The organism is Gemmata sp. SH-PL17, from assembly GCF_001610855.1.
Classification (GTDB): Bacteria; Planctomycetota; Planctomycetia; order Gemmatales; family Gemmataceae; genus Gemmata; species Gemmata massiliana.
The window spans coordinates 518,348-633,690 of sequence record NZ_CP011271.1 but is presented as its reverse complement, the minus strand read 5'-3'; the positions used below and the strand labels follow the sequence as shown (position 1 = coordinate 633,690).

Sequence of the window (115,343 nt, the reverse complement as noted above, 5' to 3'; positions counted from 1 at the left end):
GTGCGGGGACACGCTCCGGCGCGCGGAAGACAAGTGGCTCGTGAATCACATCCGCACGCTGAAGGCCGACGCCGCGAAGGAACTCTGCAACATTCCGCAACCGAAGTGCGGCGTCGACCCGCTCGCGACCGTCGCCGCGCTCCGCAAGGTGCTCCCGGCGGACGCGATGCTCTTTACCGACGTGAGCGTGACGGAGCACCTCGCGGCCGAGCACTTCCGCGTGTGCCAACCGCGCACGTACTTCAACCCAGTCGACAATCAAGCGATGGGGTGGAGCGTCCCGGCCGCACTCGGCGCGCAGCGCGTGCATCACGGGAAGACGGTCGCGACGTTGACCGGCGACGGGTGCCTGCTCATGAGCGCGATGGAGATCACCACCGCGGCGCGCGAGCACCTACCGGTGAAGTTCGTGATCCTCGACGACCAGGCGTACCACTACATGCAGATGTTGCAGAAGCCCGCGTACCTGCGGACCACGGCCACGATCCTCACCCGGCTCGACTACAAGGCCCTGGCACAGGCGTTCGGGGTGGCCTTCGTGGAAGTGACCTCGCACGCAGACCTGGAGCCGAAGCTCCGCGGCGCGGTGTGCCACGACGGACCGGTTCTGGTTCGCGTGCTCACCGACTACAGCACGCGCAAGGTGCGATGGGTGGACGCCGTCCGGGCGCGGTACACTAAAGAACTGACCGCGGCGCAAAAGGCGCGGTTCCTGGCTCGCATCGGCTCGCGCGCGATCCAGTTAGAGAAGAAGAACGACTAAACCGCGAACAGGTGTGCGATGTCCGAAGACGATTTCGTTCCACCTTCGACCAGTTCCGCGCTCGCGCTGTCGCCGGGCACGGGCGGCGGGCTCGCGGGGCTGGCGATCGGCTGCACGCTACTGATTTCTGCGTGCGTGCTGATGGTGTTCAACGTGATCCTGTTCGGCCGGGGACTGGTCGACGTCCCGCGCGACCTCGCCCAGTACGGCGGACTGATCGGAACCACGGGCGTCGCAATTCTTGGTCTAATCGCGGTGATTATTAGCGTTCGGAGTTGGTCCGCGGCCCGGCAAAGCGGCGAATCGGTCGCGCTGAATGTCGCCGCGACCGCGGCCAGCCTCGTCGGACTGGTCGCATGGCTGATCGCAGGAATCGACCTGATGATGATTCTGCTCAAGTAGAGAACGAGCCGCGACAGCTCCCTTGCGGTCACGGCTTGTTACAATGGCACCGAAGCCGAACCAGCTCAGGTGCCCCAACCGCAGTCTCCCAGCACCTCCGCCTTCCCAACTACCGACCACACATCAGATTAATGAGTTCCCCGCACTCATGATTTTTCTGTATCCGTATTTTCATTTGAATTAATTTCGTTCGGCGTCTGCAGTTCGCTGTCGTCGCGCACTCGCATTTCTTCCAGTTATTTCGTGAGATCGTGCTGCTTAGCGGTCCGTCTTGCAAACAAATCCGGCGCGGGCGTACAACATGGGTCCGCGCCGGGTGGATCGGACCGTGCCCCGAAAGCCACCCCAACATCAGGGAGGACGAACCGTGCGTGCGCTGCTACGGCCGCTGGCCCGACTTGCCCGTCGATTGACCGGGGTCAAAGCACACCACCTCAAGATCCCCTACGCCTGGATCCCCTACCACCTGTACGCCGACGGCACCGCGTGGGCGCCGCTCACCGTAACCCTCGAACTGACCTACCTGTGCAACTTGCGGTGCAAGATGTGCTCGCTGGTCGAGGGCAACATGGTGACCCCGCAGGGCCAGCGCCGGAACCCGGAACTGCGCGAAGCGGACGGAACGCTCCGGCGCGAGATTTCGACCGAAGAGTACCTCGACATCATCCGTCAGATCGGGCGCGCCGGCGTCAAAGCGGTGTCCCTCACCGGGGGAGAGCCGACGCTCCGGCGCGACATCGCCACGCTGGTCGCAGCGATCAAAAAGTACCCCATTCACCTGAGCTTGATTAGCAACGGTTCGGGCAAGCCCGAAGTGTACCGCGAACTGATCGACCTGGGATTGGACTCCATCACCATCTCGGTGGACGGTACACGCGAGGTTCACGACCACGTGCGCGGGCGCGAGGGGAGCTTCGATAAGGCCGTGCGCGCGGTCCGAACCATCATTGATGCGAAGAAAGCGAACCCCGCCCGGCGCCCCTGGCTGGAAGTCTCCTGCGCCGTGTCCGCGGTCAACCAGCACGACCTCGAAAACTTAGTGGCGTGGTTCGAGGGCTACGAAGTCGACATGCTGAACATCGGCCACTTGCACTACAGCACCGCGGAGCGCCAGGCCGCGACCGAGCGCCTGGTCGACGGCCCGATCATGCACCTGAAGCAACCCGAGCTACCCGACCGGGTGGTCGCGGTAGACACGGCCGATCTCGTGGAGCGCATCGCCCGCATCAAGGCATCGCGGGGAGCGGGTAAGGTGCTGGTCAAGTTCATGCCGGAACTGGAAGCCGATCAGATCCACCGACAGTACACGGACCCGCAATTCGTCCACGTCAACAAGTGCTTCCACCCGTGGTTGGCGACGCGGATCGACCCGTGGGGGCAGATGTACCCGTGCTGGATCGACATCCGGCTGGGAGACGTGCGCAAACGTGGGTTCCTGGCGCTGTGGAACAGCGAACTGTACCGGAAGTTCCGCCGAAACATTCGGGAGCAGAAGCTACTCCCCAAATGCGCCACCTGCCCCGCCCTGACCGACAAAACCTGGTCGAGTGTCCCGACGCTGGATCGCGGACTTCTGCAACTCGGTCGGCGCACGCTCCCCATACGGAAAGCCATATCAACTCAACGGGAACCTGTGGGAGTGGCTTGAACGTACCGAGACGTGGACCCAAAACGACGACCGACCGGCACCTGCCGGTCGGTCACAAGGATCATCCGAACAGCAAGAGAACGTTCCACGGCGGTGTCTTCTCGAACTCGCACCCGAGTTCGTAATAATCCGTATTCTTGCGGCAACTGCGCACGATCACGGTGACGAACCCAATCGTATCGGGCGCGTCGATCGCGCGGACTTGCACTGTCGTGCCCGGCGGTACCGCGGACTGCGTCGCGAGCTTCAACCCGCCAGTCGAGCGGTCGACGACGTACCCGTCGCCGGCCCCGTTGCGAAACGTGTTGGACGCGAGCAGCACGCGAACGGGCTGCCCCTCCCGACGCACCGCTCCGCGGCGGTCCGCGTAGGACTGCTCCGGTGGTGCCCAGTTTAGCGCGCGTTCACCCGTAAGGGCATTTGCATTTGCGGTAGCCAGTTTGGACGGATCGAGCGCCCCGCGACGCCGCGCTGCAACCACGGCCAAGAAGGTCAGCACCACGAGCGCGACGCCCCCACCGACTACGATCGGCAGGTTACCCGTGACCCAAACTCTGGTCCCTTCAAGCATTTCGGCGAACGACATTTTCCGACCCTGCGAGCGACCGGGCCTCAATTGGTCCGGTCATCGACTCTAGCACGCAGGTAGTGTGTTGCAAAAAACAGGCCCGGTCTGCCCGATCGGGAGCAACTCACGCGGTCTCGCGCCCGCCCGCCACTCGACCTATTTTCTGAAATTTCTCAGGAACTCACAATTTCGCGCGAGGTGCTCGCGATCTGACAGAAAGTGCGCGCGGACTGGGCGTCGGTACCATGCGATTCCGTTTGAAGCCAGCAAATTCCGAGACGAGAATCGCTCATTTCCCTTGCAATAATTGAAATTAAAGTGTGATTTCGCCGAGCGGCATTCAGGTTGCATTCGTATTTGTTGACGGCCAGTCCTCAGTCCCAACAACTGACCGATACTGAACTCGTGTGTTCACCGAACGGGCCGGGACCGTGCGGGTGTTCAGTGGTCGCGCCTTGCCGTCGCGTGACCCAACGGTTACGATGCCCCTGCGCGGGGCCGATGGACTTTTTGTTATGGCCCGTGACCTCGGTGGTGTGGAGCTGCCGTACACGCTTTCCAGGGCAGGTGACGCCGTGCAACCGCTATTCGATGCCGTATCACCCAACGCCGTCCGTTCCGACCAAGAGGTCGTCGAACTGGCCCTTCTGCTACCGCTGTGGCAGGCGATGGAACTGGAAGCCGCGGCCAGCCGGCGCGGGATGACCACCGGGCAAATGCTCCGGCGCGTCATCGGCGAATTGCTCGCCGCGCAACCGGCCGTGACCGCTTCCTGACCACACCGACGGTCTGCGATCCTCTCTCCCAACCCGGCGACTCGCACGCCAACCGGGTATGCACCTCGATTGTCACAATTCTCAGCAGCAGAAGCCCGTTACGTTCGTGGGGTGCCGTCGCCTGCGCGAAAGTTCGCCAGCACGCGCTCGATGAAGGGCCGGCTCACCGACCGGAACTTGTCAAAGGTTGCACGGTTTACCGTGTACACCTCCACGCGGGTTAGCGCGCGGATGGTCGCGTTCCGTGGTTGATCCATGAGGAGCGCGACCTCGCCGAAGTACCTACCAGCACTCAGTTCGGCGAGCTTTTGGGTCACCCCGTCTACCTCACGCGACACCTCTACCGTTCCGCGTCGGATCAGGTAGAACTTGCTGTCCGTGTTCACCGCGTCGCCCTGGCGCACAATCACCTGTCCCGGCTCGTAGACCTCGACACAACCAGGCTTTGCGGCGATCTGGTCCGGGCGAACCGGGTCATTCGGGTGAACGCCGATCAGGACCGAATCCGCGATCTTCTCCTGTTCTTCGGGCAGGACCGCGGCGAACGCCGGACTCTGGCGCAAGCCCTCCCGCACGAATAAGCGTTCCGCGACCACCACATTCGACTCGATCCGACCGCGTTCCATGTGAACGATGCGGTCGGCCAAGTTCATAATGCGCGCGTCGTGCGTGACAATCAGGCTGGTAGTGCCGTGTTCGGTGGCGATTTTCTTGAGGAGCGGGATCTGCCACGCCCCCAGCCGCCCGTTCTCACCGGCCTCCGCGGGTGGGCGCACGAGCTTGCCGAGGTCTTCCTCGGACCGTTGGCGCGCGAGTTCCTGCACGAGCGTAACCACCGCGAGTCCGCTGTTTGCATCAAGGGCAGCCGTTGGCTCGTCCGCGAGCACGAGTTTCGGCCGATTGATGAGGGCACGGGCGATGGCGACACGCTGCCGCTGACCGCCGGAGAGTTTCGCGGGCTTGTAGTCGAACCGCGATTTCTGCGCGCGTCCCTCCAGGTCTTTTTCACCCAGGAGCAAGTACGTGAGCACGTCGCGTGCGTCCGCGTCGAGATCGGTGGCGCCAGTGTCCTTCAGGCGCTGCGCCATGCGAATGTTCTGCACCGCCGTGAGCGAATCAAATAAGTTATGGCGCTGAAAGATGAACCCGATGAGCCGACGCACGTGGACCAGTTCCGGTTCGGGCACGCCCTTCAAGTTGCGGTAGTCGCCCAGATCCGCGTCCCAAACCTCGATCTCGCCTTCCTGCAGTGTGCGTAACCCGCCGATGAGTGTGAGAATGGTCGTTTTGCCAGACCCGGACGGCCCGCTCATGATGACCAGTTCGCCCGGCATCACTTCGAGCGTGTTATCGAAGAGCACCTGTGTCCGCGTGTCGCCGGTCCCGAAGTAGTGGTTCACCCCACGAATGCGGAGCACCGGTTGACCGGGCGGGGGGAGACGGGAGTCTCTGTCTGAAGACAACCCCTCCCCAACCCCTCCCCCAAGGGGAGAGGGGCTTAAAACCGGTGCCTGCGGTGCGCCGGCTTCTGTTTTTGGTTCTGTTCCCCCTTGCTTCTTAGGGAAGGGGGTTAGGGGGTTAGGTTCTTCGGCGCTAGAAGACATCGGCGGGGTCCACCTTCTTCACCTTGCTCACCGCGAGCAACCCGGACGCGACACACATCACCACCGTCAGCAGCACCACCAGCGCGAACCGGGCCGGCGTGAGGAGCATCGGCAGTCCGGTGATATCCGTGAGAACGAGGTACGTGCCGTAGGTTACCAGTATGCCCGGGACGAAACCGGCCGCCGCAAGAATCAGCGACTCCTGCACCACGACCCAGCTCAAATATCGGTTCGTGTAGCCGATAGCCTTCAGCGTCGCGTACTCGGGCAGGTGATCCGCCACGTCGCTCGCCAAAATCTGGTAGCAAATCACCATCCCGACGACGAATCCCAACAGCACACCCGCCCCGAACGCGAAGCCGATCGGCGTGTTCGTCCACCAGAAGCTTTTCTCGCGCGACACCATTTCGTCGCGCGTGAGAACCAGCACATCGCCCCCGGCCGCGAACTTCGCTTGCAGTGCCTTCTTCACCGCACTCACATCCGCTCCCGGGAGCAGTTTCACCACACCGATATCCGCTTCCGCCATCGGGTTCGTGGGGTAATACGGCTCGCGCACCCACTTCTCGAACGTGCGATCACTCACCACCACGCTGCCGTCGGTGCCGAAGTCGAAGCCCATCTCGAAGCCCGCAACGAGCCGAATGTCGCGCCCTGCGAGTTCGGTTCCGGCCCCGGGTTCGAGTTTCCCAAATACCGACTCGCCCGGGTGATTGACCTGATCCGGGTGCGATCGGCTCTTGCGGTCGTAGAGCGCGGTCCCGGGCGTGTTGAGTTTCTGCCAGCTCTTAGCGCTCACGCCGGGCAGATCGAGGACGTCGGCGTTCGGGTCGACGCCGATCACGCGCACCCGCCGCGTACTGGTGCGCGCCGACGGATCGGCTGCGGTGTGACGCAGAGCGGCAACGGAATACTCCACGAACACCGGCGACACGCTCTTCACACCGGCGACGCCCTCGGCCTCCGCGATCCGCCGGCGCGACACGCCCTCGCGGAACAGCAGTGAAGCCTTGTTCGGGTTGATGAGGACGAGGTCGCCCTTCAATTTCTCGATCAGCACCGTATTGCTGTCGAGCATCGCGTTCATGATGCCGTACTGCACTCCCATCAGCACCACCGCGAACCCGATCCCGGACGCGAACAGCGCGAACCGCACCTTGTCGTGGGCAAGGTTCTTCCAGGCCAGGGGAACGGGAGCGGATCGAGGCATGTGGTCTTCGGTGTGGTCCGCTCGCTCCGCGAGCGGTAGTCGGTGGCTGGAAACAAATCGTAACGGTACTCGCAACCTGAACCGCTCGCTCCGCGAGCGGACCACACTCAGAACAGGTCCGCCGGGTCCACCGTGTGGACCTTCCGCACGGCCAGCAACCCGGACGCGAGACACATGGAACACGTCAGCGCGAGCACGCCCACAGCGGTTTCGAGCGTCATTGCGGTCGGGATGCCGCCGTAGTTACTCGCCACGAAGTACAGCCCCAGCGCCGCTACGAACCCCGGAACGTAACCGAAGACTGCGAGCAGCACGGCCTGCCACAGCACCACTCCCGTGAGGTACGGCGGACGGTAACCCAGCGCCTTCACCGTCGCGTACTCCGGCAGCATGTTGCGGATGTCCGCGGCCATCATCTGGTACACGAAAATGACGCCGACCACAATTGCCAGAACCACCGCGACCAGAAGGAACTGCCCGATGGAAGTAAGCCGCAACCAGTAGTTGCGCTCGGCCGCGTTGATCTCGGTGCGCGTGTAGATCTTCACATCGGGCGGTAGTGTGGCGCGCAACTGTTTCTGCACCGCGACCGGATCGGCCCCCGGCTTCAACTGTACCAGCCCGAAGTGAACCACGTCCCGCGGGCGCGCGGCGAACTGAGCGTAAGTTTCTTCGCTGGTTAGCAGCATCCCGTTCCAACTGAACCCGGTGCCGAGGTCGAAACCGCCAACGACACTGGCGCGCTGACCGTTCACGCGAACCGCCTCCCCCTCGCGTCCGTCGGGCGGCAAATTCTGAAGACGGGTCACGTCGCCGAAATCCGGTTTGGACCGACGATCGAGCAGGAACGTATCGAGTCGCTTCAGCTTGACCCCGGCCCGGCCCGCCTCTTCTTCCGATGCGAACACTCCGCTACCCCCCGTAACAAACACCTTCGCGAGTTGGTCCGGCGGAGCGGCGACGATGTTGATACTCAACTGCCCGCCCGGTTCGGACCCGCCGAACAGCGATTCCTGCCGCGGCGCCCGCCACCCGGCGACACCGAACGACACCGGCAGCACGTCCGCGACACCCTCAACGCGGGCCTGGGCGAGCCGCGTGCGGGGGAACTCGGGGGCACGGCTCAAATCGAGGTACTCGGACGACGTGATGAGCAAATCGAATTGCAGCTTGTCGTAGAGCATGGTCGCGGTGCGCCCGACGCCGCCGAGCATGCCGAGTTCCATGAACACGAGCACGACCGCGAACGCGACCCCGGCCGCGGCGATGAGCGTCCGCGTGCGCTTGTGAACCAGGTTCGCCCACGCGAGCCGAATGGGGGTCATGGTGCCTTCAGTGTGGCCCGCTCACAGCGAGCGGCGCATTGATGCTGGACCTCGTACCGAATCGCGCGAATGAGCAGTCTTCTGTAGCCGGCCACAGTCAACTAATTCCAATCCGGGAGACCGAATACGTACAGTGGTTTGCGCAGAAAAGTTCGCATCCCGTGACACCTTGCGCCTGGAGCGATCGACTGCGAGGTGCGTCAGGGAACGCGAACTCCGGAAGGTAATTTACACGGTACTGCAGAAGGTGGCGTGCCGATTCGAGCCGACAATGTAGCACGTGACGATTGAAACCTGCTGACAGAAGCCAACTACAGAAAACCATCAAGCCAAGGCCATATCATTTCCCATCGATCCACTGCGCAAACTGTTCTGCCTTCGCGCGCCATCCCTCGCTCTTAAGGCGTGCGCGGGCGACCAATTGATCTTCGGGTGTTCCGGTTGTCAGGCGAGCTAACACCGCACGGGCGAACGTTTCCGGCGACTCCACCACGTCAACGCAATCGGCCCATTCCGCGGTCGCGGGGAGGTGCCGAACCACGACCGGCTTGCCCGTCGCGATGTACTCTTTGAGTTTCAGCGGCTGCATGGCCCGTGTAACGGGGAGATCAGCGTAAGGCGCGATGAGCACAGACGCCCGGGCCGCAAGCGCAGGTAAATCCGCGAACGGGATCGGCGGGAGGCTCCGCACGCGGGGTAACCGCAGCAGTTCCGGATCGGGCGCGTCGTGCGGACCGGCAAAGAGGATCGTCCCGACGGCCATCGCTTCGCCGAGGTGCTTGACGAAGGCAAGGTCCGTGCGGCGATCAATCACGCCCCAGTACACAACAAGCGGTTCAGGCATCGTGGCCAGTTCGCGGAGAGACGCGGGAGCGTCACTTGGTCGAGGCGCACACCAGAAATCGAGATCGACCCCGTGGGTAAGCAAGTGTGCGGTTTTGCCCCATCGCGCGAGGTGCGTCTGGAGCGTTTCACTTACCGCAATCATGATGTCCATTTTCGGGACGAGTTCGGCTTCCATGTCGCGCATCGTGCGCCCGTCCAAGCCGGGCCACACGGAGAAGTCGTCCACGCAGTAATAGACCCAACGCGCGGCCCGAAAGTGCCCGACGAGATCGGCGACGAGCGGTATCGTGGTGACGACCACCGGCGGCTCGGGCATCGCATCTGCGACTGACTTCAAGGCGCGCGTCAGGAGCCGCCGGTTCAGTCCGCGTGCGAACCGCGACCGGAACGACGGCCACATCTTGGGATTGAGAACGAGGGGGGATTGTGGCTGCAACCCCTCCCCAACCCCTCCCCTAAACGGAGAGGGGTTTAAAACCGGCGCAGATTGCGTGACGTCTGTCGTATTTGGCTCGGTTCCCCCTTCCTTCTTAGGGAAGGGGGTTAGGGGGTTAGGTTGCCTTCGTTCCGCCCCCCTCACCCACTGGCGCAGTTTGCCCATTCCGCGCGTGACGGTGCTCCAGTTCAGCCCCGGCGGGCGCGTGCCGATCGTGTTCACCCAGATTACGTGCCGGTGCGGGAGCAATTTCGAGATGAGGTGCTGACAACTCGACGGGTGCCGGCCCCAGTCGTCGGAGAACACGATCAGCGGGGCGGGGTCAGGCATCGCTCGCGCTCGTTTCGACCGACTCGAACCGGTTGCGGATCACCTTCGCCGGTACGCCGGCTGCGATCACGTTGTCCGGCAGCGGTTTCGTCACCACGGACCCGGCCGCGACGATCGTTCCCCGACCCACACCGGCCAGGATGATGGCCCCGGTGCCGATCCACGCGCCCGCGCCGATGGTCACCATCTTGCGCTCGCCTCCCTGTTCGCGGATCGGCTTCGAGGGGTCGTCGAAGTAGTGCGTTTTCCCGCCGGACGGGATCTGCACGTTGGACGCGAGCAGCACGTCGCGCTCGAGGTGAACGAGCCCGAGGCTGCAGCGCGGCCCGACGTAGACGTTCTCGTCGAGGATCGCGCCGGGCTGCGAGAAGAACGTGCCGAACTCGACGGTCGCGGAGGGGTGGCACCGCGCGAGTATCTGCTGAAGAAACGCGCGCCGGAGGTACTGCCCCGTGAGCCCGGGCCAGAGCGAGAGCAACTGGGAGCGCGATTCCAGCGCGCGCCCGCGCCCGACGAGTGCCGCGCTCAGCCAGAACGATGCGAGCACCGGCGCCACACCGACGAGCGCCGCGCACCGGGCCGCGCGCTTGATCGCGCTCTTGAGTACGGACGCATCTTCCGTGGGCGGCACGTGAATAACGAGCTGGGAACTCATGACGGGTACCTCCCGGCCAAGCGGGAGTACATGGCATAATACTCCTCAACGGTCCGATCTAATTGATAGCGATCGACCGCGCGTTCGCGACCCGCAGCGCCGAGGTTTGCAGCAAATTCCGGATCACGGAACAGTCGGCGGATCGCACCCGCACACCCGCTCACATCCCCCCGCGGGAACAACAGCCCCTCGCGCTCGTGCCGCACGATCTCCGGGTTGCCGCCCACTGCGGTCACGAGCGCGGGTAAGCCGCTCGCCATCGCTTCGAGCAGCGTGAGCGACGCGGCCTCGCTCAGCGACGTGAGTGCGAACACGTCCGCGGCGCGCATTAATTCGGGAATGTCGGTGCGAATTCCCAGGAACTTCACCCGATCGGGAACCCGCAGGTCCACCGCAAGGTTTTCCAACTCCGCACGGAGAGGGCCGTCGCCGACCATCAGCAGGTCCACGCCCGGTAAATCGGGTACGGCCGCCGCGAACCCGCGCACGAGCGTGGCCTGGTCCTTCACCGGGTGGTGCCGGGCCACGTGAATCAGGTAGCGCCGGTCGGGTTCCAGCCCCACGTCTTCTTTAGCGAGTGCTTTGTCCGCGGGCGGACCGTAGCGCTCGATTTCGATCCCGTTCTCGACGATCTCGATGCGCGCACCGGCGAACCCGTCCGTGCGCGACAGCCCCTGAGCACTAAAACGGCAACACGCGGTCACGGAGTCCGCGAGCCGATCGAGAACGAGGCGGTTCACCGCCCGGCGCAGCGGCGACACGCGGTCCGGGTAGTGGCGCCCGTGTTCGGTGAGAATCACTTTAGGCCGGAAACCGCACAGCGGTTTCGCGAGTGCCGAGTAGAAGAACGGCGTGTACTGGTGCGCGTGAACGACTTCGATGGCGCGCTCTCGGATCGCCCGCGCGACGCGCTGGCTCACCTTCCAATCACGTCCCGGTTTGCGGTGGAAACAGACCAGATCGACGCCTTCGGCCACCAGCTCCTCACCGATGCGCCCCACCGCGTCGAGGCAAAAAATGGTCGGCCGGATGCGGTCCCCGAGCCGGCGAATCGTCTCGCGCACGAGAACTTCAGCCCCGGCCACTTGCATTAAGTGGACGACGAACGCGACGCGGATCGGCCCCTTCACGACGGCACCGCCGCGGGCCGCGGGTACGAGGACGGTCGCGTGTGCGGTACACCGGACAGTTTGGGGCTGAGTTTCGCCTCCATCGCGCGCGTGATCGCGTGCAGTTGCACCGCGAGCAGGACACAGATGTATGGCATCTCGAAGTGCTCGAGCGAAAGGAAGATCGCGCCGAAGCAGAAGAGGATCAGTGCGCACTCCACCCCCGCGGCAAGCGATCGCACCTTCAGAGATTCCGGGTCCGTGAACCGTCGCATGAACCGCCGGGCCTGCCACAACCCGATGAACGCCGAGAGGAGCAGCGCGCCGTACAGCGCGAGCGCGACCCAGCCGCTATCGGCCGCGGTCTGGAGGTACTGACTGTGGATCGTGCGCCCCTCGATGTCGGCTCCGTACTGGAAGGTGAACAGGTTCGAGTTGCGGATGCCCATGCCGAAGATCGGGCGCTCGTTGGCCATCTGTACCGCGATGCCCCACGTCACCCACCGGGCCTGGGCGCTCGCGTCGGTGTCGTGCTGCCCGATGGAGAAGAACCGCTCCTGGATCTCCTTCCCGGCCATCGCGACGACGAGCGCGGCACCGACCAGGTACACCGCGGCGACGAACCGCTTGTTGCGCGCACGCAAGAACATCGGGACCGATGTCACGAGCAGCGAGAGCATCGCCCCGCGCGAGAACGAGAGCAGCACCGCGTGCAGGAGCACCGGGATCACCAGGAGGAACGCCCAGCGCCACCGGCCGGTGTGCGCCTCCCACGCGAAGAAGCACAGCGGCACGGCCATCGCGAAGATGAGTGCGGCCCCGTTGTTGTCCAGTCCGCCGTACCCGCGCGTGGCCAGCATCAGCCAGCCCCACGCGAAGTAGAAGAAGTTGACCTCGTAGGCGATGTACACCGCGCAGCCGATCATCACGTAGTAGATGACCCACAAGTCGCGGACCGTGCGGAGCACGAGCGTGGCGCAAAAGAACATCACGAAGATCTTGGCGTACTCCAAAAAGTACGGCCACGCGACGGTCTGGTTGATCGCGGTGAAGTAGGTGGCGCTGATCCACGCGGTGAACGCGAGGAACAGGTAGTGACTGCGACCGAACCGGGGGTTGCCGTACCACGGGGGCTGTGAGATCGCGAGCGGGGTCCACACCTTCATGCGCCACGCGACCGTTGCGACGAGTGTGACGAGCGCGACCGGCAGCGACCAACTGATTTCTGACATGCGCAGCCCGAACACCTCGACCCAGTCCCAGATCGCTTGCGGGCGGAGCACGGCGAACGTGTAATACACGGCGATGCCGTACACGGGCGAGAGCACGACCGAGCCGGCCGTCCCCGTCAACATCATCAGCGCCATGAGCGCGAACTGCTTCATCGATCCGTCCCGGTCGCGGTGGGCGCATCGGGTTGCTCCCGAAGCACGGGCACCTGCTCGTGCCGCGACGCCAAGCCCTGCGAGTATCATATCGGCGCACGCGCACCCCACCCGGGCGCGCCCGGGTGTTCTACCATTTTTCATAGCACACGGGGAAGCCCACCCCGCGCCCCGCACCAGGAAGCACGAGCTTGGAACACGTCGCCGAACTCAACGTCGTCGCACCGGCCATCGGGCGCGGACCGGTCACCACGGGCCTCCCGTTCCCGCGGGGGGCACTGGTCGATCTGCGAAAGCTCGTGCTCCGCGACGCTTCCGGGAAGGCCGTGCACCTCCAATCGCGTGCGACCGATCGCTGGCCGGACGGTTCGGTGCGGTGGGTGCTGCTCGACTGGATCGCGGAAGCGAACGCCGGGCCGTACCGTGTGGGCGTCGGCGAACCGGTCGCGGTCGAGGGGCAGGTGGTGAAGGTGGAGGAGCGCGACGGCTTAATCACTGTGGATACCGGCGCGGCAAAGTTCGAGCTCTACCACACAGCCGACCTCACCTTTCCGTTCCGAGTGGTCGAGACCGCGGGCGCTCGGTACTGGGAAGAACCGTCTTGTTTCGCGGTCAAGGGCGAACGGGTTTCTGAACCGGACCTCTGGTTCGTCAGCACGGAGGAGGCCGGCGCGGTGCGTGCGTGCGCGCTCCTTCGGGGGACGATGGAGGGACGTCACGCACCAGCAAGAGTTGAATTCGGCGCGCGGCTGCACTTCTTCGCCGGTTCATCGACGGTGCGGTTCGAGTTCACCATTCGCAACCCGCGGCGCTCGGCTCACCCCGGTGGCCTCTGGGATTTGGGCGATTCCGGGTCCATTTTCTTGAAGGACGCCTCGTTCACATTCGCGCTTCCGGCGGGTGAAACGAGCATCCGGTGTTCGCCCGAAGTTGGAACTCTAGTGGAAGATTTCGCGGCCCCGTTCGAGCTGTATCAGGATTCGAGCGGCGGCGAGAACTGGCGCAGCACGAATCACCTCAATCGCAAGCACGAGCTGCCGGTCGCGTTTCGCGGCTACAAGTTGAAGTCCGGCGAATCGGAGCGAACCGGGTTTCGCGCGACACCGATTGTCACATTGTCGCGTGGAACGGACGCGGTCGGTGTTGCGGTGCCGCACTTCTGGCAGAACTTCCCGCAAGCGGTCGAAGCGACGTCGGATTCACTCACGCTGCGCCTGCTCCCGAAACAATCTGCTGACGCTCACGAACTGCAAGGCGGAGAGCAAAAGACGTGGACGTTCGCGGTCGCGTTCGGGCCGGACGCGACGCCGGAAACGCTGGAATGGTTCCGGCAGCCGGCGCGGGCGTTCGCGTCGCCGAAGTGGTACTGCGAGAGCGGAGCGATTCCCTACCTTTCGCCGAAGGCCGATGACCCGAACGCGGACTACCTGAAGCTCGTGGACGCAGCCACCGAAGGGGCCGACACGTTCGACGCCAAGCGCGAGAAGATCGACGAGTACGGCTGGCGGCACTTCGGCGACATTTATGGCGATCACGAAGCGGTTTACCACGCGGGACCGCAACCGATGGTGTCGCATTACAACAACCAGTACGACCCGGTCGCGGGGTTCGCGTACCAACTGATGCGCAGCGGCGACCCGCGCTGGCTGCGGCACATGGAAGAACTCGCGGCCCACGTGATCGACATCGACATCTACCACACCACGCAGGACAAGTCCGCGTACAACGGCGGGCTGTTCTGGCACACCTACCACTACGTCGACGCGGACACAGGAACGCACCGATCGTACCCGCGTTCACTGCTCCAACTGAAGGGGATGCCGGGGCTCGATCCAAACGACCCGAAGGCCCAGCGTTCCAAGAGCGTGTACGCGCTCGGTGGTGGGCCCGCGAACGAGCACAACTACACCACCGGGCTGATGCTCCATTACTTCCTGACGGGAAGTGCCGCTTCGCGCGATGCCGCGCTCGGTCTGGCGCGGTGGGTGATCGACATGGACGACGGAAGCAAGACCGTGTTCCGCTGGCTCGCGAGCGGCGACACCGGGTACGCGAGCCAGAGCCGCGACGCGAGCTACCACGGCCCCGGGCGCGGGTCGGGGAACTCGCTGTCAGCACTGGTCGACGGCCACCGACTCAGTGGCGACGTCGCGTTCCTCAACAAAGCGGAGCAGCTCGTTCGCCGCTGCATCCACCCGAACGATAACGTGCCGAAGCACAACCTGCTCGACGTGGAGAATCGCTGGTTCTACACGATGTTCCTTCAGGCGCTCGGGAAATACCTCGATCACAAAATCGAGCGCGGCGAACTCGACGCGATGTACGCTTACGCCCGCGCGAGCCTGTTGCACTACGCGCGCTGGATGGCGGACCACGAAGTGCCGACGCTCTCGCGCCCGGAAATCCTCGAATACCCCAACGAAACCTGGGCCGCACAGGACATGCGCAAGAGCGAGGTCTTCAAGTTCGCCGCGAAGCACGCGACCGGCGCCGAGAAGAGGCGATTCCTCGAACGCGCGGAGTTCTTTTTCCGCGATGCCGTGTCGCGCCTCACAGCGTTCGAGACGCGCACGCTCGCGCGGCCCGTCGTGTTGATGCTGTCGTTCGGCTACATGCACGCACACTTCCAGCGCCATCCCGAAGAAGCCGCGCCGCTACCGAAGATCGAAGTACACGATTTCGGGCGCCCGGAAGTGTTCGTGCCGCAGAAAGTACGCGCCAAGAAGCGCGCGAAACTGCTCGTGGTTGGTGGTGCGGCGATGGGGCTGCTCAGCGTGGTGGCCCTGGTGGGGTGGCTACTGCTGAAGTGAGGGGACGGGAAATCCGCCACGGATGAACACAGAAAACACGGATCAAAACAGAAGACGGATTGACCACAAAAGAAAACAGAGGACAGAGTTCAGAAAGCAGAGAACAGCGAACGAAAAACAGAGAGCACGGATTTAGCCCCGGTAGGGGCGTAGGCGCGTAGCCAGGGGTGAAGCGAGCCGAAGGCGACGCGCAACCCCTGGCGGGCTTCCGCGACCCCAGTGGGGCGATTCCTCGGTACACAAGTCGGGTGGAAGCTTGCGCCGGTCCGCCAGGGGTTGCGCTACGCTTCACCCCTGGCTACTCGCCTTCGCCCCTACCGGGGCTCGAAATCATGTCCTTGTCTGATCCGCGCAATCTGTGTTATCCGCGGCTCTTCCTTCTGCCTTCTGCCTTCTGCCTTCTGCTCTTTCTACTCTGCCTTCTGTTTTCTGATCTCTGCCTTCTGTCCTCCTGCCTTCTGTCCTCTGCCTTCTGATCTCTGCTCTCTTTTTTGTGCTCTTTGTGCCTTTTTGTGGCCAATCTGCCTTCCGTCTTTATCGTGCCATTCATCGACATTCTTTGTGGTTCGGTCGGGAGATCGGCGCATGGCAGGTCCGGCGCGGGCGTGGGCGGTGACCGCGGCGGGCACGGCCGTGAACTTGTGTCTCGGCATTCTGTACGGCTGGAGCGTGTGGAAAGCGGCGCTCGTGCCGCAGGACAAGTCGCTCTACGGTCAGCCGATGACCGGGCTGAACGAGGGCTGGACGTACCTCACCAACGCGCAAGGCAATTGGGCGTACTCCGTTTGTGGCGCCGTGTTCGCGCTGTTCATGATCCCCGGCGGGCGGCTCCAGGACCGTTACGGCGCGAAGATCGGTGCGACACTCGGCGGACTGTTCCTCGCGGTCGGGTGCGTCGTCGCGGGGCTGCTGAAGAGCTACGAGGGACTGGTCCTTGGTTTCGGTGTGCTGGGCGGGATCGGTATGGGCCTCGGTTACGCCGCGGCCACGCCCGCGGCGGTGAAATGGTTCCACAGCAGCCGGCGCGGGCTGATCGTCGGACTGGTCGTGGCGGGCTACGGGGCCGCGGCGGTCTACATTTCGCCGCTCGCGGACTACCTCATCACGAACTACGGTTTAACAGGTAGTTTCGTGGGATTGGGGATCTTCTTTGCGGTCGTGGTGGTGGTTGCGGGGCTGCTCCTCAGCCCCCCGCCGCCCGGGTACGTAGCGCCGGCACCGGCCCACGTTGTTGACGGACCGAAGCTGGTCACCACCAACTTCGGCGCGGGGCAGATGCTCCGCACCTGGCAGTTCTACGCGCTCGTGTTTCTGTTCATCGGGTCGGCGCAGTCGGGGCTGCTCGTCATCGCCAACGCAAAGTCGCTCCTCACGGACGCGGCCGGTAAAACGGGGTTCTTCGCCCGGAACGCCTGGCTCCTCGTTACCTTTATCGGCGTCGTGAACGCGACCGGGCGCATCGGCACCGGGCAGTATTCCGACCGTATCGGACGACTCAACGCTTACGCCCTGAACGGGCTGGTGTCCGCCGCGTGCCTCCTCGCCGCGCCGTGGGTGATCGCAGAAAAGAACGTCCTCTTCCTGTTTGTGGTGATCGGGGTTATGGCGTGGCAGTACGGCGGTACGCTCGCGGTGCTCCCCGCGCTGACGGCCGACTACTACGGCCCGAAGAACCTGGGCCTGAACTACGGGCTGGTGTTCGCGGGCTGGGGCGGCGCGTTCTTCGTCCCGCAGATCGCGAGTGTCATCAAGGACGCGACCGAGCGGTGGGACGGGGCGTTCTACCTGTCGGCGGGACTGCTCGTAACGGCTGTAGTGGCGAGCCGCATAATCCGCAAGCCGGTTTCAGTCGCGCCCGGGGAGTGAGATACTGGGCAACGTGGTAGAATTGGGCACCCCTACGGGTCGAACGTCATGCTGTTAGCGCTGCTGTTCTTTTTGATCGCCGGGCACGCGCTGATGGACTATTCGTTGCAGAACGACTCGATGGCGGTGTGCAAGTGCCGGAAGTCCACCAGCCCGCTCGCGGTGAGTGTGCCGTGGTACTACTGGCTCACGTCGCACGCGCTCCTGCACGGGGCCGCGGTCGGGGTCATCTTCCGGTGGATGAACTTCGACTGGAACGTGGTCGTGGCCGTCGCCCTGGCGGAAACCGTGATTCACTGGATCACCGACTACGGCAAATGCGAGAAGTGGTACTCGCTGCACGTCGATCAGGCCGTTCACGTCACCTGTAAAATCGTTTGGTGGGGACTCGTCGCGGGCGAGGTCGTCAAGCCGATCGGGGGCTAAGCATGCCGCACGCCAATCGCCGCCCCGGGGGCGCATCGACCACCGCGCTGGCCGTGGCCGCGGCCCTCGTGGTCGGCGGAATCACGGGCTACTTCCTCGCGGGACGCGCTAACAAGTCGGGCGGCGCCTCCGATGGGGGCACGAACAGCGAGTCCGCTTCACGCGACCGCGTTACCGCGCTCGGGCGCCTCCAACCGGAGGGCGGGGTCGTTCCGGTTTACGGCCCGCCCGGGGACCGTATCGCGAAAATGTACCCGGTTCCCACCGGTGCGCCACTCGCGGCCGGCGCCCCCATCGCCGAACTCGCGAGCCGCAAGGACCGGCTGCTCGAAGTTCAGGTCGCCAAAACACAACTCACCGAAGCAACGGCCGCCCGGGACGCAAGCAAGCGCGCGGGCGAGAAGAAGATTCAGGCCGCGGAAGCCGAACTGAACCAGGCCAAAGCGAACAAGGTCAGCGACCTCGCCGCGCTCGACGCCAAACTGAAGGCCGTCGGCCTGCAAGCGAAGACCGCGGCGAAACAGGCCGAGCGCCTGAAGGGGTTGAGGGGCAAAGTCACGACGGTGGCCGACGAGGATATCGAGAAGGTCGAACTGCTCCAGGCGCAGGCCGACGCCGAACTCGCCGCGACACAAGCCACACGCGACAAAACCCGAATCACCTACGAGGAAACGGAGAAGGCCGCGCAGTCGAAGATCGACGCGGCGAAGGCCGAGTTGGAAGAAGCACTGGCTCGCGCGCCGATCAAGTCTTCCGAGGAAAAGGTCGCGCTCGCCGAGCAAATGGCCGAAATGACCATCATCAAGGCTCCGATATCGGGTACCGTGCTGAAGGTAATCGGGCGCACCGGGCAACCGACGGGCGTGGAACCGATCCTTCAGATCGCGGACCTCAGCAAGATGACGGCGGTGGCGGAGGTGTACGAGAGCGACGTGGAGCGGCTCACGGGTTGGGTGCGGTCGGGGCCGGTCACGGCGGAAGTCACGAACCCGGCCCTGTCGAAGCCGCTGAAGGGCGTCGTTCGTTCGGAGTCCGATATCGCGCGCATGATCGCGCGCAACCAGGTGTTCGCGATGGGGCCGCGTGAGGACGCCGACCGGCGCGTGGTGGAGGTCGTCGTTCACCTCGACGACGCGGGCGCCGGCGACGCGGGCCGGCTCGTCGGGCTACAAGTGACGATCGCTCTCACGCCGGGCAAATGAGCGAGTGGTAGACCTCGTTCTAGATGCCGGCTATAGAAGCCCCGAACGCAATGGCCACGCAATCAAGACACAAGCACGCTCTCAAGCGCGTGCCAACTCAACTCAGCCTCCGCCCAACAGCCAGCCCACCGATGACCGCGCACGCCGCACCGACCGCGGCCACGACGAGTGAGAGCGGGACGAAGAACGCGAGCCGGTCCATGTCCGCGTGGACCAAGTCCCGGTAAAGCTGCAACAGAACCGATCCGGTGTACCCGACTCCGTCCGCCAGTTGCACCGCGAACACCGACGTGCCGGGGAACCGCGCCGCGGCCACCACGCGCTCGAACAAAACCGTGCCGAACGGTACGTAAGCGAGGTACAGCCCGATCCCGACGGCCGACAGCCACTCGATCCCGTCCAGGTGCCCAGCGCGGTACGCGAGCGTCGAGCCGGCAATCACCGCGAACCCCGTCAGAATCAGCGCGAAGACCGCGGCGATCGCCCGGTGGTGATTGCCGATCAGGTTCAACAGCCCGAGCGCGCACAGGGTCGTCACCAGTGCCCAGCGGTCGGTGCGCACGAACACGCCCGGCGAGCGCTCGTAGCCCATCGCCTGAAGGATCTCGCGGCCGTAGTGATCGCGGAAGTCGCGGTACGCGGTAAGCAGAAAGTACGCGACGACCAGGAACACGAACCCGGCCCCAATTCGGGCCAGGAACGCCCGCCGACCGGCCGCGTTCAGGCTCGGGCGGGGGCTGCGTGCGAGTTCGTCGTGCGCGTTTGGAACGGGAAGCGCGTGGAGCAACCGCACGGCGATCAAGTACGGCACGAGGAACACCGCGCCGGCCAATGCGGGCACCCAAAGTTCCGCAACTCCCCGCACGGTAAACAGGTACATCCCGAAATCTTTGGTGGCCGCGCCCGCGATGACGAACGACCCGCTCAGCATCACCAGGAGCAGGTCACTCGTGCGCCGGCCTTCGAGGTACCGGACGAGGAAGCCCCACACGACGCCCAGCGGCAACCCGTTGGCGAACATCGCGAACGGTCGCAGTGGAGCGGGGGCAAACGCAAACGCCACGAGCGCGAGTTCCGACCACACGCCCGCGCCCAACAGTAACCACGTGCGCTGCGAGCGGCCCGCCTCCGCGCACACCCGGACGCCGACGTACTTCGATACGACGTACCCGAGGATCTGGCCGAGCACGCACGCGGTCTTCAGATCGATCGGGGTGCCGAGGAACTTCTCGCCTGTAAACGTGACGGTATCGAACGGTTTACGGAGCCCGTACATGCAGAAATATGCGGTGAATGCGGCCCCGCCCGCGTAGAGCGCGAACAGCCAGCGCGGGGCGACGGTGAGCCGGGCGGTCAACCCGCGGGGCGATTCCGGCGGGGTCACCCGGCCACCGCTTTCATCTTCGCGAGGCCGGTCTTTGCGATCTCGTGCGGGTCTTGCTTCCAGTAGTCGCGGTTGAACAGTTCGAGCGAGACGAAGCCGGTGTAATTCATCTTGCGCAGCGCCGCGAATACCTCTTTCAGTGGGGCGATGCCGTCGCCGGGGTACACGCGGTCCGCGTCGTTGATCTTGTCGCGCTCGATCTTGGGGTAGTCGTTGACGTGGAAGATGCCGATCGCGGACGCGGAGAGGAGCGGCAGTCCCGAGAAATCGGACCCGCCCTTGTAGAGGTGGTACACGTCCGGCAGCACACACCCGCGTGCGTCCCCGCACTCGACCGCGACGAGGAGCGCTTCGCCCAGGCGCCGGAGCGTCTTCGAGAAGCCCCACACCTCCACAACGGGCGTGACGCCCATTTTCTGCCCGAGGTCGAGCAGCGCCCGGTAGCGATCGGCCGCGGCGATGAGATCGATGATGGGCTGCGTGAACTTCGGGTCGTCGCGCTTGCTCGTACCGCCGGTCGCACCGACGGGCGGGGCCGCGACCCGCGGGCACCCGATTTCCGCCGCCCACCCCATGTCGCGTTTCGCCTGCTCCAGCCCGCGTTTGCGGCGCTCGCCGTCCTCGACGATCCACTCCGAGAAGCCGATCAGGTCGGCCACCTTGAGCCCCGCGTCGGCGATTCGCTTCCGCAACTCCTTGAGCGTCCCGCCGCCCTTCATGTACGCTTCTACCTCTGATGTCCAGGGCTCGAAGGCATCGTAACCCGCCTTCGCCGCGATCTCGATCAAGTCGGTGATCGGGCGCGATTTCCCGTCCTTGTCGCGCACGGTGCTGGTGTTCAAGCAGTACCCGAACGTGTGTTTCGACGCGGCTGGAGCGTCTGCAACGGCTTCATTCACGCTCATCGCAAGCCCCCCAGCAGCACCAGCGAGCAGCGCGCGGCGGGAAATATCGGTGGACATGGTTCACCAAGTTCTTGTAGGGTGGGCACGGCCACGGCTATTCGTAGAGGATTTTGCGCATGATGACGACACTGCTGCTCGCTGTCCACCTCGTGGGGGCCGAACCACCCGCGAATTACCCGACGCCGAACATGCTGATCGAAGTAAACGACCCGAAGCTGAAGGACTTCCGCGTACTCGATACGCGGGCCAAAGCGAAGTACGAAGCCGGGCACGTTCCGGGCGCGGTGCGCGCGGATGCCGGACCGTGGGCGAAGGCGGTTCTCGCGAACAAGGCGGACACAGAGTTCTGGAAGGCCGAACTCGCCAAAATCGGCGTGGTCCCCACGAAACCCGTGATCGTATACTCGGACGACGTGCGCGATTCGGCACGCACGTGGTGGATGCTGAAACTGGCCGGGGTGCCCGACGCGCGCATCCTGAACGGTGGCTGGAAAGCGTGGACGGTTGCGAAGCTGCCCGAGGAGAAGGCCGAGACGGTGGCGACGGCCGAACCGCACAACTGGAAGCCGGACCCGAACCGGCTCGCGGACAAGAAGCACGTTCTCGACCAACTGAAGGGCGGGAGCACGTGCGTGGACGCCCGCACAAAGGAAGAATTTACCGGCGAGAAGGCGCTCGCGAAAAAAGGCGGGCACGTCCCCGGCGCCACTCACCTCGAATGGGTCGAACTCCTCGACCCAAAGACGGACAAGTTCCTCCCGCCCAAGGATCTCATCAAGCTGGTGAAGGACCGCAAAATCGACCTCGACAAGCCGGCCGTCACGTACTGTCAGGGCGGCGGGCGGGCAGCGGTACTGGCGTTCGGGCTGGAGTTGGCCGGCGCCAAGAGCGTGCGCAACTACTACCCGAGTTGGGGCGAGTGGGGCAACTCGGACGACACGCCCGTCGAGGGCAAGAAGAAGTAAGTGCGGGCCGACCGGTCACACGAAGAGCGCGGCCTCGGCCACCAGCCCCGGCCCGAAGCCGAGCGCGACACACGGTCGCGGCGCGCCCTCCGCGCGCAACTTGCGCAGGATGAACAGCACGGTCGGGCTGGACATGTTGCCGTACTCGGCGAAAACGCCCCGCGACGGGGCGAGCGCTTCGGCCGAAAGCCCGAGCGCCTCTCCCACCGCGCTGACGATCTTCGGCCCACCGGGGTGAACGGCCCAGCTCCGCACGTCCGCAAGTGACATCCTGTTGTCACTGATCCACGATTCGATCCACGGCTTGAGGTGCGCCGCGATCAGCCCCGGCACCCGGCGCGACAGCGACATCTCGAACCCGTGGTCGCCGACCACCCAGCCCATATCGGCAGCAGAGTTCGGGATGAGACACGACCCGGATGCGACGAGGGACCAGGGGGAATTTACCCTCCCCGCCCCCCCTGAAAACGGGAGGCCGGGGACACAACCTCCCCCCCGGTCCCCCCTCCCTAAAGGGAAGGGGGAGAAAGAGCGGTCACTGGGCGCGGTCCCAATCTCTGAGACTTCGTGTGTCTGCTCCCCCTTCCCTTTAGGAAGGGGGGACGGGGGGGGAGGTTGTGGCTGAAACCCCTCCCCAACCCCTCCCCTAAACGGAGAGGGGCTTAATACCGCCGTTGGTTCTGTTCCCCCTTCCTTCTTAGGGAAGGGGGTTAGGGGGTTAGGTTCGGCCGCGCCCTGCCCGCACCCCACCACGGCCGCGGCGCCGTCGGCGAAGATCGAGTTCGCAATCAGTTTGTCCGCGGCGCTGCCGTAGTAGTAGTGCAGGCTGCTCAGCTCCACCGCGCATACCAGCACGCGCGCGGACGGATCGGCACTCGTGAAGGCGTTCGCCACGCGCAGCCCGTTTAGCGCGCCGTGGCACCCCATGAACCCGACGTGCGTGCGCGCGACCGTCGGTTTGAGCCCCAACCCAGTAATCAGCGCGAAGTCCACGCCCGGCGCCACGAACCCGGTACACGATACGGTCACGAGGTGCGTGATCGTATCGGGGGCGAACCCGCTCTCGGCTAGAGCACTCGCCGAAGCGCGAAGTGCGAGCGGCCCGACCTCTTGTGCGTAGATCGCCATCCGCTCGCCGGTCGTCGGACCTGTACCCTCGTTGTCCGGCGTGGGCAGAAACGGCGATCCGCTGTCGTTCGTCCCGGCCAGCGCGTCGCGTTTGGCGCTGCCACCGATGATCTGGAAGCGCTGTCGAAGCCCGCTGTTCGAGTAGATCGGCCCGAGCCACGTCGAAGTGCGAACGTCTGGCCCCGCGAGCACGCGAGCGAGCGCGAGCCCCTCCTCTGCGGTCACGGCGTCCGGCGGGTGCGCGGTGCCGATGCCGTGAATCGCGAAGCTCATAGGTGGGCACCGTGAGAGAGCGGGGCAGAAGACCGGTTGAGGGACCAGACGACCGGACGGGCAAGCGCGGGGCACGCGGTCAGCGCGCGCACGACGGTTCCGGTGAGTGCGGGCGAACGCAGCACGCGCGAAACGATTCGGCACACGCGCTGGCGCCCACCGATCACGCGGCGGTAGGCGCGTTCCCACTCTCGGCCGAGCGAGTCGCTCCAGTGCTGCACGGCGCGTGCCGCGATCGGTGCAACCGCCGCTGCAGACGCGACCGCCCAGGCCATCCCCTCACCGGTGAACGGCTCGACGTAGCCCGCCGCGTCACCGATCGCGAACCAGCGCTGACCGAATAGCTTGTTGGCGCGCCGAGTGAGCGCCGGAGTTCCCTTCCAGGGGAGATCCGCAATTCCTGGTACGCACGGCCAACCGACTTCGTTCAAAATGCTCGCTGCGGCACAGCCGAGTCCTCCGCGCGACTTCACGAACGCCACATCGAACGCCGCCGCGACATCGAGCCGCCCGTCCTCGACGCGCACCAGTCCGACGTACCCCCCGCGCCCCGTCGCCATGAAGATTGTGCCGGGTCTGAATTGCACTGGAACGAGGTCGGCAGGGACAATCACCCCGGCCCCGATACGCGAACCGGCCTCCGGTGTCGTCTCGCGGCCCGCAAGCCCGGTGGCAACGATCACGACCTTCGCGCGAACCGGTTGCTCGTCCTGTACCGTGACCGTTGCGTATTCCGGACACGTGCTCTCGATTCTTGCGACCGCGCCCTCACGAAGCTGCGCGCCGGCCTTCACCGCTTCCCGTACAAGGGCGAGATCGAACGCTTCGCGCGACAGCGACACCCCGTCGGGTAAATTCACCGACGCCGAACGCGCCCCCGATCCGATGGTCACGTTGCGAAGCGGAACGCCGCTCGCCACAACGTGCCCGAGTCCGAGTCGCTTGAGGGTCGTGATGGCCGCGCTATTAATGCAGCACCCGCACACCTTCGGGCGCGGGAAACGCGCCTTGTCCACCAACAGAACCGAGTGCCCCCGGCGCGCCAGTTCGCGTGCAGCCACCGCGCCCGCGGGTCCGGCGCCGATGACCACCACATCAAACGATGGAAATTCGGAATCCGAAACTCGAAATCCGAACAAAGAAACCGTCATCGTCACAACTCGTGGAGTTCACCGATCGTCACCACGTGCCTTCATTTCGGATTTCGAGCTTCGGATTCCGAATTTCCATCCGAGCGGCTCCACGACAGCAGAAAGCGCGAGGGGAACTTGCTGCGTGCGGTCGCGCCGTGAAGTCCCGCGCGCTCGGCGAGCGCGAGTGCTTCGGCGGGGGTGAACGCCGAGCGCACCGACGCGGGGCCGTCGAACCACACCACCCGCGAACCGGTGAGCACGCGACACGCGGCCCATACCGCACAGTAGTTGAACCGCGAGCGCAGCAAATCGTTCACTAACACGAGCGCGCCCGCAGCGCCCTTCATGTTCGCGAGCAGGGTAATGGCGTCGTCTTCACTCAGGTGGTGCAGAAAGAGCGAACACGTGACGACATCGAAGCCGTTCGGCAACGGGTCGCGTAGCGCGTCGTGAACGAAGAACCGCGCCGCGCCCGGGTGCCGCGAAGCTTCTTCGATCGCGGTCGGGCTCACGTCGCACCCGGCCACTTCGATCGAAACGCCCGCGCGTTCGGCCCGCGCGAGCAACTTGCGCGGAACGTCCCCGCTCCCCGTCGCCACGTCCAGCACGCGGACCGTGCGTTTGAGTCTTCCCGATAGGGCCGCGAGCGCGGGCCACAGCACGCCCACGCTGTTACTGAAGCGATTGAGCCGGACCAAGCCCGCGAGCGCGCGCCGGTGCTCGGCCGGGTCGATGGCGGGGTCGTCCATCAATTCCGGGATGCGATCGCGTGTGTGCAAGCGGGACAAGAACACCGTCACGGCTCCGGACATGGGCCGGGGTATTGTAAGGCGGGATGCGATTCTGGCGGAGAAAGAAGCTATCCGCTCGTTACCTCGCGGTTCCAGGAGACAAGCGAACCGCGAGTGCTAACGAGCGGGTGAGGAATCCCTTGCTGATGTCGCCCTTGCACTCAGCCGCGTTGGAGTGCGCGGGCGAAGTCCACGAACACGCCGTTGGTCCAGCCGAAGCCCTCGATCAGCCCGTACAGTCCGTGTTCCGGCTCGCGGTGCGGTTCGGCCACGTTGTACTTCTCCACCAGCGTGCCGGACGTGGCGAAGGCGTGCGCACAGGTGTCGCACCACCGGCGCCGGACCTCGTTCGCCTCGGCCGTGAACCCGTAGCGGTCCAGGCCCGATACCACGATCCACTGCAACGGCGCCCAGCCGTTCGGGTACGCCCACTGCCGGCCCGGGAACGAGTCCAGCGACGTGACCAGCCCGCCCGGGAGCAGGAACCGCGGGAACCACCGCGACACCATCTCGTTGGCCTGGTCCTGGGTCGCGAGCCCGGCCCACATCGGGTAGAACCCCGCGAGCGTCGGGAGCGGCGAGCGCACCTCGGCCTTCCAGTCGAAATCGCAGAAGAACCCACGGTCCGCGTCCCACATCAGCTCGCGCATCGTCGCGGCCCGTGCGTCCGCGGCCTCGCGCCAGTAGTTCGCTTCCGTGGTCGCTCCGAGGCGAGTCATGGCCTCGGCGAAGTCCCGCTCGCGCGTGTAGAGGATGCTGTTGAGGCACACCGGCAGGAAGTCCATCCAGCGCCCGGCCTCCGAGCCGGGACGGTCGCCGTCGCACCGCGTCGAGTGGTCCCAGCCGCTCTCGCACGACGCGAGGAAGTGACTGTAGTTGATGTCGTGGTACCGCGAGAGCCCGCGGTACTTCCGGCGCTCGTGCGGGTGCTTTTCGCCCAGCCAGCACGTCTCGTGCTCGCGCACGCCCAGGCGCGTCATGTGGCGCAGGTACTCGTCCGCGTCCGCGTCACCGCGTGCCACCTTGATGTCATACGCGAGTTTGGCGAGTTTGGTGAAGAACGGCGGCTGGCTGCGCGAGGTAAAGTAGTACCGGGTACCGTTCGGGACGAACCCGAAGCGTTCGACCAGCGCGGCCATGTTCTCGGCGAGGTCGAACACGAGCCACTCGTGCATCGTGCCGACCAGCCCCAGCGCGCTGAAATAGCTGTCCCAGTAGTACATCTCCTGGAACAGCGGGCGCACCGGGTCCACGGACGGGACGAGGTACGCACGCGGCAACCCGATGAGTGTCCCTTCGTCGTGCGGGTGGAACCGGAATAGGCGGTCCCAGAAGCCCGTGATGTAGTCGAGGACCGGCCGGTAATCGGGGACTTCGGGCGTCGCCATCGGACCCTCGGCTGCGACTTCGATCAGTTCGAGGGCCGGAGACGTTTCGTCGCCGCGGTTCCCTCGCCGCTCCGTGTCGCGCGCCCGGAGCGTCATTACACCGCCGTCTTCCATCACGTCTCCTTATACGCGCCGGGCGGCCCTGTGGAGAGCCGCGACTTCCGTGCTCGGGGCCTTTTCTGGCCTGGTACGGAATACCGCCAGCGTGTGGTCCTTTAACTCGTACTTCGTTCCCCCGGCGTGGGTTGCGGCCGAAATGTTATCGTCGGCCGTGTCGAACATCAGCTCCCACACGTGCTCCGGGTTGGTTGCGGGGAGCACGAACCGGACCGCTTTTTGCCCCGCGTTCATGAGAACCAGGAGCGTGTCCCCGACGATCGGCTCGCCGCACTCGTCGGTTTCACGGATCAGGTCGCCTGCCAATCGCATGCCAAGAGACTTGTGCGGCTCCTCCCATTCGGCGTCGGTCAGCTCGTGCCCGCTCGGGCGGAACCACGACACGTCCGCCACGCCCTCACCGCGGATCGGGCGCCCCTGGAAAAACGTTCGCCGCTGGAGAACGGGCTGGTTGCGCCAGATTTGCGCGACGGCCCGCGCGAATGTCAGGAATTCGTCGTCCGCAACGTCCCAGTCGAGCCAGGTTAGCTCGTTGTCCTGACAGTACGTGTTGTTGTTCCCTTGTTGCGTGTGGCCGAATTCGTCCCCGGCCAGAATCATCGGCACGCCCTGGCTCAGCATCAGCGTCGCGAACATGTTTCGGCGCTGGCGTGCGCGCCGGGCGACCACCTTGGGATCGTCCGTTGGCCCCTCGTACCCGCAGTTCCAGTTGCGGTTGTCGTTGTGCCCGTCGCGGTTGTCCTCGCCGTTCGCCAGATTGTGCTTTTGCTCGTAACTCACCAGATCGCGCAGTGTGAACCCGTCGTGGCAAGTCACGAAGTTGATGCTCGCGTAGGGCCGGCGCCCGGTGCGCTCGTAGAGGTCACCGGACCCGGTGAGCCGGTGCGCGAGTTGCCGCGTGGGAACGTCTCGACCGCCCCAGAACCCGCGGACCGCGTCGCGGTACTCGCCGTTCCACTCGGTCCAGCCCACCGGGAAGTTGCCGACCATGTACCCGCCCGGGCCGATGTCCCACGGCTCGGCGATCAGCTTCACGCGCGACAGGACGGGGTCTTGGTGGATGATGTCGAAGAACGAGCCGAGCTTGTCGACCTCCGCCAGCTCGCGCGCGAGCGTGGGTGCGAGGTCGAAGCGGAACCCGTCCACGTGCATCTCCTCGACCCAGTACCGCAGGCTGTCCATCACGAGTTGTAGAACACGCGGGTGGCGCATGTTGGGGCTGTTCCCGCACGCGGTGAAGTCCATGTAGTAGCGCGGGTGCTCGGGCGAGAGGAAGTAGTAGCTCGGGTTGTCCAGCCCGCGGAACGAGAGCGTCGGCCCCATCTGGTTGCCCTCGGCGGTGTGGTTGTACACCACATCGAGGATCACCTCGATCCCGGCCGAGTGCAGCGAGCGCACCATCGACTTGAACTCGCGCACCGCCGCGCTCGGGTCGCGCGGGTTCGTGCTGAAGCGCGGGTCCGGCGCGAAGAACCCGAGCGTGTTGTACCCCCAATAGTTCGACAGTCCCCGGTCCATCAGGTGCCGGTCGTCCGCGCGGTAGTGGACCGGCAGCAACTCCACCGCGGTCACGTTGAGCTTCTTCAGGTGGTCGAGCGCCGCCTCGGCGCTGATACCAGCGTATGTCCCGCGCATGTGATCGGGCACGCCGGGCATCCGCTTGGTGAAACCCTTCACGTGCAGCTCGTAAATGAATGTCTCGTGCCACGGGCGAGCCGGGCGGCGATCGGTTCCCCACGTGAAGGCCGTATCGACAACGGCCGCGAGCGGGGCGAACGCCGAACTGTCGCGGTCATCGAACGTGGTGTCATCCTGGCCGATGGTGTAGCCGAATAGCGCGTCGTGCCACGTGAGTTCGCGCCCGACGGTTTTCGCGTAGGGATCAAAGAGGAGCTTGTTTGCGTTGAACCGCGCGCCTCGTTCCGGTTCATACGGACCGTGGGCGCGAATCCCGTAGAGCTGTCCCGGGAGCGCATCGGGCAGGTAACAGTGCCACACCTGGTCCGTGCGCTCGCGCAGGGGAATGCGCTGCTCCACCAGCCCCGGGCCGTTGAACAAGCACAGGTCGATCCCGGTCGCGTTCTCACTGAAGATGGCGAAGTTCACTCCCACCCCGTCCCACGTCGCTCCCAGTGGGTACGGGCGCCCCGGCCATACTCGCATGAGAACCTCCCGAGTCGAGTGCTGCTCCCGGCGCGTGCAGTAAGCGAATTCGGTACCAGTGATCCGATGATTCCGCGCCGATCGGTGGCACGGCTCGTGCAGAGCTTTCGGACGACCACGTGGTCACAGACTGCCCCTTCACTCCTACCTTACACACCCAAGAAGGTCACATGGCCACCACTGAGCCAATCAAGATGGAAGACGTCGCCGGCGTGCGCAGCCGGATCTCCTGGCCCGCTGTTCTTGCCGGGGCCGTCGTCGCGGTCGCGACCAACCTCGTGCTCACCTTGTTCTTCGCGGCCATCGGGCTGACCGTGGCCGAAGCCGGCGTGCGCGCCAACGCGGTGGGCACCGGCGCTCTCATCGCGTGCCTCCTGAGTATCATCGTGTCCCTGTTCGTCGGCGGGTGGGTGAGCACGCAGATGACCGCCGGCGAAACGGAACGCGAATCCGTGCTGTACGGCATCCTGACGTGGGCCGTCGTCGTCGGGTTCTCGCTCGCACTCGTCGGCATGGGCGCACGGGCCGGGTATTTCGCGTTCGTGGGCGGGGCGATGGTCGCGCAGCATTCGCCGGGCGTGCAGAACTGGGAGGAATCGGCCCGCAACGCCGGGGTGTCGCAAGAACGCATCGACGCAGCAAAAGCGGCGATCGACCCGAACCGGGCGCGCGAAATCGCGAACGACCCGGTTGCGCAGAAGCGTGCAGAAGAGGCCGCGGTCGGCGCGTCGTGGGCGGCACTCGTGGGCGTACTGCTCTCGATGGCGTCCGCGATCGGCGGTGCAATGTGCGGGCGCGGCACCGCGTTCCGGCTGATCCCGAGCGGGCACACCGTGGTTCAGCGCCGGGAAGTCATCGTCTCGTGATTGGGAAGGGCGCTCGTCATCGTAATCGGCGCCGGGCACGTGCTCGCACTCGTTCCGCGGGATTCGGTTCCGTGGTTGGAGGAGCGAACCGGTGCCCGGCTCTCACGTTATTCGGCACAGTGGTTGCGGACCGTTACACTTCTGCCCTTCTCCTTCCTGTTCTCACATTGATCGCGAGCCATGCCTACCTCCACGAGTTCCGTTTGGTCACTCGATAATCCCGTTCGGACCGGTGTCCCTCTCACCGGCAACACGCGCTGCGACGTCGGCGTGATCGGCGCCGGTATCGCCGGTTTGACGGCCGCGTACCTGCTCGCCTGCGAGGGTAAATCGGTCGTTGTTCTCGACGCGAAGCCTGCTGTCGCTGGGGGCGAGACCGAGTTCACCACCGCCCATCTCTCGTGGGTCATTGATGACCGGTTCGCCCGCGTCGCCTCCATTCGTGGCGACGAAACGGCGGAACTCGCGGCGAAAAGTCATCTCGCGGCGATCGGTCTCATCGAAGAAATTATCAAACGCGAAAACATCTCCTGTGATTTCCGGCGAACGGACGGCTACTTGTTCCCCGGAACTGACGGCAACGAAATCGTTCGCGATGAAGTCCTCGCACTCACGCGGCTCGGGCTCACTTTTGAGCGCGTGGGCCACGTTCCGTTCCCGGCTGTTGCGACCGGCCCCGCGCTCCGTTTCCCCGATAACGGCCAGTTCCACCCGCTGAAGTACCTGAGCGACATCGCCGGGCTGATTCGCAAAAAAGGCGGCGTAATTCACACCGATACGCAAGTGGTGAAGGTGGAGAGCGGCTCGCCCTGTGTTGCGCACACGCGATCGGGCCACACGATCACCGCGGACGCGATCGTCATCGCGACCAACACGCCGTTCGATGCGGGGCTGTCGCTCCACTTCAAGCTCGCGGCTTATGTGACTTACGCGATCGCACTGGAAGTTCCCGCGGGGTGCGTGTCTCCGGCACTCTTCTGGGACACCGAAAACCCGTACCACTACGTCCGCACGGCACACGGAACTAATACCGAACTCCTCATCGTTGGCGGCGAAGATCACAAGACGGGCCAGGCACAGGATCAACAAGAACGCTGGGAACGGCTCGAAACATGGGCACGAAAGCGGTTCCCCGAAGTCGGTTCCGTTCGGCACCACTGGTCCGGGCAGGTGTTCGAGACGCCCGACGGGTTGGGGCTGATCGGCCGGGCACCGGGTTTCCGCGACAATCTCTATGTGATTACTGGCGATTCCGGAATGGGAATGACGCACGGCACGCTGGGAGCGCGGCTCGTGTCCGATCTGATTCTCGGTCGGACGAACGAGTTCGCCGGGGTATATTCCCCCTCGCGCTGGATGCCCGGTGCGCTCAAAACGCTGCTCGAAGAGAACGCGAACCTCGCGGCCCAATACGGCGACTGGCTCACCGGCGGTGAGGTGAAATCGGCAACCGAGATCCCGAACGGGCACGGCGCGATCATCCGACACGGTTTGAGTAAGAGCGCGGTCTACAAGGACGACAAGGGGCAGGTCCACGAGATGTCCGCGGTGTGCCCGCACCTGGGCGGCGTCGTGCAGTGGAACCCGGGCGAAAAATCCTGGGACTGCCCGTGTCACGGCTCGCGGTTCAGTTGCAAAGGCGACGTGCAACACGGCCCCGCCGTCGAAGGGCTAAAAGCAATCGAGAAGACCTAACTTCTGGCGCCCAGCAATATCGAAAATAGTGTAAAAATATCCACATATGCCATTGAAGGCACAAACGCAACTGTGGTATAGTCACCTTATTCTCACACAATCTGGGAATTACGAACGGCTGATTTGATGCGCACGCGACTCTTTTTGGAGAAATTGGGAGAGAATGGCTGACACTGTCGGCCCGTTAATAGCGGCAAACCTCGATTTTCTCGGCAAAAACACGAATTAGGCACCGTCCGGTCCAAAGTGTTAGCAATTGTTAGCCTCGCCTCGCGAGGGGCCAAGGCGAACGGCGAGCGCCAATGAACGGGTGGAGTACACGTCCGGCGAAGGGACGTAAACCCCCTCCAAACCCAAGCGACCGACGCGGCACGATGCCTCAAGTCCGGAAGACTCGTTACGACGCATTGGTCCGTCACGAGACCGCCCAAATGTCGCGTGCATTTGTTGTTCGGTCGACTGGCGCGGGGGCGCAGCGCGAGCTATTCTTCCCCGATGGGGGAAGCGTATGCGGGTGTTAAAAACGGCTCTGGGCGAAGTGCTCGACGTGGCGTTCACCCCGGACAGCCGCGCCGTTGCCGCGGTGGTCGAAGCGAAGAACGTCTTTTTGTGGAACCTGGACTCACCGAACATCGCCCCCGTGCGATTGGAACTCGGGGGCAAGTACCGGTCCGGCGGTCTGAGTTTCTCCGCCGACGGGCGGCAATTATCGTGGCAACTGTTTGATGGTCGGCGCACCTACGACCGCGACACGCGCGACGCCACGAGCGAGTACCCGGCGCTGCTCGCGACGGCTACTGCGTGGAAGCTCGGGGCCGAGGGTACGCACCTCGTTTCCGTTCACGGCTTGCCGGACCACGTGCTCGCGGGCTGGAAGCACAAGGACGAGGAGTGGGTGCGCCAGTGGCTGATTTCCACGCGCGACCTGTCCGTCGGCAGCGTGACGCTCGCGCCGGCCGGCGACCGGTTCGCAATGTTCACCCGCGCCACGGAAGCGGACCGGTGGTGGGAACAGGAGCACCGGCTGGAAATTCGCGACGCGGCCACGTCCGCCGCGCAGAGTTTCGGCACGTACCCGTACAGCTACGCGGGGAAACTCGCGTTCCATCCGGCCGGCAAGCAGATCGTCGGCATCAACGACGCGACGCTACTGGCGTGGTCGCTACCAGAAGGCGGCGATCCGCGCTTGGCACGCAGTGACAACAAGAAGCACTTCACTGCGTTCGCGTACCACCCGACCGGGCACCGGCTGTTCGTCACGAGCAACGACGAAACCGTCCATGTGTTCGACACGCACGCCCTTGAGCGCGTGAACCGCTATTCGTGGCGCCTCGACCGGCTCAGTGCGGTCGCGATCAGCCCGGACGGAACGCTCGCCGCGGTCGGCTCCGCGCACGGCGACGTGGTGGTGTGGGATCTGGATTAGCCGGCTATTTCTTCCGCCACACTTGGTCGGTGATAAGACCGAGTTTTGCCATCGCGGGCTGAATCTGAGCAAAGAACCGCTTCGCATCGACCGGGTAACCGGCAGTGGGCGCGATACCAGGAACGTGGGTGGCCCAAAAACGGTTGAACTGCTTCATACAGACTTCGCGCAGGTACTTGCACAGCATCGACGCGAGTGCCACGGCCGCGCTGTCACCATCGGCACGCGGCCGGAACGTGATCGAAATATCACGCGACAGGTGCTCGATGCGGTACCGGCTCTCTTCGGCCGATTCGCGCTCGGCAACCACCCACCCGTCTGGGAACGCCTCTTGCAACAGGCCGGCATAGAAGTTCCGTCCGCCCTGTTTGTCGCACGCGAACACGAGCGGCTGGCCGTCGGCCGGCACCGTGGCCGTCAGCGCGGCGAGCAACTCGATCAGCCCGCGGCCGAGGATCGTGCCCTTCGACCCGTACTCGTCCACCATGCGGTTGAACCGCGGCGCGGGCACGAGGCGATAATCGCCGCACCACTGGTTATTGATCGCGGCCCGGACCGGTTCGGAGGCGTCCCACTCGGCGCCCGAATCGATGTGCAGCGGAACCGTTGCGGCACCGTCGAACCACGATTCCGCCAAAAGTTCCGCGCCCCACGCGGGTACGTCGCCGCTGCTCCAGAGGAACTCGTGGAGCGTGTGCGAATCGGGCGTCGCGATCGCCCACACGCCGCGCTCGAGCGCTTCGATTCCGCCGCGAGTGTAGACTTTCTTCGAGTCATCGATGAGGAGCCGGCCGTCGGCCTTCTCGTGTGCGCGCCGAACCACGGGTTTCAGCGTGTTCCACCCCGCAGAGTCGCCCTCGGGCAGATTCAGTGCGATCGCGGCCTGCACCAGCGGACCGAGGTTCGGCCCGTAGCCCGCTTCATCGATCCCGACCACCCAGGGCATAAGCAACCTCTCCCCAACCCCTCCCCTAAGAAGGGAGGGGCTAAAACCGCCGCGGGCGGTGTGATGTCTGTTGTGTTTGGTTCTTGCTCCCCCTTCCTTCTTAGGGAAGGGGGCTGGGGGGTTAGGTTCTTCGCGCGTATGGTAACGGCATTCCCCGATTGGAGGAACCGACGTGTTCGCCGACAACCTCTTCCTGAAGATCATCGATAAGACGATCCCCGCGAAGATCGCCTACGAAGACGACCAGTGCCTCGCGTTCCACGACATTAAACCGCAGGCGCCGGTCCACGTGCTCATCATCCCCAAAAAGGTGATCCGCACGCACGACGACGCGACGGAAGCGGACCAGGCGCTGCTCGGGCACCTGCACCTCGTCGCGATCAAACTGGCGAAGGAACTCGGGCTGTCGAACGGGTACCGGCTCGTCATTAACTGCAACGAGGCCGGCGGACAAACGGTGCCGCACCTCCACGTCCACCTGCTCGGTGGCCGCGACCTGACTTGGCCCCCCGGTTGAACATGGACGATTCCGAACTGCGTTCCGTACTGGCCGAGCGCGTCGCGAGCGTGCGGGCGCGCATTGCGGCAGCCTGCGCGCGTGCGAACCGCGCTCCCGCGAGCGTCACGCTCGTCGCGGTGACGAAAACGGTTTCCCCGAAAGTCGCTGCGGTCGTTGCGGAATTGGGGGTACGCGACCTCGGCGAAAGTCGGCCACAAGAGCTATGGAAGAAGACCGAAGCCGTGCCGAACGTGAACTGGCACCTGATCGGCCACCTCCAGCGGAACAAGATCGACCGCACGATACCGCTCGTCGCGCTCGTCCACTCCGTCGATAGCGACCGTGTGCTCGAAGCACTCGACGCCTTCGGCCGCAAACGGGGATCAGCGATCCCGGTGCTGATCGAAGTGAATTGCAGCGGCGAAGAGAGTAAGGGCGGGTTCGCGCTGGACGCCCTTATTCCGCTGGGCGACAAGTTGCCAGCGCTCGCCGGCGTCACCGTTCGCGGACTGATGACAATGGCCGCGTATTCGGACGATCCGCAACTGGCGCGGCCCGCATTCGCCACGCTGCGCGAAATGCGTAACGCACTGCAAATGCGAACGGGACTGGCGCTGACCGAACTCTCAATGGGCATGAGCAACGATTTCGAGGTCGCGATTGAAGAGGGCGCGACGCTCGTGCGGATCGGAACAACACTATTTGAGGGGCTGAGTTAAGAAAGCGGGATGCGCCACGGGTGAACGCAAATCAGCGCGGATCGGACATTCTTCATTCGGGAAGTGAGGGTTGTCCTCACCCGGCGTTGAAGCCCTTTCGCCGCTCTCTATCATCAACTACCGGTACTTTCTCTTCCACGAAGGGGGCGTTTCCCCAATGCGGCACGTGCTTTCCGCTCTGGTGCAGAATCAACCGGGGGTTCTGGCGACGGTCGCCGGGATGCTCCACTCGCGCGGGTTCAACATCGACAGTCTCGCGGTCGGCGAGACCGAGACGCACAACCTCTCGCGCATGACGTTCGTCGTACACGGCGACGACAACGTACTCGACCAGGTGCGGAAGCAGCTCGACAAGATCGTTACCGTCGTCCGCGTGGACGACATCAGCTCGGAGAACTTCGTCGAGCGCGACCTGATGCTCATCAAGGTCAAGTGCGCCTCCGCGCAGCGCCCGGAAGTGTTCCAACTGTCCGAGAGCTTCCGCGGCCGGGTGGTCGACATCCAGCACAACAACGTGCTAATCGAGATCAGCGGGACCGAGGGGAAGGTCGAGGCGTTCATCGAACTGATGCGGCCCTACGGCATCCTGGAACTGGCCCGCACCGGGCGCATCGCGCTCGTGCGCGGGGAAGCGAAGCCCGCGGTCGCGGCGGAGGGAACCTGAGTTGGAAACCGCACCACCCAAAATCATCCTCCCGACACGCAGGCTCGACCCGGCCGTCGCGGACCTGCTCCGGGCGCTGAAGCCCGGCGACAAGATCAAGATCACGCAGGCAGTCCGCGTGGGCGCCAAGAAGTGGAACGCCGAGGCCACGGGCGAGTTCCGGGGCCTCGCGTACCTGCAAACCGGCGTCACCACGGAGCGCGTCAAAGAGGACGATCTGGTGGTGCCCGTGGTCCGCTTCACCAAGCCCAACGGCGAGCTGACCTCGATCAGCATCGACGAGAACACGAAGGTCGAGCGCGGCGCGTAGTTCGCTCCTGGGACCGTGGACGTCCCGTCCGCTGCTTGCACCAATTGGCGAAAGCAGCGGACGGGACGTCCACGGTCCCAAGACTACTGCGGTTTCAGTGGTTCCGTGCGGTACGGCTTTCGGTCTTGATAAAGTTTCAGCCGCTTTTGTGCGTCTTCGCCGTACCTCTTCGCGTACCCATTGTCTTCGAGCGCGAGTTTCTGGGCCTTCACCGCGGCCGTGAAGTCGTCGGATTCTGCGTGCGCTGCGGCCAGTGTGTCGAGGTACTCGCCCTCGCGGTTGCCGGTCAGTTCGCACGCGCGTTTCGCGAGTTCAACGGCCCTCTTGCCGTCGCGGAACGTCGCGTCCGGACACGTTGCTTTAAGCCAGGCGAAATTGTTTAGCACTTGTGGCAGATCGGGGCCGAGCCGGAGCAGCACTTCGTAATCTGCGATCGCTTTTTTGTACTCGCCCTTGAGTTCATAAGCCCAACCGCGGTTGAGCTGCGCCGGGGCGTGACCGAGCTTCACCGCTTCATTGAGGTCTTTGATCGCTGCATCAAACCGCCCGAGTTCCGCGAGCACCAGCCCGCGATTGCTGAATCCGACCGCGTGGTAAGGATTGGGACCAGGGCCGGGACCGACCGGGGCCAACTTCAGGAACTCGTCAAAGTCCTTCACCGCGTCGTCCGGCTTGCCGAGCAGGTACTTGGCCCAACCGCGGAAATTGTAAGGGTAAACGTCCTTTTCGTTGTCCTGGATCGCCTTCGTGAAGAAGTCGACCGCGTCCGCGAGCGGAACGACCCGGCTCTTTTCGATCCAGCACTGAGTTCCGTCCGTGTCGAGCACCTGGATGCGCTCGTCCTTCTCTGCTTTTACTTCCCACGACGCGGCATAAAGAGCACGTGGCAGTGCTTGAAAGTCGTCTTTACCGGGTTGAACCGGTTCGTAATAGGTGGCGATCGGGTCCGCTTTTTTGGGTAGAACTGTTTTGCCGACCCACGACTTGCTGTCGCCCTTTGGCACCGGGGCTGCTGATCCACCGAGCACTCCGACCGTCGCTGCCAAACCGGTGGCGAGTGCCGCGCGGCGCGAAACGAGTGCCATCATAGGACGTGCTCCGGGTTTGGTTCACACGCGGCGCTATTTCTTAGCGTCTTTCAAATACGCATTGTAAAACGCGCCGATCGCGTCCGCGAGGTCTTTGGCGGTGGTCGCGTACTGGTCTCTGGCGCGCAGATTGGTACCGAGTTCTACTTGAATCGCATCGATCGCGAACGCCGTGTGGCTGCCGTAATTGGCAACGATATGCCCGCCGGTGAACTGCGGTTCTTCTTTGGCCGTTTCTTCCGAGTCACCGGGCGGCATGATCTTGTACCCGGCCTTCTCCATGCGTCCGAGGACGCTGTTCTTTCCGCGGATCGCGGCCAGCCCCTCGCGGTCCTTGAGTAGTTTCACGGTTTTGAGATTCTGCGTCCCACGGCAAATCGATCCCTGGTACACGCTCTGACCGTGGATATCGAGCAGAATCCCGTGCCCGTGCTTCTCCTTCACCGCTTTGCAAGCGGCGGCAACCGGGTCGTGGAACGCATCGTAGTACGGCTTGGCTTTGTCGCTCTCGTAAGCCTGTTCGCGCGAGCGGTTCACGTCGAGGTACTTGCGCTCGAATCGCGCGATGACCACCCACGGTTTCGCTTCGAGCGATTTCTCGATCTCAGCAACGAGCTTCTCGACCAACTCGGCCGTGTTCTCGTCGCGCACGGTTTGGAAATTGGCGAGCCCCGTCCCGACGCGCTCGGGGGCATCGGGGACTTTCTTGCGCCCGCCGTGTGGCGCCGAGATGATGATGGGCAGAGTGCCCTTTTGAACGGTGACAAAGTCTGTGGGTTTGGGTGCGTCCGGGGCCGCGGGTGCGAGAGCCGCGAGTGCGGGGAAAAGCAGAGTAAATATGGCGGAAAACGGACGGCCCATGAACGGTTCTCCGTTAGTCGGGAGACGAAGTCGGCGCCGGAAATCTGAGATCCGGCGCCGACTTCGTCTCTCGTTCAAACTCGTCCCATCATACCAGATCGCGGCAGTCCGCGATGGTCCCTGCGAGGGCACTGGCGGCCACGGTCAGGGGACTGGCGAGGAACACCTGCGCTTCCTTGTGCCCCATCCGGCCGGGGAAGTTGCGGTTCGTCGTACTGATGCAACTGATGGGCGCGTTCAGTCGACCGAAGGTGTCGCTCGGCCCGCCGAGACACGCGGCGCAGCTCGCCTCGCCGATCTTCGCGCCGGACGCCAGGAAGATGTCGCGGAGCGATTTGCCGCCGATCTTCTCGCTGTCCAGCCCGCGCGCGACTTCGGTCGTCGCGGGGACGACGAACGTGTCGATCTTCACGCTCTTGCCGTTCAGCAGTTCCGCCGCGGCGCGGAAGTCGGTGAGCTTACCGCCGGTGCAACTGCCGATGTACGCGCGGTCGAGCTTCGTGCCCTTCACTTGCGTCACGGTCGCCTTATTGTCGGGCGAGTGCGGCTTCGCGATCACCGGTTCCATCTTCGTCACGTCGTACACCTTCTCGAACACGAACTTCGCGCCCGGGTCGGTCTTCACCACGTTGTACGGCTTGCTCCCGGCGTTCCGCTTGTTCACGTAGTCGAGCGTGACCTGGTCCGCCGCGATAATGCCGTTCTTACCACCGGCCTCGATCGCCATGTTGCACAGCGTCATCCGCTCTTCGATGTTGAGCGCGTACACGCCGTCGCCGTCGAACTCCATCGCGCGGTAAGTCGCGCCGTCCACGCCGATGTCGCCGATGACCGCGAGGATGAGGTCTTTCGCCATCAGGTACGGCGGGAGGTTGCCGTGGAAGACGAACCGCATGGTGGGCGGCACCTTGAGCCACAGTTTGCCGGTGCCCAGCACGAAGCCCGCGTCGGTGTTGCCGATGCCGGTGGCGAACTCGCCGAACGCGCCCGCGGTGCAGGTGTGGCTGTCGGTTCCGAGCAGCACCTCGCCGGGGCGGGTGTGGCCCTCTTCGGGCAGCGCGATGTGGCACACGCCCTTATATTTCTCGGTGCCGACGTCGTAAAAATACTTGATGTCTTGTTCTTTCGCGAACTGCCGCAACACGTCCACGTTGCGGTTCGCCATCGCGTCCTGAGTGAAGATGTAGTGGTCCGGAATGAGGACCAGTTTCTCCTTGTCCCACACCTTCGCGTCCGGCCCGAACTCTTTCTTGAAGACGCCGAACGTGCCCGGCCCGCAGACGTCGTGGGTCATGAGTACGTCGACGTTGGCCCAGACGTTCTCGCCGGGGGCAACGCTGCCCTTGCCACTCGCGCGGGCCAGGATTTTCTCGGTCATCGTCATCGCGGACATCGCGGTAAACTCCCAAATGGAAGAGGCCTTACCAGTATTGTAAGGTATTTACCACCAGGAAGCCGGCCCGCTTTGCTCTCCGCCTCGCGTAGTTCCGCGTCCGACCGACGTGCGGCGCGGGGTCGGGTCGATTTTACGTCTCGCGAGTGATACACAGACGGTCTCAGGACCGATCGCGTGCAAAGCACGGGAGAAATCGAATGTGGCGCATTGTGGTAGGCCCACTGCTCGCACTCTGGGGCGGGGCCGCAACGATATACGGTCTGATGCAACCGCTGGCGGCCGGAGCTTATGGGGGTGGTCAGATTGCCGCGACCGTGTTTGCCGGGTGCGTGTGTCTGATCGGGCTGTGCCTCGCCGGGGCGGGTGTTTTAAAGCTCAGCGCTTCACCGACCCGCGGATCGCGCCGACCGGCGCGGGAACAGTTCTGGGATCACGAATCGCAAAATCAGTCTTACCTGCTGATTGGAGGAATCGTCGCGGCCGTAGCAGGGCTCCTTCTCGTTGGTGTAACCGGGGGCATGCTCTTGCTGGGAGGGCGAGATAGGGCCACGGAACAAGCGAGCAGCCCCCCGCCCGCGAGCGAGACCGACGCTCCCAACCCACCGCGCACGACGCCGCTTCCCGCACCACCTCCCGATCCGCGCCCGAACGTGCCGGCACCGACCGGTCCCGCGCCGACACCACTTCCTCCCCCTCCTCCGTCCGGGCCGGCTCCCGGACGGAGGGAGACGACCCCAGTTGGGGGCGCGTTCGCTAACAATAATTACCGCGAATCCCGGGCGAACGGTGTAATGCTGATCGGTTTCGAGATCGGGTTCGGGAAGGTGTTCGATACGGACATCATTGCGTACCTGCGCCCGATCTGGTTGACGCCGACCGGTGAGCAGTTCGGCGAGGCTTACGGACGGACCCAGGCTCCCGTGGTGACAGTGAAAGCCAAAAACGGTTACGCGATCGGCGGGATCGTGGTCGCGGGCGGCGGCGCGCTCGAGGGGATCGGCTTTACGTTCATGCGTCGGGGGGAGAATCGCCTCGACACGACCGACGCCTACACGAGCGACTGGTACGGCGAACAGCGGCGCAAGCCGGAATCGGGAGCGATGCGGAGCGGCGACGGCTCGTTCGTGGGCGGCATCTTCGGCAAGCGGTTCAACGACAAGGGCGGGAACAACTACGACGACGGCGGGGCAATCGCCACCATCGGGCTGGAACTCTGGGGCAAGGACTGAACGAACACAATCACTCGGCAAACGCGCCCGGCGAAACGTGGAAATAACGGGCGAGTTTGCCGATCTGTGTGCGGTTCAGTTTTCGTTTACCGGCCAGTACTTCCGAAATGGTGGATTCCGCGATACCAACCCGTTTCGCGGCTTCGACTTGAGTGATGCCATTTTGCTCGATCAGGAACCGGAGCATCTCCGCATCGCCCACGGGCTTGATCGGCACGGACTCGGTTTCGTAGGCTTCGACCAAGTCGCTCAACACGTCGAGATAATCCTGTTCCGGTGCAGACAACTCGTCCCGGTCGATAAGTGAATCAATGACGGCAACGGCCGCATCAAGGTCGGCGTTGGTACGCAGCGGTCGGAGGGGGAATTGGCGGACCAGTTCCAGATACCGGTCTTCGCGTTTCCCGTACACCGCTCGGCTCGAAGTCGTGTCTCGCGCGTGTGCCATAGTTATTCGTTCTTCCACTTTCCTTCGTCGTACTCAGTGTGGGTCAGCACGTGGCGAACGTATAACTTCCCGCGGTTGAAGTGAATTACCGCGATAAGTCGGTACTTGTTCCCACCAATGTCGAACACCGTATACTTTCCAACCTGATCCGTTGTGTTAAACGTTCGGCGGATATCGGCGAAGTTCTCCCATTCTGCATTTTTGACGGTCTGATACCACGCTTCAAGCGGTGCCTGTGCTCGCGGGTGTTCTTCCCAGAACTCCCGGAGCTTCTTCTTGGAGATGATGTGCATTGCGCACGGACCCTTTGGAGCCAGTCTGCCCGACTCCCACTATGGCGCTGGCGAGAGGACAACCAGCGCTGACTAAATACTACTTCGCAAAATGCGAAGTGGTCAATCCCGCATTGCCTGCTTCGGTAGAATGACGCTTCCTTTGAGGCCTTCCGCTATGCAACACCCCGCGATGAATCCGCCGCTGTTTACCGCCGAGCTGCCGGGCACGGGCGGGCGGATTCGCACGCACGACGAGGACTTTGAGGTCGAAGAGGTACCGTCGTATGAGCCGTGCGGTACCGGGGAGCACCTCTACCTGTGGATCGAAAAGAAGGGCGTTGCGCCGGAGTTCTTCGCCCAGACGATCGCGCGAAGACTCGGTACGCACCCCGGGAACGTGGGCACCGCGGGCCTCAAAGACCGGCACGCGGTCACGCGACAGTGGGTGTCCGTGCCGAAGGAGTGCGAACCGCGCGTTTCCAAGATCGACGACGAGGGCGTGCGCGTTCTGAAAACGGGGCTGCACTCGAACAAGCTCAAGCCGGGGCACCTGCGGGGCAACCGGTTCCACATTCTTATTCGCGAAGCCGACCGCACCGCGCCCGTCGACGCGATCCTCGATCGCATTCGCGCACAGGGGATGCCGAACTACTACGGTCCGCAGCGGTTCGGGCGCGACGGCGGAACCGTGGACCTCGGGCTCCAGTGCCTCGCGGGGAAAGCCCCTCGGCGCATCCGGCCGTTCCTGTTCCGGTTCGCACTTTCGAGCGTGCAGTCGCTCCTCTTCAACGATTACCTCGCGCGCCGGATGAAGGACGGGCTGTTCCGCACGGTGCTCGACGGCGACGTGATGACGAAGTGGCCGTTCGGCGGCATGTTCGTCGCGAAGGACGTGCCCGCGGAACAGACCCGCTTCGCCGCACGCGAAACGGTGACCGCGGGTCCAATGTTCGGCAAGAAGACGTTCCCGGCCGAGAGCATTGCGGCCGAGCGCGAGGCGGTCGTGCTGCGCGACAACGGGCTGTCGATCGCATCGTTCGGCGGGTTCGGCAAACTGGTACTCGGAACCCGGCGCCAGAACCTGGTGTACCTCGACGATCTCGTGTCCGCGTGGGAGCCGGACGGCTTGCGACTCAGTTTCACGCTCCCCGCCGGCAGCTACGCAACCGTGCTTCTCGCCGAAGTGATGAAGACCAGCATTACGGAAGAGGACGCCGCTCCCGATGAAGACGGCGAAGGCGAACAGTAACCATCGGGAAACATTTTGAGATGGGGAAAAGCCCGGGGCACATTTGCAAGCCGTTTTCAAGTCTCCTTCACCGGGGCTGAATTTTCAACTAACCGAAATGACGGTTTTTTTGACACACGTCATTCGATTATGGCCTACGGTTGCTTAACGCCCACGAATCCACATGCGCTGGCACCCCCATGCCGCCTGCTCCGACCGCCGACAGCGGTACTTACCGTTCCTACACGAAACTAGCCGGCACCGAGCCGCTGCCCGGTTACACGCTCCTTTCGCCCCTCGGTCGGGGCGGGTTCGGCGAGGTCTGGAAGTGTGAAGCCCCCGGCGGGTTGCAAAAGGCTATCAAGTTCGTCTCGTCAGTTTCCGAAGACGGGCGCGGGGACGAACGATTTAGTCAGGAACTCGCGGCGTTCGAGCAAATCAAAACAATCCGGCACCCGTTCCTGCTCACCCTCGAACGTGTCGAGCAAATTGACCGCGAACTCGTTATGGTCATGGAACTCGCCGACCGGCAGCTCCAGGACCGGTTCCGCGAGTGCCGCACGTGCGGGTTGCCCGGTATCCCGCGCGACGAGTTACTGGCCTACTTCGCCGACGCCGCCGAAGCCCTGGACGTGATTTCGGCCAAGTTCCACCTCCAGCACCTCGACGTTAAACCGGCCAACTTGTTCCTCGTGTCCGGCCACGTGAAAGTCGGCGACTACGGGTTGGTCGCGCAACTTGAGGGTGCGGACGCGGGCAATCGCGGGCTGACGCCCCGGTACGTTGCGCCGGAGGTGCTCCACGGCACACCGAGTAGCTGCTCCGACCAGTACAGCCTCGCGCTCGTGTACCAGGAACTGCTCACCGGCGAGTTCCCGTATGCGGGGCGCACGCCGCAGCAGCTGATGCTCCAGCACGTTTCCGGGCAACCGGACCTGTCTGGGCTGCCGCCCTCCGACCAGCCGGCCGTGAAGCGCGCGCTGGCCAAAAGACCAATCGACCGGTTCCCGTCGTGCCTCGCGTTCGTTCAGGCCCTCATGATGGCCGAGAACTCGACCGCGATTCCCAACGCCGGGATGAGCATTCGGCGCTCGCGCGTGGACCGCGCCGTTGCCGAAATGCACGTCGCGATCGACAACGGTGAAGAGTACCCCGGTAACAACTCGTCGATCAGTGCACAGAACGACCTGACCCACCCCGGAACACCCAAGAGCCGCTGCGCCCCACCGACCCAGAGCTTCACGCTCCCGAAAGCGCCTCTGACCGTACCGGGCGTGAAGTACAGCGGGCTCCCGCCGCTCGTGTCCGGCACGCGCCAAGCGCCGGCCCCCGCGCCGGCACCAATCCCGGCGAGCACCCGCCGGTCCAGCTCCGTCCCCACTCCGCCGCCGCGAATTGTCGAAACGCCTCCACCCGTTGAAGAAGCGGAACGCGGGCTGGTGGTATTGGACTCGATTCACTCGGTCGTTCCGGTCGGGCAGCTCTTGGGTATGGAGTCCGACGAGCTACCCCTGAACCCCCAAACCTTTGCCGAAGCCATTGTGAACGTGGCCGGCGGGGGCGGGTACGTCCCGCACATTCCGGGGGACATCGGGCGCCTGCTCGACGGCTCGTGGGTGTGCCTGTTCCCCTCCACCGTTCCTTCAGCGGTGGTACCGCTCAAGTTGGCCGTTGTTCGCGAGCGCTGGGGCGTGTCGCTGGAACAACCGGAAGCGGGCTTGGTCGTGATGCGCCGCACCGCGGGCGGCGGTGGATTCTTTAGCGGAAAGAAATTCGGGTTCGAGGCCAGGATCGTGTTACCGCCAGTCGGCCGCGCGGTCGGAGAAATGACCGCCACGGCGCAATTGTTCGGAACGCCCGACCTGAAGTTCGCACGCGACTCGATGGACCTGATGCCGAAACTGCTCGTCGACATCCGCACTCAGCTCGCGAACGTGCAGGACCGGCGACGGAGCCCGCGAGTCGAGTACGGCTCGCCGATCACGATTTACCCCGTCCACAGCGACGGCGGCATTGATACAGCGGTTCAGGGCCGGTGCCGGGACGTGTCGCTCGGTGGCCTGGGGTTCACCACCGCGGCGAAACTGCCTACGAAGTACGCCTACATCACCTTTCCCGGGGTCACCGCGACCGTTGGGCAGGCACTGTTGGCACGCCTGATCCGCACGCAGTCCTCAATGCGCGAGTCCGCTTACGGCGCCGAGTACCGCACCGATCTGTAGTCGGAACAAATCCGCGTTGTGGGGCGCGTTCCTTTACGGGCGCGCTCATCGTTTCGCCCGGCGGTGGACTGGGGAAGTCCGCGTGGCGCGCGGGCGCGCTAAGTCACACGACCGCGCGTGCGAGTAGCAGGAGCCGGTTCATACGCGGGATCTCGGCGTGAAAGGTTGGGGAACCCGCGATTGTCCGCGGAAGTAAGCAGCTACTTCAGCCACTTCGTACAGAACTCGATGGCAGCCTTGCGGTCGTCATCGGTGACCTTGTGGCCGACGCCCGCGTTCACGCGCACCACGAGCCGGTCTTTTGCGTTAGCCTTCGCGTAAGCGTTCTCCGCAGCACGCATTGCGATTTTCGCTCCCTCGACGGGGCAGTTCGGGTCCATGTCGCCGTTCGCGATGAAGAGCGCCCGGGAGTTGGCTGCAAACAGGGGAAGCAGATTCGGGCAGTCGTAGTCGTCCAGAATGCCCGGGATCACTTTCGACCACAGTTCGCGACACACCCGTTTGTTGATGGCCGGTTCGCCCAGATCCTTTGCGGCGACCTCGTGCGTCTGCTTGATGGTGTTCGCACGCCCCTGCCATTTGTCGTTATCCAGGCTCCACTTAAAGCTTTGAACGCCGATGAGCGGGGCCGCAACGGTCACGCGATCGTCCACTGATGCCGCGAGCCACGTTTGAATGCCGCCCATGCTAATACCCAGCATCCCGATGTGCTTCGGGTCAACGTCGTTACGCGCGTCCAGCACGTCGACGAGCCGCCACAAGTCCCAAACGGTGTCGTAATAAAACGGGTGCTCCATCGGTTTACCAGTGGGCGTTTGCCACGCTTTCGTGATGGCCGCGACGTAAGCCTCGGAACCCTTCTTCCCGCCGCTCCGCTCGCCGTGGTAACGGGCGTCGATCGCGATCCCGATGATTCCGCGCTTCGCGAAATCTTCGAGCCACGGCTGGGCGCTTTCCTTGTTCCCGCCGGTACCGTGCAGCACGATCATCACGGGCAACTTTTTTTTTGCACCGGCCGGCGCAACCATGAGCACCGGGACACGTTCTACGGTGTCGTCCGCTTTCTTTTCGCTGGCGAACGACCACCGCGAGTACACGAGGTTGCCTTTTTCGACCGGGTTGCCCGCTTCGCGCACGTCGGCCGGCACTTTGGGCCGGTCGAGTGCTTTAAGGAACGCGCCCTTCGCTTTTTCGGGCGACAGCGGGGTTGCCGCATCGGCGCGTGCCGGTTGCGAACTGAACGGGGCAAAAATGAGCGCGAGAACGAGTAGCCGGGGGGAAAACATGTGGCAGCTCCAAAGAGAATCACTCCCACGATGAATGAACGGCGCGGAAAAGACAACCCTTATCCGCACCACGAGTTCTGCCCCCCGGCACTCGGAATTGACCAGAGCGTGAGCTCTGCGTATTGTCCCACCGCTCCGCGCCCTCCCGGCTAGTCGCCGGCGGCGCAGCGACACACCAGGACGGGCACGGATGCGCGTTCGCAGTTGGCTTATCCGCGGGTTGATCCTCGCCGGGATCGCGGCTCTGGTCGCGCTCGGGTGGCTCGCCAATTCGTGGGTCAGCCCGGAACGGGTGCGCGAGAAAGTCGTCGCCACCCTTGCCGAACAGTTCGAGGACGTGGACGTTCACGTCGGCTCCGCCCGCATGCGCATTCTCGGTGGCATTGCGGTCAGCGACCTGCGCCTCACGCGCCGCGGCGACCCGCCCGGTCAGCCGTTCCTCGTGGTGCCCAACGCGATCCTGTTCCACGACAAGGAGCAGTTGAACCGCGGGCGCCTCGTGATCCGCAAAGTCCAACTCGATAACCCGACGATCCGCGTCGAGCGGTCCGCGGACGGGAAGTGGAACGTCGCGGAGATCCTGAAACCCGGCCCCGCGGACAGACCCGTTCCAACCTTCACAGTCCAAGGCGCGACGGCCGTGGTCATCGACCACTCAACCGTCGGGTTCCCGCCGACCACGTTTACCGACGTCCAGGGGACGTTCCTCAACGACACGCTCCCCGCCCTGAGCGTGCAGGCCACCGGTACGGCAAAGCAATACGGCCCGGTCAGCATCCGCGGGCGTCTGAATCGAATCAATAATCACCTGGCTCTTTCGGTGGAACTGGCCGAATTCCCAGTTGGTGCCGCGGCGGTTTCGACCGCCCAGCGGTTCGCCCCGGAAGTTGCCCCGCACCTGGCGAAGCTCAGCGCGGTCGCCAACGTGAAAGCTGACCTCAATTTCGCCCCGGAATCGATCCCGCAGTGGCGCCACGACGTCCGGTTCGACGTGAAAGGGGCGCGGTTCGAGCACCCCGATTTGCCCTGGCCGATTGAGAAGATCATCGCCACCGTGCGCAGCGTGGACGGGCGCGTGAAGGTCGAGAACGCGACCGCGGAGGTCGGATCGGCGAAGCTCAGCGTATCGCTCGAAACACGCGCCGACGCACCGCCGCCACCCACCCCCGGCGCACCTCCAGCCGACGACCCGATGCGCCGGTTCGAGGAGCAACTCCTGCGGCTCGACGTGACGGTGGCCGGCGTGCCGCTCAACGACGCGCTGTTTAATCGGCTCCCGGAAAGCCTGAAGAAGGGGCGCCGGATGTTCTCCCCAACCGGACAGGTGGACGCCGGATACAAGTTCGTGCGCGAAGGCGCGGGCTGGAAGCGCGAACTGGAAGTGCGCCCGAAACAGGCCGGGATGACCTACGAAAAGTTCCGCTACCCGGTGACCGAGGTGGGCGGGCAGATCAAGCGCACGACCACCCACACGGGCACCGAGACCACCCTCATCGATCTCAACGGTACCGCCGCGGGCCAGTCGATCTCGGTGAAGGGGCAGATCAACGGCCCCGGACCGGACCCCGAGATCAACCTGCGCGTGGCCGGGACGAACGTTCCGATCGATGACAATTTATTCACCGCGCTCCCGCCCAAGTACGCCGCGATCGTGCGCGACTTCCGCGCCACCGGGCGCGGCGACTTCGTCGCCAAGATCGCCCAGCGCGCGGGCGTGAACATGACCGAGAACGAGTTCAGCATCGACGTCAAGGACGGGAAGCTGAACTACACCGCGTTCCCGTACCCGCTGGAGAAGCTCAAGGGCCGGCTCGTAATCCACTCGAACGCGACCGAAACGGACCGCCCGATACGCCCGGGAGAACAGATCCGCCCGCTGCCCGACAACGACGAGGTCATCTTCGACGAGTTCACCGCGGTCCACGCCGGCGCGCTGGTGCGGATGCACGGCTCGCGGCGCCCGATCCCGAACACCCGCGACCACAAACTCGTGATCCACGTCGGCGGGACCAAAGTACCGCTCGATAAAGACCTCCGCACCGCGCTCGGGACGGTGAAGGCGGACACCGTTTGGACCACGTTCTCCCCCACCGGGCACATGACGTTCGCGGCCGTCGTGGACGTGTTGGACCGCGGGCCGACTGCCGCCCGCCCCGATTTCGATCCCCCGTTGGACCCAGTTACCGATGTGAAGGTGACGTTCGAGTTCTCCGGGCCGACCGTGACGCCGAAGTTCTTCCCCTACGAACTGACCGAACTCGCGGGGTGGTTGGAATACAAGAACAACCGCGTCGATTTGGCGCGTATGTCCGCGAACCACGGACCGAGCCGGATGAAACTGGATGCCGGCGAGATCCGGCTGTACCCCAACGGCGCGGCCTGGGCGAACCTCGGCGGGATCGAACTGAAACCGTGCATCGTCGACGAGACACTCAAGAAAGCGCTGCCCGGCAGACTCGGCCCGGCGCTCGATGAAATACAACTCAAAGGCAACACGGAGTTGCTGGTCAAGCACCTCGTCGTGAGCGCGCCTCCAGACAGTCAGCCGCCGGGCGCCCTCCCCCCCGGACTGCTACCGAGCGTAAATGGCGCCACGAATTCGTCGCTGAAAATCGGGCCGAGCCTGAGCCCCGGCCCCCCGCCCGACCCGATCGTGTACTGGAACGCGGAACTGAAACTGCTGGGCGCGTCGCTCGACACCGGGGTGACGTGGCAGGACGCCTTCGGCTCGATCACGTGCCGCGGGCGCTACGAGGGCACGCACCTCGGGGCGCTCGACGGGACCGTGTGGCTGGACCGTGCCCTGGTCGCCCGCGTGCCCGTCGCGGAAGCGCGGTGCAAGGTGACGGCCGAGCCACAGAAACCGGACCCGGCCCGACCGGGGCAGTACCTGCCCACCACGCTCCAGTTCCTCAACGTGTCCAGCGATCTGTTCAGTGGAAAGCTCATCGGCGAGGCCGCGGTCGTGCTCACGGAGTCCACCAGTTACAAAGTGTGGCTCGTGGCGACCGACGTGAACCTGGAAAAAGCGGCCCGCCACTACAACCTCGGCTCCGACGCCGACCTCAAGGGGATCGCACAAGCCCGACTCTTGTTGGGTAACAAGTTGGACCCCAAAACGGGCCGACAGGTCGTCGACGGAGAGGGGACTATCGATGTGCCCACCGGTCGCATGTACAACCTGCCGGTGCTCCTCGACCTGATGAAGTTGTTCCGCGGATCGGTGCCGGACAAGACCGCGTTCGAGCAGGCCCACGTCGCGTTCCGCGTGCGCGGCGACCGGATCAAGGTCGATCAGCTCGACCTGATCGGTAAGGCCATCTGCCTCGGCGGGTCGGGCGAACTCGACAGCAGCGGGGACTACGTAAAGTTCGAGTTCTACATGGTCTGGTCGCAACTGCTGAAACAGATGATTAACACGCCGGTGGGCGACCTGAACAAGTTCCTCAGCAAGAACCTGTTCACGATCAAGATGTCGCGCGAGAACGGCGAACTGAAGTACCGCCCGGAGCCGGTTCCGCTCGTGACGGAACCGACGAAGGCCGTGCTCGACCGACTGAAGCGCGGGGCCGGGTGGTTAACGGGGAAATAGTTCGGGAAGGCCGTGTTTAGTTCATGGGTTGGTGGCACGGGCCCCTGGCCTGTGAGCGCGCTTCCACGGGCCTGAGGCCCGTGCCACCAACACGAAAACGCAAGCCTCCCGCACAAAACGTGAGCAGAAAACTCGCGTTATCGACGCTGTAACTCTGTCACAGGCGAGGAGGCGGTGTGTTAGGCAGTACCCTGAACCGGATGATCTTCTGGGAACTGGTGCGGGTGTTCCTGCTCTCGCTCGGCGCCCTCACCGGTTTGGTTCTGGTCGTCATGTCGGTCCAGCAGGCGGCGCAGCTCGGGCTGTCGCTGGCCCAGTTGATCCGCTCGATCCCGCTCCTCGTGCCGAGCATCCTGCCGATCGCGATCCCCGCGACGACGCTGTTCTCGGCGTGCGTGGTGTACGGGCGCCTGGCGCACGACAACGAGGTCATCGCGCTCAAGGCGGCCGGGGTTCACCTGTTCGGTATCGTGAAGCCGACCATCCTGCTCGGGGTGCTCGCCACCGGCACCACCGCGGCGCTGTACCACACCACGATCCCGCGGACCCAGCAGATGTTCTACGGGCAGATCCTCGCGGACCCCGAGGAGGTGCTCTACAACATGATCCGCCGCGACCGGCGCCTGGTACACCAGAGCCTTCCGTATGTGTTGTTCGCGCGCGACGTGCAGGGGAAGCGCCTCATCGACGTGGTCGTCAAACGGAAGCGGAAGGACGCGAAGCCCGGAGAAAGCCCCTACGATTTCGTGGCGCGCATGCACGAGGCTCAGCTCCGCGTGGACGCGGACAGTGGTACGATGTCGATCGTGCCGGACCGGTTCGTTCTCGACGGGGCGAACGCGAACGGGAGCAGCGCGAGCACCGAGTTCAAGATGGACCTGCCCGATTCGGTGAGCGGGAAGGACGCCCGGTTGCGCATCAGCGCGCTGACGTGGGACGAGTTCCCCGACCGGATCGCGGCGGTTCGCGCGGAACGGGACGAACTCATAAAGCAGCGAGACGCGTACCAGGCCGAAGTCGAAAAATCTTACGACATCAAAGTCCGCACGCAGGGGATGGACGAACTGAAGGGGCTCAAGTTCGGCATCGACGCGAAGACGCGGCAAGTCCGGAACCTGGAAGCGGAAGTACACGCCCGACCCGCACTGGCGGTGAGTTGCCTCGTGTTCGCACTCATCGGCTGCCCGGTCGGTATCTGGGCGAACCGGGCCGACTACCTCAGCACGTTCGTTGTCTGTTTCATCCCCACACTACTCGTGTACTACCCACTGCTCCTGGCCGGGTCCGATGTGGGCAAAACGGGGAAAGTACCGCTCTGGCTCGGGTGCTGGTCCGCCGACATCGTGATGGGTGCCGTCGGCGTGTTGCTGATGTGGCGGCTACTGAGGCGGTAGATCAAGTTCCAGAGTCCCAAGTTCCAGCAGTTCCAAGTTGAGAATGAAGAGCGTTGGCGCCGTCTTGTCTTCAACTTAGAACTGTTGGAACTCTGAAACTTAGAACTATCAAGCTTATTTCGACGAGATCAGTTCGACCTCGAAGATGAGCACGGCGTTCGGCGGGATGTCGCGCCCGGCGCCGGTGGCCCCGTAGCCGAGGGCGGCGGGGATCTTGAGCCGGCGGGTGCCGCCCGGCTTCATACCGGGGATACCTTCCTGCCAACCCTTAATGACCTGGTTGAGCGAGAACGAGATCGTCTGCCCGCGGGCCACGCTGCTGTCGAACATTTTGCCGTTCGTGAGCCAACCGGTGTAGTGAACGGTAACGGTGGCGCCGGGCTTCACCGCGTCGCCTTCACCCACCGTCGAGTCCCAAATTTCCAGTCCGGACGCTTGCTTCGTCCACTCGGCGGCGTCCACGGCGGGCATCGGGGGTACTTGCGGCATCGCTGTGTCTCCTGGGAGGGCGCGGAGGTTCCGCGCAACGGGCGGGAGATAACTTACACGATCCGATTACTCCGACGAGGGTTGGGCCGCGCTTAGTCCGTTTCTGTGAAGCACTTCCGCGGTACCCGATCAGCGGTGCGACCGACGATATCGGAGTTATTTCCCCGTACTTTGGGCCGGCTTCAGCACACCAAGTAGCAGTTTGTACAACCCCTCCGGATTGTCCTCCTCGTTCTTCAAACGCAGGTAGATACTCTTCTCGTCCACGATCTTGAGCCGCCCCTTGCTGGCGGCGACGAGTTGCTTGGCGCGGTCCGGGTTGCGGTAGGTGAACACCAGATTGTGATCGTGGCGGTGAACGCTGGCGACCTGCCACTTCACGCACAGGAGCCGAACTTCCGTCGTGCGCAGCAGCCACTCGACCGGGTCCGAGTGCGGGCCGTAGCGGTCCCGGAGTTCCTGCCGGAAGTCGGCGAGCTTCGCCGGGTCGCGGAGTCGCGCGAGCCGCCGGTACACTTCGATGCGCAACTTCTGGCCCGGCACGTAGTCGCGCGGCAAGTACGCGGGCCACGGCAGATCGACCGTGACTTCCACCGACACCTTCGGCGCCTGCTGTTTCAGCGCCCGCACCGCGTTTTCGAGGAGCTGGCAGTACAGTTCGTAGCCGATGGCCGCGATGTGCCCGCTCTGCTCCGCACCCAGAATGTTCCCGGCCCCGCGGATCTCCAGGTCGCGCATCGCGATCTTGAACCCGGCCCCCAGTTCGGTGAACTCCTCGATCGCCTTCAACCGCCGCTGTGCTGTGGGATTGAGTAGCTTCAGCGGGTTCACGATGAAGTACGCATACGAACGGTGCTTCGACCGCCCGACGCGCCCGCGCAACTGGTGCAGATCTGCCAGCCCGTAGGTGTCCGCGTCGTTGATGAAGATGGTGTTCGCGTTCGGAATATCGAGGCCGCTTTCGATGATCGTGGTCGCAACCAGGATGTCGGCGTCCTTGCGCACGAATCCCACCATCGCCTTTTCGAGATCGTGCGCGTCCATCTGCCCGTGCCCGACCGTCACCTTCGCTTCCGGAACGAGAATCCGGACCTTTGTCGCGATGTCGAAGATGTCCTGCACGCGGTTGTGAACGAAGTACACCTGTCCGCCGCGGTTCATTTCGCGCAAGATCGCGTTACGAATGAGTTTATCGTCCCAGCGCGTGATGTGAGTCTCCACCGGCTGGCGGTCCGCGGGGGGTGTTTCCAAGTTGCTGATTTCGCGGATACCGAGTAGTGAGGCGTGCAGCGTGCGCGGAATGGGCGTCGCGGTCATTGTGAGCACGTCCACCATCGCGCGCAAGTGCTTGAGTCGCTCCTTGTGCTCGACGCCGAACCGCTGTTCCTCGTCGATCACCACGAGGCCCAAGTCTTTGAACTTTACGTCTTTCGAGAGCAAGCGGTGCGTGCCGACGATCACGTCCACTTCACCCGTTGCGAGCTTCTTCAGTGTCTCTTTCTGTTTGGCCCCGCCCCGAAAGCGGTTCACCACATCGACTACGAACGGGTACTCGGCGAACCGCTGCGTGAACGTGCGGTAGTGCTGCTCCGCGAGCACCGTCGTGGGCACGAGGATCGCGACCTGTTTGCCGCTATCGACCGCCTTGAACGCGGACCGAATCGCGACCTCGGTTTTGCCGTAGCCGACGTCGCCGCAAATGAGGCGGTCCATTGGCTTTGATTTTTCCAGGTCGCCTTTCACCTCGACGATCGCGGAAAGTTGGTCCGGAGTTTCCTGGTACGGGAACGCGGCCTCGAACTCTTTCTGCCAGTCGGAGTCGGGCGGGAACTGGTGCCCCGGGACAGCTTGCCGCACGGCCTGGATGTTAATCATCTCGGCCGCCATGTCGCGCACGGCCTCGGCCACTTTTTCCTTCTTGCGCCCCCACGAGGTACCGCCGGGCTTGCTCAGCGCCGGTTCCGACTGCGACCCACCCACATACTTCTGCACGAGGTCGATGCGCGTGGCCGGGACGTAGAGGAACATCCCGTCGCGGAACTCGAGCACGAGGTGCTCTTCCGTCGCGGGACCGGCGGTTCGGGACTCAGCCCTTCGGGAAGAACTCGGCTCGGCGCCCTCTTCACCGAACTCGGTGTCCTGCCCCCGGGACTTTTCGAGCATGTGCATCCCACGGAACCGGGCGATCCCGTGGGCGACGTGGACGACGTAGTCGCCGTCGTTGAGGTCGAGGAACGAGTCAATCGCGCGCGACTCGATTTGGCGGCTGGAGCGCGTTTGTGCCTTCACGCCGGGCGGCAGCAGATCCTTGTGGAAGATCTCGTGGCTACCGAGAACGATGGTCCCGCTCTCGACCAACCGGAACCCGCCGCGAACGTGCCCCGTCACAAGTTGGAGCCGATGCGACTCCGCGAGTTTGCCCGCCTTCAGCACCTCCGTGAGCCGGTGAACCTCCGCCTCGCTCTGGCACGCAATCAGCACGCGCGCGGACGAGTTGTGGGCGATCGAATCGAGTTCGTCGCGCACGCGGTGTACGCTCCCGCTGAAGCGGTTCACCGACTCGACGCGCAGGTGAACCGACGCCTCCACACTGGGCCGCGGGAGCGCGGAGAGCACCACGCTGGGGCGCTTCATCAGGTGCGCGAACGCCTGTTCCGGCGAGTGCAGCCCTTCCGTGGTCGCGACGCGCTCGTAGAAGTGCTTGGCCTGCTCCTTCAGCTCGCGCGGCTCGACGAGCACGACCCACGAATCGGGCGGCAGGTAATCCGCGATGTGCCCCCGCGGGCGACTTCGGGCAGAACCTAACCCCCCAACCCCCTTCCCTAAAAAGGAAGGGGGAGCAGAACCCTTTTCTGTGTTAAGCCCCTCTCCGTTTAGGGGAGGGGTTGGGGAGGGGTTGTCTTCTATTCCCAACAGCACGACACTGTTCTTCTTCTCCAAACTCCGCTGTGAGCCGGCCGCGAACGAGCGGATCGATTCCACTTCGTCGCCGAAGAACTCGAACCGGTACGGGTCGGGCGCATCCGGTGGGAAGACGTCGCAGATCCCCCCGCGGCGGCTGAACTCGCCCGGGTACTCGACCGCGTCCACGCGCTTGTAGCCGTTCGTGACCAGCCACTCGGCCAGTTCGCTCGGGTCCACGATCTCGTTCACACTGATCGTGCGTCCCCGAGCGGCCAGGTCCGCGCGTTCTGGCACCGGCTGGCACACCGACGCGACGCCGCACACTACGATTTTGGGCGCGCTCGACATGAGTTGTTGGAGTAACCGCAGTCGAGACGTCGTGATCGGGTCGAGCTTCCCCTTATTGGAAGTCACCGGCCACGATTCCCACGCCTCAAACAGCGCGGGGCGTGCGCCCGTAAACGACGCGATATCTTCCTGCCACGGCTCGACATCGGTGGGATTGGGAACGACCACGAGCAACGTGCCGGGCGTTTCGGCCGCGAGGGTCGCTGCAGCTAGCGCCGCAGACGATCCCCACGCGCCGTCTACGGTTCCGCTCCGCCCGGAGAGGAGCGCAGCGCGCAGTTCGGCCCAGCCCTCTGTCTTTTCCAAGAGGCTGGGAAGGGCGCGTAAACCGGCATCCGCCGGCGCTGCGACAGCGGCCGTCGTCATGACATTCTCCTTCAATCACCCATCTTACCGGGAAGTTGAGGGGCGTGAACAGCCCGACACGTTGGCCCGGCTCTAACTCTCGGGCGAATAATGGGCGGCAATCTTGTGAAGGGAAACAGAGGCTTCAGCGGACGAAACGTGCCAATTCTGCCAGAGTTACATCAAACAGACCGGTTAGAAATGTCGGTTAATACAGGGTTAAAGGGTTGCCAGGGGCCGATTCGGATCGCATAAAGTTCCTAATCGCTGCCAATATCCGAATAAGCCGAAAATTCGGCCTTCGGTAAATTCGTCCCCATTCGCGTGACTTAACGCGAGCTGCGCGGCAGGAATGCCGATCTCTCAAAGCACCGAAAGGAGTTTGAGCACCTCTCCTTCTTGAACCGGCGCGTATCGCCGGCTTCAACCCACCCGCCACCACTTTGCCCCAACCACGACACAAGGACGATGCCGCGATGATTCCACTTTCCCGATACTTGGGGCGCCTATTTCGGGGAGAAGCAAGTGGGGAGAGACTCTCGCTCGTTCAAGACGCGCCCGCGGTAATCTGCCGGCGCGAACCGGCGCTCGCCGGGGCAGATCTGTTCCGCTCCTTCGGCGTCGGTGACACGCGATCCTACGCCCTCAAGGGTGTTTCCGCCGATTTCCAGCCCGGTGAACTCAATCTCCTGATGGGACCGTCCGGTAGCGGAAAGTCCACGCTGCTCGCGGTGCTGTCGGGGTTGCTGCGCCCGGATTCGGGAACGGTCGGCGCGCTCGGGCGGGACGTGTGGCGGATGGGCGAAGACGAGATGGAGCGATTCCGCCTCCGACACTGCTCGTACATTTTCCAGGGCTACAACCTGTTCCCCGCGCTGACCGCGCGCGAACAGTTGGAGATCGTGCTGAAGTGGGGCGAGGGGTGCTCGGCGCGCGAGGCCCGGTGCCGCGCGGACCGCGTGCTCGGGCAACTCGGTTTATCGAAGAAGGCCCACCTGCGTCCCGCTGAAATGAGCGGCGGGGAGAAGCAGCGGGTCGCCATCGGTCGCGCGCTCGTGAAGAACCCGTCGTTCGTGTTCGCCGACGAACCGACCAGCGCCCTCGACTGGGAGAACGGCGAACAGGTTATTCACTTGCTCACCGAAACGGCACGCGAGAACGGCGCGATGGTGCTTGTGGTCACGCACGACCCGCGCCTCACGCCCTTCGCGGACCGCGTGTTCGAGTTGGCCGACGGGCAACTGCAATCCGAAACGGAACCCGAATCGTTCGAGGCGGAGGCGTGCGTGTCCGGGTTACCGAGCGCCTACGAGCACACGCCGTTAAGGAACAACTCGCTCCGTGTTCGCCTGTACGACCCACACCGTTAAGTTTGCTGCCAACTCCGGAACCGAGAGGTGACCGTCAGTCGCTTTTCGGCCGGGGCGCGAGTGGTTGAAGTTTCGGTAGCGGGGTGAGTGGCGCAATCGGTTGCAGGTTCTGGAACTTCTGCTCCAATTTCGGCAGCGGAAGTGGTTGAAGTTTTGGCGCATCCGGGAGCAAGCCCGGAACCGGGAGTGGCGGACGCGGAACCGCCATCTGGCGCCCGACGTCTGGCAGCGCAACTCCCTTCATTTCCATCTTTTTGCCGCGCCGCATCACGACGAGATCGATCTTCTCACCGACCTTCACTGCGCTCACCAGGCGCACGAAATCATCCGTGTTGTCGCTCACGACTTTGCCCGCGAACTCAAGAATGATGTCGTGAACCTTCAGCCCGGCCTTCTCCGCGGCCGAGTCGGGCATGACCGCGGCGACCGCGATCCCGACGTTCGGTTCGAGTCCGAGTTGTTCGGCAGTGATCGCGTTGAGTTTTTCCATGCGGATGCCGAACCGGGCGCGATCAGGAACGCGCCCGGCGTCCAGTAACCCCGGGAACGCGGGAAGTACCTCCCCGTCGCCGCCTTGCACCCCCTTCATCATCAGTTCGTGTGCTTCCTTGAGCAGCTTCATTGCTTCGGGGGCTTCTGGGTTCGCTTTCAGCATTTCGAGTGCCTTCATGCGCAGGTCCATCGCCTTTTGGATCGCGTCCCGGTCAATTCGGCCCGGATTGGGGAACGGGACGACCTGGAACGGAACGTCGAGCGCCGGCGGATTGAACTGATTCGGCGGCAGTTCGGGGCGCGGGTCCGGCCGCGGCTTCGCGAGCGAGCGCCCCGTGACCGCGATCTCGACCGCGGCGAGTTCCTTCAGCACGGCCTCGACGTTCTCGCCCTTCTTCGCGGCGGCATCGACCGCGTCGCGGAGGGCTTGTAACTCCGGAGGCACGCGACCCGACTTGATGGCTGGTGAGGCTTTCTCAAGGGCTTCGAGCGCCTTGAGGACGTCGTCCACGTTTTCACCGCGCTTGGTTGCAGCGGTAACGGCTTCGCGCAGAGCGGTCAAATCGACTTGTTTTGCGTCTCCGACCGGGAACGGTTTCGGTTCCTGTGCGACAAGTGAGAACCCGAGCCACACCGCGGCCCCCACGAACCCGATAGTAGCGGCCCATTTCCCGGCACGGAACATGGTGGGACTCCTGAACGCACGCGATGACGTCCCCTTTAGTTCAACACGGCGCGGCTCGATAAGCAAGGGTGAGACACGTTCGTTACAAATCGATTTGAACGTCGATCCGCGCGCGTTCGTGTTCGCTCTCCCGTAATCAGGGTGGTACACTGAGACCACCCGCCGACCGCTCCCCGGAGTGCGCTAATGCCCGTCCGGTTTCTCGCCACGCTGCTGGTACTCGCCTTCCCACTCACTGCGTCCGCCGCTGAGGTGTCGTTCGAGCGCGACGTACTCCCCGTACTCACGCGGGCCGGGTGCAACGCGGGTGCGTGTCACGGCAACCTGAACGGCAAAGGCGGACTGAAGCTCTCACTCAAAGGCGAGGACGCAGTCGGGGATTTCGGCGTCCTCACACGCGACATGCTCGCGCGCCGAATTGATCCGATCCGGCCCGACGAGAGCCTCATTCTTCAGAAGGCCACCGCGCAGGTACCGCACGAGGGCGGCGCCCGGTTCGCGCGGGCGAGCGCCGAGTACGCGGTCCTCCGCGACTGGGTCGCGCGCGGGGCCAAGTTCGATGCGCCTCACGGAGCCGCTCTTACCAAACTCGTCGTCACTCCTACGAATCAAATCTTGGTAGACCCGGCCGACCGATTCCGGGTCAAAGCGATCGCGCACTTCTCCGACGGTACCACGCGCGACGTCACTCCGCTCGCCGCGTTCGAGTTCACCGCGGTGGGGGTCGCAAAGATCACGCCCGCGGGCGAAGTGATCCGCGAACAGACCGGCGAAGTCGTATTACTCGTGCGTTACCTCTCGCACGTCGAACCGGTCCGCATCGTCTTCCTGCCGGACCGCCCGGTTCCCGACACGGTTCACTTCCCCGCCAACAACGCAATCGATCGGCTCGTGTTTGCGCAGTTGAAAGAGCTGCGCCTGAAACCCGCGGAACTGGCTCCGGATCACGTCTTCTTGCGGCGGGCGTTCCTCGACGCGCTCGGCATTCTGCCCACACCCACCGAAACGCGCGCGTTTCTTGATGACACTGATCCGAAGAAGCGCGAGAAGCTAATCGATTCCCTCCTCGCGCGCCCCGAGTTCGCCGAGTATTGGGCACAGAAGTGGGCCGACCTCTTGCGCAACGAGGAGAAGTCGCTCGACAAGAAGGGCGTCGCAGTGTTCTACCGGTGGATCGCGGCCCAACTCGCCGCGGACCGGCCCCTCAACGAGTTCGCACGCGACATCATCGCGGCCCGTGGGAGCACCTACGCGAACCCGCCCGCGAACTTCTGGCGCGCGGTCCGCGACCCACTCATGCGTTCGGAGTCGGTCGCACAGGTGTTCCTCGGCATCCGCGTCGGTTGCGCGCGGTGCCACAATCACCCGTTCGACCGGTGGACGATCGACGACTACTACGGGTTCGCGGCGCTGTTCGCCCGCGTCGATTACCGGGTTCTGGAGAACAACAAGAAGGACAACCTCGACAAGCACGAGTTCGTGGGCGAACAGGTCGTGTGGCAGAACCGCACGTCGGAGATGCCGAACCCGCGCACGAAGCAGTCCGCGAAACCGCGCTTCCTGGGCGCCTCCACACCGGAGATGGGCGAAAGCGCCGACCGGCTCACCGCGGTCGCGGACTGGATCGCGGACCCGAGTAACCCGTTCTTCGCGAAGGCACAGGTGAACCGGATCTGGCTGCACCTAATGGGCCGCGGGCTCGTCGACCCGAACGACGATTTCCGCGCCACCAACCCGCCGACGAACCCGGAACTACTCGCCTGGCTCGCGGAAGACTTCGCCAAAGGCGGGTTCCGCCTCAAGCGCACCGTGAAGGCGATCATGCAGAGTCGCACGTACCAACTGAGCGCGACCGTGCGCGACAGTGCCACAATGGGCGATGATCTTCACCACTCGCACGCGACCGTAACGCCACTGGAAGCCGAACAGTTACTCGACGCCCTCGCACAAGTGACCGGTGTGGCGGTGCCGTTTAAGGGGTACCCGCTCGGAATGCGCGCGAACCAGATCCCGGCCCCGCCCCAATCCGGCCGGCGCGGGTTCGAGGGGATGAGCGAGCGCTTCCTGAAAACGTTCGGGAAGCCCGACCGCCTGCTCACCTGCGAGTGCGAACGCAACGACGACCCGGGGTTGCTCCAGGCGTTCCAGCTCATTACGGGCGAGTTGATGAACGCACTGGTGCGGGATTCCGATAACCGGCTCGGCAAGATGATCTCCGCGGGCAAAACGGACGCGGAAATGCTCGACGAGTTCTACCTCGCCGCGCTGTGCCGGTCACCAGCTTCGACCGAAGCAAAGAAGCTACTCGCGCACATCGCGACCGCAAAGGACCGGCGCGCGGCGTGGGAAGACGTGCTCTGGGCGCTGCTGAACAGCAAGGAGTTCTTGCTGAGACGATGACGGATCTTAGCCCCGGAGGGGCGGCAGATGGTAGCCAGGGGTGGAACCCCTGGTGCGCTGCCCGCCGGGGGTTGTGCGTCACTCCGCCAGGGGTTGCGCGTTGCTCCACCCCTGGCTACCATCTGCCGCCCCTTACGGGGCTTGAAGACAAGGGCGCTGCCATGCCTAACACTTCGTTTCCCTCTCGTCGGGCCGTTCTCCGCGTCGGCGGAGCGGGATTACTGGGTTTGTCGTTCCCGGAAATGCTCCGCGCGGCGGACGCGCCGAAGGCCCGGCACCGGGCCACGGCCAAGAGCGTCATCTTCCTGCACCAGTGGGGCGGACCGGGGCAGCACGAAACGTTCGACCCGAAGCCCGATGCGCCGGACAACGTGCGCGGGTGGTACGGCGCCACCAAGACGAAACTCCCGGGCGTGATCTTCGGCGAGCGCATCCCGAAGATCGCGGCGATGGCCGACAAGCTCACCGTCGTGCGCTGCATGCAGCACACGATGAAGAACCACAACTCCGCGGGGTACTACAGCCTCACCGGGGTCGCGCCGCCGACCGACGACCAGCGCCTCCGCGACTCGCTCGAACTGTTCCCGGCTTACGGCTCCCTCGTGGACAAACTCGCGCCGGCGCCGAAAGGCATCGCCACATTTGTCGCGTACCCGCACGTCATCGCGGACGGGTCCATTACCCCGGGGCAGCACGCAAGCTTCCTGGGCAAAGCCCATAGCCCGTTGTTCGTGAACCAAGACCCGAACCGGTCCGACTTCAAGCTCCCGGAACTCACGCTGCCGGACAATTTGAGCGTCGAGCGCCTGGAGAACCGCAAGGACATCCTGAAGCTGATCGACGAACAGAGCGACTTGCTCGAAACGTCGCTGGTCGCGCAGGGGTTGGACGAGAGCTACCAAAAGGCGGTCGCGATGCTGACCAGCCCGCGCTTCAAGCAGGCCTTCGATCTCACAAAAGAGAGCAAGAAAACGCGCGACGCCTACGGACGCACCACTTACGGTCAGGGGTGTTTGCTCGCGCGGCGCGTGGTCGAGGCCGGGGCGAAGTTCGTGAACGTCTACTTCTCGCGCGCGATCGGCGGAAAAGGTCAGGGGTGGGACTACCACGGGTTCAACAAGGAGAGCGTCACGGACCGGCTCGACGAGCTGCTGCCGATGACCGACCAGACGCTGCCCGCGCTCCTCACCGACCTCGAAGACCGCGGGATGCTGGACGACACGCTCGTGGTGTGGGTGGGGGAGTTCGGGCGCACGCCGAAGATCAGTTCCAATGGGGGCCGCGACCACTGGCCGCAGTGCTATTGCGCGGTTCTCGCCGGAGGTGGGGCGAAACGCGGGTTCGTTTACGGCGCCAGCGACAAGTTCGGCGCGTACTCTACTGTGGGCCAGGCGCGCCCGGAAGACCTCGCGGCGACGATGTTCGAGGCGCTCGGGATCGACCCGGAAACCGAGATCCGCGATAAACTCAATCGCCCGCTGCCGATTGCCCGCGGGAAGCCGATTCGCGAACTGTTCGCGTGAACGCGAATTCCCACCCGCGCGCCGGCACTCGCGGTTCGCCTAAGTTTTTTGGCGAACCGCGAGTGCCGGCGCGCGGGTAGGCCTTTACCCCAGAACGCGAACACCTCAGCTTTGACTTCACCGCAATTTGCGGCTAATTTCCCTGGTACCGGCCTCACGCACTCCCACCCGCGCGGAGCACGTCAGCGTGTCAACACAACCCCGCTCCTGCCGAGGCCTCAATCGCCGCGACGTTCTGCGGTTCGGTTCGGTCGGTCTCGCGTCCGCGGCCCTCGGTCCCCTCTGCGCACACAAGGCGCCAGCGGCCGACGCGACCACAAACGACCCGGCCGTCATCTTCGTCTGGCTCCCCGGCGGCCCGCCGCACCAGGACACGTTCGACATGAAGCCGGACGCGCCCGACGAGTACCGCGGCGCGTTCAAACCGATCAAAACCAACGTCACCGGCACCCAGATTTGCGAGCACCTGCCGCACCTCGCAAAGGTGACCGACCGATATTCGATCATCCGCTCGGTGGCGCACACGTTCGCGGACCACGGCGGCGGACACAAGCGGTTCCTCACCGGGCGCGACCCGCTCCAACAGGTCGGCTTCGTGAACGACACGCCGATGGTCGGGTCGATGGTCGCGGAGGTGCTGAAGTCGAAACGGGCCGCGGTGCCGAACTACATCGCGGGCGTCGACGGCGGGCGCCAGCACATCGACACGTTCAGCTTCGGCTCCGCGTACCTGGGGCCGCAATCGCACCCGCTGTTCGTTCCCGGCGACCCGGCCGACAACAAGTTCGAGGTGAAAGATCTCTCGGTGCTCCCGGAGACCGAAGGGAAGTTAAAAGACCGCCTCGCGCTGCTCGACACGTTTGATGCACCGCTAATCGGCCCGGATCTCGCGGGCCGCGCGGAAGGAATGACCGCGGCCCGTGCCCGCGCACTCGATCTCATCACAACGGACACCGCGAAACACGCCTTCGATCTCGCGAAAGAGTCCCCGAAAACGCGCGGCCGGTACGGGATGCACCGGTACGGGCAGCGGGCGCTGCTCGCCCGGCGGCTCGTGGAAGCGGGCGCGTCGTGGGTCACGATGGTGATGGAGAACGCGACCCCGCCGGGCGAGGATCTCAAGAAGGACCACACGTACAACTGGGACTCGCACGCGGTCAACTGCCACATTTTCGAGGACACGCGGTACAAACTGGGGTTCCTCGACCAAGCGATCTCGGCACTGATCGAGGATTTATATACGCGCGGGCTGAACAAGCGCGTGCTGCTCGTGGTGACGGGCGAATTCGGGCGCACGCCGCGCCTCGAGTACGACAAAGCGACCGGACGACCGGGCCGGGACCACTGGCCGCAGGCGCAGAGCATCCTGGTCAGCGGTGCGTGCAAGGCGGGTATTACCGTTGGCAGCACCACCGCGAGGGCCGAAGTGCCGAAGGACCGCCCGCTCACGCCGAACGACTTGTGGGCGACGGTGTTCACCCACCTGAACATCGACTTCAAAGCGATTAACTTCACCGACGGTACCGGGCGCCCCATCCCGATGCTGCCCCACGGTGACGTCATCAGCGAGTTGGTGTGACGCCCCGGTCGAGGCCATTGAACGAAAACGGTAACCGTTCAAAACGATCCGGGGCGGTCGCAATCCCGAGGGCGAGGGATTGCGACCATGTATCGTCCTTTGCTTCTGGACACTTCCCGAAATAAAATAAACATCCGAACAGTAAGTTTGTTCCGAACACCAACTACCCGTTCTGGAAACGAGTTCCGACAGTGGGGGCCTCGAATATCGATCGATATGTTAGCCGCGCGCCCGTGAAAATTCGCATTTCGTCGGCGAAAACGAGCTTTTCTACCGCGCCGGGTCAAGAATGTTAGCAATTGTTACCCGTGCGGAGTACGTCCGCGTGTCAACGCGATCTCGCTCCTGCCGAAGCCTCAACCGCCGCGACGTTTTGCGGTTCGGCGCGACCCAAGAGGTTCTGGCCCTGCCGGGTGTCGAGTCGCGCGCGGTTCGCTCCGGGCGAAGCGGCGACCGATCGGCACACCGACCGCATTCACTTCACTGGCCCGGGCCAAGACCTGCTCACGTGTCGGTCGTTCTGACGGTGCTCGTCTCCGCTTGAAAACCAGGCGAAGGCGGTTGTACCAACTACGTGGACGCTGAATTCGTAAGGCGCGTGTGTGGAGGGGATGTGGCAACTCGTTGGCGGATCGGTTTGGCCATCGCAGTATGGGGATTGCGACTCGCTGCGCTCAGTGTGCTTGTCTTGTGGTTCATTCCCACGCGACAGTACAAATCGACCGAAAACACCGAGCGCACGTACTTCGGTTTGGGGTGGCCGGATCACTGGCTGGCGTCCGAAGTCACGCTGACGTTCCGGCCGACCGTGCGGCGCGACGGCACGTGGTCGCATGAGTTCCACCGGCGCGGGCCGCTCACGGCGTGGGACCGGGTACCGGACTCGATGGGGCTGGAAGACGCATTCACCTACTACCGCTGGAAACGCGAGAACCCGCTGTACGGTCCTTTGTGGCAGACTGTGGTCGGCGGGGTGTTTTGGTTGGTAGCAGCTTATCTCAATCAGTTCCGACGCGACCGACCGGTGACAGCAACAAAGGCTATTCCCAGCGCAACACCGGCCCCAGAGTAGCTTCACCCGCTCGTTGGCACTTACGGTTCACCAAAGATGTCGGATGAACCGCGAGTATCAACGAGCGGAGAGCTTCTATCACACCCGAGCCGGGACGCGCATGCGAGCCTGGCGCCACGGCGGCTGCCAGTCGTTCGCGTCGAGCAGGTCGGTCAGTTCCGCCAGCGACGGGACCACTGTTTCTGGGCTGTAAGTGTAGCGCGGCAGGTCTTCGTGCTTGGTTCCGCCGCTCAATACGAGCACTGTGTGAAACCCGAGTTGCACACCACCCAAAATGTCCGTTTCCATCGTGTCGCCGACCATCGTCGTCTGATCGGTGGTCAGCCCGAGTTCCTTGCGCGCGGCCCGCATCATGACCGGGCTGGGCTTACCCACGCTGAACGCCTTCACGCCGGTGGCGGTTTCGAGCAGCGCGACGAGTGCGCCGCACCCGGGCCGCAGACCGTTCTGCGTCGGGCAGTTCGGGTCCATGTTCGTCGCGATCAGCTTCGCGCCGCCCAGGATCATCCGCACGGCGACTTCCACGAGTTCAAGGTTGAACGTCCGCCCCTCGCCGACGACGACGTAATCCGGGTCGTGATCGACGATCGCGTAGCCGTGCTGGTGGAGCGCGGTGAGCAACCCGCCCTCACCAATCACGAACGCGGTGCCGCCGGGCTTCTGCTGCGCGAGGAACCGGGCCGTCGCCATCGCGCTGGTGAAGACGTGCTCCTCCTCCACATCGAGCCCCAGGCGCACGAGCCGGGCCACCACGTCGCGCCGCGTGCGCTGGCTGTTGTTCGTGAGGAACCGGAACGGAATGTCGCGGTCCCGGAGTTCCCGCACGAACCGATCGGCACCATTAATCAGATCCGTACCGCGATAAAGAACCCCGTCCATATCGATCAGGAAGCCAAACTTCGGTGTGCTGTGCTGCACCATACGCTCCTCAAAATCAAAGCAGTACCCACCGCGGGCGCCGCGCCCGTGGATCGATGTTGAGAGTAGTTGGGGTGGAGGACCGCCGGAGATGCGGCAGGGAGGGTATCTGAGGGTAAAGCATCGCGCGTGCCACACTTCAGAAATGGCACGAAGAAGTTTTATAAGTCTAATGAAATGAAACAGTTCGGCGAAATATGCAGTCGGCGTGAAGGTAGGCGATGTGCCCACAGAACGGGCAGATCAACGAAAAACGCCCCGAGTTACTGTCGGGGCGTCCAGTCAGCAGTATTGCTCACGCGCGGACTTTTCGGTCACGGCGTGACAATCTTGGTCACGTCCTTCACCACGGATTCGATGTCCTTGTCAGTGAGCTTGCCCTTCGCGAAACTGTAGTTCGCTTTCACGACGCGGTCGACATACAGGATCACCGTCACGTCGGCGTCCTTGTTCAGGGCGTACTTTTCGGGGATCGGGTCTTCTTTGTCGTCGATGGCGAGAACGGTCGTCTTCAGTTCGACCTTCTTCGCGGCGTCCTTGAGTTGCGGTTCGAGCTTGGCCTTGTCCCCGCTGAACACGGCGAAGCTGAACATTTCGGCCTTCACGTTCTTGGCGGTTTCGGTGTCCACGGCCTTGATGAGTTTCTGGGTCATCGCGTCGTCACCGGTGCGGGCGAAGATCGCGACCACGGGGCTGTTACCGCCCCGGCAGTACAGGCACGCGGTCTTCCCCGCGTCCTCGCCGGTCACGTTGTACGGCGCGAACGCGCCGGGCACCTTCGCCCCGACCTGCGGACCGGACTTCAGGTCCGCGCCCACCACCGCGCCGCCCAGAACCGCGACCACCGCTGCGGTCAACACGTTACGGATCATCTAGTTTCTCCGGGAATGAGAGACACGCGACACTGCAATAATACCGCGCGCCGAACCGGGGTGTTACGCCGAACCCGGCGCGTGGTCGAACGGAACGAATCCATTCGACCACGCGCCGGGTTCACCAGAACGCCTGTCTTAAACTTACTTCTTGCTCTTTTCCTTCACGGTCCACACGTGCAGGACGTACTCTTCGCCGTCGGCCCCGGTCACCTTGATGGTCTTGTCCGGCGCCCAGTCGCCGAGAACGAACCGGTGGGAGATGATGCGGGAACCCGGCTTGAGTTGCTTTTCCAGAACCGGGCGGAGCAGGTTGTTGAACTCGTTGCCCATGTACAGCAGAACTACGGTCGCTTCGCTGTAGTCGCGGTCCTTCAGCGCGTCGCCCTCGATGATCGTGATTTCCTTGTCGAGCTTGGCCTTTTTGACGGCGTCCTTGGCTTCTTCCGCCTTCTTCGGGTCGAGTTCGATGCCGACCCCCTTCTTCGCGCCCTTCTTTACGGCGGCGATGAGCATCCGGCCGTCGCCCGGACCCGGCTCGTACACGACGTCGTCCTTCCCGACCTTACCGAGCTTCAGCATCTCCTCGACGATGTCGTCCGGGGTCGGCACCCAGCGGATCACGGCCTTGTCCGGGGCCTTCGGGTCGACCTTCGTCAGGTCCGCGACGATGTCGTCGCCGCCCTTGAACTCGATCGACTTGGTGCGGGTGAGCGTGGTGTAGTTGTTCGGCTGCCACGTTACGGAGAACGTGTACTCGTACAACTTGCCCGCTTCCAGGTCGGGCGTCTCGAACTCGCGGGTGACGCCGGTCGGCTTGGTGTCCTTGTCCTCGATCTTCAGCTTGGCGTCGTCCTGCGGGACCGTGATCTTGATCTTCGACTTGACCTTCTTCGAGTCCTTCTTTTCTTCCTTCTTGTCCGGTTGGGCGCTGACGGACAGCGCCGTCAGCCCGGCGGTAGCGGTGAACAGGGCGAGCGTGAACCCGAACATGCGCGCGGTGCGGGTGAACATGGAACTCCTCGAAGCAGCGGGAACCTGAGTGGGCCACCTGGGTCAGTTGCGGAATAGTGTCACCGAAACCAAGTACGCATGCAAGCCCTAGACGGCAATAGTGATGGGGCGGAGCGCGGCCCCACGAGCGCTGACCGGTTGCATCCGCCGGCCGGTTTGCGATAATCCCTGTCAACCTCCCGCCCGGCCCCACCCCTCGCCGAGACGCCGCCACATGAGCCGCATCTGTTTCTTGTCGTTAGTCGCGAGCCTATTCGCTCTCGCGCTCGGCCGCGCCGGGGACTGGCCGCGGTTCCGCGGGCCGAACGGTTCCGGCACGGTTTCGGGGACGCTGCCCGACATCGACCCGGCGCACCCGCTGTGGGCCGTGAAAGTGCCCGGCGGAAAGGGCGTCAGTTCGCCGATCATCGTGGACGGCAAAGTGTACCTGCAATCGGCCTCCGCCGACGGCAAGACACGGTCCCTGATGTGTTTGAGTGCCACAGATGGCACGACACTCTGGACGAAAGACCTGCCCGGCGATAAGGCATCGACGCACGCGAAGAACTCGCTCGCATCCGGTACGCCGGCCTGTGACGGCACGCAGATTTACTGCGCCTGGTGGGACGGGAGCGCGGTGAGTCTGGCCGCCTACGACCTGACCGGCAAGGAACTGTGGCAGCAGTCGCTCGGCAGTTACGTGAGCCAGCACGGTCCCGGGTTCTCGCCGATGGTTCACAACGGACTCGTGTTCGTGAACGTGGACGACGACAAGCATGCGGAACTGGTCGCGTTCGACGTGAAGACGGGTCAGAAGAAGTGGTTCGCGGAGCGGAAACACGTCCGGGCGAGTTACCCCACCCCGTTCCTGCTCGAGCGCCCGGGGAAGCCCGCGGAACTGATCCTCGGTACCACAACGGCCCTCACGTCGTACCACCCCGCGACCGGCAAGGTCAACTGGGAGTACACGATGGTGTGGGCGAAGGGCGACGCGCCGCTCCGCGTGATCGGGCACCCGGTGTACGTGAACGGACTGCTCGTGGTATACTGCGGCGACGGCGGCGGTTCGCGCTACACGTGCGCGATCGACATCGAAGCGAAGAAGCCCACGAAGGTCTGGGAACTGAAGAAAGAGACGCCCTACGTGCCGTGCATGTTGGTGAAGGACAACCGGCTATTCTGGATCGGCGACAAGGGTATCGCCACCTGTGTGGAGGCGAAGACTGGTAAGGCGGCGTGGGCGGAGCGCGTGTTTGTTGGAGACGTGACCGCGTCGCCGGTCCTCGTCGGTGACAAGATCCTGACGGTGTCCGAGAAGGGCGAAGTTGCCGTGGTGAAAGCGGACAAGGAGTTCGAGGAGCCGACTAAGGTCTCGCTCGGCGAGGGTGTGTTCGCCAGCCCCGCCATCGCGGACGGGCGCGTTTACATTCGCGGGGTCAATACGCTGTTTTGTTTCGGCAAGAAGTGACATCGGTGCGCGGCCCGTCACAAAATACGGGCCGCGCTTCGGTCACGGGTCACCACTTCAATTCCAGACCGAACTGAACCCCGTTGATCGCCAAATCGGACTGCTTGAAGAGCGGGCGCGGGCGGAACTGGCCCGAGAAACCCACGGCCGGCGCGTTCGGTACGAGCGTGAGGTCGACCACGTGGTCGATCTGGTCGCCGGGGCGGATCACGTTCGACCAATAGAGGAAGTTGTACCCCGCGAACACGCGGATGTTCGGGGTGACCGCGTATCCGAGGTTCAGCGTCAGTTCCGGCGCTACACTGAAACGGTCGCGCGAGAACTTACCAATGTTCGACCCGCCCGCGAGCAACCCGCCGTTGTTGAACGCCACTTGGGGGCCGCCCGGTTGCTGGCGCGTCTGAAAGCCGCTGATCTCCAGAATCTGGTGCGTGGCACCGAGCGCGACTGATCCGCGTGCTTCCAAGTCCCAACGGCCCCAGCGCCGATCGTACGCACCGCCGACTTGCGCACCGTGGAACTGGTTCCGCGTGACGAAGCGGTCCTGCACGACGATCTGCGTGCCGATCGGGTCCGGAATGACGAGCCGGTCGCCGCCGGACCCGATCACGGTGATGTTCTCGGTGATCGCGAGGCTCTCACGCAGGTTGAGGTGCCGGTAGCCCGCGAAGATTTCGGACCGCGAATCGCAGGTGTTCTTCCAGCACCAGCGGGCGTTCATGTCCGCGCCCCACAGCCGACTGTCCGCCTGCACGCCGAGCGACCCGCGCAAGATCCCGGGCACCGCGACCGCTTCACCGTTCTCACCGAACGGCTGGTCCGTGCCGGGGATCAGGTTGGGCGCGAAAATCGGGCGCGTGATGAGCGGGAACTGGTCCGGACTGAACGTGACTGAGGCGGACTTGTTCCCCAGGAAGAAGAACCCGCCGTCGATGCCACACGACTGGCTCTCGTCTAACCACGCACCGGCGCGAATGCGGAACCCGCTGCGCGTGCTGCCGAGGAACGCCCCGGGGCCGAGGAGCGAGGTCGTGCCCGGTTCACCGAGGTAACCGTTCAGGTTAGTGTTCGCGTTGGTCGTGCCGAGCACCGGCGTCGCGAAGCCCGGCATCCACCACAGCAAGTACTCGCCGCGCACGAAGTACCGGTTCATCGGCCCGTTCGCCCCGTTCGCCCCGTCATCGACGACACTCAAGTCGCGCGAATTGCGGCCGGTCAGTTCGCTGAGCGACGGGTAGTCGCGCGAGATCCGGATCGGCGGGGAGCCGAACGTGTTGTGCTTGGAAACCTCGAACGCTCCGGCCGGGTACATCAGTTCCGCGGGCGCGGGCTGGAGTACCGGGAACGGGGCCGGTTGTTCTTCTTGCCAGATCGGGCGCTGGTCCACCGGGCGCGGGGTGGGGAGCGGATTCGCTTGCGGGTTGACCCCGTTCCACGACGGCTGATTGAACGGCGATTGCGGCTGGCGCATCGGCGGCGGGTCGCTTGCCCGCGGCGCGGGAAGCGGGTTCGCCTGCGGTTCATCGGGCTGCGGTACGGGCGGTTGTGTCACCGGGCGCATCGGGGGCTGTTCCGGGACGTCCGGTATCGGCGGCAGCGCGGGTGCCGGGCCGCCGTCACTCACACTACTCACGCGCGGACCGATCGCCCCCGATTGGGGCAGCGGCAATGGCTGTGTCTGAGGTACGGACGGTGGAGCGACCGGCGCTGGTTCAGTTCGCGCCCCCACCTGCTGAACGGGCGCCGCCGGCTGCCGAGCTGGGAGCCAGATCGGGCCTTCGTCCTTCGTGGGCGCTTTGCGCATCGGGGTTGGTAACAGACCGGGTGTACCGGCCGGCACCACGCCCAAAGGCGGATCGGCCGCACCGACCGAGCGCCAGTCGCCATCGGCGGCCAGGGCCGACCCCGCAGTTAGCGCCAGCCCCAGACCGATCGCTCTTACCCCAAAGCGCTTCATGTCCGCCGCCCCTGTCAACACGGTTCACTCAGTTGATTCGGCCGGCAGACGGCACAATCCACAAACTTTCTCGAATCGTTTTTGAACGAATTTGATGTAAATGCTTCCCAGCTTTCCCACGCGCAACAAGCTAACATCTTCCAAATGCTCGCACGAGATGTGCAGTAAGTACGTAAAAAATCCCCCCTGAGTCCTTCGACCCAGGGGGGATTAGTGTATCTCGGCAAGTCGGTAGTGATAGCTGGTCGGTGCGGGTGATATGGGATTCGCCACGCTGCTCAAGGCGTGCGATCCGGTACTTGTTAACATCCTTAGAAAGGAGGTGATCCAACCGCAGGTTCCCCTACGGTTACCTTGTTACGACTTAGTCCCAATCAGAAAGTCCGGCGTCGGCCGCGGCAAAGCGGACTTCGGCCGTCCCTCCCTTTCGTGGCTTGACGGGCGGTGTGTACAAGGCTCAGGAACACATTCACCGCGGTGTTGCTGACCCGCGATTACTAGCGATTCCGGCTTCACGTAGGCGAGTTGCAGCCTACGATCTGAACTGGGGTGCAATTTTTGTGATTGGCTCCTGCTCGCGCAGTCGCTTCACTTTGTGTGCACCATTGTAGCACGTGTGCAGCCCTGGACATAAAGGCCATGAGGACTTGACGTCATCCCCGCCTTCCTCCGGTTTAACACCGGCAGTCCCTCTAGAGTGCTCCTTGCGGGTGGCAACTAAAGGTAAGGGTTTCGCTCGTTATGGGACTTAACCCGACATCTCACGACACGAGCTGACGACAGCCATGCAGCACCTGTACTCGGCTCCCTCTTGCGAGGTTCGTTACCGTTTCCGGCTCCTACTACCGAGCGCTTTCGCACATGTCAAGTCCAGGATAAGGTTCTTCGCGTAGCCTCGAATTAAGCCACATGCTCCACCGCTTGTGTGAGCCCCCGTCAATTTCTTTGAGTTTCAGCCTTGCGACCATACTCCCCAGGCGGGGTACTTAGCATTTTAACTTCGACAGTAAGCTCATATCTAGCCTACTATCTAGTACCCATCGTTTAGGGCTAGGACTACCGGGGTATCTAATCCCGTTTGCTCCCCTAGCTTTCGCGCCTCAGCGTCAGAAGAGGTCCAGCACGCCGCCTTCGCCACCGGAGTTCCTGTAGATATCAACGCATTTCACCGCTCCACCTACAGTTCCGCATGCCCCTACCTCCCTCGAGGCCGTCAGTATCTGAGGCAGTTCCACGGTTGAGCCGCGGGATTTCACCCCAGACTTGACAGCCCGCCTACGCGCCCTTTAAGCCCAGTGATTCCGAACAACGTTCGCACGGTTCGTCTTACCGCGGCTGCTGGCACGAACTTAGCCCGTGCTTATTTTTGGGATAGATCACACCTTGCGGCTTTTCTCCCCCACTAAAGCGCTTTACAACCCGAAGGCCTTCATCGCGCACGCGGCGTCGCTCGGTCAGGCTTGCGCCCATTGCCGAAGATCCTCGACTGCAGCCACCCGTAGGTGTCTCGCCAGTGTCTCAGTGCGAGTGGCGCGGGTCGTGCTCTCACACCCGCTAGACATCTTCGCCTTGGTAAGCCGTTACCTTACCAACTAGCTAATATCACATGGGCCCCTCTAAGGGCGATAAATCTTTGGTCTCACGACGTCATCCGGTATTACCCACCATCTCTGATGGCTATCCCGAACCCAAAGGTAGGTTACCCATGCCTTACTGCCCCTTACGCCGGTTCCCCCTTGCGGGATTCCCCCGACTTGCATGCCTAATCCACGCCGCCAACGTTCGTTCTGAGCCAGAATCAAACCCTTCAAGTTTTTATTACACCACACCGCTCTCGCGGCGCGGTTCTTGTTGAGTTCAACACTTGCCGTTGTTCGGTCATCAACTCAAAAGACTTTGACCGGTCTGGCACCAACTACCGACCCTCGCGGGCCAGCAATTGGCTCCTTACTTGGTCAGAGATCCGGGTCGATGCCGATTCAACGACAACAACCCGCACCTCTCAGCTATCGCTACCGACTTGTCAAAGATCAGCTCTATCTAACCGCCGAAGCGAGTCAGACAGTTCACTCCAGAGAGTGTATTACAGATCAGTCACTTCGTCCACTCTCGTGTCGAGGACCGATCGGAATTTCAAAAAGTAGCCGGCGATACCTACTCTCGCGCTGGACGCACTACCATCGGCCCCGAGCGTTTCACGGCCGTGTTCGGAATGGGAACGGGTGTTTCCGCTCGGGTCTGGTCACCGGCAAGCTGCTTCAAATCTACTTGAAGTCGCTGGGGGCGAGGTTCGGTCGCCCGGTGACCCCAGTGTGACCCGGGGTCGTTGTATCGTTGTCAACGTGGTGAAGCAGTTAGTCGCACTGTGCCGCATGACATGCGACACGAGCGAGGAAGCGAGCAATGCGGCCAAGCGCTCGGCTGTTAGTACCGGTTAGCTGAGTGTGTTACCACACTTACACGTCCGGCCTATCGACCTCGTAGTCTACGAGGAGCCTTCGCTTGCGCGGGATACCTGATCTTGGGGGAAGTTTCACGCTTATATGCCTTCAGCGTTTATCCCGTCCACACGTGACTACCCAGCGGTACGGCTAGCGCCATAACTGGAACATCAGAGGTGTGTCCCTCCCAGTCCTCTCGTACTAGGGAGAAAGCCCCGCAAGTATCCTCCGCCCACAGCAGATAGGGACCGACCTGTCTCACGACGGTCTAAACCCAGCTCACGTACCACTTTCATCGGCGAACAGCCGAACCCTTGGGAGCTTCTCCACCCCCAGGATGTGATGAGCCGACATCGAGGTGCCAAACCTCCTCGCCGCTATGAACGCTCAGAGGAGATAAGCCTGTTATCCCCGGAGTACCTTTTATCTGTTGAGCGATGGCCCTTCCATCCGGGACCACCGGATCACTAAGGCCGACTTTCGTCCCTGCTCGTCCCATCGGACTCGCAGTCAAGCACCCTTCTACCTTTACGCTCGATGCCCGATTGCCAACCGGGCTGAGGGTACCTTTGCACTCCTCCGTTACCTTTTAGGAGGAGATCGCCCCAATCAAACTGCCCACTTAGCACGGTCCCTGGTGCTACACACACCAGGTTAGAATTCAAACACGGCAAGGGTGGTGTTTCATCGCCGACTCCCCACGCACCGAGATGCGCGGTTCATAGTCTCCCACCTACACTACGCATGCCGGGTCTAAACCCAATACCAAGCTGCAGTTAAGGTTCACGGGGTCTTTCCGTCTAGCTGCGGGTATGTCGCATCTTCACGACAACTACAATTTCACCGAGTCTCTCGTGGAGACAGTGTTCCGGTCGTTACGCCATTCATGCAGGTCGGAACTTACCCGACAAGGAACTTCGCTACCTTAGGACCGTCATAGTTACGGCCGCCGTTTACTGGAGCTTCGGTTGCGAGCTTCACCTTACGGCTAACCCTCTCCCTTAACTTACCAGCACCGGGCAGGCGTCAGTCTGTATACCGCGGCTTGCGCCTTCGCACAGACCTGTGTTTTTAGTAAACAGTCGCCAGAACCTTTTCACTGCGGCCCCCTTGCGGGGGCACTCCTTTTCCCGAAGTTACGGAGTTAAATTGCAGAGTTCCTTCACGAGAGTTCTCTCGAGCGCCTTAGAATATTCATCTCACCTACCTGTGTCGGTTTTAGTACGGTTTCTCGCACGGTTTTCTCGGCCGGTCCGCGGTGGATATCGGGGTCTTAAGTGCCCTGAGGCAATCTGATCAGCCTACACCACCTTGAACCGGCGTCCCGTGTTGTGCGAGGAGCGCAGGAATATTAACCTGCTCCCCATCCGCTACGCCTTTCGGCCTCGCGTTAGGCACCGGCTAACCCTGGGCGGATTTACCTTCCCCAGGAAACCTTAGGTTTACGGCGAACGGGATTCTCACCCGTTTTATCGTCTACTCATTCCGGCATAATCACTTGCATGCGCTCCAGGGCTCGTTGCCCGTACCCCTTCGCCGCACACGCAACGCTCTCCTACCGTGCATTGCTGCACCCACCGCTTCGGTGTCGTACTTGAGTCCCGTTCATTATCGGCGCAGGACTCCTCGACCAGTCCGCTATTACGCGTTGTTTAAATGGTGGCTGCTTCTAAGCCAACATCCTGGCTGTCTCGGGAATCCAACTTCCTTTCGCACTGAGTACGACTTCGGGACCTTAGCGGGTGATCTGGGTTGTTCCCCTCTCGACGATGAAGCTTATCCCCCACCGTCTAGCTGCCCGGACTGGTACACTGGTATTCGGAGTTTGGCTTCGACGGGTAGCCGGGTAGGCCCCCGTTCGAAATCAGTCGCTCTACCCCCAGCGTCAACTATCCGAACGCTAACCCTAAAGTTATTTCGGAGAGAACGAGCTATCTCCACGTTTGATTAGACTTTCACTCCCCCACACAGCTCATCCCATCGGTTTTCAACCCAAATGAGTTCGGTCCTCCATGAGGTGTTACCCCCACTTCATCCTGGCCATGCGTAGGTCACGTGGTTTCGCGTCTACCGCACCCAACTTAGCGCCCGTTTGAGACTCGCTTTCGCTTCGGCTCCGGGCCAGAGGCCCTTAACCTGGCTGGTTACGGTAAGTCGCCGGATCATTATGCAAAAGGCACGCGGTCACCCGTTCCCGTGAGGGCATAGGGCTCCCACCGCTTGTAGGCATGTGGTTTCAGGTTCAGTGTCCTCCCCTTATCGGGGTTCTTCCCATCTTTCGCTCGCGCTACTTGTTCGCTATCGGTCACCAGAGAGTATTTAGCCTTGCGGGATGGACCCCGCCGATTCGGACTCACTTTCACGTGTTGAGTCCTACTCAGGATACCGCTCGGCCCTTGCTCCTGTCACGTACGGGACTTTCACCCTCTGTGGCGGGTCATTCCAGACCCTTTCGTTAGGAACTCGGGATCCTAAATGCGGTCCTACAACCCCACGGTGTTACCCGTGGTTTGGGCTGTTCCGCGTTCGCTCGCCGCTACTGACGGAATCGAGGTTTCTTTCTCCTCCTCCAGGTACTGAGATGTTTCAGTTCCCTGGGTTCGCTCGGGTACTCCGGGATCAAAGCTCGTTTGACAGCTCCCCCGGACTTTTCGCAGTCTTCCACGCCCTTTCGCCTTCTGGTGCCAAGACATCCCCCACACGCCCTTACTAGCTTGGCCGCATTGCTCGCTCCCCCGCTACGTCGCCGCAACAGAGCAACAAGCACTCTTCCAGCTAGCATCGTCCCGAGTCACTTGGGTGCGACCCGGGCTGACGATTCATTTCTCACTTCTAAGGCTCGTGTCTTGTCTTTGCATTGTCATGCACTCGGCCACCACCCACACCGGACGAACCGGCCCTCGCGGGCCGACACAATCCGCCGCCAGTGGCACCGAACAGATGCAACTAACTTGCTTCACCACGTTGTCAAAGATCGATCTCGCGAGCGGCCAAACCGCTCGCAGCTTTTGGGCAATCAGTGCCGGCCCGTTAAGGCCCGCCCGATCACCCGAGTGGTCCACTCGCCCTGTCGAGCGACGCGAACCAAATACCAACTCGAACAACCGGCCCCAACTCTTCTCTTTCTCACACCCACTCGCGACTCATCGTCGCTCAGTGAATGTTATCAGCAGCGACCCGATCGCCAACCCTATTTTCTTTCGCAACCCCTTGCAGGCGTTGCACTTGCGTCACTGCTGCGAAGTTAACTTACCGCGACCCCCGCCACCCGTCAACCGCCCCGAAAAAACTTTCTCGCAGATCCCACCGAACTCTCTTTGATCCCAGCGATTCCGGCGGCCAAAATTCGCACTTGAGTCAAAAATCACTCGCCGCGAACCCATTCGAGCAACCAGAACTCAGCCCGATCACGCACCCAACCAAACAACACTCAGCCCGATCGAGCTAACCAATGTAACTTTTTCCGGTTGGGAAGCAAAACGTCCCACTCGCCCGTACTCGCGGGCGCCACCTGCCCTGGTTCTAGGGGTGCTGGTTCACCGACCGACGCGGGACACGCGGTCCCGCCAAAACAAACCCACTTCGCTGGGAAGACTGAGGTATAGGGACTCGAACAGAGGTTGCCAAGATTAGCGCATCAGAGATTGGGGCAAGAACTGAGCAAAGACTTTCGCAGTCATAGTTTCGGATCGCGAGTTAAATTTCACATTTTCCATTTGTCCGAACCAAAATTCGCCCCGAATGGCGGTCATTTTCACGAATCCGTACACCGTTCCGCTTCCCGCAGTCCCGTTTTAAACCGGATCGAGCGGCAGAACGCGCGATGGTATTGCGATTCTGGGCATCGCCGCCAGAAGTGTATTCTCAGTAAGACTTAACGCCGGGAATTTATCAAAAATGCCGAATGCGTTTGCGCCGATCAGAAACATCGTGCCCAGCGATTCCTGAACGATTCAGGAAAGCGAAACGAAGCGCGAGATTTCCCTTGGGGCCGCGAGCAGGATACTCGCGGCCCCAAGGGAAGATGCGTTACCGCAGGTAGCGATTCAGCACATTTTCGATGAACTCCTGGCGTCCGGAGACGTTCGGGGCCGCGTCACCCTTCTTCAGCATGTACGCTTCAAGCTCCTCGAACTTCACCTTACCGCCCTCAATGTCCGCACCGATGCCGGTGTCCCAGGACGAATATCGCTGCTTCATGATGTCCTTCAGCGCACCGTCCCGGCGGATGGCGGCGGCGATCTTCAAGCCGTGGGCGAACGCATCCATCCCCCCAATGTGGGCGTGGAACAGGTCCACCGGCTCGAAACTGTCGCGGCGCACCTTCGCGTCGAAATTCATCCCGCCGGCCCCGATGCCGCCCTGGTTCAGCACGATGAGCATCACCTGCGCGGTCACGTACAGGTCCGTCGGGAACTGGTCCGTGTCCCAACCCAAGAGCGCATCGCCGCGGTTCGCGTCGATCGAGCCGAGCATCCCGTTGATGCTCGCGTACTCGAGTTCGTGGCCCATCGTGTGGCGCGCGAGCGTCGCGTGGTTCGTCTCGACGTTGAACTTGAACTCCTTCTCTAACCCGTTGGCGCGTAAGAACGCCAGCGAGTGGGCGCAGTCGAAATCGTACTGGTGACTGGTCGGCTCGTGCGGCTTCGGCTCGATCAGGAACGGACCGGTGAACCCGATCTTCTTCTTGTACTCGACCGCCATGTGGAAGAACTTCGCGAGGTGGTCGAGTTCGCGCTTCAGGTCGGTGTTCCAGAGGGTCATGTACCCCTCGCGCCCGCCCCAGAACACGTAGTTCTCGCCGCTAAGTTCCTTCGTCACTTCGAGCGCTTTCTTCACCTGTGCCGCGGAGTACGCGAACACGTCCGCGTTGCAGCTCGTGCTGGCGCCGTGAACGAATCGCTTGTTGCTGAACAGGTTCGCGGTGCCCCACAGGAGTTTGATCCCGGTGCGCCCCTGCGCCTCCTTGAGCTTCTTCACCACGGAATCGAGAATCTTATTTGTTTCCGTGAGATTCGCGCCTTCGGGTGCGATGTCGCGATCGTGGAAACAGTAGTACGGTACACCGAGCTTTTCCATGAACTCGAACGCGACGTCCACGCGCTTGAGTGCCATTTCGGGCGAGTCGGTGCCGTCCTCCCACGGCCGGACCGCGCACCCCGGGCCGAACGGGTCGCCGCCGGTACCGCGGAACGTGTGCCAGTAGCTCACCGCGAACCGCAGGTGGTCGCGCATCGACTTACCTTCGACGATCTCGTCCGGGTTGTAGTGCCGGTACGCGAGCGGGTTCGTGCTGTCCGGTCCCTCGTACTTGATTTTCGGGACGTCCGGGAAGAACGACATGGGTTCGCCTTGAGAGTGGGAAAGGGTTGGAGTTGAGGTCGTGATGTGAGCGTAGCGGTTCGCGGCGAGAGCGGGTAGGATTGATGCGGCGGCTTCCCGGTTATCACTTCATCTCATTGAGGGAAATGCCGTGTCCGAGCCCCCGGGGTTCCCCATACCGCCCGACGACCGCCGGTTTCTCGCGCGTGTCGAGCGCAGCCGGTCGCCACCGCCCCCGCGCCCCAATCGCGCGACCCACCGGAGCGCGGGCGAACGAGCGTTGCGGCCGGTCTGTTGCTTCGCGGGTACATGTTGCGAAACAGACCGATTCGGCCTCCCCTTCCGAAGCCCACTCCAAAACAACATGGACCACACTGGACGACAGCGATTGCGTGTACGGCATTCGCGGCAACATTGATTCCGCTCGAACTTATCTATTTTATGACGTGCCGCCCGGAACTGTACGGTCGGCGATGGCGAGCACGACTGATTTCGCCGCGAGACGTTCAACGGGTCGTATTCCTTCGATCTTTACCCGTAGCAACGTTACTCAACCGCCTCCGCGTGTGACCGTGCGGGCCGCTGATTGTCAGCGGCCCGCGTTCGTTTGTGGCTGGCGCCTGTCTGATGATTATGAGCCGGCCAATTCAAATTCAGCTTAACCGGGATAAATGCCGGGCTGATCATACTGGAATGGCCCTGTTCCATTAACGGTAACCACGAGTCCGGGCACGCCCATAACGGTCATGCCGTTTGGCTCAATAAGCGGCGGAGCGGATTCAGGCCGCCCGATCGCAAGCTTGATTCCCTTCAGTAGAAGCTCTTGAATCCGAAATGCTTTACCCGAAGCTTTCGTAATGCCATCCGGATCGAGCGCTAGGCCACCGTGACTAATGCTACATCGGAGTTGATACAGAGACTTATATTCCTTCCGGTCAACTCGCAACGTTTCCTCCATGTAGCGACGAATTGATTGCACCGTCTTCGGTCCAACCGTCGGCTTAGCACAATGCGGGCACAACCCCACTTCGCCTCGGCACTCGGCACACTGCCACGGGCCGTTCGTCGTGGGTGCTAAGCACTCGAGACCAATCCAGTGGCAGAGAACTTGATGGATCGAATTTGGTGCGGCATTTCCGGTCAAGAACCACCCAATCGCAAGCTCTACTGAGGGAGGCAAATCACCGTCCAAGAGGGCATTATCAGGTTGCACGTGGGTTCGATACCCGATCTTGTACTCTTCAAGAGAGATTCCAGGCGGACACCCTGGAAACAAAATTGCCTCGGCCCCCTGCATCTCAGTTATGCCCGTAGTGACAACGCGAGCAGAAAATACTTGGAACGGGTGGAGAAGTGAAAAGGAGAGTCGAGAAAGGACTTTCCCCAGCCGACGAAATGCCACGGCATGATCCCCTGAACCAAGATCGCCCTCGGAATCGGTCTCAAGGAGAATCGCCGGGACTTGGACGTTGGGTTGTGGCTCGGCAACTACAGCTCTGATTCGTACTCCAGACGCGAGCGAGATAGGGGCAGGAATCGATAGAGATGGTGTGGCCCACACTTGCACCAGAACACTCATCGGGCGAACTCCTATGTGAGAAGACAAGGAGTAGAAGATGATATCCTTCGGTACTCGAAGGTTCACGTTCTCGCCCATTCGCTATTGCCCAGCAGTTTAACAAGCGACGCCGCAATGCGATCCTCATTTCAATACCATCATGATTTACACTCTGCCAATCTATTCAACAATTGCGACCCGCGAACGACAACAGGACGTTATGCTTTACGCGCCCAGGAGTGACACATTGTTCCAGGTCTGGAAGTTGTGGGCCAACAGAGTCGCCAGTTTCTCTCGATGTTTGGTCGGCAGATCCGCGAGGCACCCGTCGATGGCACTCTGGAACCTCTTGAAGTCCTGATGGTGCCGACTGTTGAGCACGTCCTTCTTCACGAACTTCCACAGGCGCTCGATCAAGTTCAGGTTCGGCGAGTACGACGGCAGGAACAGCAGCTCGATCCCCAACTGCTTGGCCGCGTCCTGCACCAACACGCACCGCTGATACCGGGCGTTGTCCAGCACCAACGTGACGGGCACCGAGCCCGCCCGGCGCGCGATCGTGTGAAGCAACGCGCACACCGACGTGGCGGTGATGTACGTCGTGTTGATCTCCGTCACCAGTTCGTGCGTGACCGCGTTCAGCGCGCCCAGCACGTTGTACCGCTGCCGACCACTTGCCGCGCGCACGTGCAACCGCACGAAGCACCACACCCAACCCAGGAACGACGCCAATACGAAGTGCGACGCATCCACGAAGTACACCGACCGCTTACCGCTCCGCGCCTCCGCCAACTTCGGTTCCAGGTCCGCCTTTTAAAAAGTCCGCCTGCGCTCGGGCGTGTTCCTCGATCGTCTTCTTGGGCGGGACCGGGATCGGTGCCACCTTCAAGCACTTCATCCCCAGGTCGTCCTTGAGGAATTTGCGCACCCGCGACACTTTTCGTCGGACGCCCGTCAGCTCCTCGATCCGCCGCGCCGCCTCGTGAGCCGTGTGAGGCGGGTGCTTGCGGAACTCCTGTTCGATCGTTGCCGCGTGTGGCGTCAGGGCACTGGGTTGTCCCTTCCACCCGAACGACCGAATCCCATCGAGGCCCTTCGCCGCGAAGATGTGCAAGGTCCGCTGAACCGTGGACCGGGACACGTTGGCGAGTTCGGCGATGCGCCCGTGCGACTCGTTCTTGCTCTTGAGCCACAGGATCTCCATGCGCTCCTGAACGCGCGGGTCCGGGTGCCCGTACCGATCGCGCACAATCGCTTCGACAACCGACTCGGGGAACGAGTACGTGGGACGCATGGAGCCTCTCCCGGTAACGGATTACGGTGAGCACCGATCTTCCGCTACAGCACCAGGCTCCTCAAGGATAAATTGTGTCACTCCAGGGTACGCTGAGAATAAATGCGATTTTGCGTGACACGGCACGAGCGGGGACTATACGAGTTGGTGAGCGGCAGAGATCGTAGCAATCCGAACTTCGCGTAAGGAGCATTCTCGTGGCCAAGCAACACGCACCCGGGTTCCTGAAGATCGTGACCGATGCGAAGACGCGCGTGAAAGAATGCACGATCGACGACGTGCGTGCGCGTCAAGCAACGGGCGAGACGTTCACACTTGTGGACGTGCGAGAAGAGAGCGAGTTTGCTGCCGGGCACATCCCGGGCGCGGTTCACTTGGGTAAGGGTGTCATCGAACGCGACATTGAGGGGAAGATTCCCGACCCCACAACGCCGCTCGTACTGTACTGCGGGGGCGGATTCCGGTCTGCGCTCGCGGCCGACGCGATTCAGCAGATGGGTTACACGAACGTCATCAGCATGGACGGCGGCTGGCGCGCGTGGACCGAAAAGGGGCTTCCCACAGAGAAGTAACCCCGCCCTATTTCTTCAGGCTCACGCAGACGAGTGTTTTGCCGTCGCGGGCGTAGAACAGGCCGTTCGCGAGCGCCGGGGCCGGGCGAGTCGGTTTCGTGAGGAGGGGCGAACGGGCGTGCTCCTTGTAGCCGTCGGGTGAAGCGGCGAACCGCACTAGTTCGCCGTTTTCGTTCAGCGCGAGCAACCCGCCATCCACCGCGATCAGGGACGCGACGCCGAACTTCGCCTCGCTCCACTTGACCTCACCGGTCTTCCACTCGATGCACCGCATTTGCGCGTTGCCGACATCGGAACGACCGTGCGTACCGTACAGGTAATCACCGACGCGGACCGACGTGTTGTATTGGCTCGATAGCGACTTATCGCTCGACCACACGTCGGTCACTTCACCCTTCTGCGTCTTCAGCAGAACGGCGCCGGTGGCATACGACACCGTGAGGAAAATTTCGTCCTTCCACACGACCGGCGTCGCGGCCTGCACGCTGTTGTTGTCGCGCGGGCGCCAGGCGAAGTCGTACAGCGATTTGCCGGTGGTCGGGTCGAGGACGCGCAAACCCGCGCGCGTGAGGAACACGGCGGCCGGTTGGCCGTCGATCTCTGCGGTCGTGGGCGACGAGTAACTGGCGCCGTCGTCGGTCGATTTCCAGATCTCCTTTCCGTCGGCCGCGTTGAAGCACACGATACCCGCACCTTTGGCCCCAACGTTCACGAATACCTTCTTTTGCGTCACGAGCGGCGAGCACGCGACCCCAAAAAAGCCCTTCGCTGGTTTGTAATCGTCTACCAAGTTGCGCGCCCAAACTTTCTTGCCGGTCGCGAGTTCCACCGCGGTCAAATCGCCATTGGCCCCCAGTGCGAACACGGTTCCGTCAACGATCGTGGGTGTTGCCCGAGGGCCGTTATCAAAGTCGAAGTCATCACGGTACTTCGTGCGGTACGCGACCTTCCATTTCTCCTTGCCCGTAACGGGATTAAAGCACGCAATTACTTCCTCGTCGTCAACGCGATGAAAGAGAATGAGGTTGTCGCCACTGACGACCGGACCCGCCCATCCGCTACCGACGTCCACCTTCCACACCAACGGTATGCCCATTTTGGGCCAGTCCCAGTTGAGCTTGGTTTCGGCCGCGTGCCCGTCGCGGGCCGGGCCGTGGAGTTGGGGCCAATCGCCGGCGGGTACGGGGGGTGTAAAAACGAGCGTGAGGAAAAGGCAGAAAACAAAGCGAAGCATGGGACGCTCCGTTGGCTTGCGGGGCCGTGGCTCCCCCTATAGTATTGCGTAATCCGTCCACCGCCGCCGTTCCTCCCCGGCGGACCGCGAGAGCCGTCCGTGATTGCCTTTCGTCGATTTCGCAACACTGATCCGCCGGCCCTCGCCGACGTGTGGAACGAGTCGCACACGGCCCGCGGCAGTTTCCCGCTGCGCACGCCCGCGCTGCTCGAACGGTGGGTGTTCTCCAAGCCGTACTTCGATCACGACGGGCTGATCGTTGCTTACGACGAAGCGGACAACAACCGTATCGTCGGCTACGCGCTGGCCGGATTCGGCCCGAACGAGGAACTCAGCGCGCTCGATTATTCGCACGGCGTCATCTGTTCGGTCGCAGTGCGCCCCGGGGTCGGTCGGAAGCGGATCGGCACCGATCTCGTGCGGAAGTGCGAAGAATACCTGACCAAACGCGGCGCAACGACCCTCCGCGCTGGCCCGGTGTGGCCCTACTGCCCGTTCGGGTTCGGACTGTACGGCGGCACGAACTGCCCCGGCTTCCTCGCCTCGGACCCCGGCGCGGACCCGTTCTTTCGGTCACTCGGCTACGAACCGGCCGGCACCACGCTCGTGTTCCAGAAGAAACTGGACTCCCCGCTGTCGATCCCGGACGCGCGGTTCAGCATGCTGCGTAAGCGGTACGAAACACAGGTGATGCGTGCCGCGGGGGTGCCGAGCTGGTGGCACGAGTGCGTTTGGGGCACGCTGGACCCGGTCGAGTTCCGCGTGGTCGACAAGCTCGCGAGCAACTTCATCGCGGCCCGCGCGATCGTGTGGGAACTCGAAGGGTACGGCTGGCGCTGGGGGTTCCCGTCGGCCGGCATCCTCGACGTGCAGGTGCGCCAGGACTTGCGAAAGCAGGGACTCGCCAAGCTTTTGGTCTCACAAATCCTGCGGTTCCTACAGGACCAGTTCTTCGGCATCTGCGAGTTCCACGCCCCAGCCGATCAACCCGCCCTCGTCGGCCTCTGCCGCTCCTCGACGCTCGAACACGTAGATACCGGAACGACGTATCTGAAGAAGGTGTGATGCCCCTTCGCTCCGCGAACGGGCGCGGCTCACCAACAATGCGAGGGCATTCATGACGCTCTTCACGCGATTCCTCTTCGCTGTGCTTTCGTGCGCGCTAGTGACCGCGCCCATCAACGCCGGGAAGTACAACAAGAAGCTCAACATCGGCGACGCGGCCCCGACCTGGGAGAAACTCGAAGGCACGGACGGCAAGAAGCACGCGATCACGGACTGGAAAGATAAGGATGTGCTCGTTGTGGTGTTCACCTGCAACAGTTGCATCGTTGCCGAGGGCTACGAAGATCGGCTGATCGCGTTCGCAGCGGAATGCAACAAGGCCGGCAGCAAAGTGGGGTTCGTGGCGATCAACGTGAATACCGGTAAAGCGGATGCGCTGCCTGCCATGAAAGAGCGCGCCACCAAGAAGAAGTTCGGCTTCACGTACCTGTACGACCCGTCACAGAAGACCGCGCTCGCCTACGGCGCGATGTTCACACCAGAGTGCTTCGTGCTGAACAAAGACCGCAAGGTGGTTTACATGGGTGCGTTCGATGACAAGCCGAGCGGCGAACCGAAAGTGAAATTCGTTGAGGAAGCCGTGAAGGGCGCTCGTGCGGGCAAGGCGGTAGCGCCCGCCGAAACCCCTGCCGCGGCGGGCTGCAAAATTCGGTTCGACAAGAAGGATGACGACGAGTAAACGAGCGGAACGCGGTCATTCCGCGTTCTGGACCTCACACTCGGTGGTCATGAGCGGACTTTCGCTGAGCGTGATTTCCTGGAAGCGCAAGCCCGAAGAGTCGTAGAAGATGATGCGCCCGTCGTCACTCGACCACACGGCACTCGTTCGCAACAAGCGCGGCCCTTGAACGTGGAACACGAGCCCGCACACTCGTCCGCCGCGTTTGAGCGGCGTGCGGAATAGCGGGGCCTGGGCGGGATCGAGCGCATCCTTATCGCACAACACCGAGTGAACGAATTCGGCCAGGTCTTCAACGGCCGAGAACGCAACCACCTCGCGAGCCATCCGCACCTCATTCAAGCAGCAAACGCGACGATCGGGTGCGTAACTGAAAGCAAAAGACCGGGGCGAACAGTCTAAGTTCTTTTGCCTTCAGATCCGCGTTCCGAGCGTCGCGCTCCGAATTTTTATCGCTCCGCCTATCCAAACGTTTTGCGGGCACCGTGTCACGCTGAACACGTCCGAACGTTCCCACAACTCAATAAATCTGGTCCGGTTCTACCACCCGTGCTGCCGGCGCAGAGCGTCGTAAAGAACGATCCCAACGGCCGTCGCGAGGTTGAGGCTACGCACGGCTCCGGTCGGCATCGGAATGCCAATCAACCGCTCGGCGAAGCGCTCGCGCACCGAGTGCGGTAAACCGCTCGATTCGCTCCCGAATAACAGACAGTCACCATCGACGAAATCGGCCCGCGTGTACAGTTTTTCGTTGGGTGTTTCCACACACCAGATACGAGGAAATGCAGACGACCTCTCCCCAACCCCTCCCCTAAGAAGGGAGGGGCTTAAAACCGCCGAGGGTTCTGCTCCCCCTTCCTTTTTAGGGAAGGGGGCCGGGGGGTTAGGCTGCCCTTCGCCGTACAGCGCCCGCTCGAAGTCCTCGAACGTGACGTGACGCACCACATCGACCGCGGGCCAGTAATCAAGCCCCGCGCGCCGCAGCGATCGGTCATCAAGCCGAAAACCGAGGCGCCCGATCAGGTGCAGTCGCGTGCCGGTCGCGGCGCACAATCTCGCAATGTTCCCGGTGTTGGGCGGAATCTCCGGTTCCCACAGCGCGACGTGCAACACGCGACTCCTCCGATTGTTCCGGCCGTGCGTGTTGTATCGGCAGATCCGCGTCCCGAACATAAAATCCGGCCGCCCCGGGCGCGATCTCGGGTTCAGAGCGCGCGTCCCACGAATGACAATGTGGGTTGTGCAGTGCGCGCGGCTTCGGGGTGGGACGAATGACGGAAAAGAACGCACCTTCGGTTCAGTCGTGGCGGGTCGATGCGCTCGTCATCACGCTCCTGACGGTGGGCATTTTGTTGACAGTTGCGGTCGGGTCGTCCCGCGCCCTGACCTCCGAACCGAATCTCTTCGGTTCGTGGGGCGAAATCGCAGCCGGGTGGCTCCTCGATCCGCTCGGTTGGGCGGCGCTCGCGCTCCTCACGGGTTGGTTCGCAGTGGCCGTGCTCCTCATCGTGAATCGCTCCCTTATTCGGCTCTCCTCGCGCGTCCTCGGCTGGAGCCTCGTCACAACCGCGGCCGCGACCGGTGTTGACTGGTTCAGTTTGGGGCTGCGCGCACCGACGGTCGCCGGGCGCGGTGGGTCGGTCGGCGCGTATCTGCGGTTCGGACTCGAGGATGCGACCGAGCCGAGCATCGCCCTGGCGGTAATAGCGCTGTCTGCTCTCGTCGGCTTGGTGCTCGTGGCCGACCGAATCGTGGTCTCTTTCGCGCGCGTGAGCGGGGTTGTGCTTCACGCGATGTGGCGCGGCGCGGTGTGGATCAATGATCGCGTTGCGGACGGAATGGAAACCATCATTACCCGCATCGTAAGGGTGGTAAAGGCTGTTGGGCACAGTGTGCTAAGCCTGACGAAAAGCGTTCTCTCGGTCATCCCGGTACGAAAAACTGCTTCGTCTGCGGTCCCCACGATGTCCGTCGCACCGATCACAAAAATTGCCTCAGTCTCCGTTTCTACAGCAACACCCGCTCCTATGCGCTCGCCGATCCCACCTGAACCGTCCCTCGAAACGGGGGAAGAAGACACAACCCCAGAGACGCACCCCGAAGACATCCCGATTCACGTTCATACGGGGCCAAAACTCGCACCTCTTCTGCGTGCGGTCCCTCCGCCGGACGAACCGCTCTCGAACATCGAGTACGAGCTTCCGCCGCTCTCACTGCTCAACGACCCGGAGCCGTTCCCGGTCGAGGATCATGAGCAGAAACTGCGCGAAATGGCCGTTCTGCTTGAGAAAACGTTTCAGGACTTCGGTCTTAACGTGAAGGTGGTTGGTATTCACACCGGCCCGGTCATTACGCAATACGAGATCACGCTCGAAACCGGCATGCGACTCAACAAGGTCACCACGCTGGCCGACGACCTCGCGCTCAACCTCCGGGTCGCGAGCGTGCGGGTCGTGGCCCCACTGCCGGGACGCAACACCGTCGGCATCGAGGTGCCGAACGAGATCCGCCAAACGGTGCAACTCAAGGAACTCGTCGGCGCACTCGCCCCCACGCCGAAAGTGGGCAAATTCAAGCTCCCGCTCTTCATCGGCAAAGACGTCGAGGGGCGCCCGCTGGCGTTCGATCTCGCGACGATGCCACACTTGCTCATTGCGGGTAGCACCGGAACCGGTAAATCGGTGTGTTTGAACACCATCATCGTGAGCCTGCTCCTCACGCGGCGACCGGACGAGTGCCGGATGGTCCTCATCGACCCCAAGAAGGTCGAACTGAGCGACTACGCCCAGATCCCGCACCTGATGACCCCCGTAGTGAAGGACGAAAAGAAGGCCGACGCGATCCTCGCCTGGGCCGTGGACAAAATGGAGGAGCGGTACGAGTGGCTGCACCGCGCCCGGGTGCGAAACATTGCTTCGTACAACGAGTTACCGTTCGAGGAGATCGCCCGTCGCGTCAACCCGGACAGCGAGGACGAACTGCGGGCGATCCCGCGGAAAATGCCGTACATCGTCATCGTCATCGACGAGGTCGGCGACCTGATGATGAAGATGAAGAAGGAAATCGAAGGGAACATCATCCTGCTCGCGCAGAAGTCGCGTGCGGCCGGTATTCACCTGATCCTCGCGACCCAGAAACCGACCGTGGACGTCGTGACCGGCCTCATCAAGTCGAACATGCCGGCGCGCATCTGTTTCCGCGTTACGAACCGGTCCGACAGCGCCGTGGTGCTCGACGAAAAGGGCGGCGAACGGCTGCTCGGAAAGGGCGATATGCTGTTCCTTCAGACCGGCGTGCTGACCCGCGCACAAGGCGCGTTCGTCGAGGACCAGGAGATCGAGCGCGTGACGGGTGCGATCGCCACCGACACGCCCTCTTACGACAGCGAACTGCTCAACCTCAAGACCCGCGACCAGGTGGAAGCCGGGAACAGCGGGGGCGAGGTGGGCGAGAAGCTCCGCGAACGTGACCCGGTCTACGAGCAAGCGGTGGAGATCGTCATTCGCGAACAGCGCGGCAGCACGTCGCTCCTACAACGCGCACTGGGAATCGGTTACGGCAAAGCGTCGCGGTTGATCGACTACATGGCTGAAGACGGCATCGTCGGCGGCTTCAACGGTAGCAACGCGCGCCAGGTGCTCGTTTCGCCCGACGAGTGGGAGGCGCGCAAGCGAGCGGTTCCGGCCGTGTGATCTGGTGCGATCGCACCTCTGCTCCCGAGTCGCAGGAGCGGCAACGTGGCCAAATCTGGCCTTGCGTACACATTGACAAGTGACTACCTTCCGGGTGGTTTCACTCACCCGAAGGAGTCCGCGCGATGCCCGTCAATTTCGTTCCGGCCGGCTACCACACAATCGTTCCGTACATCACGGTTCGCGGGGCAGCCAAGGCTCTGGCGTTCTACAAGCAGGCGTTCGGCGCGACCGAAATCATGCGGTTCGACGGACCGGGCGGCAGCGTCGCGCACGCCGAAATCGAGATCGGCGGCTCGCGCGTGATGCTCGGCGACGAAATGCCCGAATGGGGCAACCGCGGACCGGAATCGCTCGGCGGCACCAGCGGCGGACTGTGTGTCTACCTACCGAACGTGGACGAAGCGATCGCCCGCGCGGTCGAGGCCGGCGCGAAGGTCTTCAAGCCGGTTCAGGACCAGTTCTACGGTGACCGCTCCGGCACCGTCACCGACCCGTTCGGTCACGTCTGGACGCTCGCCACACACATCGAAGACGTGTCCATCGAAGAAATGCAACGGCGCTGCGCGGAGTTCATGAAGAGCGCGGCCTGACACAATCAGCAGCAATAAGAGAGGCGAAGACGGGCCATTCGCCTCGTACTACTCGCTACTCGCCAACCCCTTTCGCCCTTCGTCCACCACTCACCGCGAGCCACGTCAGCAAGCCCAAGCCGATCCCCACCCAATCGATAATCACGTCGCGCACGCTGCCGGTGCGATTGGGCACAAACGTCTGGCCGATCTCAGTCGCGATGCCGTGTAGTGCGAGTAAGCCCACGAAGTACCAACGCCAGTAACGTGGGAGCGGGAGCGTCGTCGCAAGCACCGTGAGGAACGCATACGCGCCCGCATGGAGCAATTTCGCGGCGTAAAACTTCCAGTCGCCGAGGCGTCCCCCCAACGATTCGGGGATCGGGGTCGGTTCGAGCAGCTTCCACGTCCAGAGGCCGAGGAACAGCGCGAACACGAGGAAATGAAGGCGACCATCTCGCGCAGAACCTACACCGCCCCCCCTCTCTGCGGTTGGTACTGTCTTCAACGCCTCCCCAACCCCTCCCCTAAGCGGAGAGGGGCTTAAAACCACCGTGGATTGCTTCACGCCTGTTGTGTTTGGCTCTGTCCCCCCTTCCTTCGCCGCCGGTCCGCGAGAAGCTCCGCTGACAGGACCGGCGAGAACAGAAGCGAAGGGGGTTAGGGGGGTAGGTTGCCTTTGCTCTTCCCCCCCCTTCCCTTCAGGGAGGGGGGATGGGGGGGTAGGCTCTGCGCGAGGAAAATCCATAAACCCTGATTCCGCCTTCACTTATGCGAACCGAGTTCGCGGAGTTTGGTCTTCAGGTACTTCGCGCGAGCGGAGTTGCGTTCCTCACCGTCGAGGTTGTGCCCGGCGAGCTTCTGAAGGTGGGCCGACTGCGTGTGAATGAAGAGCTGGTTGACCGCCGTAACGGGAATGCTATCAAGCAGATGCAAGTGAATACCGAGCCGGACCGCGGAGAGCAGTTCCATCGTCTCCTCGGCAGTTATCATCGTCGCACTGCCGAGCGTTCCAATGGCCCGGGCCACGCGATCGTGTTCCGCCTGTCGGCGCTCCTTCATGATCGCGTTGCGCGCCTGGCGCTCGTACTGGAGGATCGTGACGATCACCTCGCGGATCTCGCCCAGGATCTTCGCTTCGCTCTTTCCGAGCGTCACGTGGTTCGAGATCTGGTAGAGGTCACCGAACGCACGCGAACCTTCACCGTGCAGCCCACGGACCGCGAGGTTGATCTTCTGAAGGGCGCGGAACACTTTGTCGATCTGTTTCGTCAGCCCCAGCGCGGGAAGGTGCAGCATCACGCTGGCGCGCATCCCGGTACCGACGTTGGTCGGGCACGCGGTCAGGTAGCCGAACTGCATGTGGAAGGCGTAGCTGAGCCGCTGTTCCAGCGCATCATCAAGCCGGTCAATGTCTTGCCACGCCTCGTCGAGCGCGAACCCGCTGCGGAGCACTTGCAAGCGCAGGTGGTCCTCTTCGTTCACCATCACGCTGGCGGTTTCGGTCGGGTCGAACGCGACCCCACGCGGACCGTCGAGTCCGCCGGCGAGTTCGCGACTGATGAGTTGCCGCTCAACGAGGAACTGGCGGTCGAGAACCGGCATCGACGGGATATCGACGTATTCGAGTTTCAGCGCGGCGTCGGATTTGGCGAGCGCGTCTTTCGCCCGGCTAATCACTTCGGTTTTGTGAGCGTTCGTGGCGCGCGTGGCGAACGGCAGATCGGCGAGGTTGCGTGCCAGGCGGATGCGCGTGGACACGACCACGTCCGACTCGGGGCCGGTGCCGCGGAGCCATTCGCCCAGGTTGGGGAGCAGGCTGTCGAGGTTCATTGCTGGTTCCAGTTCCGAATTCCGAGTCCCGCGTTGTCAATGTCCCGGTAGCGCCCGCTTTCAGCCCTTGAAACGACCGGGAGCCAGGCTCGGAACTACGCTTCGTGCCTGCGAATCAGGTCGCGGAGCCGGGCCGCTTCTTCGTAGTTCTCTGTCGCGACCGCCGCTTGCATCTGTTTCTTCCAGTCGCGCACCCGAACCGCACGCGGCGCTTTGCCCGCGTGCTCCATCGACCGGTGGATGCGCTCCAACAGCGGTTCCAGGGTGGAACGTAGCGATTCGTAGTCGTGCGGGCAGCCGAGGCGCCCGGCGGCCTTGAACTCGGCGACCGTCATCCCGCAGATCTCGCACGCGGTCGCGACCGGCTCCGAGCGCGATTCGGCCGCACCGCCGCCCCCGGGAGCGAGCGGACTCGTGAGCAACCCGAGCAGCGCCTTCAGGTCGATCTGCGGGCCTGGCTGTTCGGGAATGAGGTTGCGTTCGCGGGCACACTGCTCGCACAGGTGCACCTCGCGCTTCTTCTTGTTCACGATGTCGGTCAGGTGAACAGTAGCCGGGTTGTCGCAGATCTGACACTTCATGCCGCACCCTGTGCGGGAATAAGCCAAGTTTGAGGCACAAACACGCAGCTATTCACTTTCCAGTTGTTTGATGCGGTCGCGGACCCGGGCCGCTTCTTCGTAGTTCTCTTCGGTCACGAGCTGCTGGAGGCGCCGGCGCAGCGCGGTGAGTTCCACCTGTGCGCTCTGCGCACGGGGCAGGCGCCGCGGCGCCTTACCGACGTGCCGAACGTCACCGTGGATGCTTTCCAGCAGCGGGAGCAGTTCGCCCTTGAACACGTCGTAGTCGTGTGCGCAGCCGAACCGCCCGTGGTTGCGAAACTCCAGGTACGAAAGCCCGCACGTTTCACACGTGGGTCCGGCGAAGACCTCTTCGCCCTCGCTCGCGTCCGCAGCCGGCCCGGGTGCGGCCTTTTTCTGCGGCTCCACGAGGTACTTTTTGGCGCAGTCTTCACACAGGTGGACTTCCTCGAACCGGTCCCCCGGGAGCACTTCGGTAATGTGGTAGGTGGCTTGCTTCGGACACCGCAGGCACTTCATGGGCCGCCCCTCCGCGTAGGGCCATTCTAACACTGGAGGCACTCATTGTCATTGGCACCCCGAAGGCGCGCGTTTGAGCCCCTCTAGTTCTACTCGCTGTTCGCGCTCGTATTCCACCTAACCAAGACTCCGTGTCTTCTAATCCAAGGTCGAGAGGCCAAGGCTCACATTTGCTAACGTTTTGGCCCCAGAAGGCCCCGAACCCAGTGACGTCGGTACGAATGACTGAGATTTCCGGTGAATCGCGCTCCCTGGCACTCCAAAAACGCCCTCGCCGAGGCTAACATTTGTTAACAACCCCTCCATTCGGCGCTCGTTTTTGCTTCAAGTACTGCCATTTCTTCGCGCTTTTGAGGCGCATTCACCACGCGCGTACCGAATTATACGCATCTAGTGTACTTAAAAACAGTAAAATTACCCTTTGGCGATCGATTTGCGTCCAACGACGGGGGTCGTTCACACTCGCAGTTCAGGAAACCAACGAGCCGCGACCGCGAGGGAGCGGGAGGCAATGCGGGTTCTTGGCACTCGCACCCAATACACAAGGTGTCTCAACCCCGCTCCCTCGCGGTCGCGGCTCGTAACACCACTACACCAAACCCGAACCAGGGCTGCAAAAGCGGTTTGGTTCCAGCCCGGAACATCTCTTGCCCCGAGCGCCTGACTCCGGTTACCTTCCGCCGCCCTTATTAGGACCGCGGAAGGCGCACTCATGATCGATCCACCGACCAACGGATTTCGCGAGCAGCCCGCGTGGCTGGTGGCCGCGGCCGTGGTGGTGGTTGCCCAGGCGGGGTTGGCGCTGGCGCTGTTCGGTCCGGCCCGCCAGTGGTCGGCCGTGACCGACGATCGCCCCATTCTCTCCGGGCGGCACCCGCTCCACCTGTACCACGGCACGCTCGGCGCCAGTGCGTTCCGCGATCACCGCACGTCCACGTGCTACGATCCGGCGTTTCAGGCCGGGTACCCCAAAACGCCCGTATTCGACGGCGGGAGCCGACCGGCAGAACTGTTCGCACTCATCGGGGGCCGCGGGTACCGCCCAGAAGCGTACAAGTTCGGCGTGTTCGCGTTCCTGCTGCTGATCCCCATCGGGTTCATCGCCGCTGCACGCGGCGCGGGGTTACCCGCGGGGGCGGCCGTTTTCACGGGCTGTTTCGGTGTGCTGCTCGGGTGGTGCCCGGCCGTGCGGTTCATGCTGGAAGAGGGACAACTGGACCTGCTCGGGGCGGGGTTGGCGGCGGCGGTGTTCGTTCCCTGGCTCGGGCGCTACGCAAGAAGCCCCGGCCCCGAATCGTTCCTCGTGCTCGCGGGGCTGGCTCTCATCGGTTGGTACGCGCACCCGCTGGTGTGGCTCGGGCTGTTCCCGATCGTGCTCGTCTTCTATCTCGTTTTCGCGCCTCAACACGGACCGGGCTGGCACCTCGGGCTCGCCGGGATCACCTCGGCCGGGATCGTGCCGAACGCCTGGTGGCTGGTGGATTGGGGCAAATACTGGTGGCTGCGGCAACCGGCGGCCGAGGACCACATCCCGTTACCGGGGTGGCTGGCGATCCTGGGCGAACCCGGCGATTACGCGAACTTGTGTTCCGGACTTCCCGGGGGGCCGGTCGTTCCGCTGGTCGCGGTCGGCGGATTGGTGCTGGTGTGGGCCGCGGGGCACCGCGCCGCGGCGTGGCTCGCCTTCGTTGCCGCGGCGCTCACGATACTCATCGCGCGAGTCTCGGCGGCGTGGCCGCGGGTGCCCGTGGACGTACCCGGGCGCGTGGCCCCGCTCGCGCTCGCGTTCCTGGTGCCGACGGCCGCGTTCGGCGTGTGGGAAATTCTGCGCCGCGCGCACGTTGCCAAACTCGGGTCGGTTCTCGTCGCGGTGGTACTTCTGGTCGTTGGATGGGCGGACGGTCCCGGCGCGCCGCTCGCGCACATGGCCGGCGTTCACACCCCGCCGTTCGTGCTCGGGTTCACCGCGGAACAGCAGCAACTGATCGCGACGATCGACCTGCACACCGCGCCCAAAGCGCGCATCTTGTGGGACGACGCGGAAGCGCGCCCCGGGCGGAGTTGGTCCGCACTGTTGCCGATTTACACGAACCGAGCGTACCTGGGCGGCCTCGATACCGAATCGGAAATCGAACACGGCCACTGCGCGCTGTGCGACCAGCGACTCAACGGCCGGCCGCTCAACGAGTGGACCGACGTGGAACTGACCAAGTTCTGCGACTGGTACAACGTGGGCTGGGTGGTGTGCCGCGCGGGTGGCACCGCCGAGCGGTGGGGGAAGTACCCCGCCGCGAAAGCCGTCGCGCGCCTCAGTGAGGGCGGGCAGCCGGTTGTGCTCTTCGAGATCAGTCGCACCCCCACATTCGTCCTCAGTGGGACCGCGACCTGGACCTCGGCCGACACGAAGCGAATCGTACTGACCGACGTGCGCCCCAACCAAGACGGCTACGTCGACCTCAGCCTGCACGTCTTCGAGGGGCTGCGCGTTTACCCCAGTTACGTGAAAATTGACTCGCTCCCCGACCCGACCGGGCGCGACCCCATTAACCACATCCGCCTCAAAACCCCCGGTCCCGTTCCCCGCATCACGCTCGTGTGGGAACACCCCTGACCGGCGGTCGAAAGCCGTAAAGTCGCCAGGTCGAAAATCGTCGACCGACCGCGTCGTTTTTTTTGCTTGTGGCACAGGCCTCTGGCCTGTGGAGGCGCTTGCACAGGCCAGAGGCCCGTGCCACCGAACCAAAGCCCGAATCTATCAAGTCAACTATTAGACTTTCCGACCTGCGACCGGACGACTTCCGACGGCCCGAAGCGATGACTTTCGACCCGAAACGCACATTTCATTCAAGTTGATCTTGACGCGAATTTTCGCGCGGCTATCTACCGCGACTCAATCGAAACACAGTGTTCGCGGGGCGGCCCGGTTCGGGGGAACTCGGGCGCCATCGTTCCGGGACGAACAAGGACGAACGCATGAACCGGGCGTGGAAACTCGCGGCGGGGATCAGTCGGCGCAACTTCCTCGCGTGGTCGGCCGCGGTCGGCGTCGCGGGCATGGTCGGGTGCAAGACCACCGAATCCAAGAAGGTGCAGACCCGGTCGCAGATCGGTGAGGACCCGTCCGACCCGGACTCGGTCCCCACCGTCGGGTCGAAGACGACCGTGGGTAACACCGAGTCGCTCGAAGTGAGCGGCGTCGGGCTGGTCTTCAACCTGCCCGGGACCGGTAGCAGCGCGTCGCCCGGCGTCTGGCGCACCATGCTCGAAGACAACTTGCGGAAGCGCCGCGACCAGACGCTCAACGTCAAGCAACTGCTCGACTCCCCCACGCGCACCACGTCACTGGTCATCGTGAGCGCGCTCATCCCGCCGGGCGCGCGGAAGGGCGAACTGGTCGACGTCCAGGTGACGCTCCCGAGCGACAGCCGGACGACGAGTCTCCAGGGCGGCGAACTGTACCCGGTGGAACTGCTCACGTCGGACACGACCGCGAACGTGAGCTCGCAGGTCCACGCCGGGAACGCGAGCGGCCCGGGCGGGCGCCTGCTGCTGGGTAACACGTGGGCCAAGGCGGAAGGGCCGCTCGTGGCGGGGAATTTCATTGAGGACGGTAAGACCGAAAAGGCAGACACCGACGCCGACGGGCGCCCGCTGTACCGCGCCGGGTTCGTCTCGGGCGGTGCCCGCGTCTCCATGAACCGGCCGTACTACCTGCTCCTCAACCCGAACGACCAGAACCCGCGGATCGGGGCCGCGATCGCCGAGCGCCTCAACAGCACGTTCCACACGACCTCGGACCCGAACCTGAAGGTCGCCGACGCCAAGAACCGCGAACTCATTCTGCTGAACGTGCCCACCGAGTACCGGCACAACCACTACCGGTTCCTGCTCGTCGCGCGCCAGGTGCCCTACGACCCGGTCCGCGCAGGGGGCGCGTACCGGCAGAAGCTCGAAGACGAGCTGATGGACCCCTCGACCGCACTCACCGCCGCCGTGAAGCTCGAAGCGCTCGGCGGCGACAGCCGGCGGAGCCTGAAGATCGGCCTGGAGAGCGCCTCGCCGTGGGTGCGGTTCGCGGCGGCCGAGGCACTCGCGTACTTGGGGCAAACGGACGGCGCGGCCGAACTCGCCCGGCTCGCGGAAGACCACCCGGCCCTTCGTGCGCAGTGCCTCAAGGCCCTCGCGTCCGTGAGCGACGCCTCGTCCTCTGACCGGCTCGTGGAGATGCTCTCCAGCGCCGACGCCGAGCTGCGACAGGGGGCGTTCATCGCCCTGCGGCTCGCGGACGAGCGGCACCCGGCCCTCGGCGGCAAACTGATGAACCGGTCGTACTACCTGCACCGGATCTCCTCCGGGCACGGGACGTCCGCGGTTCACCTGCCCGGGAGCGGGCGCAGCGAGATCCTGGTATTCGGAGACAACGTGAAGCTCCGCGGGCCGGTCCCGCCGATGCCGCTGGGCACCGAGTTCACCGTGTCGGTTCCGGGCGAAGACGGTATCGCGAAGGTGACGCGGGTCGTGCGCCCCAAGGGTGGAGAGCCGGAAGTCAAAGAGGTCGCCTGCGCCGCGGAACTCGGCAGCCTGCTCACCGCACTGGCGACCCTCGGGGGCGGGTACTCCGAGGCCCTCGAACTGGTCCGCCGGGCCTCGCGCACGGAGGTACTCTCCGCGCCGCTCGTCACCGACGCGGTCCCGCGCGAGATGAGCATCCAGCAGCTCTGCGGGTTCGCCAAGACCGACCCGACGCTGTCGAAGGTGAACGCGGAAGTGGCGAAGGTCGGTACGGTGCGCCCGACGGTCGACGCGAACGGCTTTGAAGTGCCGACCGTGTCGGACCCGCTCATCGCCCCGGCCGGCGCGCTCCTCCCGAAGCAGCCGCTCAACCGCGACCCGGGCCGCCTCTTCGGGCCGAAGCGCGTCTCGGACGCCCCGATGCTCGACCCGGCCGTCGTCCCCGCCGGCGGACAGTAAGTCGGATTCGACGTTCCAGAGTTCCGGGTTCCAAGTTGAAAACCTGCGACCAACCTTTGGGCCTGGGGACTGCAGCTTTATCCTCGAAGAACTTGCGGAACCTGGAACTCTGGAACGTTGAACTCTCATGTTGAAGAGACTGGAACTCGTTGGCTTCAAGTCCTTCGCGGACAAGACGCGGTTCGATTTCGCGCCCGGGGTCACGGGCGTGGTCGGGCCGAACGGGTCCGGCAAGAGCAACGTCGTCGACGCGGTCCGGTGGATCTTGGGTGAACAGTCCGCGAAGAGTTTGCGCGGCGGCGAAATGGCCGACGTGATCTTCAACGGCTCCAGTTCGCGCAAGAGCCTCGGCATGGCGGAAGTAACGGTCGCGTTCGATAACGCGCGCCGGTTGCTCTCCGTCGACGCGGACGAAGTGCAACTCACGCGGCGCGTCTACCGCGACGGCACCGGCGAGTACCTGATTAACGGCCAGATGTCGCGCCTCAAGGACATCAAGGACATCCTCCTCGGCAGCGGCGCCGGCTCGGGCGGGTACACGATCATCGCGCAGGGCCGGGTCGACGAACTGCTCCAGGCCTCGACGAAGGACCGGCGCGAGATCTTCGACGAGGCCGCCGGCATCAGCCGGTTCAAAGCGCGAAAAAACGAAACGCTTCGCAAGCTCGCGTCCGTCGAGTTGAACCTGACGCGGTCGAAGGACCGACTCGACGCGCTCGACGGCCAGCTCCGCACGCTGCGCATGCAGGCGGCGAAGGCGCAGAAGTACAAGGAGCACTCGGACCGCCTGCGCGAACTGCGCGTGGGGCTGAGCGCGCGCGAGTTCCGTGCGCTCACGGTCGCGCTAGTGGCCGAGCAAGAATCGCTCGCATCGCTCAAGGTCGAAGTGTCCGGCGCAACGACCGAGGCCGAACAGCTCGAACAGCGGGCCAAGGAACTCGACTGGTCGGTTTCGCGGGGTGAAGAAGCGCTGCGGCACCACGAAGCGAAATTGTCCGACGCGCGCCAGCAGATCACCGGCTTCGAGGGAACGCTCAAGCACGAGCGCGTTACCGAGCAGGCCCTCGAAGCGGAACTGCTGAAAGTTGGACGACAGCGCGCGGACCTCGGCCACCGGCTGAAAGTGATCGAAGCGGACGCGGCTCGCGCTGCGATCGAGGGCGAGGCCGCCGAATCGCGCCTGGCCGAAGAGAAGTTGCACGCAGACGAAGTGAGCGCGGCCCTCACCGCGACCGTCGCTCAGCTCGCGGAACTGGATCGCGAGCAATCAGAAGCACTGCTCCAGCAGATGGAGTTGGTGCGCGAGTCCGCGTCCAGCAAGTCCACCGCCGAGGCCACGCTCGCGCAAGTCACCCGGTTGCAGAAAGAGTACACGCGCAAGCTCGCCGACCGCGAGCATAAGTCCGCCCAGCGCGCGACCCTCGCACATGCCCTCGACGGGCTGTCCCAGGCCGACGCGGACGTGCAAGCGCGCCTCAACGCCGCGAACGAGCAGCTCGACGAACAGACCGCGAACCGCGACGAACTCGCCGACCAACTCGCCGACGTCCAGACGCGGCTCGAAGGTTTTCGCGTGCGCCAGGGCGACTTGCGCGGGCGCATCGACGTGCTCGAAGGGCTGGAGCGCTCGTTCGAGGGCTTGGGCACGGGCGTTCAGCAAGTGTTGCAACGGATCAAGGGCGAGGAACCGACCGATCCGGGTGCGGTCCTTCACCCCTCATCCGCGCTGGTCATCGGACTGGTGGCCGACCTGCTGACGGTGCCGCGTGAGGTCGCGCCGCTCGTCGAACTCGCGCTCGGCGACACCGCCCAGCGCTTCGTCGTCCGCTCGCCGGAAGTCGTGGACGCGGTCGCCGCGGCCGTGGGCGACGTGACCGGGCGCGTGGGGTTCGTGCCACTGGGGGAACCTACCCCCCCAGCCCCCCTCCCTGAAGGGAAGGGGGAGCAGGAATTTGGCTCAGATCTTTCTCCCCCTTCCTTCTTAGGGAAGGGGGTTGGGGGGTTAGGTTCTGCCTTCAACCCCTCCCCAACCCCTCCCCTAAACGGAGAGGGGCTTAAAACCAGTGGTTCCTCGCTCGCCGACTTCGTCTCGTGCGATCACCCGAATTGCGCCGCGCTCCCCACACAGTTGCTCGGGCGCGTGCTGCTCGCGGACACGCTCTCGGACGCACGGTGGCTGGCCGCGGTTCACCCCGCGCACCGCATCATCACGCGCACCGGTGAGTTGCTCGAACCGGACGGCACGCTCACCATCGGTCCGCTCAAAGCGGAAAGCGGTCTGGTGTCGCGTAAGAGCGAGTTGCGCGAATTACGCGAACAGTTCCGCGCCACGTCGGAGCTGATCACCGACACCGAAATCGAACTCGCTGACCTCCGGCGCCAAGCCGAGTCCGCCGAGGGCGTGATCGAGGCCGTCGAAGCGGAAATCTCGCTCCTCTCCGACGAAGCCGGTGACCTGCTCCAGCGCATCGCGCGTCAGCGGCAGCAGGTCGAGAACCTGGACGCCGAAATCGACCTCAACCGCGGCGAATCCCGCCTGCTCGAACAGCAGGTGCAAGAGGGCGAAGCCGCGTGGACCGCGGCGCGAATGGCGGCCGAGGAAGCCGAACTCGCGGCCGCTCAACTCACGGCGCGGCTCGCAGAGGTGAAGCAGGGTCTCGCCGCAGGTGCCCAGGAACGCAGCGCTCGCGAACAGGATCATACCGCGGCACAGGTAGCGCTGAGTCGCGCCGCTGCGGACCGCGAGCGCATGCGTGAGCGCCTCGCACAAATCGAGACCGACCTCCGGAAGCGGAAGATCGAAGCGGTCGACCTTAGCGCCGCGGACCGCAACGCACGCGGCCGGCTCGCGGACTGCACGCTCTCCGCGCTCCGCGCGTCGTCGGGCCAAGCGGAAGCGTACCGCGAAAAGGAATCGCGCGAGCGCCTCGTCGCCGAACTCGGAGAGAAGACCGCGACCGACCGCACCGCACGCGAACGGGTCCGGGACCGGCTCCACGAACTCCGTCACGGGTGGCAGGAGAAGCAGTCCGCGGCGCACGCACGCGAACTCGCGGTTCACGATCTCAGTGCCCGACGCGACGCCGTGGCCCTGCGGATTCGCGAAGATTACGGGGTCGAACTGCAACAGATCACGGACGAGTCGCACGAACAGGCGCCCGATCCGAGTGCCGCACCGAGCGAGGAGGGGGCAGAAGCCCCGGCGCCCGATCTCCTCAACGCACAGCAGGAAATCGACGAACTGAAGCGCAAGCTCGCGCGGCTCGGCAGCGTGAACATGGAGGCGCTCGAAGAACTGACGCGCGTGGAGGGAGAGTTCAACTCGCTGCAGGCCCAGCACGACGATCTGAACGCGGCCCGTCAATCGCTCCAGCAGATCATGGACGAGATCAACGGCAACAGCCGCAGCCTGTTCACGGACACACTCACGGCCGTCCGCGGGTACTTCCAGGAGCTGTTCCGCAAACTATTTGGCGGCGGACAGGCCGACATTGTCCTCGAAGACGAATCCGATGTGCTAGAGTCGGGTATCGAGATCACGGCGCGGCCGCCGGGCAAGGAACTGCGGTCGCTGTCGCTGCTCTCCGGCGGCGAGAAAACGCTGACCGCGGTGGCTCTGTTGCTCGCGATCTTCCGCAACAAGCCGTCGCCGTTCTGCATCCTAGACGAGGTGGACGCGGCACTCGACGAAGCGAACACGCAGCGGCTCGCGGGGGTGCTCCGTGAGTTCCTCGACCGCAGCCAGTTCATCGTCATCACGCACAAGAAGCGCACGATGGCCGCGGCGGACCGGCTCTGGGGCGTGACGATGCAGGAGAGCGGCATCAGTCGCCTCCTACCGATGCGGTTTGAAGACTGGACCGACGAAGAAGAGAGCACAACCAGCGCCGCGGCGTAAGTAACGATCGCACCGCATCAAACAGTGATCCAACTTTTTCTATCTCGCGCTCCGGGCTATACACTCGCGCCCGGTAGCGTGTCGGCACGGTGTTCGCGTTAATTGTCACCTGTGGACGCACTCTCCGCGTCCGTTGCACGAAGAATCATCGCCCGCGAAGGCACTTCTCGCGGAGACTTTTGGCATGAGTTTCTTTTCCGTTCGCCGCGCCGTACTGGTCGGCTGCGCGGCACTTCTGCTCACGGGCGCAGCGCGCTTCGGGGTCCACAAATTCCTGTCGTCCGCGCGCGGAAAGGCGATGGTCGCGGACCGACTCGGCACGGCGTTCGGGATGCCGGTCGAAGTGTCCGAGGTCAGCGTTCAAGACGGCGAATCGTCGTTCGGCTTCCGCGTCATGGACCCGGCCGATCCGAAGGCCGAAGTGCTGAACGTGCCCTCGGCCTCGACGGACATCGGCACCACCGATTTCGTGACCGGCCGCGTCGCGCCCTCAACGCTTCACGTGAAGAACCCCGCACTCACGCTGCGGATCTCGACCGACGGGAGCGTCCTCACACCGGTCCCGTCGCTACCAGGGACGAGTGAAGCCTTCCCCGCGGTAGTTGTTGACGGGGCGCGACTCTCGATACGCCAGGAGGGGCGCCCGGCGTTCGCAGTGAGCGGGGTGAACGTGAAATTCACTCCGGTCGGCGAGCGGATTATTGTGTCCGGCGCCGTGAAAGACGCGAAATGGGGTTCGTGGAGCATCACCGGGGAGTTTCGAGGCGATCGCGCGGGTTGGGTCGAACTCGCGTGCCCTAACGCGCCACTAGACCGCCAGTTACTCGAAACGGTCCCGTTTCTCCCGTCAGATGCGTTCGAGGATGTGGAATTGATGGGGCGCGCCGCAGTGAAGGTGCGACTGACACTCACCGCGACCCGCGACATACAGCCGAGCGTCGAGATCCGCCCGACGGTCGCCCTTTTCGGCGTTCCGCTCGGGCCGTGCTTCCGGCTCGTACCCACATCCGACGGTTACTACTTCGAGCCGATCCGCTGAGTGGAGACTTGGGACTATCGGACGGAAGCCTAACACTACAGCGCGGGTTCGCGGCCGGTGAATAAGATGGGCCATCGGAGGGCATCCGATGACGGACCAGGAAATCGCAAGGTTAGGGCCGGCGTTCGCCCACTATCTGGGTCGGTATCGCGGCTGCTTCTTACAGAAGCGGACGGCCGACCACTTCGACAACTACGGTCGTGGTTTGCTCTCGGAGCTGCCGCGCAAGAGCGTCGAGCCGATCGCCCTGGCCTGTGGAACGGCGGTCCGCACCCTCCAGGAGTTCCTCACGACCGCCGACTGGCAACACGAGTCGGCGCGTGAGCAACTCCAACGGCGATGCGCCGAGGTGCTCGACGGGTTGCCCGGCGATGACCTGGGCACGGTCGGGGTGATCGACGAGACCAGTGCCGTGAAGAAGGGGGACCGGACGCCGGGCGTGCAACGACAGTACCTGGGGTGCGTCGGGAAGATCGACAACGGCATCGTGACCGTGCACGTGGGCGTCGCCAAGGGCACGTTCCAGGCCCTGTTGGACGCGGACCTGTACCTGCCCGAGTCGTGGAACGCGGATCGCCCGCGGTGCCAGGCGGCGGGCATCCCCGACGAGGTCCGCTATCGCCCCAAGTGGCGGATCGCCTACGAGCAGTTGGTGCGCCTGGATGCCCACGGGGTGCGGTTCGACTGGCTCGTGTTCGATGAAGGGTACGGGTCGAAGGTGCCGTTCTTGCGCGCCCTCGACGCCGTGGGCCAGCCGTTCGTGGGCGAAGTGCCCGTGAGCTTCTCGGTGACAACGGCCGCGCGCGACGAGCCGCGGCGCGCGGATTCGGTGCTGCGTGCCGACGACGCCCGGCGGGGCCGACGATTCCGGGTGTCGCGCAAGACCGTTGGCGACACCCGGTGGCGTGCGACGAGCCGGTTGATCGAGGTGCGTGGGTGCCGCTGGATGCTGGTGGTGGCGCAGAACGAATCGACGGCCGAGGTCAAGTACTTCGTCACCAACGCGACCGACGAACCGCTGGCGCGTGTGCTGCGGGTGGCGTTCCGGCGCGCGACGATCGAGCACCAGTTCCGGGTGGCCAAGAGCGAAGCGGGGATGACGCACTACGAGGGCCGGCAGTACGTCGGGTTGGTGCGGCATCTGATCTTGGGCCTGGTGGTGCTCGGGTTCGTGTCGATCCACACGGACCGGCTGCGGGGGGAAAAAACCGCAGGTGACGATGGAGCAGGTGTGCCGGGCGCTGAACGCCCGATGTGCGGTGACGTTCCGTCGGAGGCGCGGGACGCCGGAACTACTGCACGTCGGAGAGGTCATCCGCTACCACCAACGGCGGAACGAGCAGGCCACGAGAGCGCACAAAAAATGGCGACATAGATGCATCATCTAAACCCGCGCTGTAGTGCTAAATACCTCCCGCCAAATGCGGAAGTGATGTGGGATACACTAACGGCGTCGCCCGGCTGAATGAGGAAGCCGCCCATGTCCCTGAACGTGGAAGAGTCGGACCTCGACTTTCGTCGCTTCCGCTGCTGCGGGGATGAAGACCTTTACCCCTTCGAGTGCCCCCGCTGCGGCCGACTCATGGTCTTCTGCTACGAGTGCGACACTCTGCACGGCGACCTGAAAAACCTGGGGTCTCAGGCGTTTCCGGTTAACAACTCTGACCCGACTCGGCCCATCTTCTCCTGCCCCGGATGCGAGTACGCCTTCGAGTACTGGTTCATCCGGGATTGTCGGTACAAGGCATCGGTCGAGCGTTGGGTGAACGCCGGGTTCGGCCACCTCCTCAACTCCACTGAGTTGAGTTGAACCAACCGAGCATCACTTCTCCATTTGGCGGGAGGTATTTAGTAGTGGTCCACCTATCAATCAGTGTCGGGTAGTTTCGGGCCGAAAAACCTGTGATTTTCAGCCAAACAGCCCGACATCGAGTGATAGACGGACCAGTAGGTCGGGCTGTGCCCGACGCAACATTCACAGCCACATATGTCGGGCACAGCCCGACCTACGAGTGCCGCTTTTGTCCCTAATCCTTAGTTCAGCGGCACGAGCTTGCGACCGGTCGCCCATTTCTTTTCGGCCGGCTTATCACGCACGACTTCGTGGTAAAGCGTATCGCGCTCAACCGGAGTCCGGCCCGCCTCTTCGATCAACCGGCGCAGGTCGCGCACGGTCAGTTCCTGGGGCGAATCGCTCCCGGCCGCGTGGTAGATCGTTTCGTGGACCACGGTGCCATCAATGTCGTCCGCACCGTAGCTCTGAGCCACCTGCGCGACCTTTACAGTTAGCATCTGCCAGTACGCTTTGATGTGCGGGAAGTTGTCCAGCATCAACCGCGACACCGCCATGACCTTCAGGTCCGTCATCCCGCTCGGCTTCGGAATCCCCTTACCCAGCGGATTGTTCGTCGGGTGGAACGCGAGCGGAATGAACGTCTGGAACCCGCCCGTCACGTCCTGTAGGTCACGCAGTCGAATCATGTGGTCGATGCGGTGCTCGGGTTTCTCGATGTGGCCGTAGAGCATCGTCGCGTTCGACTTGCCGCCCAGTTCGTGCCACTCTTTATGCACGCGGAGCCACTGGTCCGCGTCGGCCTTGTAGTCGCACAGCTTCGAGCGCACTTCCGGGTGAAAAATTTCCGCCCCGCCACCGGGTAGCGAACCGAGCCCCGCGGCCTTCATTTCTGCGAGCAGTTCGCGCGTGGGGCGCTTCGTAATGCGCTCGAACCAGTCCCACTCCACGGCGGTCCACGCCTTCAGGTGCAGGTCCGGGTACGCCTCGTGGATGCTGCGGATGATGTTCAGGTACCACTCGTAGGGCAGTAAGTGGTGCAGCCCACCGACGATGTGAAGTTCGGTGGCCCCCTGCGTGCTGGCCTCGCGCGCGCGCTGAAGGATCTGTTCGTCGCTCATCACGTAGCCGTTGGGCGACTTCAGGTCGGCCCGGAACGAGCAGAACGCGCACCGGTACACGCACACGTTCGTCGGGTTCAGGTGCTGGTTCACGTTGTAATAGGTGACGTTCCCGTTCTTCTTCTCGCGCACGAAGTTCGCGAGTTCGCCGAGCGCGAACAGGTCCGCGTTCTGGTCGAGAAACAGCCCGTCGTCGAACGTGAGCCGCGTGCCCGAGTACACCTTATCGCGGATGTCGGCGAGCCGGCCGGCGGTCGTGGTCATGTCTGCTCCGAGGTTCCGGTTCCCCGGTTCAGTCCGTTTTACGCCCCACATCGAGACACCGCGTCGCATGTTCGGCGCGGCTTCCCTCGGCGCACGAAACGGGCTGAACCTGGAACTTCTTCCCGTGTTTTATCGCTCCCGGAGCTAACCGCAATCGGCGCCAGAGTGTTAACCCCTATGTCCGGCACCCGAGAGTCTGGGAACTGTGGAGAGTGTGGGTTGAATGCGGGCACCTGTGGCGCAGAATCCGATTGGTGGGGCAGGATTCCAACACGGACTGACACCGGAGACGTCTCATGCAACGGCTGTTGCTGCTGGCCGCTCTCGCGGCCGGCGCGGTCATGTGGTCGGCGGGCAGCGCGAGCGCGCAGCAAAGGCACCTGGGTGGGGCGCACCCGACCTCGGTCACCTGGCCGTGCGTCACGCCACCGGGGTGGTACACGAACACGTACAAGCATGCGTGGTACCTCCCGTGGTACGCCTATTACAACTACAGCCAGGGGCCGTACTCGAACTGGGCATCGGGCGGTGGGTACGCGAGCTACGCCTACTGCGGACCGGCCGGGCACTATTACTGGCCCAACGCGGGTGCGCAATCGGCCACGGGCGCCCCGGCCAGCAGCGAACCGGCCCCGAAGGACGAGAAGGTTGTACCGAAAGAAGACAAGAAGCCCGAAAAGGCCGAGGGGCGCGTTTCGGTGACGCTTCCGGCTGACGCGACGCTGCTGTTTAACGGCACGGCCGCCACTGGCACCGGCACGGTGCGCACGTTCCGCACGCCGGCCCTGCAACCGGGCCAGAACTACCGCTACGAACTGACGGCGGAAGTGGTGCGCGACGGCCGCACCGAGCGCGTGACCGAATCGGTCGTGGTGCGCGCGGGCGAAACCGCAACGGTGACGCTCACCCCGACGGGAATCTCCACGGCTTCTGCGAAGTAGTTGCGCCAGTCGAAAGTCGAAAGGTCGAAGGTCATAAAGTCGAAGACACCCTTTTGGGAAGTCTTCGACTTTGCGACTTACGACTTTCGACGGTGTGTTACGCCCTGACGACGCGCAACGCGATCACGAGCGGTTGGCCGTCGATCTTCACGGTCGCCGTATGAACGTCCGCGCCGCTGAGCGGGACGTCGCTCCACTGCGTGGCCTGTACCGCGGTCGTGATGGTTTGCCGGTGTTCGGTCAGCGCTTTCGCGAGATCTGGAGCGTCCGCCGACAGGTGAAGCGCGATCTTGTCGAGCAGGTCGAGTTTCGCGTCCTTGCGGGCGCTCTGAACCTGGCGCACCACGTCGCGCGCCAGCCCTTCGAGCTTCAGCGCTTCGGTGATCGTAGTGCTGATCGCGACCTGCGTGCCGCGGTCCGCAACGCCGGCCCACCCCGCACTCGCCGCGAACGCGATGTTGAAATCGGTCTTGTCCAGCGACACACCGACCAGTTCCACCGGCCCGCGATCGAGACGCGAGGCGAATTCCGTCTGGTCTTGCTTCGCGAGCGTCTCTTCGGCCTCCTTGAGCTTGGAACCGAACTTGCTCCCGGCCACTTTCTTGTTGAGCTGCACGCTCGCCGTGAGCAGCGCCCCAACTGCGGGATCGTGCAGGCGAACAGACTTCACGTTCAGTTCGTCGAGGATCAGATCCCGGAAGCGCTCGACGGCCCGCTTGTCCGCGTCGCCCAACAGTGCGCCGGTTTTGTCCTTCACCGGCGACGGCGATACCACCAGTTCTGCGAGCGGTTGACGCACGTTGAGTTTCGCCTGCTGGCGCGCGGCCAGACCGAGCGAGATCACCCGCTGAACGGCCCGCATGTCTTCCGAGAGTGCCGCGTCACCGAGTGCGTCTTCCGCAACCGGGAAGTCGCTCAGGTGGACGCTCTCCGGATCGGTGGGCAGGCGCAGGTTCTTCCACATCACCTCTGTGATGAACGGCACGCACGGCGCCATCAGTTTGCACAATGTCGTGAGCGTCGTGTAGAGCGTTTGGTACGCGGCGCTCTTGTCCTTGAGACCGGCGGCATCGAGGTCGGCGTTCTTACTGTGCAGCCGGTCCTTGTTGCGCCGGACGTACCAGTTCGAGAGATCGCCCTCGATGAACTCCTCGGCCTTCAGCGCGAACGTCATCACGTCATACGCGGAGTACGCGGCCCGCGCGTCCTTGACGAGCAACTGAAGGTTCGAGAGCAGCCAGCGGTCGATGTCCTGGCGCTCCGCGACCGGCACGTGCGGCGCGGCCGGGTCGAAGCCGTCGCCGATGGCGTAGTTGCAGAACATCGAGTACGTGTTCCACAACTTGAAGAACACGCGCGAGCGCACTTCGGCGGCCGGCTCCGGGCCGAAGTTAAGGTTCGCGGCCGGGCTCTGCCGGGCGTACAGCCAGCGCATCACGTCCGCGCCGATCGCTTGGAACGGCAGCGCGTTACCCTTGGGGTCTTTGAGCGCCCCGCCCCGATCCGCCGCGGCGATGAACTCGATGGAGTTCCCCGCGGTCTTGTGCATCTCGTGCCCGTACTGGTCGCGCACGTTACCGTGCCCGAGCAGCGTTTTAAACGGCGGCTTGCCGTCGCTCATCATCGTGGACAGCGCCAACAGCGCGTAGAACCAGTTGCGGAACTGCCCCGGGAAGCTCTCCGTGATGAAGTCCGCGGGGTACCACTTGTCCCAGTACGCGCGGTCGGTGTTGTACTTCAGCGTGGAGAAGCCCACGATGCCCGCGTCCAACCACGGGTTCCCCACGTCCGGTACGCGCGACATCAGGTTGCCGGTCTTGGCGTTCCGGATCTTCACGCGGTCGATCCACGGACGGTGCGGCGTGTGACCCTCGAACTCCGCCCAGCCCTCGACCGCACGCTCCTTCAGTTCCTGGTAACTGCCGATCACCTCGAACTGCGTCGGGTCGTTCTCGTCCACCCAGATCGGGAGCGCGAGCCCCCAATAGCGCTTCTTGGAGATCATCCAGTCGCCCATGTTCCCGAGCCAGTCGAGTTCGCGCTTCTGCCCGCCGATGGATTCGGGCAGGAACTTGACCTGGCGAACGACGTCGGCGATGTCTCCTCGGAACGAGCCTTTGTCGTCGCGCGGGTAGGTCCACTCGTCGTTGACGCGCTCGCCCTTCGGCCCCATGTTGATGAACCACTCATCAACGAGCCGGTAGAGCAACTCCGTCTTGCACCGCCAGCAGTGCGGGTAGCGGTGGACGTAGCGCTCCGTCGCGAACAATCGGTCGTTCGCCTTGAGTTGCTCGAACACCGCGTCCGCGGTCGTTGGATCAACCGCGTTCTTACCCGTGAGCGCGCCGAAGCCCGGCACGAACACGCCGTCGTCACCGATCGGCGCGACCGGCGGCAGGCCGTTTTCCTTGCCCCACTGGTAGTCGATCGCACCGCACCCCGGCGCGGTGTGGACGATCCCGGTCCCCTCGGTTTCGGTCACATCCTTGCCGCCGGAGACGACGCGGTGCGCGTGCGCCGCGGTCACTTGCGGCCACTTGCCGCTTTGCTTCGTGATCTTCGCGACTTCTTCCGGGTAGCCGTACTCGTGGTTCTGCGCGGGGAGATCGTCGAACGGGCCGACGTACTCCCAACCGAGCAGGTCGTTCCCCTTCACTTCGCCGACGATCTCGTAACTGTCGCCCTTACCGGCCTTCACCTTGAAGTGCTGCTCGATGGTGACGAGGTTCGGCACCTCCTTCAACCACGGGCGCGTCTTCTTGGAACCGCCTTCTTCCTCGTCGTCCCCGCCCTCACCGCCACTCCCCTCCATGCGGTTCAGCTTGAACGCACCTTTAGCGACGTAATAGATCTCGCCCTTCAGTTTGATCTTCAGGTACGTGAGTTCGGGGTTGATCGCGGCGCCCACGTTGCTCGTGAGCGTCCACGGCGTGGTGGTCCACACGAGGAGGTTTTCCTTCTCGCGCCCCTTCAGTGGGAACTTCACGAAGCAGGCGCGGTGCTCGACGAGCTTGTACCCCTCCTTCATCTCCTGCTCGGAGATCCCGACGCCGCAGCGCCCGCACCACGGCATCACGTCGTACCCGCGACCGATCAGCCCCTTGCAGAAGCACTTCTTGAGGAACGACCAGATCGTGTAGTTGTTCTCCTCGCTCATCGTGAAGTACGACTTGCGCTCGTCCGGGGTCTTGGCCCAGTCCGCGTCGGTGCGGTCCCAGTCCATCCAGTATCCGAGACGGATGCTCTGGTTCGTTTGCACGCGGGCGAACTCGTTCACGCGGTCCTTGCACGCCTGCACGAACTTGTCGATGCTCGCTTCCGGGTTGCCGGGCACGAGGTTCTCGATGTCGCGCTTGCTCTTCAGCCCGAGCGATTTTTCGACCTCGACCTCGACCCACAGCCCCTGGCAGTCGAACCCGTTCTGGTACCGCAGCTCGTGCCCGGCCATCGCGAAGTAGCGGTTGTACAAGTCCTTGTAAGTACGACCCCAGGCGTGGTGAACGCCCATCGGGTTGTTCGCCGTAATCGGGCCGTCGAGGAAGCTCCACTTGGGCTTGCCCGCGTTGAGCGCCTTCCGCTTGTCGAAGATCTTGTTGTCGTCCCAGAATTGCAGGATCATGCGTTCCAGGGATGGGAAATCGACCGCGGACTCGACCTTCTCGAACGGCATGACGAACGCCCCTTTTTGCTGTAGTCGCAAGGCTTACTCTACCAGTTGACCCCGCACCGGACAGCCGGGTTCGCGGGGGCCGGATGTCGCAACCCCAGCACGGCAGCGAACAAAGGCCCGTCTTCGGCCCGCGCTTTGAGCATCACCATAGTTAAAGTCACTTCTGCACTTCGCCGCGACGTGAAAAGCAAAGCGAAACTACCCACCTGTATACCAATCCTTACGCTCGGTACACTCCACCTCAACTTCACAAATAAACGCTCCCGATTCGGCTCTCGAGAAGCTAAATTGGCGGCGTTAGCCCCATCACCCTCGATTCTGCTGAGAAACCAATGGCCAAGACCCCGGCCGGCAAATCCGCCGCTCCCCAAAAGACCGCTGCCCCAAAAAAGCCGGCCGCCAAGCCGAAGACGCCCAAAGCGAAAGTGACTCCCGGCGCCCCCGCACTAGCCCCAGCCGCAGCGCTCGCACGCATCAACACGCGGAGCAAGTTCACGCTGTTCAACCTGCTCGGGCAGCCGCGCGGCTACTACCTCGTGGAACCGGTCGAACTCGAACGCGACGAATCCGCGGGTAGTGCGAAATCGGTGGCGCACAGCGTCATTGTCGTGGACCGGTCCGGGTCGATGTATTCCGACCTCGCGGCGACCAAAGAGACGCTGCTGAAGATTCTGACGCTCGATGAGTACGCCCAGTACAACCTGCTCGTCACGCTCATCTCGTACTCCAGCGTGGGCGACGTGACGTGCCACTTCGAGCGCGTGCCGATCCGCGAGATCATGAAGAAGGACTCGAAGTACCAGAAGGACATCAAGTCGATCCGCACCTCGTGCGCGACCTGCATCTCGCAGGGGCTGCGCATGGCGTCCGAGAAGGTGAAAGCCGGCGAACTGACCGCGATCACGATCCACACCGACGGTTACGCGAACGACCCCTCGTCCAACTCCGAAGCGACCGCGCTCATCAAGTTGTGCGACGACATGAGCGGCAAGGACGTGTTCGTGAACACGCTCGCCTACGGCAACTACACTGACTTCCGGTTGCTCTCGCGCGTGGCGAACGCGGGGAGCGGCTCCTGCATCAAAGCGGGCGACATCGGCGCGGTGTACTCGTCGCTCTACAACTCCACCAAGACGCTCGGTAGCTCCGTGACGCCGCCCATTGAGGTGCCGCTCGGCGAGTACGATTATCAAGTGTTCATCTCGCGCGGCGCGGGGCGCGCGAACGGCTCCGCGGGCACGCTCTCGATCCGCGGGCTGAAGTCCGAAGACGACGCGATCGTTTACAAATACCGGAAACTCACGAAGGCCGAATACGACAAGCTCGACGTGCCCGTGGAGCAGACGAGCGAGGCCGTGTTCGCGTTCGCGAAGGGGAATTTGGCCGAAGGGAACCTGAACACCGCGAAGTACGCGCTCGGCAGCACGTTCGACGCCACGCTCGTCGGCGCGCACGCCCGGGCGCTCACGAACAACCAGGTCGCGGCGATGGCCCAGGACATCGACGCGCTCATGCTCTCCGACCCGGGCCAACTGAGCGCCCACACAGTGCTCGATCAGGTGCCGGTCAACAAGAAGATCCCGTTCCTGGTGCTCATCAATCTGCTTGATGCGAACCGCGGGAACTTCGTCATCAACCGGCAGGCGCTGCAAGAGGTGTACGTCCGACGCGGGCTGAAGCGCATCCCCGGCGTGCGCAACGACGACGGTACCGTGACCGAGCCGACGCTCAAAACTGAGTTTGTGAACGAGGACACGTACCTGCCGATCTCGTCGTTCGACGTGAACCGGAACACCGCGACGATGAACATGATGCTGACGCGCAAGGTGCGGCTCGTGCCCGCCGCGGGCGGCGCGCCGATCACCGAGGTCGCGGGGATCAAGCTCGACAGCCTGAGCACGTTCAACAACTATACGCTTGTGGGCGACGGCGAACTCACGGTGCCGTTCCTCAAGGTTAAGATTTCGGACAAGTCACTGTTCGACAAACTGATGAACGAGGGCGTGCTCGAACTCGACGGGGCGCCCACGACGAAGTACGACAAGGACCAGGAATACACGCTGCGGCTCGACCAGCTCCCGATCGTCCCGCCGTTCGAGGGTTCGGTGGAACTCGGCGGCGTGTTCGACGACCTCGCCAAGCTCAAGGTGCTGTCCAGCCTGTGCGGGGCACACCTCAAGGAAGAAGCGGCCGACCTCACGCCGGAGCAGGTCGAGGAACTGAAAAAGCACTACCTCTCGAAGAGCCTGTTCCTCAACTTCCCGACCACGAACCCCTACGTGAAACTCGAAGACGCGCTCTCCGACGGCAGCGTAGACACCCGCACGAGCTACAAGATCGACGTCGGCAGCAAGCACATCCTGAACCTCTCGAAACTGCACAGCGCGAACAAGTTCCTGGACCGCATGTACGAGGTGGTCGGCGCGGACGGCAAACCGATGGACAAACCGGCGTTCGAGGACGTGCTCGATGGGAACGTGACCTACAAGCACAAGACGCTCTCGGCGAAGACGAAGGTGACGAAGGTCGACGACTTCATGAAGGCGCTCTTCGATGATTTTCTCGGGCTGCGACCGAACGGGGCCGTAGTGAAGATCCTCGAAGGCGTGGGGGCGGACAAACTCGCCGCGATCGTGAAGGACCGCGCGAAGGGCAAGCAGCCTGGGCGCAAGGAGTTTGTGGAGGCGCTCGCCGACGCCCGCAAGAAGCTCGACGCGCGATCCGACGCACTGTTCGCGGAGAAGCTCAGCGCGCTCGTCTTCTACGTGGGCGCGACCGGTCTGCTCCCCGACGAAGTGGAAGCGAAGGCACAATCGGCGGACGTGCTAGCCGGCAAGTACCCGGACCTCGCGTTCTCGAAGGACGAAAAAGAAGGCACGTTCTTCGAGGTCGGCGACACGATCCTCAGCGTGTACGCCAAGACCGAATACTTCTCACGCGATAAATGATTTCTCAAACACTTCAGAAGTACATCGCACAGAAGTTGCCACAAATCGTTTCCAAACAACCTCTTGTGAAAAATAATTCGCAAGAGGTTGTTTGGAAACGATTTAGGCGCATTAGCCCCTAGATTGCGGAATTCTAAGCCGCTGCATGCAAGAACGTGGTACTCACGTTTTTTCGCCTTTGATCCTCTCTGGCGATTATTTTGCTCCAATTTGAGCCTCCCAAATGCAATCTCGTCTGCGTTATGCATTTGGGAGGTTCTCGCCCCTTTGTTGACAAAATCCCTACAATAAGAGCTTCTTATCCCTTCATTACGCAGATTCCTAACACCAGAACGTCGGTTCGCGGTGTAAGGTGAGGAGGGGCAGGAAGTTAGTGCGGAGGAAAACCAGGCGTGCCGAGACACTTGATTTTACCAAAAGATGCCTTTGAAGATTTTCGGTCTCTTCTGGCCCTGCGCTCGGAGCAACTTGAAGCTCTTGTTAGTTTTTTTGCGACCGCGGAGTCGGTTACATCGGTAGGGGCTGACGCCGCTGAACGCATTGCTGCCAAACTTGGCATTGATTACGAAGCAGCGAGAAACATTGTCTTTGTATGCACTTTTCTTCTGTCCGTTGTTGAGGATGGACGTCCGGCAGAAGAAGTCCTTCTCGATGTAAAGGCGTTCACAACAGAATACATTGACCAGAATGACAAACAATTACTAGGAAATTTCGACAAGTACCGCCCCCTTTACCTATCGCTCTTGACGCCGACAACGGAGCGATTGCGTGCGCAAAAGGTGCAATACCTTGAAGATTTGCGACCGAAGGTAACCTCCTTCCGCACGGTTTGTGAACTTCGCCCAGTTTTTGAAACCCGTGAGAGTGAAGAACAGATAACCGGTTTGATCCCGATTGTGTCATTGGTAGTTGAGATGACCGAATCGGACCGAGTAATCCTTCACCTATCTCCAGCACAACTGAAAAATTTGCGCGAAGTAGTCGCCCGAGCCGACAAGAAGATTGCTGCGTTGCAGACTAAATTCGGGACCGAACTCCTAACCAGCGCCAATGAAGACGAGTGACAATAACGTGTTGAAGGCATACGCCAAGCATCGGGCGGGTAACAAATCTCGAAAGCCAGAAATGGCCGTCGGAGGGAGTACGTTTATCCCCCCCGGCAAAACCTCTCTTGGAAGCTCACGAGGAGAAACGGCAGAGAGAATTAAACTAGAAGGCGCCTTTATTCTCGACCCAGCTACATTCACTCACGAACACTTTCGTGAATTTTTGTGGGCAGGCCTCCGACTTCTTGCGAAGGAGGCGTCGGTTAGAGGTATGCCTGCCGAGCAAAAAAACCGGCTACTGAGTAAGGCTTTTGACTGTTTCTATGGTGTTTCTGTTGATTTATGGAGTGACTTAAAGCGATTTCTAACCTCAGCGGCATCAGTTAGCCACAACCAAGTAGATGAACCTTACATCGCTTTACCTGAATCACTAGCGGCATTTGAAGAAAATCAACCAGCACCCGTTGATTTTTTCTATGAGCCAGACATTGAGCTTCTGAACCCCGATGACCGAATTCATGATTTCGATGACCAATAAATTATGGTAGTTCCAAATGTTGAGAAGTGTTGACGCAACGCGAGCGTTATGCCAAGGGGACATCATTATTGATGTCCCCTTCTTCGTCATTCCAAAGGCCATCACACTTGTTCTTCACGGGGAAAAAGAGCGGATAACAGGTTCCCCTGCGGATCTCGCTTCGTTTCGCAATGCTAAAGATAAGGCAAAGCAATCCCAGAAGGGGCTTCTGGCTATTGAGATGCCTATTGAAGTCGAATGTGGCATAATCCTCACTCAAGATTGTGATCTCGATAACAAAGATGCGATTACAGTTGCTAGACTCTATCCATTAGCTACCTATGCAGTCGCAGTGAAAGATGCACTAACACTTGACGAGCCATTAATTATTTATGATTTCAAGAAACGAATTACTGAGGGAGCTGATTTCGCAAATTTAATTTATACTGGCCAACCGATTGATGAAACCCTGATGTGTGCTGATTTATTGAGAACCCAGGTTTTTCCGAAGGCAAAATGGTACGACTACCTTCGCGGAAATCGTGTAAAAGGTCTGCATGAACAAGGTCTTAGATACCTACAGGGTAGACTTTCGGCGTTCACTGGT

General features: G+C 63.2%; 85 protein-coding genes and 3 rRNA genes (2 of these 88 running past the window's edge). 43 read left to right on the top strand and 45 right to left on the bottom strand.

The genetic code is table 11. From position 1 onward, the window contains the following. The 3 genes from VT84_RS02495 to VT84_RS02485 form a co-directional block, all read left to right on the top strand. Window positions 1-763: the final stretch of a thiamine pyrophosphate-binding protein gene (locus tag VT84_RS02495; protein WP_082838381.1), read on the top strand. Its footprint begins 1,130 nt before the window's first position; 763 of the gene's 1,893 nt are visible here — the last part of the coding sequence; its start codon lies beyond the left edge, outside the window; it ends in the stop codon at window positions 761-763. Window positions 764-781: 18 nt separating this feature from the next. Next, window positions 782-1,165, top strand: a complete 384-nt coding sequence (locus VT84_RS02490; protein ID WP_052553671.1) for a hypothetical protein — start codon at window positions 782-784, stop codon at window positions 1,163-1,165. Window positions 1,166-1,532: 367 nt separating this feature from the next. After that, entirely contained in the window at window positions 1,533-2,813 is a 1,281-nt protein-coding gene (locus tag VT84_RS02485) for a radical SAM protein (protein WP_162271566.1), read from the top strand. A gap of 61 nt (window positions 2,814-2,874) precedes the next feature. Here the strand turns inward: VT84_RS02485 and VT84_RS02480 are convergent, their stop codons facing one another. Beyond that, a complete protein-coding gene (locus tag VT84_RS02480; protein ID WP_052553674.1) occupies window positions 2,875-3,399 on the bottom strand; it encodes a PilZ domain-containing protein in 525 nt (174 codons plus the stop codon). Between the two features lie 497 nt (window positions 3,400-3,896). Between VT84_RS02480 and VT84_RS02475 the strand changes: the two genes are divergently transcribed. Beyond that, window positions 3,897-4,157: a hypothetical protein gene (locus tag VT84_RS02475; protein WP_082838379.1), complete on the top strand. Its 261-nt coding sequence runs from the start codon at window positions 3,897-3,899 to the stop codon at window positions 4,155-4,157. A gap of 98 nt (window positions 4,158-4,255) precedes the next feature. Here VT84_RS02475 and VT84_RS02470 read toward each other — a convergent pair whose 3' ends face one another. The 7 genes from VT84_RS02470 to VT84_RS02440 form a co-directional block, all read right to left on the bottom strand. Beyond that, window positions 4,256-5,575, bottom strand: a complete 1,320-nt coding sequence (locus VT84_RS02470; RefSeq protein WP_162271565.1) for an ATP-binding cassette domain-containing protein — start codon at window positions 5,573-5,575, stop codon at window positions 4,256-4,258. Between the two features lie 175 nt (window positions 5,576-5,750). Next, the gene (gene devC, locus VT84_RS02465) at window positions 5,751-6,971 is read right to left on the bottom strand and encodes an ABC transporter permease DevC (RefSeq protein ID WP_082838377.1); all 1,221 of its coding nucleotides are present in this window, start codon (window positions 6,969-6,971) and stop codon (window positions 5,751-5,753) included. 107 nt (window positions 6,972-7,078) lie between these two features. Beyond that, complete coding sequence (locus VT84_RS02460; protein ID WP_082838376.1) at window positions 7,079-8,296, bottom strand: FtsX-like permease family protein; 1,218 nt, start codon at window positions 8,294-8,296, stop codon at window positions 7,079-7,081. A 340-nt stretch (window positions 8,297-8,636) separates the two neighbouring features. Then, the gene (locus tag VT84_RS02455) at window positions 8,637-9,908 is read right to left on the bottom strand and encodes a glycosyltransferase (RefSeq protein WP_157469117.1); all 1,272 of its coding nucleotides are present in this window, start codon (window positions 9,906-9,908) and stop codon (window positions 8,637-8,639) included. Further along, window positions 9,901-10,563 (bottom strand): acyltransferase, encoded by a 663-nt coding sequence (locus tag VT84_RS02450; protein ID WP_052553684.1) that lies wholly within the window; start codon window positions 10,561-10,563, stop codon window positions 9,901-9,903. The genes VT84_RS02455 and VT84_RS02450 overlap by 8 nt, the downstream gene beginning before the upstream one ends. Beyond that, a complete protein-coding gene (locus VT84_RS02445; RefSeq protein ID WP_239465646.1) occupies window positions 10,560-11,693 on the bottom strand; it encodes a glycosyltransferase in 1,134 nt (377 codons plus the stop codon). The genes VT84_RS02450 and VT84_RS02445 overlap by 4 nt, the downstream gene beginning before the upstream one ends. Beyond that, a complete protein-coding gene (locus VT84_RS02440) occupies window positions 11,690-13,057 on the bottom strand; it encodes an O-antigen ligase family protein (protein WP_052553686.1) in 1,368 nt (455 codons plus the stop codon). The genes VT84_RS02445 and VT84_RS02440 overlap by 4 nt, the downstream gene beginning before the upstream one ends. Before the next feature lie 191 nt (window positions 13,058-13,248). Here VT84_RS02440 and VT84_RS02435 point away from each other — a divergent pair, with 191 nt between their 5' ends. The 4 genes from VT84_RS02435 (at window position 13,249) to VT84_RS02420 (ending at window position 19,361) form a co-directional block, all read left to right on the top strand. Next, complete coding sequence (locus VT84_RS02435) at window positions 13,249-15,867, top strand: hypothetical protein (RefSeq protein WP_239465645.1); 2,619 nt, start codon at window positions 13,249-13,251, stop codon at window positions 15,865-15,867. A gap of 585 nt (window positions 15,868-16,452) precedes the next feature. Further along, window positions 16,453-17,733, top strand: coding sequence for an OFA family MFS transporter (locus VT84_RS02430; protein WP_082838373.1), 1,281 nt, complete (start codon window positions 16,453-16,455; stop codon window positions 17,731-17,733). 48 nt (window positions 17,734-17,781) lie between these two features. Beyond that, window positions 17,782-18,159 carry a DUF3307 domain-containing protein gene (locus VT84_RS02425; protein ID WP_052553690.1) on the top strand — a complete coding sequence of 126 codons (378 nt, stop codon included), beginning with the start codon at window positions 17,782-17,784 and terminating at the stop codon, window positions 18,157-18,159. A gap of 2 nt (window positions 18,160-18,161) precedes the next feature. Next, a complete protein-coding gene (locus VT84_RS02420; RefSeq protein ID WP_082838372.1) occupies window positions 18,162-19,361 on the top strand; it encodes an ABC exporter membrane fusion protein in 1,200 nt (399 codons plus the stop codon). A gap of 97 nt (window positions 19,362-19,458) precedes the next feature. On the opposite strand, the gene VT84_RS02415 is transcribed toward VT84_RS02420, so the two are convergent. Together VT84_RS02415 and VT84_RS02410 are read right to left on the bottom strand one after the other, a co-directional pair. Then, a complete protein-coding gene (locus tag VT84_RS02415) occupies window positions 19,459-20,745 on the bottom strand; it encodes a DUF5690 family protein (protein WP_082838371.1) in 1,287 nt (428 codons plus the stop codon). Next, window positions 20,742-21,707 (bottom strand): sugar phosphate isomerase/epimerase family protein, encoded by a 966-nt coding sequence (locus VT84_RS02410; RefSeq protein WP_052553693.1) that lies wholly within the window; start codon window positions 21,705-21,707, stop codon window positions 20,742-20,744. Before VT84_RS02410 ends, VT84_RS02415 begins: the two co-directional genes overlap by 4 nt. A gap of 59 nt (window positions 21,708-21,766) precedes the next feature. On the opposite strand from VT84_RS02410, the gene VT84_RS02405 reads away from it, so the two are divergent. After that, on the top strand, window positions 21,767-22,615 hold the full coding sequence (locus VT84_RS02405; RefSeq protein ID WP_082838370.1) for a sulfurtransferase: 849 nt from the start codon (window positions 21,767-21,769) through the stop codon (window positions 22,613-22,615). Window positions 22,616-22,630: 15 nt separating this feature from the next. On the opposite strand, the gene VT84_RS02400 is transcribed toward VT84_RS02405, so the two are convergent. From VT84_RS02400 to glgX, 5 genes are all read right to left on the bottom strand, one after another. Beyond that, entirely contained in the window at window positions 22,631-24,016 is a 1,386-nt protein-coding gene (locus VT84_RS02400) for a type III polyketide synthase (RefSeq protein ID WP_082838369.1), read from the bottom strand. Then, window positions 24,013-25,167: an NAD(P)/FAD-dependent oxidoreductase gene (locus tag VT84_RS02395; protein ID WP_082838368.1), complete on the bottom strand. Its 1,155-nt coding sequence runs from the start codon at window positions 25,165-25,167 to the stop codon at window positions 24,013-24,015. The genes VT84_RS02400 and VT84_RS02395 overlap by 4 nt, the downstream gene beginning before the upstream one ends. A gap of 41 nt (window positions 25,168-25,208) precedes the next feature. Next, on the bottom strand, window positions 25,209-25,943 hold the full coding sequence (locus VT84_RS02390) for a methyltransferase domain-containing protein (protein ID WP_204249707.1): 735 nt from the start codon (window positions 25,941-25,943) through the stop codon (window positions 25,209-25,211). A 158-nt stretch (window positions 25,944-26,101) separates the two neighbouring features. After that, window positions 26,102-27,442: a trehalase family glycosidase gene (locus tag VT84_RS02385; protein ID WP_082838366.1), complete on the bottom strand. Its 1,341-nt coding sequence runs from the start codon at window positions 27,440-27,442 to the stop codon at window positions 26,102-26,104. Between the two features lie 9 nt (window positions 27,443-27,451). After that, a complete protein-coding gene (glgX, locus tag VT84_RS02380; RefSeq protein WP_082838365.1) occupies window positions 27,452-29,608 on the bottom strand; it encodes a glycogen debranching protein GlgX in 2,157 nt (718 codons plus the stop codon). A 170-nt stretch (window positions 29,609-29,778) separates the two neighbouring features. Here glgX and VT84_RS02375 point away from each other — a divergent pair, with 170 nt between their 5' ends. From VT84_RS02375 to VT84_RS02365, 3 genes are all read left to right on the top strand, one after another. Next, window positions 29,779-30,474, top strand: a complete 696-nt coding sequence (locus VT84_RS02375) for a hypothetical protein (protein ID WP_157469115.1) — start codon at window positions 29,779-29,781, stop codon at window positions 30,472-30,474. Between the two features lie 180 nt (window positions 30,475-30,654). After that, window positions 30,655-32,169, top strand: a complete 1,515-nt coding sequence (locus tag VT84_RS02370; protein ID WP_082838363.1) for an FAD-dependent oxidoreductase — start codon at window positions 30,655-30,657, stop codon at window positions 32,167-32,169. Window positions 32,170-32,677: 508 nt separating this feature from the next. After that, the gene (locus tag VT84_RS02365; protein ID WP_082838362.1) at window positions 32,678-33,595 is read left to right on the top strand and encodes a WD40 repeat domain-containing protein; all 918 of its coding nucleotides are present in this window, start codon (window positions 32,678-32,680) and stop codon (window positions 33,593-33,595) included. A 4-nt stretch (window positions 33,596-33,599) separates the two neighbouring features. On the opposite strand, the gene VT84_RS02360 is transcribed toward VT84_RS02365, so the two are convergent. Next, on the bottom strand, window positions 33,600-34,541 hold the full coding sequence (locus VT84_RS02360) for a hypothetical protein (protein WP_082838361.1): 942 nt from the start codon (window positions 34,539-34,541) through the stop codon (window positions 33,600-33,602). 172 nt (window positions 34,542-34,713) lie between these two features. Here VT84_RS02360 and VT84_RS02355 point away from each other — a divergent pair, with 172 nt between their 5' ends. From VT84_RS02355 to VT84_RS02340, 4 genes are all read left to right on the top strand, one after another. Next, window positions 34,714-35,058, top strand: coding sequence for a histidine triad nucleotide-binding protein (locus tag VT84_RS02355; protein WP_052553715.1), 345 nt, complete (start codon window positions 34,714-34,716; stop codon window positions 35,056-35,058). Window positions 35,059-35,060: 2 nt separating this feature from the next. Beyond that, window positions 35,061-35,759, top strand: a complete 699-nt coding sequence (locus tag VT84_RS02350) for a YggS family pyridoxal phosphate-dependent enzyme (RefSeq protein ID WP_052553717.1) — start codon at window positions 35,061-35,063, stop codon at window positions 35,757-35,759. A gap of 157 nt (window positions 35,760-35,916) precedes the next feature. After that, a complete protein-coding gene (ilvN, locus tag VT84_RS02345) occupies window positions 35,917-36,423 on the top strand; it encodes an acetolactate synthase small subunit (RefSeq protein ID WP_052553719.1) in 507 nt (168 codons plus the stop codon). Between the two features lies 1 nt (window position 36,424). Next, entirely contained in the window at window positions 36,425-36,733 is a 309-nt protein-coding gene (locus VT84_RS02340; RefSeq protein WP_052553721.1) for a hypothetical protein, read from the top strand. Between the two features lie 83 nt (window positions 36,734-36,816). Here VT84_RS02340 and VT84_RS02335 read toward each other — a convergent pair whose 3' ends face one another. The 3 genes from VT84_RS02335 to VT84_RS02325 all read right to left on the bottom strand — a co-directional run bounded on the left by VT84_RS02335 (window position 36,817) and on the right by VT84_RS02325 (window position 40,075). Beyond that, complete coding sequence (locus tag VT84_RS02335; protein ID WP_082838360.1) at window positions 36,817-37,821, bottom strand: tetratricopeptide repeat protein; 1,005 nt, start codon at window positions 37,819-37,821, stop codon at window positions 36,817-36,819. 33 nt (window positions 37,822-37,854) lie between these two features. Continuing rightward, entirely contained in the window at window positions 37,855-38,682 is an 828-nt protein-coding gene (locus VT84_RS02330; protein ID WP_082838359.1) for an N-formylglutamate amidohydrolase, read from the bottom strand. An 88-nt stretch (window positions 38,683-38,770) separates the two neighbouring features. Then, window positions 38,771-40,075 (bottom strand): 3-isopropylmalate dehydratase large subunit, encoded by a 1,305-nt coding sequence (locus tag VT84_RS02325; RefSeq protein WP_082838358.1) that lies wholly within the window; start codon window positions 40,073-40,075, stop codon window positions 38,771-38,773. Between the two features lie 200 nt (window positions 40,076-40,275). On the opposite strand from VT84_RS02325, the gene VT84_RS41930 reads away from it, so the two are divergent. Continuing rightward, on the top strand, window positions 40,276-41,307 hold the full coding sequence (locus VT84_RS41930; RefSeq protein ID WP_082838357.1) for a hypothetical protein: 1,032 nt from the start codon (window positions 40,276-40,278) through the stop codon (window positions 41,305-41,307). 10 nt (window positions 41,308-41,317) lie between these two features. Here the strand turns inward: VT84_RS41930 and VT84_RS02315 are convergent, their stop codons facing one another. After that, window positions 41,318-41,755: a type II toxin-antitoxin system HigA family antitoxin gene (locus VT84_RS02315; protein ID WP_082838356.1), complete on the bottom strand. Its 438-nt coding sequence runs from the start codon at window positions 41,753-41,755 to the stop codon at window positions 41,318-41,320. A gap of 2 nt (window positions 41,756-41,757) precedes the next feature. After that, window positions 41,758-42,048, bottom strand: coding sequence for a type II toxin-antitoxin system HigB family toxin (locus VT84_RS02310; RefSeq protein WP_082838355.1), 291 nt, complete (start codon window positions 42,046-42,048; stop codon window positions 41,758-41,760). A 157-nt stretch (window positions 42,049-42,205) separates the two neighbouring features. On the opposite strand from VT84_RS02310, the gene truD reads away from it, so the two are divergent. Both truD and VT84_RS02300 read left to right on the top strand, forming a co-directional pair. Then, window positions 42,206-43,279 (top strand): tRNA pseudouridine(13) synthase TruD, encoded by a 1,074-nt coding sequence (gene truD, locus VT84_RS02305; protein ID WP_082838354.1) that lies wholly within the window; start codon window positions 42,206-42,208, stop codon window positions 43,277-43,279. Between the two features lie 179 nt (window positions 43,280-43,458). Then, the gene (locus VT84_RS02300; RefSeq protein ID WP_052553732.1) at window positions 43,459-45,480 is read left to right on the top strand and encodes a serine/threonine-protein kinase; all 2,022 of its coding nucleotides are present in this window, start codon (window positions 43,459-43,461) and stop codon (window positions 45,478-45,480) included. 200 nt (window positions 45,481-45,680) lie between these two features. Here VT84_RS02300 and VT84_RS02295 read toward each other — a convergent pair whose 3' ends face one another. Next, window positions 45,681-46,766 (bottom strand): alpha/beta fold hydrolase, encoded by a 1,086-nt coding sequence (locus tag VT84_RS02295; protein WP_082838353.1) that lies wholly within the window; start codon window positions 46,764-46,766, stop codon window positions 45,681-45,683. Between the two features lie 190 nt (window positions 46,767-46,956). Between VT84_RS02295 and VT84_RS02290 the strand changes: the two genes are divergently transcribed. Together VT84_RS02290 and VT84_RS02285 are read left to right on the top strand one after the other, a co-directional pair. Continuing rightward, complete coding sequence (locus tag VT84_RS02290; protein WP_082838352.1) at window positions 46,957-50,358, top strand: hypothetical protein; 3,402 nt, start codon at window positions 46,957-46,959, stop codon at window positions 50,356-50,358. Between the two features lie 176 nt (window positions 50,359-50,534). After that, complete coding sequence (locus tag VT84_RS02285; RefSeq protein WP_157469113.1) at window positions 50,535-51,752, top strand: LptF/LptG family permease; 1,218 nt, start codon at window positions 50,535-50,537, stop codon at window positions 51,750-51,752. Window positions 51,753-51,866: 114 nt separating this feature from the next. On the opposite strand, the gene VT84_RS02280 is transcribed toward VT84_RS02285, so the two are convergent. Beyond that, the gene (locus tag VT84_RS02280) at window positions 51,867-52,241 is read right to left on the bottom strand and encodes an FKBP-type peptidyl-prolyl cis-trans isomerase (protein WP_052553741.1); all 375 of its coding nucleotides are present in this window, start codon (window positions 52,239-52,241) and stop codon (window positions 51,867-51,869) included. 156 nt (window positions 52,242-52,397) lie between these two features. Continuing rightward, window positions 52,398-55,859 carry a transcription-repair coupling factor gene (gene mfd, locus VT84_RS02275; RefSeq protein ID WP_082838350.1) on the bottom strand — a complete coding sequence of 1,154 codons (3,462 nt, stop codon included), beginning with the start codon at window positions 55,857-55,859 and terminating at the stop codon, window positions 52,398-52,400. A gap of 455 nt (window positions 55,860-56,314) precedes the next feature. Between mfd and VT84_RS02270 the strand changes: the two genes are divergently transcribed. Continuing rightward, window positions 56,315-57,208 carry an ABC transporter ATP-binding protein gene (locus VT84_RS02270; RefSeq protein WP_082838349.1) on the top strand — a complete coding sequence of 298 codons (894 nt, stop codon included), beginning with the start codon at window positions 56,315-56,317 and terminating at the stop codon, window positions 57,206-57,208. Window positions 57,209-57,242: 34 nt separating this feature from the next. Here the strand turns inward: VT84_RS02270 and VT84_RS02265 are convergent, their stop codons facing one another. Further along, window positions 57,243-58,385 carry a S1C family serine protease gene (locus VT84_RS02265; RefSeq protein ID WP_082838348.1) on the bottom strand — a complete coding sequence of 381 codons (1,143 nt, stop codon included), beginning with the start codon at window positions 58,383-58,385 and terminating at the stop codon, window positions 57,243-57,245. Between the two features lie 186 nt (window positions 58,386-58,571). Here VT84_RS02265 and VT84_RS02260 point away from each other — a divergent pair, with 186 nt between their 5' ends. The 4 genes from VT84_RS02260 to VT84_RS02245 all read left to right on the top strand — a co-directional run bounded on the left by VT84_RS02260 (window position 58,572) and on the right by VT84_RS02245 (window position 64,959). Beyond that, window positions 58,572-60,785, top strand: a complete 2,214-nt coding sequence (locus tag VT84_RS02260) for a DUF1549 and DUF1553 domain-containing protein (RefSeq protein ID WP_082838347.1) — start codon at window positions 58,572-58,574, stop codon at window positions 60,783-60,785. Window positions 60,786-60,946: 161 nt separating this feature from the next. Next, window positions 60,947-62,308, top strand: a complete 1,362-nt coding sequence (locus VT84_RS02255; RefSeq protein ID WP_082838346.1) for a DUF1501 domain-containing protein — start codon at window positions 60,947-60,949, stop codon at window positions 62,306-62,308. A gap of 187 nt (window positions 62,309-62,495) precedes the next feature. Then, window positions 62,496-63,887 (top strand): DUF1501 domain-containing protein, encoded by a 1,392-nt coding sequence (locus VT84_RS02250; RefSeq protein ID WP_082838345.1) that lies wholly within the window; start codon window positions 62,496-62,498, stop codon window positions 63,885-63,887. A 613-nt stretch (window positions 63,888-64,500) separates the two neighbouring features. Then, window positions 64,501-64,959 (top strand): hypothetical protein, encoded by a 459-nt coding sequence (locus VT84_RS02245; protein WP_157469111.1) that lies wholly within the window; start codon window positions 64,501-64,503, stop codon window positions 64,957-64,959. Between the two features lie 78 nt (window positions 64,960-65,037). On the opposite strand, the gene VT84_RS02240 is transcribed toward VT84_RS02245, so the two are convergent. The 3 genes from VT84_RS02240 to VT84_RS02230 form a co-directional block, all read right to left on the bottom strand. Next, on the bottom strand, window positions 65,038-65,880 hold the full coding sequence (locus VT84_RS02240) for a TIGR01457 family HAD-type hydrolase (protein ID WP_052553757.1): 843 nt from the start codon (window positions 65,878-65,880) through the stop codon (window positions 65,038-65,040). A gap of 311 nt (window positions 65,881-66,191) precedes the next feature. Continuing rightward, complete coding sequence (locus VT84_RS02235) at window positions 66,192-66,749, bottom strand: hypothetical protein (protein ID WP_082838343.1); 558 nt, start codon at window positions 66,747-66,749, stop codon at window positions 66,192-66,194. 144 nt (window positions 66,750-66,893) lie between these two features. After that, window positions 66,894-67,763: a TIGR03000 domain-containing protein gene (locus VT84_RS02230; protein WP_082838342.1), complete on the bottom strand. Its 870-nt coding sequence runs from the start codon at window positions 67,761-67,763 to the stop codon at window positions 66,894-66,896. A 214-nt stretch (window positions 67,764-67,977) separates the two neighbouring features. Here VT84_RS02230 and VT84_RS02225 point away from each other — a divergent pair, with 214 nt between their 5' ends. Next, window positions 67,978-69,210: a PQQ-binding-like beta-propeller repeat protein gene (locus VT84_RS02225; RefSeq protein ID WP_162271564.1), complete on the top strand. Its 1,233-nt coding sequence runs from the start codon at window positions 67,978-67,980 to the stop codon at window positions 69,208-69,210. 49 nt (window positions 69,211-69,259) lie between these two features. Here VT84_RS02225 and VT84_RS41925 read toward each other — a convergent pair whose 3' ends face one another. From VT84_RS41925 to VT84_RS42085, 8 genes are all read right to left on the bottom strand, one after another. Then, window positions 69,260-71,167 (bottom strand): BBP7 family outer membrane beta-barrel protein, encoded by a 1,908-nt coding sequence (locus tag VT84_RS41925; RefSeq protein ID WP_082838340.1) that lies wholly within the window; start codon window positions 71,165-71,167, stop codon window positions 69,260-69,262. A 315-nt stretch (window positions 71,168-71,482) separates the two neighbouring features. Beyond that, window positions 71,483-72,981, bottom strand: a 16S ribosomal RNA gene (locus VT84_RS02215). Window positions 72,982-73,309: 328 nt separating this feature from the next. Next, window positions 73,310-73,417: ribosomal RNA gene (rrf, locus tag VT84_RS02210) — 5S ribosomal RNA — on the bottom strand. Window positions 73,418-73,572: 155 nt separating this feature from the next. Then, window positions 73,573-76,328 (bottom strand): 23S ribosomal RNA (locus VT84_RS02205). Between the two features lie 1,309 nt (window positions 76,329-77,637). Next, complete coding sequence (gene xylA / locus VT84_RS02200) at window positions 77,638-78,951, bottom strand: xylose isomerase (RefSeq protein WP_082838339.1); 1,314 nt, start codon at window positions 78,949-78,951, stop codon at window positions 77,638-77,640. A gap of 637 nt (window positions 78,952-79,588) precedes the next feature. Continuing rightward, window positions 79,589-80,509: a hypothetical protein gene (locus VT84_RS37960; protein ID WP_157469109.1), complete on the bottom strand. Its 921-nt coding sequence runs from the start codon at window positions 80,507-80,509 to the stop codon at window positions 79,589-79,591. 204 nt (window positions 80,510-80,713) lie between these two features. Further along, the gene (locus tag VT84_RS42090; RefSeq protein ID WP_410000365.1) at window positions 80,714-81,280 is read right to left on the bottom strand and encodes an IS630 family transposase; all 567 of its coding nucleotides are present in this window, start codon (window positions 81,278-81,280) and stop codon (window positions 80,714-80,716) included. Next, the gene (locus VT84_RS42085) at window positions 81,258-81,782 is read right to left on the bottom strand and encodes a helix-turn-helix domain-containing protein (RefSeq protein ID WP_052552795.1); all 525 of its coding nucleotides are present in this window, start codon (window positions 81,780-81,782) and stop codon (window positions 81,258-81,260) included. The genes VT84_RS42090 and VT84_RS42085 overlap by 23 nt, the downstream gene beginning before the upstream one ends. A gap of 197 nt (window positions 81,783-81,979) precedes the next feature. On the opposite strand from VT84_RS42085, the gene VT84_RS02185 reads away from it, so the two are divergent. After that, window positions 81,980-82,354, top strand: coding sequence for a rhodanese-like domain-containing protein (locus tag VT84_RS02185; RefSeq protein WP_082838337.1), 375 nt, complete (start codon window positions 81,980-81,982; stop codon window positions 82,352-82,354). A 7-nt stretch (window positions 82,355-82,361) separates the two neighbouring features. Here the strand turns inward: VT84_RS02185 and VT84_RS02180 are convergent, their stop codons facing one another. Further along, the gene (locus VT84_RS02180) at window positions 82,362-83,588 is read right to left on the bottom strand and encodes a PQQ-binding-like beta-propeller repeat protein (protein WP_082838336.1); all 1,227 of its coding nucleotides are present in this window, start codon (window positions 83,586-83,588) and stop codon (window positions 82,362-82,364) included. Window positions 83,589-83,687: 99 nt separating this feature from the next. Between VT84_RS02180 and VT84_RS02175 the strand changes: the two genes are divergently transcribed. Continuing rightward, window positions 83,688-84,653, top strand: a complete 966-nt coding sequence (locus VT84_RS02175) for a GNAT family N-acetyltransferase (protein WP_082838335.1) — start codon at window positions 83,688-83,690, stop codon at window positions 84,651-84,653. 52 nt (window positions 84,654-84,705) lie between these two features. Continuing rightward, window positions 84,706-85,332: a redoxin domain-containing protein gene (locus VT84_RS02170; RefSeq protein ID WP_082838334.1), complete on the top strand. Its 627-nt coding sequence runs from the start codon at window positions 84,706-84,708 to the stop codon at window positions 85,330-85,332. A gap of 15 nt (window positions 85,333-85,347) precedes the next feature. Here the strand turns inward: VT84_RS02170 and VT84_RS02165 are convergent, their stop codons facing one another. Further along, window positions 85,348-85,659, bottom strand: coding sequence for a hypothetical protein (locus VT84_RS02165; RefSeq protein WP_082838333.1), 312 nt, complete (start codon window positions 85,657-85,659; stop codon window positions 85,348-85,350). 213 nt (window positions 85,660-85,872) lie between these two features. Continuing rightward, complete coding sequence (locus VT84_RS02160) at window positions 85,873-86,445, bottom strand: tRNA (cytidine(34)-2'-O)-methyltransferase (protein WP_204249706.1); 573 nt, start codon at window positions 86,443-86,445, stop codon at window positions 85,873-85,875. Window positions 86,446-86,603: 158 nt separating this feature from the next. On the opposite strand from VT84_RS02160, the gene VT84_RS02155 reads away from it, so the two are divergent. Both VT84_RS02155 and VT84_RS02150 read left to right on the top strand, forming a co-directional pair. Further along, complete coding sequence (locus tag VT84_RS02155; protein WP_082838331.1) at window positions 86,604-89,024, top strand: FtsK/SpoIIIE family DNA translocase; 2,421 nt, start codon at window positions 86,604-86,606, stop codon at window positions 89,022-89,024. 125 nt (window positions 89,025-89,149) lie between these two features. Then, entirely contained in the window at window positions 89,150-89,617 is a 468-nt protein-coding gene (locus tag VT84_RS02150; RefSeq protein WP_052561125.1) for a VOC family protein, read from the top strand. A gap of 55 nt (window positions 89,618-89,672) precedes the next feature. On the opposite strand, the gene VT84_RS39425 is transcribed toward VT84_RS02150, so the two are convergent. The 4 genes from VT84_RS39425 to VT84_RS02130 form a co-directional block, all read right to left on the bottom strand. Further along, window positions 89,673-90,032, bottom strand: coding sequence for a VanZ family protein (locus VT84_RS39425; protein ID WP_162271563.1), 360 nt, complete (start codon window positions 90,030-90,032; stop codon window positions 89,673-89,675). A 329-nt stretch (window positions 90,033-90,361) separates the two neighbouring features. Further along, complete coding sequence (locus VT84_RS02140; protein ID WP_082838329.1) at window positions 90,362-91,429, bottom strand: protein arginine kinase; 1,068 nt, start codon at window positions 91,427-91,429, stop codon at window positions 90,362-90,364. Window positions 91,430-91,524: 95 nt separating this feature from the next. Then, window positions 91,525-92,010, bottom strand: coding sequence for a UvrB/UvrC motif-containing protein (locus tag VT84_RS02135; protein WP_082838328.1), 486 nt, complete (start codon window positions 92,008-92,010; stop codon window positions 91,525-91,527). Window positions 92,011-92,058: 48 nt separating this feature from the next. After that, window positions 92,059-92,529, bottom strand: a complete 471-nt coding sequence (locus VT84_RS02130; RefSeq protein WP_052561121.1) for a UvrB/UvrC motif-containing protein — start codon at window positions 92,527-92,529, stop codon at window positions 92,059-92,061. 712 nt (window positions 92,530-93,241) lie between these two features. Between VT84_RS02130 and VT84_RS02125 the strand changes: the two genes are divergently transcribed. The 6 genes from VT84_RS02125 to VT84_RS02100 all read left to right on the top strand — a co-directional run bounded on the left by VT84_RS02125 (window position 93,242) and on the right by VT84_RS02100 (window position 104,247). After that, complete coding sequence (locus VT84_RS02125; protein ID WP_082838327.1) at window positions 93,242-95,140, top strand: hypothetical protein; 1,899 nt, start codon at window positions 93,242-93,244, stop codon at window positions 95,138-95,140. Window positions 95,141-95,502: 362 nt separating this feature from the next. Next, window positions 95,503-97,500: a flagellar basal body P-ring protein FlgI gene (locus tag VT84_RS02120; protein ID WP_157469107.1), complete on the top strand. Its 1,998-nt coding sequence runs from the start codon at window positions 95,503-95,505 to the stop codon at window positions 97,498-97,500. 127 nt (window positions 97,501-97,627) lie between these two features. Beyond that, window positions 97,628-101,398, top strand: coding sequence for an AAA family ATPase (locus tag VT84_RS02115; RefSeq protein ID WP_082838325.1), 3,771 nt, complete (start codon window positions 97,628-97,630; stop codon window positions 101,396-101,398). 184 nt (window positions 101,399-101,582) lie between these two features. Continuing rightward, entirely contained in the window at window positions 101,583-102,437 is an 855-nt protein-coding gene (locus VT84_RS02110) for a hypothetical protein (protein ID WP_082838324.1), read from the top strand. Window positions 102,438-102,525: 88 nt separating this feature from the next. Further along, window positions 102,526-103,812 (top strand): IS701 family transposase, encoded by a 1,287-nt coding sequence (locus VT84_RS02105; RefSeq protein WP_082838323.1) that lies wholly within the window; start codon window positions 102,526-102,528, stop codon window positions 103,810-103,812. A 105-nt stretch (window positions 103,813-103,917) separates the two neighbouring features. Continuing rightward, window positions 103,918-104,247, top strand: a complete 330-nt coding sequence (locus VT84_RS02100; RefSeq protein ID WP_082838322.1) for a hypothetical protein — start codon at window positions 103,918-103,920, stop codon at window positions 104,245-104,247. Window positions 104,248-104,471: 224 nt separating this feature from the next. Here VT84_RS02100 and mqnE read toward each other — a convergent pair whose 3' ends face one another. Next, window positions 104,472-105,614 carry an aminofutalosine synthase MqnE gene (gene mqnE, locus VT84_RS02095; protein WP_082838321.1) on the bottom strand — a complete coding sequence of 381 codons (1,143 nt, stop codon included), beginning with the start codon at window positions 105,612-105,614 and terminating at the stop codon, window positions 104,472-104,474. A gap of 296 nt (window positions 105,615-105,910) precedes the next feature. On the opposite strand from mqnE, the gene VT84_RS02090 reads away from it, so the two are divergent. Beyond that, window positions 105,911-106,555 (top strand): TIGR03000 domain-containing protein, encoded by a 645-nt coding sequence (locus tag VT84_RS02090; protein ID WP_082838320.1) that lies wholly within the window; start codon window positions 105,911-105,913, stop codon window positions 106,553-106,555. A 97-nt stretch (window positions 106,556-106,652) separates the two neighbouring features. On the opposite strand, the gene VT84_RS02085 is transcribed toward VT84_RS02090, so the two are convergent. Further along, window positions 106,653-110,255: a class I tRNA ligase family protein gene (locus tag VT84_RS02085; RefSeq protein WP_157469105.1), complete on the bottom strand. Its 3,603-nt coding sequence runs from the start codon at window positions 110,253-110,255 to the stop codon at window positions 106,653-106,655. Between the two features lie 302 nt (window positions 110,256-110,557). Between VT84_RS02085 and VT84_RS02080 the strand changes: the two genes are divergently transcribed. From VT84_RS02080 to VT84_RS37950, 4 genes are all read left to right on the top strand, one after another. After that, window positions 110,558-113,173 carry a VWA domain-containing protein gene (locus tag VT84_RS02080; RefSeq protein ID WP_082838318.1) on the top strand — a complete coding sequence of 872 codons (2,616 nt, stop codon included), beginning with the start codon at window positions 110,558-110,560 and terminating at the stop codon, window positions 113,171-113,173. Between the two features lie 392 nt (window positions 113,174-113,565). Beyond that, a complete protein-coding gene (locus VT84_RS02075) occupies window positions 113,566-114,237 on the top strand; it encodes a hypothetical protein (RefSeq protein ID WP_082838317.1) in 672 nt (223 codons plus the stop codon). 7 nt (window positions 114,238-114,244) lie between these two features. Then, window positions 114,245-114,757, top strand: coding sequence for a hypothetical protein (locus VT84_RS37955; protein ID WP_157469102.1), 513 nt, complete (start codon window positions 114,245-114,247; stop codon window positions 114,755-114,757). Between the two features lie 16 nt (window positions 114,758-114,773). Beyond that, a protein-coding gene (locus tag VT84_RS37950; RefSeq protein ID WP_157469100.1) for a hypothetical protein crosses the window boundary here: on the top strand, window positions 114,774-115,343 show its 5' portion. The gene runs 147 nt beyond the window's last position; the window shows 570 of its 717 coding nt (coding positions 1-570); its start codon is at window positions 114,774-114,776; the stop codon falls past the right edge of the window.

Coding starts and splice junctions, on each gene's coding strand:
- VT84_RS02150 (WP_052561125.1), top strand. CDS start 89,150: ATGCCCGTCAATTTCGTTCCGGCCGGCTACCACACAATCGTTCCGTAC.
- VT84_RS02090 (WP_082838320.1), top strand. CDS start 105,911: ATGCAACGGCTGTTGCTGCTGGCCGCTCTCGCGGCCGGCGCGGTCATG.
- VT84_RS02105 (WP_082838323.1), top strand. CDS start 102,526: ATGACGGACCAGGAAATCGCAAGGTTAGGGCCGGCGTTCGCCCACTAT.
- VT84_RS02350 (WP_052553717.1), top strand. CDS start 35,061: ATGGACGATTCCGAACTGCGTTCCGTACTGGCCGAGCGCGTCGCGAGC.
- VT84_RS02400 (WP_082838369.1), bottom strand. CDS start 24,016: ATGAGCTTCGCGATTCACGGCATCGGCACCGCGCACCCGCCGGACGCC.
- VT84_RS02170 (WP_082838334.1), top strand. CDS start 84,706: ATGACGCTCTTCACGCGATTCCTCTTCGCTGTGCTTTCGTGCGCGCTA.
- glgX (WP_082838365.1), bottom strand. CDS start 29,608: ATGCGAGTATGGCCGGGGCGCCCGTACCCACTGGGAGCGACGTGGGAC.
- VT84_RS02295 (WP_082838353.1), bottom strand. CDS start 46,766: ATGTTTTCCCCCCGGCTACTCGTTCTCGCGCTCATTTTTGCCCCGTTC.
- VT84_RS02410 (WP_052553693.1), bottom strand. CDS start 21,707: ATGTCCACCGATATTTCCCGCCGCGCGCTGCTCGCTGGTGCTGCTGGG.
- VT84_RS02325 (WP_082838358.1), bottom strand. CDS start 40,075: ATGTCCGCGATGACGATGACCGAGAAAATCCTGGCCCGCGCGAGTGGC.
- VT84_RS02460 (WP_082838376.1), bottom strand. CDS start 8,296: ATGACCCCCATTCGGCTCGCGTGGGCGAACCTGGTTCACAAGCGCACG.
- VT84_RS02425 (WP_052553690.1), top strand. CDS start 17,782: ATGCTGTTAGCGCTGCTGTTCTTTTTGATCGCCGGGCACGCGCTGATG.
- VT84_RS02135 (WP_082838328.1), bottom strand. CDS start 92,010: ATGAAGTGTCAGATCTGCGACAACCCGGCTACTGTTCACCTGACCGAC.
- VT84_RS02080 (WP_082838318.1), top strand. CDS start 110,558: ATGGCCAAGACCCCGGCCGGCAAATCCGCCGCTCCCCAAAAGACCGCT.
- VT84_RS02300 (WP_052553732.1), top strand. CDS start 43,459: ATGCCGCCTGCTCCGACCGCCGACAGCGGTACTTACCGTTCCTACACG.
- VT84_RS02420 (WP_082838372.1), top strand. CDS start 18,162: ATGCCGCACGCCAATCGCCGCCCCGGGGGCGCATCGACCACCGCGCTG.
- VT84_RS02115 (WP_082838325.1), top strand. CDS start 97,628: ATGTTGAAGAGACTGGAACTCGTTGGCTTCAAGTCCTTCGCGGACAAG.
- VT84_RS02100 (WP_082838322.1), top strand. CDS start 103,918: ATGTCCCTGAACGTGGAAGAGTCGGACCTCGACTTTCGTCGCTTCCGC.
- VT84_RS02405 (WP_082838370.1), top strand. CDS start 21,767: ATGATGACGACACTGCTGCTCGCTGTCCACCTCGTGGGGGCCGAACCA.
- VT84_RS02280 (WP_052553741.1), bottom strand. CDS start 52,241: ATGCCGCAAGTACCCCCGATGCCCGCCGTGGACGCCGCCGAGTGGACG.
- VT84_RS02140 (WP_082838329.1), bottom strand. CDS start 91,429: ATGAACCTCGACAGCCTGCTCCCCAACCTGGGCGAATGGCTCCGCGGC.
- VT84_RS02265 (WP_082838348.1), bottom strand. CDS start 58,385: ATGTTCCGTGCCGGGAAATGGGCCGCTACTATCGGGTTCGTGGGGGCC.
- VT84_RS02255 (WP_082838346.1), top strand. CDS start 60,947: ATGCCTAACACTTCGTTTCCCTCTCGTCGGGCCGTTCTCCGCGTCGGC.
- VT84_RS02450 (WP_052553684.1), bottom strand. CDS start 10,563: ATGAGTTCCCAGCTCGTTATTCACGTGCCGCCCACGGAAGATGCGTCC.
- VT84_RS02290 (WP_082838352.1), top strand. CDS start 46,957: ATGCGCGTTCGCAGTTGGCTTATCCGCGGGTTGATCCTCGCCGGGATC.
- mfd (WP_082838350.1), bottom strand. CDS start 55,859: ATGACGACGGCCGCTGTCGCAGCGCCGGCGGATGCCGGTTTACGCGCC.
- VT84_RS02130 (WP_052561121.1), bottom strand. CDS start 92,529: ATGAAGTGCCTGCGGTGTCCGAAGCAAGCCACCTACCACATTACCGAA.
- VT84_RS02110 (WP_082838324.1), top strand. CDS start 101,583: ATGAGTTTCTTTTCCGTTCGCCGCGCCGTACTGGTCGGCTGCGCGGCA.
- ilvN (WP_052553719.1), top strand. CDS start 35,917: ATGCGGCACGTGCTTTCCGCTCTGGTGCAGAATCAACCGGGGGTTCTG.
- VT84_RS41925 (WP_082838340.1), bottom strand. CDS start 71,167: ATGAAGCGCTTTGGGGTAAGAGCGATCGGTCTGGGGCTGGCGCTAACT.
- VT84_RS02375 (WP_157469115.1), top strand. CDS start 29,779: ATGGCCACCACTGAGCCAATCAAGATGGAAGACGTCGCCGGCGTGCGC.
- VT84_RS02240 (WP_052553757.1), bottom strand. CDS start 65,880: ATGGTGCAGCACAGCACACCGAAGTTTGGCTTCCTGATCGATATGGAC.
- VT84_RS02395 (WP_082838368.1), bottom strand. CDS start 25,167: ATGACGGTTTCTTTGTTCGGATTTCGAGTTTCGGATTCCGAATTTCCA.
- VT84_RS41930 (WP_082838357.1), top strand. CDS start 40,276: ATGTGGCGCATTGTGGTAGGCCCACTGCTCGCACTCTGGGGCGGGGCC.
- VT84_RS02365 (WP_082838362.1), top strand. CDS start 32,678: ATGCGGGTGTTAAAAACGGCTCTGGGCGAAGTGCTCGACGTGGCGTTC.
- VT84_RS02430 (WP_082838373.1), top strand. CDS start 16,453: ATGGCAGGTCCGGCGCGGGCGTGGGCGGTGACCGCGGCGGGCACGGCC.
- VT84_RS02260 (WP_082838347.1), top strand. CDS start 58,572: ATGCCCGTCCGGTTTCTCGCCACGCTGCTGGTACTCGCCTTCCCACTC.
- VT84_RS02120 (WP_157469107.1), top strand. CDS start 95,503: ATGAACCGGGCGTGGAAACTCGCGGCGGGGATCAGTCGGCGCAACTTC.
- VT84_RS02480 (WP_052553674.1), bottom strand. CDS start 3,399: ATGTCGTTCGCCGAAATGCTTGAAGGGACCAGAGTTTGGGTCACGGGT.
- VT84_RS02315 (WP_082838356.1), bottom strand. CDS start 41,755: ATGGCACACGCGCGAGACACGACTTCGAGCCGAGCGGTGTACGGGAAA.
- mqnE (WP_082838321.1), bottom strand. CDS start 105,614: ATGACCACGACCGCCGGCCGGCTCGCCGACATCCGCGATAAGGTGTAC.
- VT84_RS02165 (WP_082838333.1), bottom strand. CDS start 85,659: ATGGCTCGCGAGGTGGTTGCGTTCTCGGCCGTTGAAGACCTGGCCGAA.
- VT84_RS42085 (WP_052552795.1), bottom strand. CDS start 81,782: ATGCGTCCCACGTACTCGTTCCCCGAGTCGGTTGTCGAAGCGATTGTG.
- VT84_RS02360 (WP_082838361.1), bottom strand. CDS start 34,541: ATGCCCTGGGTGGTCGGGATCGATGAAGCGGGCTACGGGCCGAACCTC.
- VT84_RS02235 (WP_082838343.1), bottom strand. CDS start 66,749: ATGATCCGTAACGTGTTGACCGCAGCGGTGGTCGCGGTTCTGGGCGGC.
- VT84_RS02475 (WP_082838379.1), top strand. CDS start 3,897: ATGGCCCGTGACCTCGGTGGTGTGGAGCTGCCGTACACGCTTTCCAGG.
- VT84_RS02330 (WP_082838359.1), bottom strand. CDS start 38,682: ATGGGCCGTCCGTTTTCCGCCATATTTACTCTGCTTTTCCCCGCACTC.
- VT84_RS02310 (WP_082838355.1), bottom strand. CDS start 42,048: ATGCACATCATCTCCAAGAAGAAGCTCCGGGAGTTCTGGGAAGAACAC.
- devC (WP_082838377.1), bottom strand. CDS start 6,971: ATGCCTCGATCCGCTCCCGTTCCCCTGGCCTGGAAGAACCTTGCCCAC.
- VT84_RS02270 (WP_082838349.1), top strand. CDS start 56,315: ATGATTCCACTTTCCCGATACTTGGGGCGCCTATTTCGGGGAGAAGCA.
- xylA (WP_082838339.1), bottom strand. CDS start 78,951: ATGTCGTTCTTCCCGGACGTCCCGAAAATCAAGTACGAGGGACCGGAC.
- VT84_RS02440 (WP_052553686.1), bottom strand. CDS start 13,057: ATGAAGCAGTTCGCGCTCATGGCGCTGATGATGTTGACGGGGACGGCC.
- VT84_RS02385 (WP_082838366.1), bottom strand. CDS start 27,442: ATGGAAGACGGCGGTGTAATGACGCTCCGGGCGCGCGACACGGAGCGG.
- VT84_RS02155 (WP_082838331.1), top strand. CDS start 86,604: ATGACGGAAAAGAACGCACCTTCGGTTCAGTCGTGGCGGGTCGATGCG.
- VT84_RS37960 (WP_157469109.1), bottom strand. CDS start 80,509: ATGAGTGTTCTGGTGCAAGTGTGGGCCACACCATCTCTATCGATTCCT.
- truD (WP_082838354.1), top strand. CDS start 42,206: ATGCAACACCCCGCGATGAATCCGCCGCTGTTTACCGCCGAGCTGCCG.
- VT84_RS02490 (WP_052553671.1), top strand. CDS start 782: ATGTCCGAAGACGATTTCGTTCCACCTTCGACCAGTTCCGCGCTCGCG.
- VT84_RS02225 (WP_162271564.1), top strand. CDS start 67,978: ATGAGCCGCATCTGTTTCTTGTCGTTAGTCGCGAGCCTATTCGCTCTC.
- VT84_RS02125 (WP_082838327.1), top strand. CDS start 93,242: ATGATCGATCCACCGACCAACGGATTTCGCGAGCAGCCCGCGTGGCTG.
- VT84_RS02180 (WP_082838336.1), bottom strand. CDS start 83,588: ATGCTTCGCTTTGTTTTCTGCCTTTTCCTCACGCTCGTTTTTACACCC.
- VT84_RS02230 (WP_082838342.1), bottom strand. CDS start 67,763: ATGTTCACCCGCACCGCGCGCATGTTCGGGTTCACGCTCGCCCTGTTC.
- VT84_RS02335 (WP_082838360.1), bottom strand. CDS start 37,821: ATGATGGCACTCGTTTCGCGCCGCGCGGCACTCGCCACCGGTTTGGCA.
- VT84_RS02370 (WP_082838363.1), top strand. CDS start 30,655: ATGCCTACCTCCACGAGTTCCGTTTGGTCACTCGATAATCCCGTTCGG.
- VT84_RS02455 (WP_157469117.1), bottom strand. CDS start 9,908: ATGCCTGACCCCGCCCCGCTGATCGTGTTCTCCGACGACTGGGGCCGG.